This is a genomic window from Sanguibacter sp. HDW7 (genome assembly GCF_011300875.1).
Classification (GTDB): Bacteria; Actinomycetota; Actinomycetes; order Actinomycetales; family Cellulomonadaceae; genus Flavimobilis.
In genome coordinates this window covers 1,938,098-2,053,440 of sequence record NZ_CP049862.1, presented here as the reverse complement: position 1 = coordinate 2,053,440, position 115,343 = coordinate 1,938,098, and the positions used below count along the sequence as shown (strand labels likewise).

Annotated in this window: 94 protein-coding genes and 3 tRNA genes (2 of these 97 running past the window's edge); 67 read left to right on the top strand and 30 right to left on the bottom strand. The window is 72.6% G+C overall.

Going from position 1 to position 115,343, the window contains the following annotated elements:
• The 4 genes in view from leuS to G7063_RS09465 are tightly spaced (at most 5 nt apart) and all read left to right on the top strand, a layout consistent with a single transcriptional unit that may run on beyond the window.
• A protein-coding gene (leuS, locus tag G7063_RS09480) for a leucine--tRNA ligase (RefSeq protein ID WP_166414179.1) crosses the window boundary here: on the top strand, positions 1 to 314 show its final stretch. It extends 2,596 nt beyond the left edge of the window; 314 of the gene's 2,910 nt are visible here — the last part of the coding sequence; the start codon falls outside the window, past its left edge; it ends in the stop codon at positions 312 to 314.
• A 5-nt stretch (positions 315 to 319) separates the two neighbouring features.
• A complete protein-coding gene (locus G7063_RS09475; RefSeq protein ID WP_166414178.1) occupies positions 320 to 1,846 on the top strand; it encodes a DUF3375 domain-containing protein in 1,527 nt (508 codons plus the stop codon).
• Positions 1,843 to 2,679, top strand: a complete 837-nt coding sequence (locus tag G7063_RS09470; RefSeq protein WP_206188133.1) for a DUF4194 domain-containing protein — start codon at positions 1,843 to 1,845, stop codon at positions 2,677 to 2,679. Before G7063_RS09475 ends, G7063_RS09470 begins: the two co-directional genes overlap by 4 nt.
• On the top strand, positions 2,676 to 6,038 hold the full coding sequence (locus G7063_RS09465; protein WP_166414177.1) for an ATP-binding protein: 3,363 nt from the start codon (positions 2,676 to 2,678) through the stop codon (positions 6,036 to 6,038). Before G7063_RS09470 ends, G7063_RS09465 begins: the two co-directional genes overlap by 4 nt.
• 165 nt (positions 6,039 to 6,203) lie before the next feature.
• Here G7063_RS09465 and G7063_RS09460 read toward each other — a convergent pair whose 3' ends face one another.
• Positions 6,204 to 8,192 (bottom strand): helicase HerA-like domain-containing protein, encoded by a 1,989-nt coding sequence (locus tag G7063_RS09460; protein WP_166414176.1) that lies wholly within the window; start codon positions 8,190 to 8,192, stop codon positions 6,204 to 6,206.
• Between the two features lie 101 nt (positions 8,193 to 8,293).
• Here G7063_RS09460 and G7063_RS09455 point away from each other — a divergent pair, with 101 nt between their 5' ends.
• The 4 genes from G7063_RS09455 (at position 8,294) to holA (ending at position 12,689) form a co-directional block, all read left to right on the top strand.
• Entirely contained in the window at positions 8,294 to 9,148 is an 855-nt protein-coding gene (locus G7063_RS09455) for a DegV family protein (RefSeq protein ID WP_166414175.1), read from the top strand.
• Between the two features lie 206 nt (positions 9,149 to 9,354).
• Positions 9,355 to 10,161, top strand: a complete 807-nt coding sequence (locus G7063_RS09450; protein ID WP_166414174.1) for a ComEA family DNA-binding protein — start codon at positions 9,355 to 9,357, stop codon at positions 10,159 to 10,161.
• Positions 10,158 to 11,675 (top strand): ComEC/Rec2 family competence protein, encoded by a 1,518-nt coding sequence (locus tag G7063_RS09445; RefSeq protein WP_166414173.1) that lies wholly within the window; start codon positions 10,158 to 10,160, stop codon positions 11,673 to 11,675. Before G7063_RS09450 ends, G7063_RS09445 begins: the two co-directional genes overlap by 4 nt.
• Before the next feature lie 3 nt (positions 11,676 to 11,678).
• Entirely contained in the window at positions 11,679 to 12,689 is a 1,011-nt protein-coding gene (holA, locus tag G7063_RS09440) for a DNA polymerase III subunit delta (protein WP_166414172.1), read from the top strand.
• Between the two features lie 285 nt (positions 12,690 to 12,974).
• Here holA and rpsT read toward each other — a convergent pair whose 3' ends face one another.
• Both rpsT and G7063_RS09430 read right to left on the bottom strand, forming a co-directional pair.
• The gene (rpsT, locus tag G7063_RS09435) at positions 12,975 to 13,235 is read right to left on the bottom strand and encodes a 30S ribosomal protein S20 (RefSeq protein WP_166414171.1); all 261 of its coding nucleotides are present in this window, start codon (positions 13,233 to 13,235) and stop codon (positions 12,975 to 12,977) included.
• Between the two features lie 225 nt (positions 13,236 to 13,460).
• Positions 13,461 to 14,051: a type II toxin-antitoxin system PemK/MazF family toxin gene (locus G7063_RS09430; protein WP_166414170.1), complete on the bottom strand. Its 591-nt coding sequence runs from the start codon at positions 14,049 to 14,051 to the stop codon at positions 13,461 to 13,463.
• Positions 14,052 to 14,156: 105 nt separating this feature from the next.
• On the opposite strand from G7063_RS09430, the gene lepA reads away from it, so the two are divergent.
• The 3 genes from lepA to G7063_RS09415 all read left to right on the top strand — a co-directional run bounded on the left by lepA (position 14,157) and on the right by G7063_RS09415 (position 18,414).
• Positions 14,157 to 16,043: a translation elongation factor 4 gene (gene lepA, locus G7063_RS09425; protein ID WP_304610649.1), complete on the top strand. Its 1,887-nt coding sequence runs from the start codon at positions 14,157 to 14,159 to the stop codon at positions 16,041 to 16,043.
• On the top strand, positions 16,040 to 17,338 hold the full coding sequence (gene hemW / locus G7063_RS09420) for a radical SAM family heme chaperone HemW (protein ID WP_166414169.1): 1,299 nt from the start codon (positions 16,040 to 16,042) through the stop codon (positions 17,336 to 17,338). Before lepA ends, hemW begins: the two co-directional genes overlap by 4 nt.
• A 143-nt stretch (positions 17,339 to 17,481) precedes the next feature.
• Complete coding sequence (locus G7063_RS09415; RefSeq protein ID WP_166414168.1) at positions 17,482 to 18,414, top strand: hypothetical protein; 933 nt, start codon at positions 17,482 to 17,484, stop codon at positions 18,412 to 18,414.
• Between the two features lie 68 nt (positions 18,415 to 18,482).
• On the opposite strand, the gene G7063_RS09410 is transcribed toward G7063_RS09415, so the two are convergent.
• Positions 18,483 to 19,346 carry a DUF3097 domain-containing protein gene (locus G7063_RS09410; protein WP_166414167.1) on the bottom strand — a complete coding sequence of 288 codons (864 nt, stop codon included), beginning with the start codon at positions 19,344 to 19,346 and terminating at the stop codon, positions 18,483 to 18,485.
• 148 nt (positions 19,347 to 19,494) lie between these two features.
• Here G7063_RS09410 and hrcA point away from each other — a divergent pair, with 148 nt between their 5' ends.
• The 3 genes from hrcA to G7063_RS09395 are packed head-to-tail and all read left to right on the top strand — an operon-like array spanning position 19,495 to position 22,512.
• Positions 19,495 to 20,529, top strand: coding sequence for a heat-inducible transcriptional repressor HrcA (hrcA, locus tag G7063_RS09405; RefSeq protein ID WP_166414166.1), 1,035 nt, complete (start codon positions 19,495 to 19,497; stop codon positions 20,527 to 20,529).
• A gap of 58 nt (positions 20,530 to 20,587) precedes the next feature.
• Positions 20,588 to 21,700: a molecular chaperone DnaJ gene (dnaJ, locus tag G7063_RS09400; RefSeq protein ID WP_166414165.1), complete on the top strand. Its 1,113-nt coding sequence runs from the start codon at positions 20,588 to 20,590 to the stop codon at positions 21,698 to 21,700.
• A gap of 44 nt (positions 21,701 to 21,744) precedes the next feature.
• On the top strand, positions 21,745 to 22,512 hold the full coding sequence (locus tag G7063_RS09395; RefSeq protein ID WP_166414164.1) for a 16S rRNA (uracil(1498)-N(3))-methyltransferase: 768 nt from the start codon (positions 21,745 to 21,747) through the stop codon (positions 22,510 to 22,512).
• A 94-nt stretch (positions 22,513 to 22,606) separates the two neighbouring features.
• Here G7063_RS09395 and G7063_RS09390 read toward each other — a convergent pair whose 3' ends face one another.
• Positions 22,607 to 23,092: a Gmad2 immunoglobulin-like domain-containing protein gene (locus tag G7063_RS09390; RefSeq protein ID WP_166414163.1), complete on the bottom strand. Its 486-nt coding sequence runs from the start codon at positions 23,090 to 23,092 to the stop codon at positions 22,607 to 22,609.
• A 223-nt stretch (positions 23,093 to 23,315) separates the two neighbouring features.
• On the opposite strand from G7063_RS09390, the gene G7063_RS09385 reads away from it, so the two are divergent.
• The 10 genes from G7063_RS09385 (at position 23,316) to G7063_RS09340 (ending at position 37,112) form a co-directional block, all read left to right on the top strand.
• Positions 23,316 to 24,440 (top strand): PhoH family protein, encoded by a 1,125-nt coding sequence (locus G7063_RS09385; protein ID WP_166414162.1) that lies wholly within the window; start codon positions 23,316 to 23,318, stop codon positions 24,438 to 24,440.
• A complete protein-coding gene (gene ybeY, locus G7063_RS09380) occupies positions 24,437 to 24,889 on the top strand; it encodes an rRNA maturation RNase YbeY (RefSeq protein WP_166414161.1) in 453 nt (150 codons plus the stop codon). The genes G7063_RS09385 and ybeY overlap by 4 nt, the downstream gene beginning before the upstream one ends.
• Complete coding sequence (locus tag G7063_RS09375; protein ID WP_166414160.1) at positions 24,886 to 26,166, top strand: hemolysin family protein; 1,281 nt, start codon at positions 24,886 to 24,888, stop codon at positions 26,164 to 26,166. Before ybeY ends, G7063_RS09375 begins: the two co-directional genes overlap by 4 nt.
• Positions 26,163 to 27,071 carry a GTPase Era gene (era, locus tag G7063_RS09370; RefSeq protein ID WP_166414159.1) on the top strand — a complete coding sequence of 303 codons (909 nt, stop codon included), beginning with the start codon at positions 26,163 to 26,165 and terminating at the stop codon, positions 27,069 to 27,071. Before G7063_RS09375 ends, era begins: the two co-directional genes overlap by 4 nt.
• 1 nt (position 27,072) lies before the next feature.
• Positions 27,073 to 28,629 carry a S9 family peptidase gene (locus G7063_RS09365; protein ID WP_166414158.1) on the top strand — a complete coding sequence of 519 codons (1,557 nt, stop codon included), beginning with the start codon at positions 27,073 to 27,075 and terminating at the stop codon, positions 28,627 to 28,629.
• Positions 28,630 to 28,746: 117 nt separating this feature from the next.
• Positions 28,747 to 30,822 carry a hypothetical protein gene (locus tag G7063_RS09360; RefSeq protein WP_166414157.1) on the top strand — a complete coding sequence of 692 codons (2,076 nt, stop codon included), beginning with the start codon at positions 28,747 to 28,749 and terminating at the stop codon, positions 30,820 to 30,822.
• Between the two features lie 58 nt (positions 30,823 to 30,880).
• Positions 30,881 to 33,046 carry a hypothetical protein gene (locus G7063_RS09355; RefSeq protein WP_166414156.1) on the top strand — a complete coding sequence of 722 codons (2,166 nt, stop codon included), beginning with the start codon at positions 30,881 to 30,883 and terminating at the stop codon, positions 33,044 to 33,046.
• Positions 33,047 to 33,359: 313 nt separating this feature from the next.
• Positions 33,360 to 35,135, top strand: a complete 1,776-nt coding sequence (leuA, locus tag G7063_RS09350; RefSeq protein ID WP_206188132.1) for a 2-isopropylmalate synthase — start codon at positions 33,360 to 33,362, stop codon at positions 35,133 to 35,135.
• Positions 35,136 to 35,304: 169 nt separating this feature from the next.
• Positions 35,305 to 36,075: a DNA repair protein RecO gene (recO, locus tag G7063_RS09345; RefSeq protein WP_166414154.1), complete on the top strand. Its 771-nt coding sequence runs from the start codon at positions 35,305 to 35,307 to the stop codon at positions 36,073 to 36,075.
• A gap of 218 nt (positions 36,076 to 36,293) precedes the next feature.
• The gene (locus G7063_RS09340; protein WP_166414153.1) at positions 36,294 to 37,112 is read left to right on the top strand and encodes an isoprenyl transferase; all 819 of its coding nucleotides are present in this window, start codon (positions 36,294 to 36,296) and stop codon (positions 37,110 to 37,112) included.
• Positions 37,113 to 37,178: 66 nt separating this feature from the next.
• Here G7063_RS09340 and G7063_RS09335 read toward each other — a convergent pair whose 3' ends face one another.
• Genes G7063_RS09335 through G7063_RS09315 form a run of 5 tightly spaced genes read right to left on the bottom strand, consistent with a single transcriptional unit; the run spans position 37,179 to position 41,249 of the window.
• Positions 37,179 to 37,901, bottom strand: coding sequence for a DedA family protein (locus tag G7063_RS09335; protein ID WP_240916020.1), 723 nt, complete (start codon positions 37,899 to 37,901; stop codon positions 37,179 to 37,181).
• A 2-nt stretch (positions 37,902 to 37,903) separates the two neighbouring features.
• Positions 37,904 to 38,344, bottom strand: a complete 441-nt coding sequence (locus tag G7063_RS09330; protein ID WP_166414152.1) for a Fur family transcriptional regulator — start codon at positions 38,342 to 38,344, stop codon at positions 37,904 to 37,906.
• 2 nt (positions 38,345 to 38,346) lie between these two features.
• The gene (locus tag G7063_RS09325; RefSeq protein WP_166414151.1) at positions 38,347 to 39,246 is read right to left on the bottom strand and encodes a metal ABC transporter permease; all 900 of its coding nucleotides are present in this window, start codon (positions 39,244 to 39,246) and stop codon (positions 38,347 to 38,349) included.
• 1 nt (position 39,247) lies between these two features.
• Positions 39,248 to 40,093, bottom strand: coding sequence for a metal ABC transporter ATP-binding protein (locus G7063_RS09320; RefSeq protein WP_370520698.1), 846 nt, complete (start codon positions 40,091 to 40,093; stop codon positions 39,248 to 39,250).
• A complete protein-coding gene (locus tag G7063_RS09315; RefSeq protein ID WP_166414150.1) occupies positions 40,086 to 41,249 on the bottom strand; it encodes a metal ABC transporter solute-binding protein, Zn/Mn family in 1,164 nt (387 codons plus the stop codon). The genes G7063_RS09320 and G7063_RS09315 overlap by 8 nt, the downstream gene beginning before the upstream one ends.
• Before the next feature lie 140 nt (positions 41,250 to 41,389).
• On the opposite strand from G7063_RS09315, the gene G7063_RS09310 reads away from it, so the two are divergent.
• From G7063_RS09310 to G7063_RS09300, 3 genes are all read left to right on the top strand, one after another.
• Complete coding sequence (locus G7063_RS09310) at positions 41,390 to 42,778, top strand: glycine--tRNA ligase (RefSeq protein ID WP_166414149.1); 1,389 nt, start codon at positions 41,390 to 41,392, stop codon at positions 42,776 to 42,778.
• 184 nt (positions 42,779 to 42,962) lie between these two features.
• Complete coding sequence (gene dusB, locus G7063_RS09305) at positions 42,963 to 44,180, top strand: tRNA dihydrouridine synthase DusB (RefSeq protein WP_166414148.1); 1,218 nt, start codon at positions 42,963 to 42,965, stop codon at positions 44,178 to 44,180.
• A gap of 137 nt (positions 44,181 to 44,317) precedes the next feature.
• Positions 44,318 to 45,859 (top strand): alpha-amylase family protein, encoded by a 1,542-nt coding sequence (locus G7063_RS09300; RefSeq protein WP_166414147.1) that lies wholly within the window; start codon positions 44,318 to 44,320, stop codon positions 45,857 to 45,859.
• Positions 45,860 to 45,994: 135 nt separating this feature from the next.
• Here G7063_RS09300 and G7063_RS09295 read toward each other — a convergent pair whose 3' ends face one another.
• Both G7063_RS09295 and G7063_RS09290 read right to left on the bottom strand, forming a co-directional pair.
• Positions 45,995 to 47,725, bottom strand: a complete 1,731-nt coding sequence (locus G7063_RS09295) for a glycoside hydrolase family 13 protein (protein WP_370520697.1) — start codon at positions 47,723 to 47,725, stop codon at positions 45,995 to 45,997.
• A 243-nt stretch (positions 47,726 to 47,968) separates the two neighbouring features.
• Positions 47,969 to 49,006: a LacI family DNA-binding transcriptional regulator gene (locus tag G7063_RS09290; protein ID WP_166414146.1), complete on the bottom strand. Its 1,038-nt coding sequence runs from the start codon at positions 49,004 to 49,006 to the stop codon at positions 47,969 to 47,971.
• A gap of 251 nt (positions 49,007 to 49,257) precedes the next feature.
• Between G7063_RS09290 and G7063_RS09285 the strand changes: the two genes are divergently transcribed.
• The 5 genes from G7063_RS09285 (at position 49,258) to G7063_RS09265 (ending at position 56,670) form a co-directional block, all read left to right on the top strand.
• The gene (locus G7063_RS09285; protein ID WP_166414145.1) at positions 49,258 to 50,523 is read left to right on the top strand and encodes an extracellular solute-binding protein; all 1,266 of its coding nucleotides are present in this window, start codon (positions 49,258 to 49,260) and stop codon (positions 50,521 to 50,523) included.
• Between the two features lie 148 nt (positions 50,524 to 50,671).
• Positions 50,672 to 52,303, top strand: coding sequence for an ABC transporter permease subunit (locus G7063_RS09280; protein WP_166414144.1), 1,632 nt, complete (start codon positions 50,672 to 50,674; stop codon positions 52,301 to 52,303).
• A 1-nt stretch (position 52,304) separates the two neighbouring features.
• Positions 52,305 to 53,243 (top strand): sugar ABC transporter permease, encoded by a 939-nt coding sequence (locus tag G7063_RS09275; protein WP_370520696.1) that lies wholly within the window; start codon positions 52,305 to 52,307, stop codon positions 53,241 to 53,243.
• A complete protein-coding gene (locus G7063_RS09270) occupies positions 53,240 to 55,264 on the top strand; it encodes a glycoside hydrolase family 13 protein (protein ID WP_206188130.1) in 2,025 nt (674 codons plus the stop codon). Before G7063_RS09275 ends, G7063_RS09270 begins: the two co-directional genes overlap by 4 nt.
• Before the next feature lie 143 nt (positions 55,265 to 55,407).
• Entirely contained in the window at positions 55,408 to 56,670 is a 1,263-nt protein-coding gene (locus tag G7063_RS09265; RefSeq protein ID WP_166414143.1) for a deoxyguanosinetriphosphate triphosphohydrolase, read from the top strand.
• Between the two features lie 183 nt (positions 56,671 to 56,853).
• Here the strand turns inward: G7063_RS09265 and G7063_RS15280 are convergent, their stop codons facing one another.
• On the bottom strand, positions 56,854 to 59,319 hold the full coding sequence (locus tag G7063_RS15280) for an HNH endonuclease signature motif containing protein (protein ID WP_240916019.1): 2,466 nt from the start codon (positions 59,317 to 59,319) through the stop codon (positions 56,854 to 56,856).
• A gap of 419 nt (positions 59,320 to 59,738) precedes the next feature.
• On the opposite strand from G7063_RS15280, the gene dnaG reads away from it, so the two are divergent.
• Positions 59,739 to 61,685, top strand: coding sequence for a DNA primase (gene dnaG, locus G7063_RS09250; protein WP_166414142.1), 1,947 nt, complete (start codon positions 59,739 to 59,741; stop codon positions 61,683 to 61,685).
• A 66-nt stretch (positions 61,686 to 61,751) separates the two neighbouring features.
• A tRNA-Ile gene (locus tag G7063_RS09245) sits at positions 61,752 to 61,825 on the top strand.
• A gap of 4 nt (positions 61,826 to 61,829) precedes the next feature.
• Here the strand turns inward: G7063_RS09245 and G7063_RS09240 are convergent.
• Positions 61,830 to 63,167 carry an MFS transporter gene (locus tag G7063_RS09240; RefSeq protein ID WP_240916018.1) on the bottom strand — a complete coding sequence of 446 codons (1,338 nt, stop codon included), beginning with the start codon at positions 63,165 to 63,167 and terminating at the stop codon, positions 61,830 to 61,832.
• A gap of 168 nt (positions 63,168 to 63,335) precedes the next feature.
• On the opposite strand from G7063_RS09240, the gene G7063_RS09235 reads away from it, so the two are divergent.
• The 3 genes from G7063_RS09235 to G7063_RS09225 all read left to right on the top strand — a co-directional run bounded on the left by G7063_RS09235 (position 63,336) and on the right by G7063_RS09225 (position 65,039).
• Complete coding sequence (locus tag G7063_RS09235) at positions 63,336 to 63,893, top strand: hypothetical protein (protein ID WP_166414140.1); 558 nt, start codon at positions 63,336 to 63,338, stop codon at positions 63,891 to 63,893.
• Positions 63,894 to 63,936: 43 nt separating this feature from the next.
• A tRNA-Asn gene (locus G7063_RS09230) sits at positions 63,937 to 64,009 on the top strand.
• Positions 64,010 to 64,196: 187 nt separating this feature from the next.
• Positions 64,197 to 65,039 carry a CPBP family intramembrane glutamic endopeptidase gene (locus G7063_RS09225; RefSeq protein ID WP_166414139.1) on the top strand — a complete coding sequence of 281 codons (843 nt, stop codon included), beginning with the start codon at positions 64,197 to 64,199 and terminating at the stop codon, positions 65,037 to 65,039.
• Positions 65,040 to 65,128: 89 nt separating this feature from the next.
• Here the strand turns inward: G7063_RS09225 and G7063_RS15415 are convergent, their stop codons facing one another.
• The 5 genes from G7063_RS15415 to G7063_RS09205 form a co-directional block, all read right to left on the bottom strand.
• Complete coding sequence (locus G7063_RS15415; protein ID WP_255454217.1) at positions 65,129 to 65,257, bottom strand: hypothetical protein; 129 nt, start codon at positions 65,255 to 65,257, stop codon at positions 65,129 to 65,131.
• On the bottom strand, positions 65,254 to 66,087 hold the full coding sequence (locus G7063_RS09220; RefSeq protein ID WP_166414138.1) for an ABC transporter permease: 834 nt from the start codon (positions 66,085 to 66,087) through the stop codon (positions 65,254 to 65,256). Before G7063_RS09220 ends, G7063_RS15415 begins: the two co-directional genes overlap by 4 nt.
• A complete protein-coding gene (locus G7063_RS09215; RefSeq protein ID WP_166414137.1) occupies positions 66,084 to 67,022 on the bottom strand; it encodes an ATP-binding cassette domain-containing protein in 939 nt (312 codons plus the stop codon). The genes G7063_RS09220 and G7063_RS09215 overlap by 4 nt, the downstream gene beginning before the upstream one ends.
• Before the next feature lie 178 nt (positions 67,023 to 67,200).
• The gene (locus tag G7063_RS09210; RefSeq protein WP_166414136.1) at positions 67,201 to 67,857 is read right to left on the bottom strand and encodes a response regulator transcription factor; all 657 of its coding nucleotides are present in this window, start codon (positions 67,855 to 67,857) and stop codon (positions 67,201 to 67,203) included.
• Positions 67,854 to 69,143, bottom strand: coding sequence for a sensor histidine kinase (locus tag G7063_RS09205; protein ID WP_166414135.1), 1,290 nt, complete (start codon positions 69,141 to 69,143; stop codon positions 67,854 to 67,856). The genes G7063_RS09210 and G7063_RS09205 overlap by 4 nt, the downstream gene beginning before the upstream one ends.
• Before the next feature lie 111 nt (positions 69,144 to 69,254).
• On the opposite strand from G7063_RS09205, the gene G7063_RS09200 reads away from it, so the two are divergent.
• Entirely contained in the window at positions 69,255 to 70,244 is a 990-nt protein-coding gene (locus G7063_RS09200) for a phosphotransferase family protein (protein ID WP_166414134.1), read from the top strand.
• A gap of 10 nt (positions 70,245 to 70,254) precedes the next feature.
• On the opposite strand, the gene G7063_RS09195 is transcribed toward G7063_RS09200, so the two are convergent.
• Positions 70,255 to 70,782: a MarR family winged helix-turn-helix transcriptional regulator gene (locus G7063_RS09195; protein ID WP_166414133.1), complete on the bottom strand. Its 528-nt coding sequence runs from the start codon at positions 70,780 to 70,782 to the stop codon at positions 70,255 to 70,257.
• A gap of 38 nt (positions 70,783 to 70,820) precedes the next feature.
• On the opposite strand from G7063_RS09195, the gene G7063_RS09190 reads away from it, so the two are divergent.
• The 18 genes from G7063_RS09190 (at position 70,821) to G7063_RS09105 (ending at position 93,582) form a co-directional block, all read left to right on the top strand.
• Positions 70,821 to 71,750 (top strand): DMT family transporter, encoded by a 930-nt coding sequence (locus G7063_RS09190; protein WP_166414132.1) that lies wholly within the window; start codon positions 70,821 to 70,823, stop codon positions 71,748 to 71,750.
• A gap of 91 nt (positions 71,751 to 71,841) precedes the next feature.
• Positions 71,842 to 72,951 carry an acyl-CoA desaturase gene (locus G7063_RS09185; protein WP_166414131.1) on the top strand — a complete coding sequence of 370 codons (1,110 nt, stop codon included), beginning with the start codon at positions 71,842 to 71,844 and terminating at the stop codon, positions 72,949 to 72,951.
• Positions 72,952 to 73,455: 504 nt separating this feature from the next.
• The gene (locus G7063_RS09180) at positions 73,456 to 74,469 is read left to right on the top strand and encodes an ABC transporter ATP-binding protein (protein WP_166414130.1); all 1,014 of its coding nucleotides are present in this window, start codon (positions 73,456 to 73,458) and stop codon (positions 74,467 to 74,469) included.
• Positions 74,466 to 76,103 (top strand): ABC transporter permease, encoded by a 1,638-nt coding sequence (locus G7063_RS09175; protein WP_166414129.1) that lies wholly within the window; start codon positions 74,466 to 74,468, stop codon positions 76,101 to 76,103. Before G7063_RS09180 ends, G7063_RS09175 begins: the two co-directional genes overlap by 4 nt.
• Positions 76,104 to 76,483: 380 nt before the next feature.
• Positions 76,484 to 78,154, top strand: coding sequence for a potassium-transporting ATPase subunit KdpA (gene kdpA / locus G7063_RS09170; RefSeq protein ID WP_166414128.1), 1,671 nt, complete (start codon positions 76,484 to 76,486; stop codon positions 78,152 to 78,154).
• A complete protein-coding gene (gene kdpB, locus G7063_RS09165) occupies positions 78,151 to 80,346 on the top strand; it encodes a potassium-transporting ATPase subunit KdpB (RefSeq protein ID WP_166414127.1) in 2,196 nt (731 codons plus the stop codon). Before kdpA ends, kdpB begins: the two co-directional genes overlap by 4 nt.
• 11 nt (positions 80,347 to 80,357) lie before the next feature.
• Positions 80,358 to 81,065 carry a K(+)-transporting ATPase subunit C gene (kdpC, locus tag G7063_RS09160; protein WP_166414126.1) on the top strand — a complete coding sequence of 236 codons (708 nt, stop codon included), beginning with the start codon at positions 80,358 to 80,360 and terminating at the stop codon, positions 81,063 to 81,065.
• A 9-nt stretch (positions 81,066 to 81,074) separates the two neighbouring features.
• On the top strand, positions 81,075 to 83,687 hold the full coding sequence (locus G7063_RS09155; RefSeq protein ID WP_240916017.1) for a DUF4118 domain-containing protein: 2,613 nt from the start codon (positions 81,075 to 81,077) through the stop codon (positions 83,685 to 83,687).
• Positions 83,684 to 84,397 (top strand): winged helix-turn-helix domain-containing protein, encoded by a 714-nt coding sequence (locus tag G7063_RS09150; protein WP_166414125.1) that lies wholly within the window; start codon positions 83,684 to 83,686, stop codon positions 84,395 to 84,397. Before G7063_RS09155 ends, G7063_RS09150 begins: the two co-directional genes overlap by 4 nt.
• A 22-nt stretch (positions 84,398 to 84,419) precedes the next feature.
• The gene (locus G7063_RS09145) at positions 84,420 to 85,076 is read left to right on the top strand and encodes a SatD family protein (RefSeq protein WP_166414124.1); all 657 of its coding nucleotides are present in this window, start codon (positions 84,420 to 84,422) and stop codon (positions 85,074 to 85,076) included.
• On the top strand, positions 85,073 to 85,924 hold the full coding sequence (locus G7063_RS09140; RefSeq protein ID WP_166414123.1) for a hypothetical protein: 852 nt from the start codon (positions 85,073 to 85,075) through the stop codon (positions 85,922 to 85,924). Before G7063_RS09145 ends, G7063_RS09140 begins: the two co-directional genes overlap by 4 nt.
• Before the next feature lie 13 nt (positions 85,925 to 85,937).
• A complete protein-coding gene (locus G7063_RS09135) occupies positions 85,938 to 86,954 on the top strand; it encodes a LacI family DNA-binding transcriptional regulator (protein ID WP_166414122.1) in 1,017 nt (338 codons plus the stop codon).
• Between the two features lie 244 nt (positions 86,955 to 87,198).
• Positions 87,199 to 88,875 (top strand): glycoside hydrolase family 13 protein, encoded by a 1,677-nt coding sequence (locus tag G7063_RS09130; RefSeq protein ID WP_166414121.1) that lies wholly within the window; start codon positions 87,199 to 87,201, stop codon positions 88,873 to 88,875.
• Between the two features lie 2 nt (positions 88,876 to 88,877).
• The gene (locus G7063_RS09125; protein ID WP_166414120.1) at positions 88,878 to 90,299 is read left to right on the top strand and encodes an ABC transporter substrate-binding protein; all 1,422 of its coding nucleotides are present in this window, start codon (positions 88,878 to 88,880) and stop codon (positions 90,297 to 90,299) included.
• Between the two features lie 82 nt (positions 90,300 to 90,381).
• Entirely contained in the window at positions 90,382 to 91,332 is a 951-nt protein-coding gene (locus G7063_RS09120) for a carbohydrate ABC transporter permease (protein ID WP_206188129.1), read from the top strand.
• Position 91,333: 1 nt separating this feature from the next.
• Positions 91,334 to 92,308 (top strand): carbohydrate ABC transporter permease, encoded by a 975-nt coding sequence (locus tag G7063_RS09115; RefSeq protein WP_166414119.1) that lies wholly within the window; start codon positions 91,334 to 91,336, stop codon positions 92,306 to 92,308.
• A 124-nt stretch (positions 92,309 to 92,432) separates the two neighbouring features.
• Positions 92,433 to 92,921 carry a peptide deformylase gene (gene def, locus G7063_RS09110; protein WP_166414118.1) on the top strand — a complete coding sequence of 163 codons (489 nt, stop codon included), beginning with the start codon at positions 92,433 to 92,435 and terminating at the stop codon, positions 92,919 to 92,921.
• Positions 92,922 to 93,081: 160 nt separating this feature from the next.
• Positions 93,082 to 93,582, top strand: a complete 501-nt coding sequence (locus tag G7063_RS09105; protein ID WP_166414117.1) for a DUF3145 domain-containing protein — start codon at positions 93,082 to 93,084, stop codon at positions 93,580 to 93,582.
• A gap of 578 nt (positions 93,583 to 94,160) precedes the next feature.
• Here the strand turns inward: G7063_RS09105 and G7063_RS09100 are convergent.
• From G7063_RS09100 to G7063_RS09080, 5 genes are all read right to left on the bottom strand, one after another.
• Positions 94,161 to 95,405 (bottom strand): beta-ketoacyl synthase, encoded by a 1,245-nt coding sequence (locus G7063_RS09100; protein WP_166414116.1) that lies wholly within the window; start codon positions 95,403 to 95,405, stop codon positions 94,161 to 94,163.
• An 84-nt stretch (positions 95,406 to 95,489) separates the two neighbouring features.
• Complete coding sequence (locus G7063_RS09095) at positions 95,490 to 95,738, bottom strand: acyl carrier protein (RefSeq protein ID WP_102508315.1); 249 nt, start codon at positions 95,736 to 95,738, stop codon at positions 95,490 to 95,492.
• Positions 95,739 to 95,829: 91 nt separating this feature from the next.
• Complete coding sequence (locus G7063_RS09090) at positions 95,830 to 96,834, bottom strand: beta-ketoacyl-ACP synthase III (protein WP_166414115.1); 1,005 nt, start codon at positions 96,832 to 96,834, stop codon at positions 95,830 to 95,832.
• Positions 96,831 to 97,808, bottom strand: coding sequence for an ACP S-malonyltransferase (locus G7063_RS09085; protein WP_166414114.1), 978 nt, complete (start codon positions 97,806 to 97,808; stop codon positions 96,831 to 96,833). The genes G7063_RS09090 and G7063_RS09085 overlap by 4 nt, the downstream gene beginning before the upstream one ends.
• An 88-nt stretch (positions 97,809 to 97,896) precedes the next feature.
• Positions 97,897 to 99,087, bottom strand: a complete 1,191-nt coding sequence (locus G7063_RS09080; RefSeq protein WP_166414113.1) for a CdaR family transcriptional regulator — start codon at positions 99,085 to 99,087, stop codon at positions 97,897 to 97,899.
• A gap of 119 nt (positions 99,088 to 99,206) precedes the next feature.
• Here G7063_RS09080 and G7063_RS09075 point away from each other — a divergent pair, with 119 nt between their 5' ends.
• Positions 99,207 to 99,902, top strand: a complete 696-nt coding sequence (locus G7063_RS09075) for a hypothetical protein (protein ID WP_166414112.1) — start codon at positions 99,207 to 99,209, stop codon at positions 99,900 to 99,902.
• A gap of 88 nt (positions 99,903 to 99,990) precedes the next feature.
• Here G7063_RS09075 and aceE read toward each other — a convergent pair whose 3' ends face one another.
• Positions 99,991 to 102,738, bottom strand: coding sequence for a pyruvate dehydrogenase (acetyl-transferring), homodimeric type (gene aceE / locus G7063_RS09070; protein WP_166414111.1), 2,748 nt, complete (start codon positions 102,736 to 102,738; stop codon positions 99,991 to 99,993).
• A 342-nt stretch (positions 102,739 to 103,080) separates the two neighbouring features.
• On the opposite strand from aceE, the gene G7063_RS09065 reads away from it, so the two are divergent.
• The 3 genes from G7063_RS09065 to G7063_RS09055 all read left to right on the top strand — a co-directional run bounded on the left by G7063_RS09065 (position 103,081) and on the right by G7063_RS09055 (position 104,165).
• The gene (locus G7063_RS09065; RefSeq protein WP_166414110.1) at positions 103,081 to 103,515 is read left to right on the top strand and encodes a DUF3052 domain-containing protein; all 435 of its coding nucleotides are present in this window, start codon (positions 103,081 to 103,083) and stop codon (positions 103,513 to 103,515) included.
• A complete protein-coding gene (locus G7063_RS09060) occupies positions 103,499 to 103,978 on the top strand; it encodes a peroxiredoxin (RefSeq protein WP_166412509.1) in 480 nt (159 codons plus the stop codon). Before G7063_RS09065 ends, G7063_RS09060 begins: the two co-directional genes overlap by 17 nt.
• A 113-nt stretch (positions 103,979 to 104,091) precedes the next feature.
• Positions 104,092 to 104,165 (top strand) — tRNA-Val (locus G7063_RS09055).
• A gap of 371 nt (positions 104,166 to 104,536) precedes the next feature.
• Here the strand turns inward: G7063_RS09055 and G7063_RS09050 are convergent.
• Together G7063_RS09050 and G7063_RS09045 are read right to left on the bottom strand one after the other, a co-directional pair.
• Positions 104,537 to 105,049, bottom strand: a complete 513-nt coding sequence (locus tag G7063_RS09050) for a GNAT family N-acetyltransferase (RefSeq protein ID WP_166414109.1) — start codon at positions 105,047 to 105,049, stop codon at positions 104,537 to 104,539.
• A gap of 118 nt (positions 105,050 to 105,167) precedes the next feature.
• Complete coding sequence (locus tag G7063_RS09045) at positions 105,168 to 105,677, bottom strand: pyridoxamine 5'-phosphate oxidase family protein (protein ID WP_166414108.1); 510 nt, start codon at positions 105,675 to 105,677, stop codon at positions 105,168 to 105,170.
• Positions 105,678 to 105,763: 86 nt separating this feature from the next.
• Between G7063_RS09045 and G7063_RS09040 the strand changes: the two genes are divergently transcribed.
• Positions 105,764 to 106,426, top strand: a complete 663-nt coding sequence (locus G7063_RS09040; RefSeq protein WP_166414107.1) for a sugar O-acetyltransferase — start codon at positions 105,764 to 105,766, stop codon at positions 106,424 to 106,426.
• Complete coding sequence (locus tag G7063_RS09035) at positions 106,423 to 107,400, top strand: LLM class flavin-dependent oxidoreductase (protein WP_166414106.1); 978 nt, start codon at positions 106,423 to 106,425, stop codon at positions 107,398 to 107,400. The genes G7063_RS09040 and G7063_RS09035 overlap by 4 nt, the downstream gene beginning before the upstream one ends.
• A 75-nt stretch (positions 107,401 to 107,475) precedes the next feature.
• Here G7063_RS09035 and pdxY read toward each other — a convergent pair whose 3' ends face one another.
• Positions 107,476 to 108,327: a pyridoxal kinase PdxY gene (gene pdxY, locus G7063_RS09030; protein ID WP_166414105.1), complete on the bottom strand. Its 852-nt coding sequence runs from the start codon at positions 108,325 to 108,327 to the stop codon at positions 107,476 to 107,478.
• Positions 108,328 to 108,482: 155 nt separating this feature from the next.
• Between pdxY and G7063_RS09025 the strand changes: the two genes are divergently transcribed.
• From G7063_RS09025 to G7063_RS09010, 4 genes are all read left to right on the top strand, one after another.
• Positions 108,483 to 111,218 (top strand): HAD-IC family P-type ATPase, encoded by a 2,736-nt coding sequence (locus G7063_RS09025; protein WP_166414104.1) that lies wholly within the window; start codon positions 108,483 to 108,485, stop codon positions 111,216 to 111,218.
• A gap of 45 nt (positions 111,219 to 111,263) precedes the next feature.
• On the top strand, positions 111,264 to 111,620 hold the full coding sequence (locus G7063_RS09020; protein ID WP_166415287.1) for a helix-turn-helix transcriptional regulator: 357 nt from the start codon (positions 111,264 to 111,266) through the stop codon (positions 111,618 to 111,620).
• A 1-nt stretch (position 111,621) separates the two neighbouring features.
• Positions 111,622 to 112,551 carry a cation diffusion facilitator family transporter gene (locus G7063_RS09015; RefSeq protein ID WP_166414103.1) on the top strand — a complete coding sequence of 310 codons (930 nt, stop codon included), beginning with the start codon at positions 111,622 to 111,624 and terminating at the stop codon, positions 112,549 to 112,551.
• A 139-nt stretch (positions 112,552 to 112,690) separates the two neighbouring features.
• Positions 112,691 to 112,930, top strand: coding sequence for a glutaredoxin domain-containing protein (locus G7063_RS09010; protein WP_166414102.1), 240 nt, complete (start codon positions 112,691 to 112,693; stop codon positions 112,928 to 112,930).
• 146 nt (positions 112,931 to 113,076) lie between these two features.
• Here G7063_RS09010 and G7063_RS09005 read toward each other — a convergent pair whose 3' ends face one another.
• The gene (locus G7063_RS09005) at positions 113,077 to 114,063 is read right to left on the bottom strand and encodes a diaminopimelate dehydrogenase (RefSeq protein ID WP_166414101.1); all 987 of its coding nucleotides are present in this window, start codon (positions 114,061 to 114,063) and stop codon (positions 113,077 to 113,079) included.
• 200 nt (positions 114,064 to 114,263) lie between these two features.
• On the opposite strand from G7063_RS09005, the gene G7063_RS09000 reads away from it, so the two are divergent.
• Positions 114,264 to 115,343, top strand: the start of a protein-coding gene (locus tag G7063_RS09000; protein WP_166414100.1) for an NTP transferase domain-containing protein. 1,113 nt of this gene lie beyond the right edge of the window; the window shows 1,080 of its 2,193 coding nt (coding positions 1-1,080); the start codon lies at positions 114,264 to 114,266; its stop codon lies off the right edge, out of view.

Sequence of the window (115,343 nt, the reverse complement as noted above, 5' to 3'; positions counted from 1 at the left end):
CGATCGTCCTCATGGTCGCGCCGCTCGCCCCGCACGTCGCGGAGGAGCTGTGGGAGCGCCTCGGGCATGAGCGCTCGCTCGCGCACGAGCCCTTCCCGACGGCCGACGAGGCCTACCTCGTCGAGGAGACCGTGACGTGCGTCGTCCAGGTGCAGGGCAAGGTGCGCGCACGGCTCGAGGTCGCGCCGACGATCACGGACGCCGATCTTGAGGCGCTCGCGCTCGCCGACCCGGCGGTCGTGCGCTTCCTCGACGGGCGTGAGGTCCGCAAGGCCGTCGTGCGCGCGCCGAAGCTCGTCAACCTCGTCGTCTGAACGCGGTGACCGGCCAGCCCCTCGAAGGCGTCGGCGGCACGCTCGCAGCTGTGCAACGCACGTTTGCGAGCCCGACGCTCGCGCTCCTGCACAAGCAGAGCGCGCCGTTCGTCGTCGCCGTCTTCGAGTCGGTGTTCGTCGCGGGCCGCTCCGCGGTCGGTGCGGACGCGATGCACCTCGAGGTCGCCCAGCTGCTCGCGGACCTGCGCGCGGCGGGCGTCGAGGGAGTGCCCGGAGAGGCCGCGCGTGTCCTGTGCTCGCGGTGGGTGCGTGAGCGCTGGCTCATCCGCGACGTCGACGACGCGACGGGGGAGCAGTACCGGCTCACGTCGAGCGCGCAGGAGGCGCTCGAGTTCGTGCGGCGTGCGGGCGGTGCCCGCGCTCTCGTCTCGGAGTCACGCATCCGCACGCTGCTCGACGCCGTCGAGCGCGCCGCGCACGACGCGAACCCCGACCGCGGGGCGCGGCTCGCGACGCTCGACCAGCAGATCGAGCGGCTCACGGCCGAGCGCGACCGGCTCGCCGGCGGCGGGGCGGTCGCGCAGACGTCGGCGGACCGCATGGAGGAGCAGGTCGACCACGTCCTCATGCTCGTGCGCGAGCTCCCGAGCGACTTCGCGCGCGTCGCGGAGTCGATCAAGGCGCTGCAGCGCTCGATCATCGGCCAGCTGCGCGCGGACGAGCGTCCGACGGGCGAGGTGCTCGAGGAGTACCTCACGGCGTCCGAGAACCTCATGGAGAACACACCCGAGGGCCGCGCATTCCTCGGCGCCATGGAGCTGCTCGGCGACCCCGAGCTCGTCGCCGCGCTCGACGCTCACCTCGCGGCGGTCCTGCGCCACCCGTTCGCGCAGCACGTCGACAGGTCGCAGCGCACCGCGTTCCGCTCGATCCGCTCGCAGGTCGTCGAGGCCCTCGAGGTCGTCCAGACCGAGCAGGCGCGCGCGACGCGCACGCTCACCGCGCAGGTGCGCCAGCGTGACCCGCTGCGCGACCGCGAGCTCGACCACGCGATCCGCGACGCGGTCAACGCGCTCACCGAGTGGTTCCCGGCCGCGGGCCGCGGTGCGCGGGTCGAGCCGCTCACATGGCTCGGCCGGGCCAGGCTCGGCCGGCTGCGCACGACGCTCCACGATTTGCGTCCCGAGGCGCCGCCCGCGGCGCTCGCCCATGCCGCACCCGACGACCTGCCGGCGACCGACCTCGCCGAGATCCGTGCGATGGGCGGCCCGCAGACCGGGCTGCTCGCCGAGCACGTCACGGTGCTGACGTCGGACGGCTCGCGCGTGTCCGTCGCGGACGCGTTCGCGCGCGGCGGCGCAGCGTTGCGTCGTCCCGTCGAGCTCCTCGGCTACTACGAACTCGCGGCCGACGACCTCGGCGCGGGCGACGATGCTGCCGACGGCTCGCGGGACGACGCCGCCGTCGAGCGCGTCACCGCCGTCCGCGCCGACGGCTCCACCCGTGACTTCCTCGTGCCGCGCGTCATGCTCGCGGCCACCACCGACCCCGCCGACGGAGGCATCTCATGACGGTCGACGACGGCTTCGTCGAGCAGGTCGCGATGGAGGAGGACGCGCCGGTCCTCTTCGACGGCGACACGGGCCAGCTCCCGCTCGTCACGCGGCGCGCGCTCGCGCTCCTGCTGCGCTCGCGCTACGTCGCGGCGGCCGACCACCCTGCCGAGTGGCGCGCGATCCTCTCCGACCAGGACGTCCTGGAGTCGCGCCTGCACGACATGTTCCTGCAGCTCGTCGTCGACCGCGACGACGAGATCGCGTACAAGACCCAGGTCCGCTCCGACGGCCTGCAGATCCCCGTCCTCCTCAAGGACGAGCCGTACCGTCGCGTCGAGACGCTCATGATGGTCTTCCTGCGCGGCGCGTACCGCCAGCAGCGCAACGCGGGCGAGCGCGCTGCGTACGTCGACGCCGAGGACCTCGTCGAGTACGCCCTGAGCTTCCTCGCGCACGGCGAGACCAACCTCGCGGCCCGCCGCAAGGAGGCCGAGAACGCGCTCGTCACGCTCGTGCGCGAGCGTGTGCTCGTCGAGGAGACCGAGGGCCGCTTCCGCGTCCTGCCGATCATCGAGGTGCTCCTGCCCGTCGACCGCATCCAGGAGCTCACGCGCTGGCTGCGCGCGGGCGGCGAGGCGTCGTCCGGGGAGGCATCGTCCAGCGAGGTCGATGGGGTCGAGCCCGCCGAGAACGGGGCCGACGCTCCGCACGCGGACGCCGCCCACGCCGACGAGCCCGCGCAGGGCGAGCCGACGCTCGTGGACGCGGCGCGCGAGCCCGACGACGCCGACGAACCTGACGACGACACCGCACCCGACGCCGACGACACCGAGGAGCCCCGCGCATGAGCAGCATGAGCCAGACGCTCTTCGGCCTCGTGCCGACGTCCTCGACGGGTCAGCAGTGGATCGCGCGATCCATGCAGCTCATCAACTGGGGCGGCTACGACGGCTATCACGACGTCGCGCTCGCCTCGACCGCGACGCTGCTCTCGGGCGGGTCCGGCACGGGCAAGTCGACGCTGCTCGACGCGTACATCGCGCTGACGATGACGCACACGACGCCGTTCAACGGGGCGTCGAACGCTGCGTCGAGCGGTCGGGCCCGCGGGCCCGAGCAGCGCAACGTCATCTCCTACGTGCGCGGCAAGCTCGACGAGGCGCGCGTCGCGGGCACCGACGCCTCGCGGGACGCCGTCCTGCGTGGCGACGCGTCGGACACGTGGTCGGCGCTCGCGATGACGTGGGTCGACCAGACGGGCCGCACCTTCACGGCGGTGCGCGCGTACTACGTGCCGCGCGGCGCGACCCGCAACGACGAGTGCGTGCTCGTGCGCGCGACGTACGACGGCGAGATGGACCTGCGGGTCCTCGAGCCGGCCGCGGCGGCGCGGCTCGCGCGCCCGAGCCTCACCGCGCTCGGGCTCGACCTCTACGACACGGACGTCGCGTTTACGACGCGCCTGCACTCGGCTCTCGGCATCGGCGCGGCGGGCGACGGCGCGAAGGCGATGGCGCTGCTCGCGCGCATCCAGGCCGGCCAGCAGATCACGACGGTCGACGCGCTCTACAAGGCGATGGTCCTCGAGGAGCCCGAGACGCTCGCGCGCGCGACCGAGGCCGTCGAGCACTTCGACGAGCTGAGCGAGGTGCGCGAGGAGATGCTCACGGCGCAGCGCCAGCTCGAGCTGCTCGCGCCCATGGCCGAGCTGCGCTCGCGCGTCGACTCCGCGCGCTCCGACCTCGAGGCCGTCGACGGTCTCGGGCTCGAGGCGACCGCCGAGGGCGGGACGCCGTTCCAGCACTGGCACGACACGCGCCGCCTCGCGCTCGCCCGCGCGCAGGAGCGCGCCAACCGCGAGGACCACGCCGTCGTCGAGGCCCGGCGCTCGTCGCTCGACGCGCAGGTGCTCGTCGCCGAGCGCGAGCTCGAGGAGGTTCGCGACTCCCAGCGACGCAACGGCGGCGACGAGATCAACCGGCTCGAGCGCGAGGTCGTCGCGCTCGAGGACGGCCTGCACACGGTCGAGGCTCGGTATGCGGCCTTCGAGCGGCACCGCCTCGTCCTCGACGTCGAGGTCGACGGCAAGGGCTCGTTCGAGAGGCTCCGTCGGGACGCGGGCACGTTCGTCGCGGACCGCGAGACCCAGCAGCGTGCGCTCGGCGAGCAGGTCTTCGCTGCCCGCACCGAGCTCGCTGCCGCGGAGAGGACGCTCGCCGACGTCGAGCGTGAGAGGTCGTTCCTCGCGGGCCGGCGCTCGAACGTCCCCGAGGCCGAGGACCAGGCGCGGCGCGCTCTCGCGGAGGCGGCGGGCCTCGACCCGTCCGACCTCCCGTTCGTCGCCGAGCTCATGGACCTGCGCCCCGAGTACGAGCCGTGGCGCTCCGCGATCGGGCAGGCGCTCGGCGGGTTCGCCCTCACGCTCCTCGTCGACTCCGACGACCTGCCGGCGTTCCGCCGGGCGATCAACGGCGTGCGCACCGAGCGCCGCGTGCGCTTCGAGGGCGTGCCGACCGGTGCGCCGGTCCACGAGCAGACTGACCGGACGCTCCTCGACGGGCGCCTCGAGCTGCGTCACGGCCCGTTCACGGGCTGGCTCGCGGAGACGCTCGCGCAGCGCTTCTCGTACGTGTGCGTCGACGACGCCGCCGAGCTCGGCCGTCACCGTCGGGCGCTCACGCGCACGGGCCAGACGAGCGACGGCCAGCGCGGCGCGCACGGCGGCCGCCCGGGCCGTTCCGTCCTCGGCTTCTCTTCGGAGCGTCGCGTCGCAGAGCTCGACGAGGCGCGCCGCGAGGCCGAGGTCGACCGCGCCCGTGCACGACGCACGGTCGAGGACGCGCTCGCGGGGGAGTCGGGCTTCACCGACCGTTTCGCGGCCTCGCGCGCCGTGGGCGAGTTCGTGTGGGACGAGATCGACGTCCGGGGTGCCGCACGGCTCCTCGAGGAGCGGCGGGCACGCCTCGACGCCGTCGTCGCGGGCAGCGACGTCCTGCGCTCGCTGCGCGAGGACGAGCACCGCGTCTCCGTGCGGCTGCGCGAGCTCCGCGAGGACCACGCCCGCACGGGCGTCGAGCTCGAGGGCCTCGAGCGTCGCTGGAGCGACCTCACGGACGAGGTCGACACGCTCGGCGACGCGCTCGCCGACCTCGAGGACGCAGGGATCGTCGCGAGCGACGAGCAGGTCGCGCTCCTCGACGAGGCGCTCGCCGCCGCACCCCAGAAGGGGGCGGACCTGCGCGCGTTCACGGCGGCCGTCGCGGGTCTGCAGCGGGACCTCGTGCACCGTCGCGAGCTTGCGACGCACGACCTCGCCGCCGCGCGCGAGGGCCTCGCCTCGATCTTCCTGCGCTTCCAGGAGGCGTGGCCCAACCCCAACCTCGGCACGGACCCGGACACGTCGTACGACGACTACCGGCGGATCCACGACGACATCGCGCGCGAGCGCATGTATGCGCTGCAGGAGCGGTGGAGCCGCGCGATCTCGCGCCTGTCGGGCCGCGACCTCACGATGCTCAACACCGCGATCGAGCAGGCCGTCGCCGAGATCCGCACGCGCATGGAACCCGTGAACGACATCCTCGCGCAGCTGCCGTTCCACGACGACGAGCACCGCCTGCGCATCACGGCGCGCGTCACGGAGGCCGCCGACGTCACGTCGTTCCGCCGCGACCTGCGCACGCTCGCCAAGGAGGCGTCGGCCGACGGCACGCCGACCGAGCGCGAGCGCCGCTATGCGCGCATGGCGCGCCTGCTCGCGCGCATCCGGCCCGAGAGCCCCGAGCGGCGTCGTCTCGTCGACGTGCGCGAGCACGTGCGCATCTCGGCCGAGTGCATCGACCTCGAGGGCAACCACGTCTCCGTGTACGACCACATCGCAGGCAAGTCGGGTGGTGAGTCCCAGGAGCTCGTCGCGTTCATCGTCGGTGCGGCGCTGCGCTACCAGCTCGGTGACGCGGACGCGACGCGCCCGCGCTACGCGCCGGTGTTCCTCGACGAGGCGTTCATCAAGGCCGACTCGCGCTTCGCGGGACGTGCCGTGGGTGCGTGGCGGGGGCTGGGCTTCCAGCTCATCATCGGAGCGCCGCTCGACAAGGTTGCGGCGCTCGAGCCGCACGTCGACCTCGTCCTGCAGTCCGTCAAGGACGACTCGGGTCGCTCGCGCATCCGCTGGGTCGCGGGCGCGGAGACGGTCGACGCGGGCTGACGCGTCGCCCACCCGCAACTCTGTGCCGTACCCGCAAGTCTGAACTTGCGGGTACGGCACAGAGCTGCGGGTAGGCGGCCCGCGGACCGGCGCCGGTCGGGTGCCGGTGCGTGTTCGGCGCCGACCGCGTGCGGGTAGCCGTCCGGCTCCCGCACGGGCCGGGGACTAGCGGCGCTTGCGCGTGCCGAAGATCGTGCGGGTGATCTCGCGGCCGAGCTGCGTGCCCGCGGAGCGCACGAGGGACTCGAGGCCCTTCTCGATCGAGCTCTTCTGCGTGCGCGACGTCCCGATCGAGCGCGTCGTGCCGCGGCCGGCGTCCTTCTCGAGCCGGGCACGCATGCGCTCGAGCTCGGCCGCCTGCTTCTTCGCCTCGCGCTCCGCCTCGGCCGCAGCCTTGGCGTCGGCCTTCGCCTGCTCGGCGGCGAACTTCTCCGCGGCCTTGGCCTGCTCCGCCGCGTACTTCTCGGCGGCGGCAGCCTGCTCCTTCGCGAGCCTGTCCGCCTCGGCCTGCGCGCGGTCCGCGGCGACGCGGGTCTCGAGCAGCTCGTACGCCGACTCGTTGTCGATCGGCGTGCCGTAGCGGGCGTTCGACGGGGAGGCTGCGACGAGCGCCTCGAGCGTCGCAGCGGGAGCGGGGTCCATCGAGCCCTGCGGGGCGCGCAGGCGCGTCCACGCGACGGGCGTCGGGGCACCCTTCTCGGTGAGGACGGTGACGATCGCCTCGCCCGTGCCGAGCTCCTGGAGGAGACGCTCGAGGTCGTACTCGCTCGTCGGGTAGGTGCGTGCGGCAGCACGCAGCGCGGCGGCGTCGTCGGGCGTGAAGGCACGCAGCGCGTGCTGGACCCGGTTGCCGAGCTGGCCGAGCACGTCCGACGGCACGTCCTTGGGGCTCTGGGTGACGAAGAAGACGCCGACGCCCTTCGAACGGATGAGCCGCACGGTCTGGACGACCTGCGCGAGGAAGTCCTTCGAAGCGCCGTTGAAGAGCAGGTGCGCCTCGTCGAAGAAGAACACGAGGCGCGGCTTGTCGACGTCACCGACCTCGGGCAGCTCCGAGAAGAGGTCCGCGAGAAGCCACATGAGGAACGTCGAGAAGAGCTGCGGACGGTCCTGGACCGCCGGGAGCTCGAGCGCGCTGATGACGCCGCGTCCGTCCGGGGCGAGCCGCAGCAGGTCTGCGGTCTCGAACGCGGGCTCGCCGAAGAACGCGGCGGCGCCCTGCGCCTCGAGCCCGACGAGCTCGCGCAGCAGCACGCCCGCCGTCGCGGCGGAGAGCCCGCCGATGCCCTTGAGCTCTGCCTTGCCGGCGTCCGAGACGAGGTAGGCGATGACGGAGCGCAGGTCCTTGAGGTCGAGCAGCGCGAGGCCCTGCGTGTCGGCCCAGTGGAAGACGAGGCCGAGCGAGGACTCCTGCGTCTCGTTGAGGCCGAGGACCTTCGCGAGGAGGATCGGGCCGAAGTCGGTGATCGTCGTGCGGATCGGCACACCGGTGCCGAGCCCGCCGAGCGTGTAGAGCTCGGTGGGGAACGCCGTCGCGACCCAGTCCTGGCCGAGGCTGCTCGTGCGGGCGAGCAGCTTGTCGTTGCCCGTGCCGGGGACGGCGACACCCGAGAGGTCGCCCTTGATGTCGGCGAGGAAGACCGGCACGCCCGCGGTCGAGAGCTCCTCGGCCATGCCCTGGAGCGTGCGTGTCTTGCCCGTGCCGGTCGCGCCGGCGACGAGCCCGTGACGGTTGAGCATCGCGAGGGGCAGGCCGACCTGTGCGGCCGGGACGGGGACGGGCTTGCCGTCAGGGCCGGCCTCGAGGAGGGCGCCGAGCCGCAAAGTCGGGCCGCCGAACGTGTAGCCGTCGCGGACGGTGAGCGCCCAGCCGTCGAGCTCGGCGTCGCCAGCATCGGCGACGGGAGCGGGAGCGGGGGCGGGAGCGGGTGCGTCCGCCGCCGGGGGAGCGGGAGCCACGGGCTCGGCAGGCGCCGCGGGAGCCTCGGGTGCGGCGGCCGCGCCGGGGTCCGAGGCTGCGGCGAGCTGTGCCTCCGCCGCCTCGAGCGCGGCCTGCGCCGCGGCGGCACGGGCCTCGGCCGCCTCCGCGGCGGCCTGGGCGGCAGCGGCACGCAGCGCCGCGAGATCGGTGGTCGGGGCGGCAGCATCGCTCATGCCGAGCATCCTAGAGCGTCCGTCCGGCGTCCCGCCGGTGCGCGCGGGCGCGGCGTCGGGTGAGGCGTGGCCGCGTGCGCGCGTCGGCTAGTGTGCGCTGCATGACCTCGTCCCCGCGCGTCCGCGTCGTTACGGACTCGACGTGCGCGCTGCCGTCCGCGCTCGCGGCCGCCGAGGGGCTCACGACCGTCCCGCTGCACGTCGTCGTCGACGGCACGGAGCATCTTGAGGGTGTCGACGTGGACGACGACGCCATCGCGGCCGCGATCGGTGCGGGCTCGCGCGTGACGACGAGCCAGCCGACGCCCGCCGCGTTCGCGCGCGCCTACGAACGGCTCGTCGCCGAGGGTGCGAGCGGCATCGTCTCGGTGCACCTCTCGGGCGAGCTCTCGGGCACGGTCCACACGGCCGCGGCCGCCGCGACGACGATGCCCGTGCCCGTGCGGGTCGTCGACTCGCGCAGCGCCGCGACCGGCACCGGTCTTGCGGCGCTCGTCGCCGCGCGCGCCGCTGCTGCGGGAGCGGACCTGAGGGAGGTCGAGCAGGTCGCGCTGCGGGCCGCGTCGTCCGCGACGACGCTCTTCCTCGTCGGCTCGCTCGACCACCTGCGACGCGGCGGACGGCTCTCGCGGGCCGCTGCGGCCGTCGGCAACGTCCTTGGCATGCGCCCGCTGCTCACGCTGCGCGAGGGACGCATCGAGGTGCTCGCCAAGGTCCGCACGCGCGCGGCCTCGACCGACAGGCTCGTCGAGATCGCGCGCGAGGCTGCCGCAGGGCTGGCGCGACCGCTCGTCGCGGTCCATCACCTCGACACGCCCGACGATGCGAGCGCCCTCGCGGAGCGTCTCGCCGACGTGTCGGCGGAGCCCGTCCTCGTCGGGCCTGTCGGCGCGGTGCTCGGCGCGCACGTCGGGCCCGGGGTGCTCGCCGTCGTCGTCGTCGACGCGGAGGCCTGAGCGGCCCGACGCGCCGGTGACGGACCGCGCCTGAGGTCGCGATCGCACCCATGGGTGTGCCTGCCTCCGGCTCGCGGCCGCGCCTGGGTCCCGTGGTCGCGGGGTGTGGGCCGAGGTGCTGACCACAGGGGAGCGCCGGCCGCTCCCCGTCCCCGGGTCCGCAGAGGTCGCGCGCGCGATGCCGTCCCGTGCGACACCGTCGGCCCATGCACGCACCGCACCCCGGCACCGAGCCAGATCCGACGCACGTCGCGAGTGCCGACCCCGACGACGTCGCCGCCCTGCGCGCGCGGCTCCTCGTAGGTCGCACGGGACGACCGGCACGCCCGCAGCAGACCGACCATCTCGACCCGGGCGAGCCGACCGCGCGCGGCCGCGTCGCATGGGCGGTGACGACGCGCTCGGTCGTCGTCGGTGTGCTCGTCGTCGTCGTTCTCGCGGCGGCGCTCGTCCTCCGAGCGCTCGGGTCGAGCCCCGGCGAGGTCGTGATGCTGCCCGCGACGACTCCGCTCGCGACCGCCACGACCCCGACGGGGACGCCTGCGGACGGCTCGGCGACGCCCGCAGTCTCAGCTGCCGCGCCAGACGTCGTCGTCCACGTCGTCGGGCGCGTCGCACGCCCGGGCGTCGTGACGCTCGCACCCGGCGCGCGCGTCGCCGACGCCGTCAAGGCTGCGGGCGGGCTGCGACGCGACGCCGACGTCACCCACGTCAACCTCGCGCGGCCCGTCGCCGACGGCGAGCAGATCGTCGTGCCGAAGGTCGGGGAGAGCACCCCGCCAACCGCGCCCGCGGGGACCACGGGCTCCTCGCCCGGCGGTCGGCTCGACCTCAACACCGCGGACGCGACCGCGCTCGATGCGCTGCCAGGCATCGGACCCGTCCTCGCGCAACGCATCGTCGACCACCGCACCGAGCACGGCCCGTTCCCCGACGTCGCGTCGCTGTCCGACGTCCCCGGCATCGGGCCCGCGCTCGAGAAGAAGCTTGCGGACCTCGTGAGCGTCGGATGACGCGGACAGACGTCCGGCTCGTCCCGCTGGCGCTCGCGGTGTGGCTCGCGGCCGCCCTTCTCGTCGGGAGGACGCTCGCGCCGCTCGTCGTCGCCGGGCTCGCGGCGCTCGGCACGGCGGGCCTCGTCGTGCGAGCCCGCGGACGTCGCGCACGCCGCGCGGGGCGGACCGGGCTCCCGGGCGTCGTGCTCTGCCTCGTCGGGGTCCTCGCGGTCGCGCTCATCGTGGCCGCCGACGCGCGTGCCGCCCGTTCTGAGCTGCTCGCCGAGGCGTCGCGCACGGGGGAGCGCGCGACCGTCGACCTGCTCGTGGCGGGGGAGCCGCGGGCACTGCCGAGCGCGTGGGGCGGCGCGCCGCGCTACGCGGTCGACGTGCGCGTCGAGCACGTCCGGACCGGGTCCGGACAGCGGGCACGTGCCGAGCCGGTCGCGCTGCCGGCGGCTCTCGTCGGCACGCGGTGGAAGGACGTCGTCGTCGGCGAGCGCGTGACAGCCTCCGTCACGGTGGCCGCGCGCGGCCTCGACGGCCGACGCCCGCGCTACGACCTGCGCGGCGCGACGGCGCCCCGTCCGCTCGAGCCCGCCAGTCCTGTGCGCCGCGTGGCGCACGGCCTGCGTGAGGGCCTCCGGACTGCCGTCGTGGGTCTGCCCCCGGACGCGGCCGGGCTCGTCCGCGGCATCGCCGTCGGGGACACGCGCGACGTGCCCGACGATCTCGTCGAGGCCATGCGGACGACCGGTCTCACCCACCTCACCGCGGTCTCGGGTGCGCACTTCTCGCTCGTCGGCGCCCTCGTGCTCGCAGCGACGGCGGCGCTGCGCGTCCCGCGCGGGCCCCGGATCGCCGTCACCGTGCTCGCGCTCACGGGCCTCGTCGTCCTCGTCGGGCCGGACCCGTCCGTGCTGCGTGCCGCGGGCACGGGGGCGATCGGGCTGCTCGCGCTCGCGGTCGGGCGACGCGGAGCGGCCGTGCCTGCTCTCGCTGCGGGCGTCGTCGTGCTGCTCCTGCTCGACCCGTGGCTCGCGCGGTCGGTGGGACTCGCACTGTCGGTCGCGGCGACCGCAGGGCTCGTCGTCGGCGGCCCGCTCGTGCTCGGCGGGCTGCACGGAGCGCGCCGCTGGTGTGCGGCGGCGCTCGCGGCGCCCGCGCTCGCCCAGCTCGCGTGCGCACCCGTGCTCGTGCTCCTCTCGCCGAACCTCGCGACGTGGTCGCTGCCCGCGAACCTCGTCGCGGCTCCGGTCGTCGCCCCGACGACGATCCTCGGCCTCGCAGCAACGCTCGCGGGGCCCGTGTCCCCGGGCCTCGCCTCGTGGCTCGCGGGGCTCGCCGGGTATGGCGCCGGCTGGATCGCGGGGACTGCGCGGGCGATCGCGGCCTGGCCGGGGGCGAGCCTGCCGTGGATGTCCGGTCCCGCGGGGGCCGCCCTGCTCGTCGTGCTCGAGGCGGCGCTCGTCACTCTCGTCGTCGTCCGTGCCCGGCGGGCGCGGGGTGTCGGTGGCTCGTGGGACCCTTGAGGCATGGCCGCACGCACCACCTCCCGCAGCTCCCGTCCTGCCTCCGGCGCGTCCTGGGACGAGGTCGCGCTCGCGCCCGTCGTGCTCGTGCACGGCGCCGAGCACGTGCTCGTCGAGCGTGCGGTGCAGCGGCTGCGCGCGCTCGCGCGGGAGGCGCAGCCGGAGCTCGAGGTCGTCGACGTCGAGGCGTCGACCTACCAGTCGGGCATGCTCGCCGTCGAGACGAGCCCGTCGCTCTTCGCTGAGCACAGGCTCGTGCTCGTCCGCGGTGCCGAGGCACTCACGGACGCGCTCATCACCGACGTGCTCGCGTACGTCACGGCCCCGGCGGCCGACGTCTGGCTCGTCGTCGAGCACCGCGGCGGGCAGCGCGGCAAGAAGCTGCTCGACGGCCTGCGTGCCGCGGGCGTGCCGGTCGCGGCGTGCGAGCCGATCAAGAAGGACGCGGACAAGGCGTCGTTCGTCAGCGCGGAGTTCCGTCGCGGCGGCCGACGGGTCGAGGCCGGGGCCGTGCGGGCGCTCGTCGAGGCGCTCGGGACGGACCTGCGCGAGCTCGCGTCGGCGTGCGACCAGCTCATGGCAGACACGACGGGCACCGTGACGGAGGCGACCGTCGGCACGTACTACGGCGGGCGCGTCGAGGCCACGGGCTTCCGCGTCGCCGACGCGGCGGTCGCGGGGGAGCGCGCGCAGGCCGTCGCGCTCCTGCGGCACGCGATCGCGACGGGCGTCGACCCGGTGCCGATCGTCGCGGTGCTGGCGCTCAAGCTGCGTCAGCTCGCCAAGGTCGCTGCCATGCGTGGGCGGGGCGGGGCCAGCGCGTCCGAGCTCGGTCTCGCGCCGTGGCAGGTCGACCGCGCGCGCAAGGATCTCCAGCGGTGGACGCCCGAGGGGCTCGCGGCGGCGATCATCGCGGTCGCGGATGCGGACGCTGAGGTCAAGGGTCAGGGACGCGACCCGGTCTTCGCGGTCGAGCGCGCGGTCCTGCGCATCTGCGCGGCCACGCGCGGCTGACGTCCACCCGCGCGGCGGGCGGCTGGTCACGTCCACGTAGGTGGTCCGTCGGCGCAAGCAGCCGGCGTCGCTCCCGCCACGGCCCGCATCTCGTTGCGTGGTCGGACCCCGCGCGGGGTCCACGACGCAACGATCTGCGTGCGCCGAGAACCCGAGGCGCACAGAGAACCTGGTGCGCGCCGAGAACCCGGTGCGCGGAAACTTGGGGGAACCACGACGGCGCCGCACCCGAAGGTGCGACGCCGTCGAAGACTCACGTGTCGGTGCCGGAGCACCGCAGACGCGTCAGAGAGCGTTGACCGCCTTGGCAAGAGCCGACTTGCGGTTGGCAGCCTGGTTGAGGTGGATGACACCCTTCGAGACAGCCTTGTCCAGCTTCTTCGACGCGACGACGAGGGCGGCCGCAGCGGCCTCCTTGTCGCCGGCCGTCACGGCCGCGCGAACCTTGCGGGTGAAGGTACGGAGCTCGGCCTTGACAGCCTTGTTACGCAGGCGCGCCTTCTCATTGGTGCGGATGCGCTTGATCTGGGACTTGATGTTCGCCACGTGTGGACTTTCTGGTGTGTTCGCCCGAGGGCGAGCGGATAGGTCGTAGAGAGCGGCTCCGACGCCGGGACTGGGGTGGGGAACCCGTGGTGAGGCGCCAGAACGGTGCCCGCCGACCTGGGCGGACACGCAAGGGCCTACGTTACCAGCGCGGAGCGCTCACGGTCGAGATGCCCGGGACGTGTCGCGCGGCACGCGGAGCACGTGCGGCGGGTGCCGGGGGTGTCAGAGCGCGCCGACGACCCTGTCGAACGTCGGGCGGTCCATGATCGCGCCCTCGCGCCGGACCGTGTCCGGGTCGACGCGCACGACGCGGTCGAGCCGGACCTCGGAGTCCCGCCCCCGGGCGTCCCACGGGCCGGACCCGATGTCCATCCAGCGGGGACCGTCGTCGCGCCGGTCGCGCGAGTGGTCCTTGCTCGTGAGCATGAGCCCGAGCAGCCAGTCGCCGTCGTGCCCGACGACGAGCACGGGGCGGTCCTTGCCCTGCGTGTGGTCCTCCTCGTAGGGGACCCACGTCCACACGATCTCACCGGGGTCGGCGTCACCGTCGAGCTCGGGGTTGTAGACGGGGACGACGCGTCCGTCGAAGTCGCCGGGGTACCCGACGGGCTCCTGGCGCCCGGAAGACTGCGACGCGCCAGGGCGACCAGGCCGTGGCGACGGCACGGGAGTGCCGGGCCTGGTCGTGCGCGACGGACGCTCGGGCGCGGGGGCGGTGCTCCCGGAGCTCGTCGACGACCTGGACGAGGGGAGGAGTGACAGCGCGAGGCGCGCCGCGCGTGCGAGGGTGTCCGACCACGAGCTTCTGGGCATGCGGACCACCCTAGCGACGAGCGGGGCGTGAGGTGTCGGGAGAGTGACGGACGCGGCTCGCGGACGGTCGCAGCGAAGGTGCGCGTCCATGGGAGAATAGGGCCCGTGACTCCGATCCCTTCCGCAGCCGAGACGGCACGCATCAGGCCCGCCGCGACCGCGCCGGAGCTCCTGCGCAACTTCTGCATCATCGCCCACATCGACCACGGCAAGTCGACGCTGGCCGACCGCATGCTCCAGCTCACGGGCGTCGTCGAGCAGCGTGCGATGCGGGCCCAGTACCTCGACCGCATGGACATCGAGCGCGAGCGCGGCATCACGATCAAGTCCCAGGCGGTCCGCATGCCGTGGGCACATGTCGATGCCGCGGGCGTGAGCACGCCGTACGCGCTCAACATGATCGACACGCCCGGGCACGTCGACTTCACGTACGAGGTCTCGCGGTCGCTCGCCGCGTGCGAGGGCGCGGTCCTCCTCGTCGACGCCGCCCAGGGCATCGAGGCGCAGACGCTCGCGAACCTCTATCTCGCCATGGAGAACGAGCTCGCGATCATCCCCGTGCTCAACAAGATCGACCTGCCGGCCGCGCAGCCCGAGAAGTACGCGGAGGAGATCGCCGGTCTCGTCGGCGTCGACCCGGAGACGGTCCTCAAGGTCTCGGGCAAGACGGGTGTCGGCGTCGAGGCGCTCCTCGACCGCATCGTCGAGACGGTCCCCGCGCCCGTCGGCGACGCGGACGCGCCCGCGCGCGCGATGATCTTCGACTCCGTCTACGACACCTACCGCGGTGTCGTCACCTACGTCCGTGTCGTCGACGGCAAGCTCAACCCGCGCGAGCGCATCTCGATGATGTCGACGCGAGCGACGCACGACCTCCTCGAGATCGGCGTCTCCGCGCCCGAGCCCGTCCCCACCGGCGGACTCGGTGTCGGCGAGGTCGGCTACCTCATCACGGGCGTCAAGGACGTGCGCCAGTCGAAGGTCGGTGACACTGTCACCAACGCGCTCAAGCCGGCGGAGCAGGCGCTCGGCGGCTACAGCGACCCCAAGCCCATGGTGTTCTCGGGCCTCTACCCGATCGACGGCTCGGACTACCCGGTCCTGCGCGACGCCCTCGACAAGCTCAAGCTCAACGACGCCGCGCTGATCTACGAGCCCGAGACCTCGGTCGCGCTCGGCTTCGGCTTCCGTGTCGGTTACCTCGGCCTGCTCCACCTCGAGATCGTGCGTGAGCGCCTCGAGCGCGAGTTCGACCTCGACCTCATCTCGACGGCTCCCAACGTCATCTACGACGTGACGATGGAGGACAAGAGCATCGTCACGGTGACGAACCCGAGCGAGTTCCCGGGCGGCAAGATCGGCGAGGTGCGGGAGCCGGTCGTCAAGGCGACGATCCTCGCGCCGAGCGAGTTCATCGGCGCGATCATGGAGCTCTGCCAGACGAAGCGCGGCGACCTCCAGGGCATGGACTACCTCTCGGCGGACCGCGTCGAGCTGCGCTACTTCCTGCCGCTCGCGGAGATCGTCTTCGACTTCTTCGACCAGCTGAAGTCGAAGACGCGCGGCTACGCGTCGCTCGACTACGACGTCGTCGGCGAGCAGGCGGCCGACCTCGTCAAGGTCGACATCCTGCTGCAGGGCGAGCAGGTCGACGCGTTCAGCGCGATCGTCCACAAGGACAAGGCGTACGCGTACGGCGTCATGATGACGGGCAAGCTCAAGGAGCTCATCCCGAGGCAGCAGTTCGAGGTGCCGATCCAGGCGGCCGTCGGCGCGCGCGTCATCGCTCGCGAGACGATCCGCGCGATCCGCAAGGACGTCCTCGCGAAGTGCTACGGCGGTGACATCTCCCGCAAGCGCAAGCTCCTCGAGAAGCAGAAGGAGGGCAAGAAGCGCATGAAGACCATCGGGCGTGTCGACGTCCCTCAGGAGGCGTTCATCGCCGCGCTCTCGTCGGACGCCGCCGACCCGAAGGACAAGGGCAAGAAGTGAGCCCTGCGCTGCCCGACGGGGACCCCGCGCCGGCCGACGGCGCGCTTCCCCGCTGGGCGGGCGGCACCGACGCGCCACATCGCGCGTTCGGCGTCTACGTCCACGTACCGTTCTGCACGGTGCGCTGCGGGTACTGCGACTTCAACACGTACACGGCGACCGAGCTCGGCGGTGGTGCGAGCCAGGACTCCTACGCTTCGACGGCGCTCTCCGAGATCGCGCTCGGCGCCCGCGTCCTCGCGGACGCGGGACTCCCCGCGCGCGAGGTCTCGACCGTGTTCGTCGGCGGAGGAACGCCGACGGTCCTGCCGGCGAGGGATCTCGCGCGGATCCTCGACGGCATCCGTGACGCGTGGGGCCTCGCGGACGACGCGGAGGTGACGACCGAGGCGAACCCCGACTCGGTGAGCCCGGAGTACCTGCGGACGCTCGCCGCGGCCGGCTTCACGCGCGTGTCGTTCGGCATGCAGTCCGCGGTCCCGCACGTCCTCGCGACGCTCGAGCGGACGCACGACCCGGCGCGCATCCCCGACGTCGTCGCGTGGGCGCGTGACGCGGGGCTCGACGTCTCGCTCGACCTCATCTACGGCACGCCGGGGGAGTCGCTCGACGACTGGCGCACGAGCGTCGAGGCGGCGCTCGCGACGGGGGTCGACCACGTCTCGGCGTATGCGCTCGTCGTCGAGCCGGGCACGAAGATGGCGGTGCAGGTGCGCCGGGGCGAGCTCACGCTGCCCGACGAGGACGACCAGGCCGCGAAGTACGAGCTGGCCGACGACCTCCTCACCGCGGCGGGCCTGCGGTGGTACGAGGTCTCGAACTGGGCGCGCGAGCGGGCCGACGGCACTGTCGCGGCCTGCAGGCACAACCTTGCGTACTGGCGGGGCGACGACTGGTGGGGCGTGGGCCCTGGCGCACACTCCTACGTCGGCGGTCCGCTCGCCCCGGACGACGCTGCGGGGACGGCCACCGACGGCGTCGCGGTCGCGGGCGTGCGCTGGTGGAACGTCAAGCACCCGCGGCGTTACGCGACGATGCTCGGCGACGGCATGAGCCCGGCCGCGGGCCGCGAGCTGCTCGACGCCCCGACGGCTGCGCTCGAGCGCGTCATGCTCGGGGTGCGCCTGGCCGAAGGCCTCGACCTCGCCGAGCTCTCCGCCGCCGGCCGGCGCGCGGTCGCGGGGCAGGTGGCGGCAGGGCTGCTCGACGGTCGCGCGGCGATCGGCGGGCGCGCGCTCCTCACGCGGCGTGGCCGGCTGCTCGCGGACGCCGTGGTGCGGGACCTCACGGACTAGTCCACGGGTGGGGATCCTGTGTCGGAACGGTGGCCGTCGTGGGACGAGGTCACTACTGTGGGGCCGTGACGTGCACGAGTGCGCGTCCTGACCGGACCTGAGGTGACTCTGGTCCGACCTGCCCCCCACTCGAGGAGCCTTCGATGTCCGACAGCAACCTCCCGCCCTACCCGGGTGCGACGCCCGGTCCCGGCGAGCAGCCGCCTGCCGCACCGGGCCAGCCCGGCGGCCCCGCTCCGTACGGCGCGACGCCGCCGCCGCCCGCGGGCCAGCAGGCCTTCGGGACGACGCCGCCGACCGACCCGTACGCCGCGCAGCAGCCCTACGGTGCTCCCCAGCAGCCCTACGGCCAGCAGCCCTACGGCCAGCAGCCCTACGGCGGCGCGCCCCAGGGCTACGCGGCCCCGGCCAACCCGTTCGACGTCGGCCCTGCGTTCTCCTACGGGTGGGAGCGGTTCAAGACGAACGCCGGTGTCTTCATCGGCGGCATGATCGCGTGGGTCGCGGGCGTCGGCATCGTCTTCGCGATCCTCTCGGCGATGCTCCTCGGCAGCGCCAGCGCGGCTGCGACGTCTGACGCCGGCGGGCTGGGCCTGTTCGCTGCGGGCTTCGGCTTCGGCTTCTTCGTCCTCCTCACGCTCACCGGTGTGCTCGTGCTCCTCGCGTCCGCGGGTCTCACGAATGCGGCGCTCGTCGTGACGCGCACCGGAAGGGTGTCGTTCGGTGACTTCTTCAAGATCCCGAACCTCGTGCAGGTACTTCTCGTGTCGCTGCTCGTGGGCTTCGCCTCGGGCATCGTCTCGTTCACGGGCGTCGGCCCGATCGTCGTCGCGTTCTTCGCGGTCTTCGCCCTGCACTTCGCGATCGACAAGGGCATGAGCGCGATCGACGCGATCAAGGCGAGCATCAACATCGCGAAGAGCAACGTCGGCCCGGTCGCGATCCTCGTCATCGTCGCCGCGATCGTCGCGAGCGTCGGAAGCGTCGTCATCGTCGGTTCGCTCATCACGGCGCCGATCGCGATGCTGGCGACGGCGTTCTGCTACCGCCGTGCGATCGGCGAGCAGCCGGTCTGACCCGCATCCCGCAACGCCGTCGGCCCGGCCCCCTCGAGGGGGCCGGGCCGACGGCGTTGCGGGTGAGCTCAGCCTGCGGGCTCGGTGACGAAGTCGATGAGCTCCTCGACGCGTCCGATGAGCGCGGGCTCGAGGTCGGTCCACGAGCGCACGGTGCCGAGGATCCGCTTCCAGCCGTGAGCGACGTCCGCCTGCTCGGCGTGCGGCCAGCCGAGGTGGCGCAGGATGCCGATCTTCCACTCGACCGAGCGGTCGATGCGGGGCCAGGCGTCGAGCCCGACGCGAGCTGGCTTCACCGCCTCCCACACGTCGATGTAGGGGTGCCCGACGATCCGCACGGTGCCGGCGGGAGAGATGCGCAGGACGGCGTCGGCGACGCGCTGCTCCTTGGACCCAGGCACGAGGTGGTCGACGAGCACACCGAGCCGGCGCGTGGCGTCGGGGGCGAACTCGCGGACGTAGGCCTCGAGGTTGTCGACCCCGTCGAGCAGCTCGACGACGACGCCCTCGACGCGCAGGTCGTCGCCCCAGACCTTTTCGACGAGCTCGGCGTCGTGCCTGCCCTCGACGAGGATGCGGGCGCCGCGGGCGACGCGGGCGCGTCCGCCGTGGACGGCGACCGAGCCGGACGCGGTGCGCGTGGGGGCGACGGGTGCGCGTGAGGTGACGGGTGGCTCGAGGAGCACGGGCTCACCGTCGATCCAGAAGCCGGGGCCGAGCGGGAAGGTGCGGGTGCTGCCCCGTGAGTCCTCGAGCTCGACGACGTGCATGCCGCCGGACTTCTCGACGCGGACGACGGCGCCGACCCAGCCGGTCGTCACCTCCTCGACGACGGTCCCGCGCTCGGCGGGGACGGGGCGGGAGACGGGGCGGCGGCGGTGGTGGGACGCGGGGTCGCCCCCGAGGACGTCGGATCCGTAGCGGTCGTGCACCCGGCCACCCTACGGTGGCGGGCGTCCGGTCCGGGGGAGCGTGTGGTGTGCGTCGCTGACCGGGGGCGGGCAGGCGCGGGTAGGATTGGCACTCGGAGCCCGAGAGTGCGAATGTCCCGGGCGTGGGACCGGCGAGGAAGGAGCACGGATGTCGACGTACGGAACGGCTGCGGACCGTCGCCTCGACGTGCTCCGCGCGATCGTCGAGGACTACGTGACGACGCGCGAGCCCGTCGGCTCGCGCGTGCTCGCGGAGCGCCACCGCCTCGGCGTCTCGCCCGCGACGATCCGCAACGACATGGCCGTCCTCGAGGAGGAGGGCCTCATCGCGCAGCCGCACACGTCGGCGGGGCGCGTGCCGACGGACCGGGGCTACCGCCTCTTCGTCGACCGCCTCGCGGAGGTCAAGCCGCTCTCGCAGCCCGAGCGCCGCGCGATCACGACGTTCCTCGACGGCGCCGTCGACCTCGACGACGTCATCGTGCGGGCCTCGCGCCTGCTCGCGCACCTCACCCAGCAGGTCGCGGTCGTCCAGTACCCGTCGCTCAGCCGGTCCGGGCTGCGACACCTCGAGCTCGTGCCGGTGGGGCCCTCGCGCCTGCTCGTCGTCGTCATCACCGACACGGGCCGTGTCGTGCAGCGCACGCTCGATCTCGCGGCGGACGTCGACGAGGAAGCGCTCGGCCGCCTCCGCGTGCGCCTCAACGCGGCGGGCCTGGGGCGCAGGCTCCCGGAGATGCGCACCGCGCTCGAGTCGCTCCCGGAGCAGTTCGTCGAGGCCGAGCGCCCGCTCCTGCGGGAGATCTCCGACCTCCTCGTCCACACGCTCGGGCAGGAGTCGGACGAGCGCATCGTGCTCGCGGGAACATCGAACCTCGCGCGCTCCGGCATGCGGTTCGAGCACGCGCTGCGCCCCGTGCTCGAGGCGCTCGAGGAGGAGGTCGTCCTGCTCGGCCTGCTCACCGAGATGACCGAGGACTCCGCTGGCGTCGCGGTGCGCATCGGACACGAGATGCCGCACGTCGGGCTCAGCGAGACGTCGGTCGTCACGGCGGGCTACGGTGCCGACGGCGATGCGGTCGCGCTCCTCGGCTCGATCGGCCCGACCCGCATGGACTATCCGCAGACGATCGCCGCGGTGCGTGCGGTCGCGCGCTACCTCACCCGCATCATCACGACGTGACCGGGCCGGCGCTCTGCGCCGTGCCCGCCCGTTCCACCCACCACCAGGAAGAACACCTGTGACGGACTACTACGAGATCCTCGGTGTGCCGCGTGACGCGACGCAGGACCAGATCAAGAAGGCGTACCGGAAGCTCGCGCGCGAGCTCCACCCGGACGTCGCGGGCGACGAGGGCGCCGACCGGTTCAAGGACGTGACGCGTGCCTACGAGGTGCTCGGCACGGCGGAGAAGCGCCAGGCCTACGACATGGGGACGGATCCGTCGGCGCCGGGCGGCGGCCAGGCGGGCGGCTTCGGCTTCCAGGACATCTTCGAGACGTTCTTCGGCGGCGGCCAGGCGCAGCGTGGACCCGTGCCTCGTACGCGGCGCGGCCAGGATGCGCTCCTGCGCCTCGACATCGACCTTGCGGAGGCTGCGTTCGGCGCCCGCAAGGAGGTGACGATCGACACCGCGCGCGTGTGCTCGACGTGCGGGGGCGCGTGCACGCGTCCCGGCACGTCCGTCCAGACCTGCGTCGTGTGCCAGGGTCGTGGCTCGGTCCAGCGGGTCGCGCGCTCGTTCCTCGGTCAGGTCATGACGACGCAGCCGTGCGCGGCGTGCCAGGGTCACGGCACGACGATCCCCGAGCCGTGCGTCGACTGCGCGGGCGAGGGGCGCGTGCGTACGCGCCAGACGATCTCGATCGACGTGCCGGCGGGGGTCGACACGGGCACGCGCATCAAGCTCTCGGGCCAGGGTGAGGTCGGCCCCGCCGGCGGTCCGGCGGGTGACCTCTACGTCGAGATCCGTGAGCGCAAGCACGCGGTGTTCGTGCGCCGCGGCGACGACCTGCACTGCACGCTCGAGGTCCCCATGACGGCGGCGGCCCTCGGCACGACGATCGAGCTCGAGACGCTCGACGGCCCGCGCGACGTGACCTTCCCGGCGGGCACGCAGCCGGGTGACGTCGTGACGCTCGCCGACCTCGGCGTCGGGCACCTCCACGTCGGTGGGCGCGGCGACCTTGCGGTCCACGTCGACGTTCGGGTCCCGCACGACCTCGACGACGAGCAGTCCGAGCTGCTCCGGCGTCTCGCGGCGCTGCGCGGCGAGGAGCGTCCCGAGGCGAAGATCGCGGCGGCGCACCCGAGCGTGTTCAGTCGCCTCAAGGACAAGTTCTCCGGCCGCTGAGCGGCCCGGACGCGACCGCTACGGAAGGGCTAGGGTCGGGCACCATGAGCGCACCCGTCTTCCTCGCCGAGGCCTCCGGCATCGACCGGCTCTCGGCGGGCGACCACTACCTGCTCGACGGTCCCGAGGGCCGTCACGCGGGCGTCGTCCAGCGACGCCGGCCGGGGGAGGCCGTCGACGTCGTCGACGGCCTGGGCGTGCGCGCTCGCTGCACGATCGAGTCGGTGCACGAGTCGCAGGTGCGGCTACTCGTCGACGAGGTCGTCCAGGAGCCGCTGCCGCAGCCGGAGCTCGTCCTCGTCCAGGCGCTCGCGAAGGGCGACCGGGACGAGATGGCCGTGGAGGCCGCGACCGAGGTCGGCGCGGACGCGGTCGTGCCGTGGCAGGCGTCGCGGTCGATCGTCGTCTGGCGCGGCGACCGCGCCGCGAAGTCGCGCGCACGGTGGGTCGCGACCGTGCGCACGGCGGCCAAGCAGTCGCGCCGCGCGCGTCTGCCCCACGTCGAGGAGCCCGTGACGACGACGTCCCTCGCGGCGCTCACGCGCGACGTCGTCGCGGCGGGCGGCGCCGTGCTCGTCCTGCACGAGTCGGCCGTGCAGCCTCTCGCGGGCGCGCGCATCCCTGCGGAGGGCACGGACGCCCGGATCCTCGTCGTCGTGGGCCCCGAGGGCGGTATCGCGTCCGACGAGCTCACCGAGCTCGAGGAGGCCGGCGCGCAGACGGTCCTCCTCGGCCCGCACGTGCTCCGCACGTCGACGGCTGGTCCTGTCGCGCTCGCGCTGCTCGCCCAGCGGCTCGGCCGCTGGGGCTGAGCCACGCACCTGCGGGCCGAGCCCGGACCTCACCGACGACGAAGCCCGCACGGTCGACCGTGCGGGCTTCGTCGTGCTCGGGAGCGCGTGCGGCTCAGGACACCGTGAACGTCACCGCGACGGGTCGCAGCGGCGTGCCGTCCTTCGCGCTCGCCTCGAAGACCTGGACGACCCACGTGCCCGGTTCGAGGTCGATCGTGAACGAGAACGGGGCGACCTCGCCGTTCGAGCCGGTCATGGCGAAGCCCTGCTGCGCGGGGTCGTCGGCCTTGCCGCCCGCCGGGTAGACGAGCCAGGAGAGCGTGCCCTCGAACGCGGTCGCCTCGCCAGAGACCTCGACCGCGGGGCCTTCGATCGTCGAGCCCTCAAGGGGCGTCGCGAGGACCGTCGTGTCGTTGACCGCGGGGGTCACCGTGACGAGCGGGGTCGTCGGCGCGTCCGACGTCGTCGGAGCGACGCTCGTGATCGAGGGCGCACCCATCGTCGTCGGGGTCGGTGCCGGGTCGCTCCCCGTCGTGCAGCTCGTCGTGACCGCGGCGGCGGCGACGAGCGTGAGGAGCAGGGCAGGACGGCGGCGCATCGGGGGAGCCTCTCAGGGGGACAACGGTAGGACGAATCCATCGTCACCCGCCGCCCGCGCAGGTCGCGCACCAGACGGGACATCGTGGCCGAGCCGAGACCAACGTGAGACTGCGGCGAGACCGGAGGCCCGGGCGGGGATGCACGGCGTCTCTCGCTAGACTTGTGGTGACGGCGCCGCCCGGCGTCGCGAGCTCCCGGAAGGTCGACCGCGCACGCGCCCCATGGACGATCGCACACGCACACCCGCAGCGGGCCGCCGCCGCGGCACGCCCAGCACGCCCCCGACCCCGGTCGACGACGCGCCCCGCACCCGCGGGCAGGCACGCCTCGAGCACAGGATCGTCGTGCCTCCTCAGGTCTCGATGGTCGCGCTCCTCGGCACGGGCGACGCCGTGCTGCGGGCACTCGAGGACGGCTTCTCGCGCGTCGACTTCTTCGTGCGCGGCAACGTCGTCACGGTGTCCGGGCCTGCGGGCGACGTCGGGCTCGCGGTGCGGCTCGTCGACGAGCTCGTCGAGGTGAGCTCGTCGGGCACGCCGCTCGGCCCCGACGTCGTGGCGCGCTCGATCGCGATGCTCACCGAGCCCGGCGGAGCGCGTCCGGCGGACGTCCTCACGGTCGACATCGTCTCGTCGCGCGGGCGCACCGTCCGCCCCAAGACCGTCGGGCAGAAGCGCTACGTCGACGCGATCGACGCGTCGACCATCACGTTCGGCATCGGGCCGGCAGGCACAGGAAAGACGTACCTCGCGGTGGCGAAGGCCGTCCAGGCACTCCAGGACCACAAGGTCTCGCGCGTCGTCCTCACGCGGCCCGCGGTCGAGGCCGGCGAGCGTCTCGGCTTCCTGCCGGGCTCCCTCACGGACAAGATCGATCCCTACGTGCGGCCCCTCTACGACGCGTTGCACGACATGCTCGAGCCCGACTCGATCCCGCGCCTCCTCGAGGCCGGCACGATCGAGGTCGCGCCGCTCGCGTACATGCGCGGACGCACGCTCAACGACGCGTTCGTCATCCTCGACGAGGCGCAGAACACGACGCCCGAGCAGATGAAGATGTTCCTCACCCGCCTCGGCTACGGCTCGACGATGGTCGTCACGGGCGACACGACGCAGGTCGACCTGCCCGGCGGGGTGCGCTCGGGCCTCAAGGTCGTCGAGGACGTCCTCGTGGGTGTCGACGACGTCGAGTTCTGCCACCTCACGAGCCAGGACGTCGTGAGGCACAGCCTCGTCGGTGAGATCATCGAGGCGTACGCACGCTGGGACGTCACCCAGCCCGGTCCCGCGGCACGCGGGACCTCCGACCCCCGGCAAGGTCCGGGGCGCACCGAGAGGCGATCATGACGATCGAGGTCAACAACGAGTCCGGGTTCGAGGTCGACGAGGCCGAGTTCGCCGCGATCGGCCGCTTCGTGCTCGACGCGATGCACGTCCACCCGCAGACCGAGCTCTCGATCCTCATGGTCGACACCGACGTCATGACGGACCTCCACGTGCAGTGGATGGACGAGCCGGGACCCACGGACGTGCTGTCGTTCCCCATGGACGAGCTGCGCCCCGGCACCGAGGACGAACCGACGCCCGCAGGCCTGCTCGGCGACGTCGTGCTGTGCCCCGAGGTCGCGGCGGCGCAGGCCGTCAAGGCCGGCCACTCGACCGAGGAGGAGATGCTGCTCCTCACGACGCACGGGATCCTCCACCTGCTCGGCTACGACCACGCCGAGCCGGAGGAGGAGAAGGAGATGTTCGCGCTCCAGCGCCACCTCCTGCTGACGTTCCTCGCATCCCGATGACCGGACTGCTCATCACGCTCGCTGTCGCGGGCATCGTCCTCGCGGCGCTCCTCAGCGCCGGCGAGACGGCCGTCCTACGCGTCACGCGCGCGTCCGTCGCGCAGATCGTCGCCGACGGTGGCGCACGTGCGCGCCGCATCGAGCGGCTCGCGGACGACCCGCGACGCACGGCGTCGGCCGCGTCGTTCCTGCGGATCCTCGGCGAGATGGTCGCGACGGCCTGCATCACGCTCTCGCTCGAGGAGGCCCTCGACGTCTGGTGGCAGGTGCTCGGGCTCGCGGTCGTCATCTCGACGCTCGTCGCGCTCGTCCTCGTCCGCCTGAGCCCTCGCTCGTTCGGTCGCCATCACCCGGCCAAGGTGCTCTCGGCCCTCTCGGGCCTCCTCACGGTCGCGCGGACGCTCGCCGGCTGGGCCGCGGGCGCCGACCGACAGGTCGAGGCCACCGAGGAGCACACGGAGCACGAGCTGCGCGACATGGTCGACCGCGTCAACGAGTCGGAGGTTATCGAGGCTGAGGAGCGCGAGCTCATCCGCTCCGTCTTCGGCCTCGGCTCGACCCTCACGCGCGAGGTCATGGTGCCGCGTACCGACATGGTGACGACGCGCGCGTCGACGCCGCTGCGCAGCGCCCTGCAGCTCTTCCTGCGCTCAGGGTTCTCACGCGTCCCCGTCGTCGGGGACTCCGAGGACGACGTGCTCGGCGTCGTGTACTTCAAGGACGTCGTCGCGCGGCTCCAGGTCGAGGGCGCAGAGGACGGCGGCACTGTCGTCGACGTCATGCGGCCGCCGCACTTCGTCCCCGAGTCGAAGCCGGCCGACGACCTGCTGCGCGACCTGCAGGCCGCGCGCTCCCACATGGCGCTCGTCATCGACGAGTACGGCGGCACAGCGGGGCTCGTGACGATCGAGGATGCGATCGAGGAGATCGTCGGTGAGCTCACCGACGAGCACGACCAGGCGGTCGTCGAGGCCGTCGAGGTCGCGCCCGGGCAGTTCCGGCTCCCTGCGCGCACGAGCCTGTGGGACCTCTCCGAGCTGCTCGGCACCGTCGTCGAGGACGACGACGTCGACACCGTCGCAGGCCTGCTCGCCAAGGCGCTCGGCCGCGTGCCGCTGCTCGGCTCGAGCGCTGACGTCGCCGGGCTCCACCTCGTCGCAGAGAAGGTCGAGGGGCGACGCAAGCGCGTCTCCTCGATCCTCGTCTCGCACCTCGAGCCCGCCGCCGACGACGTCGACGACCGCACCACCATCTCCGACCGAAGGACCGACGCATGACCGCCCCCGCCCACCGCTCCGGCTTCGCGTGCCTTGTCGGCCGCCCCAACGCCGGCAAGTCGACGCTCACGAACGCGCTCGTCGGCGAGAAGGTCGCGATCACGTCGGGCCGTCCCCAGACGACGCGTCACACGATCCGCGGCATCGTCCACCGGGACGACGCACAGCTCGTGCTCGTCGACACGCCTGGGCTCCACCGCCCGCGGACGCTCCTCGGCGAGCGGCTCAACACGCTCGTGCGCGACACGCTGTCCGAGGTCGACGTCGTCGTGTTCTGCATCCCCGCCGATCAGAAGGTCGGGCCGGGCGACCGGTTCATCGCGAACGAGCTCGCGCCCCTCATGACGGGACGTCGCCGCACGCCCGTCGTCCTCGCGGTGACGAAGGCGGACACCGTGAGCCGCGCCGAGCTCGCCGAGCAGCTGCTCGCGGTCACGGCGCTCGGGGAGTGGGACGACGTCGTGCCAGTCTCGGCGCGCGACGGGTTCCAGGTCGCCGAGCTCACGGAAGTCCTCGTCGGGCACTTGCCCGAGGGGCCCGAGCTCTACCCGGGCGGGGAGCTCACCGACGAGCCCGAGGCGGTCATGGTCGCCGAGCTCGTCCGCGAGGCCGCGCTCGAGGGCGTCCGCGACGAGCTGCCGCACTCGCTCGCGGTCGTCGTCGACGAGATCACGCCGCGACCCGACGGCCGCGTCGTCGACGTGCGCGTCAACCTCTTCGTCGAGCGCGACTCGCAGAAGGGCATCATCATCGGCCGCGGCGGCTCGAGGCTGCGCGAGGTCGGCACGCGGGCCCGCACGGGCATCGAGCGTCTCCTCGGCCAGAAGGTGTTCCTCGACCTCCACGTCAAGGTCGCCAAGGACTGGCAGCGAGACCCCAAGCAGCTGGGGCGGCTGGGCTTCTGACATGGCGCGGGCACGCACCGGGTGGGGCCGCACCGCGACGACGACGGCCGCGCTCGCGATCCTCCTCGCGGTCGTGGGCGCGGTCTCGGGCCCCACGTGGGACCCGGTGCCGGTGCCTGAGCAGCTCCGTGTGCCCGTCACGGACACCGCGATCACGGGTGCCGACGACGCAACACCCGTCGGAACGTACGACGTCGTCACCGAGCGTGCCGAGGTGCGGATCGGCGGCGACGGCGTCGACGCGACCGTGCGAGCGCCCGCTGACCTCGGCGGAACACCGGGAGTCGTCTTCGTCCACGGCGCCGGCACGAAGGACGCCGAGACCGCGTTCGCGGCGCAGGCGGCCGCGCTCGCGAGCGCCGGCATCACCTCGGTCGTCGTGGCCAAGCGCCCCGAGTTCTCGTCGCTGCGCCACCGGGACTACGCAGAGATGGCGCGCGACTACGCGGTTGCCGTCGCGTACCTGAGGACCCTGCCAGGCGTCGATCCCGAGCGGGTCGGTCTCTACGCGGAGTCCGAGGGCACGTGGATCGCGCCGCTCATGGCGCGCGACGACCCGACGCTCGCGTTCGTCGCGCTCGTCTCGGCGCCCGTCGTGCCCCCGCGAGCCCAGGCGGCGTTCGCGGTCGACAACTACCTGCGCAACACGGGCGTGCCCGAGTCGGTCTTCAGGGCGATCCCGCGTGCGGTGGGCATGGAGCTGCCCGGCGGAGGCATCGACTACGCCGACTTCGACGTCGACCCGTTCCTGCCGGCGTTGCAGATGCCCGTCCTGCTCGTCTACGGGACGGACGACTCCTCGATGCCCGTCGTCCAGGGCACGCGCGACATCCTCGCGGCTCTCACGACGGCCGGGAACCCCGACGTGCTCGTCCGCTTCTACGGCGGGGCGAACCACGGGATCAAGGTCGACGGCGCGCTCGTCCCTGTCTTCGCGCGCGACCTCACGGGGTGGATCCTCGGGCTGCCCGGCACAGCGTCGAACGCGCCGCGCGTCGCGGGGGCCGAGCCGTTCCAGCGCTACCTCGCCCTCGACGTCCCGGCGCCGCACTGGTTCGGCTCGGGCGACACCGTCGCCGTCATCGTGCTCGTCGGGCTCGGGCTGCTCGTCGTCGGGGCATCGGTCGCCACCGTGACGTCGCTGCGGGATCGCCGGCGCGGCCTGACGGCGGGGGAGCGCGGAACCGACCCTGTCGTGGCCCGTCAGCTCGTCGTCGTGCCCGTGCTCGCCCTCGCGACGCTCGGCGGCCTCGTCGCGTACCTCGTCGCGATCGCGCGGCTCGCGGTCGAGTACGAACGCGACGCCTGGGTGGTGTGGGGCGGGTGGTTCGCCGTGCGGCTCGTCGGCATCGCGGTGCTCGTCGCCGCGGCGGTGCTCGTCGAACGGGTCATCGACCACCGTGCGGCGGTCCGCGCGGCCGCCGAGAGCGACGGGACGCCGCCAGCGACGCTCGTGCGCGGACGCCTCGCGCACGCAGCGACCGCGGCGACCCTCTCCGGGACCGTCGTCGTCGTGCTGCTGCTCGCCTACTGGGGCGTCTACCAGCTCGGGATCTGACACCCGCTCGTTCGGCGGGCGGTCAAGCACTCGTCACGATAGATTCTGGCCGGACGGGCTCAGGGCGCGTCCGGTCGTGCACGCCATGCGGGCGTGGCAGACGGAGGAGGACTCTTCATGGACGTTAACGCGGGCGGCACGCCCCTCGAGGACACCCCGGGAGCGGCTCCTGCCGTCGAAGCCGGTCCCCGCGGGCGCTTCCACGACATGACCGACGGCGACCACGTGCGTGACCTGCTCGGGGTTCTTGCGATCGTCCTCGCGCTGCAGCTCACATGGAGCTCGGCCGGTGGCGCTGCCGAGGTCCCGTGGGCGCTCGCCGCGCTCCTCGTCCTCGTCGTCCCGCTCACGCTGCCGTACCTCGCGCGCCTCGGAGCGCTCCCTGCCACATGGACCGTGCACTCGACCCGCCGGGCGCGCGTGGTCCTGGCGCTTCCCGCGGTCGCCGCGAGCCTCGCTCAGGTCGTCCTCGACGCGGCGGCTGTCGACGGTCAGCGTGGCCTCGGCCCGGGCGTCGCCATCGGTCTCGCCGCAGCCGCGCTCGCCGCGGTGCCCCGTTCCTCAGAGCTCGGCCCCGCCGCGCTCGACGCCGCGGTCTCCCGCTCGTGGCGCAGCGTGACGACGCTCGTCGGCGCCCTCGCGGTGCTCGCGCCGGTCGCGTGGCTCGTGCTCCTCGTCGTCCAGCGGCTCCAGGTCCCCTCGGAGATCCGTGCAGAGGACGACCTCACCCGGTTCCTCGTCGTCGCGGCGGTCTCCACCGTGCTCGTCGTCGGCGCGCTCGTCCTGCCCTCGGTGCTCGCGGCGTTCACGCGTACGGCGCTGTGGCGCCGAGCCGCTGTCGTCGTCGCTGCGACGTGGGCCGTCGCGCTCTTCGCGGCGAACGACGCTTCTGTCTCCGTCGAGTCCGTCCGGACGCTGACGATGAGCGAGGTCATGGACGACACGGTCGTCGTCGCAGGTGTCGCGGTGCTCGGCTACGGCCTCGTCCTCGTCGGCGCGCTCGCGGTGCTCGCGACGTCACCCGCTGTCGTCCGCGCAAGCAAGGACGAGGGCGACCCCGCCATCGGCTGGTTCGTCACGGCACGCGGCCTGCTCGGCCTCGTCGCGGCCCTCGCCTCGGTCGTCGCTGTCGTCACCCTCGTCATCGCGATCGACGACAACCAGACCGTGGCGGGCGCCGGCCTGGCCACCTCGCCCGGTCTCGGTGTCCTCGTGCCGGGCGCTGTCGTCGCGCTCGTCGTCGGCGGTGTCGCGCTCAAGGTGCGGTCGATGCTCGTCGGCCGGCCTGCGGACGCGCGCCGCCCGGCGATCGTCGCGACGGCTGCGCTGCTCGTCGTCGGGATATTCCTCGTCGTCGTCTCACGGCTCGACGTGGTGACCGCGTTCGTCCCGCAGCTCCACGTCACGCTGCTCACGCTCGTCGTCGGCGTGGGCCTCCCGGTCGCGGTGCTCGCGTGCCTCACACTGCCGTCCTCGGTGCGTGCCCACGTGGCCGCGAACCCGGCGACGCCGCGCCCCGGCGGCACCTCGACCGCCTATGTCTGGGAGCCGCGGAGCACGGCGCTCAGCGCCGCTCCGTCGGCCCCGTCCGCTCCCGCCGCGCCGGGATACCCCCAGGCGCCCGCGCCTCAGGGTTACCCCCAGGAAGCACCCGCGTACGACATCTCGGGGAGCGCCACGGCCGCTGCCCAGCCTGTCGGCCACGACCAGCCTGTCGACTACGGCCAGCCCGTCGCCGACGCGACCTACGGCGCGGCACCTGTCGAGACGCCAGTTGCGGGATACCCGGTCTCGACGTCCGTCCAGGCCGGCCCCGTCGAGCCACTTCCGTTCGGCGCGGAGCAGCCCGCCGTCGTCGCCGAGCAGCCTGCCGTGGTCACCGAGCAGCCCGTCGTTGTCGACGCGCCGGCAGCGACCTCGGCGGAGCCGACTGTTCCCGCGGGCGATCAGGTCACGGAGGTCCTTCGCCTCGACGTCGCGGATCCGTCGACACGTACCGAGGCCGGGTTCACGTGGGCCCAGGCGATCGATGGCCAGACACCGGCGACGACCCTCGCGCAGATCGCGCAGGACGCGCCGACGCTCCGTGCGGCGCTCGCAGCCAACCCGTCGACGTACCTGGCGCTGCTCGAGTGGCTCGGCCAGCTGGGTGACGCCGAGATTGACGAGGCGCTACGCTCGCGTACGGCCTGAGACGGAACAAGCACGACAAGGCGGCGCGCCTCCGGGCGCGCCGCGCAGGGGGAGACACATGACACACGACCAGGCGCGGGACCTCGCGCTCGACCCGACGACGACGGCGGCGCAGCTCGCGGGCATCGCGACCAGCCGCCCTGATCTGCGGGCGCTCGTCGCCGCCCATCCCCAGGCCTACCCGTCCCTGCTCGACTGGCTCCGAGGGCTCGGCGACCCCGCCGTCGTCGCGGCCATCGACGCACGGTCGGGCGCGCAGGCGTCCACCCAGAGCTTCCAGCCGCAGGGTTTCCAGCCTCAGCGGGACCTCCAGCCGCAGACCGGCGCTCCGACCGGGTGGTCGCCTGGCGCGCAGCCGCCCGCGGGCCACGCACCTGCGGCGACCGCTTACGGCTTCGGCGACGCCCGGGCAGCCGCAGACGGCAGCCCGGGCTACGGGAGCGCCGGCTACGGCAGCGCGGGCTACGGCAGCGCGGGCTACGGCAGCACCGGCTACGACATGGCGACGATCGCGGACGAGATCCCGGCCGCCCCGCGCCGTCGCCGGGGTCTGGTCATCGCAGGTGCCGCTGCGGGCACCGCGATCGCTCTCGGCGGTGCCGCGTTCGCGGTCAACCACTTCGTCCTCGACAAGGTCAATGGGTCCGAGACACCGCGCGCGGCGTTCGAGCAGCTCATGACCGGCCTCGAGAAGAAGGACGCGCTCGCGATGCTCGGAGCGATGTCTCCGGCCGAGGTCTCGTCGTTGTCCGGGATCGTCGACGACGCGCTGAAGGCCGCCGAGGGGTCGTCCTCCGCGGCAAGCATCAAGGCCTTCACCGACGTCCTCGACTCGATGACGATCACGACCTCAGGCGTGACCACCACCGAGACGAACCTCCAGGAGGGGCTCTCGAAGGTGGAGGTCACGGCGGGCACGATCACCGTCGACGGCAACCCGGAGAAGGTCGGCGACGCGTTCGTCGCGGCCTGGGAGAAGACCGTCGCGGCAAACCCCCAGCTCCTCGACACGCTCAAGAGCTTTGGCGGCGCGGAGGCGTTCGACCCGCAGATGCTCCGCGCCGAGCTCGTCAAGCAGCTCGAGGAGGCGCTCCCCGCAACCGCGGACTTCGCCGACTTCGCCCGCGAGGGGCAGCCGCTCTTCGTCATGACGGTCGAGGAGGGGGACGGATGGTACGTGAGCCCCTACCTCTCGATCGGCGAGATCGCGTACGTCGCGAGCGGCGCGACCACCCCACGCGGCACGATGCTCGGAGACGGCAAGGGTGCCGGCTCCGGCTCGCCCGAGGCCGCGGGCCAGGGCCTCGTCCAGGCGATCGTCTCGGGCGACGTCGACAGGATCATCGCGGCGCTCCCGCTGCCCGAGCGGCGCGCGCTGTCCGTGTACATGCCCGCGGGTGAGACGTTCGACGTCCCCTTCACGACCTCGGGTTCGTTCACGGCCGACGGCACGACGAATGGTCGTTCGCGTCTCGCGCCCCAGGGGCTGACGTTTGCGAGCACCGAGGACGGCAAGTCGGTGACCATCGACGGCACGTGCGTCGTGCTCAAGGACACCGAGTCGGGCAAGGACGGCAGGATCTGCCTCGACGAGGCGCCTCTCCTCAACGAGCTCGGCTATGCGGATCTCGGCCTCGTCGCGGTCGAGGAGGGCGGCTCCTGGTTCGTCAGCCCGACCGAGACGATCCTCGACATCGTGCGACAGACGAGCGACGCCATGGCCGAGCTCCAGAAGTCGGGCAAGCTCGACGACGAGAAGTGGGTCCAGGAGCGCACGACCAAGCTCATGGAGTACCTCGCGGGGCAGCCGATCTTCGCGGACCTCGCGACGGAGCTCGCCCAGGGTGGGTTTCCGGGCGCCGCCCTCGGTGGCGGTGGCGACCTCGGCAGCGGGTTCGACGACCCCAGCGGTCTCGAGGGTTTCGACGGGGAGGGTGACACGGCGACGTTCGACCTCAGGACCGAGCTTGCGCACGCGCGCGTCGGCGTCGCTACCTACCTCGTGGATCACCCCGAGGTCACGCCGAACGCGTACGCGGACGGCGGTGCGAGCCTCCTCACCGAGGGAGGGTTCACGCCGTCCGAGGGCGTGATCGTCACGATCGCCGAGCTCGAGGCGGACACGGGGACGTTCTGCCTCGTCGGGATGGATCTCCTCGGCGGGCAGGAGCCGCTGTCGGTCGACGAGACGGGCACGATCTACGAGTCGATGACCTGCTCGTGACGGACTGACGAACCTGGCAGAGCCACGGTTCGTGCGCGGCCGGCGCCGCGTCACAAGATCCCCGCACCGACCTGTGTCCCGGGTCGGTGCGGGGATCGTCGTGCCACGGGTCGGCGCGGGACGGGTGTCCCGGTTCCCGGACGCGGTTGCAGGGCCGGGGGCGTCGCGGAGTACAGTGACGACGTGCGCCGTGCTGCGCAGCATCTGCTGCTCCTTCGCTGCCGCGACGAGGCCTGACCGGTCGGTTCCTCGTCGCGGTGGTTGGTGTGCCGACCGGACACCCTGTTGAGCAGCACCAGACGAAGGACCCATGATGAACACCCACGTCCCCACGCACGATGGTTTCCCCGGCGGCCCGCAGCAGCCCTCCGGCATGCCGGTGCACAAGTACCTCCCCTTCGCGCAGCAGATCACCATCGACCTGCCCGACCGCACGTGGCCGTCCCGGACGGTGACACAGGCCCCGCGCTGGTGCGCGGTCGACCTGCGTGACGGCAACCAGGCGCTCATCGAGCCGATGAACCCCGAGCGCAAGCTCACGATGTTCAAGCTGCTCGTCGAGATGGGCTACAAGGAGATCGAGGTCGGCTTCCCGTCGGCGTCGCAGACCGACTTCGACTTCGTGCGTCTGCTCATCGAAGGCGGACACATCCCCGACGACGTCGTCATCCAGGTGCTCACGCAGGCGCGCGAGCACCTCATCGCGCGGACCTACGAGTCGCTCGAGGGTGCCAAGCAGGCGATCGTCCACCTCTACAACTCGACGTCGATCCTCCAGCGCGAGGTCGTCTTCCGCACGGACGAGGCCGGCGTCACCGAGATCGCGGTCGACGGCGCGAAGCTGTGCCGCAAGTTCGAGCACACGATCCCGGACACCCAGGTGTTCTACGAGTACTCGCCCGAGTCGTACACGGGCACCGAGCTCGAGGTCGCGGTGCGCATCTGCAACGCGGTGCTCGAGGTCCTCGAGCCGACGCCCGAGCGCAAGGTCATCGTCAACCTGCCCGCGACGGTCGAGATGGCGACGCCCAACGTCTACGCCGACTCGATCGAGTGGATGAGCCGTCACCTCGCGCACCGCGAGAACGTCATCCTCTCGCTGCACCCGCACAACGACCGCGGCACGGCCGTCGCAGCCGCCGAGCTCGGCTACCTCGCTGGTGCGGACCGCATCGAGGGCTGCCTGTTCGGCAACGGCGAGCGCACGGGCAACGTCGACCTCGTCACGCTGGGCATGAACCTCGCGAGCCAGGGCGTCGACCCGCAGATCGACTTCTCCGACATCGACGCGATCCGCCGCACGGTCGAGCACTGCAACCAGATCGGCGTGCACGAGCGTCACCCGTACGCTGGCGACCTCGTCTTCACGGCGTTCTCGGGCTCCCACCAGGACGCGATCAAGAAGGGGCTCGACGACATGGCGGCGCGCGCCGAGGCGCAGGGCGTCGGCATCGACGACCTCGTCTGGGGCGTCCCGTACCTGCCGATCGACCCCAAGGACGTCGGCCGCTCGTACGAGGCCGTCATCCGTGTCAACTCCCAGTCCGGCAAGGGCGGCATCTCGTACCTGCTGAAGTCGGAGCGTCATCTCGACCTGCCCCGCAGGCTCCAGATCGAGTTCTCGCGCGTCGTCCAGGGCGTGACGGACGGCGAGGGACGTGAGGTGTCGGGCGACGACATCTGGACGATCTTCGCCGACGAGTACCTGCCCGCGACGGCGGGCGGTCCCCTCGAACCGTGGGGGCGCTTCGCGCTGCGCGGCACGCGTTCGACGAGCGTCGAGGACGGCCCGGACACGATCGCGGTCGACCTCGTCGACGGCGGGGCCCTCAGCACGATCGAGGGACGCGGCAACGGGCCCATCGCGGCGTTCGTCGACGCTCTCGGGCAGGTCGGCGTGGACGTCGCGGTGCTCGACTACGCCGAGCACGCGCTGTCCGAGGGCGGCGACGCGACCGCGGCCGCGTACGTCGAGTGCGAGGTCGACGGCGAGGTCCTCTGGGGCGTCGGCATCGACCCGTCGATCACGACGGCGTCGCTCAAGGCGATCATCTCGGCGATCAACCGCGCAGGTCGCGCGTCCGCCTGATCCGCGGCGCCTCGGCGTGGACGGTCGAGCGTCGCGTGCAGACCCACCGGTCGAGCGCGTGACGACGGCACACTGCCTCCGAGCATGACCAGCATGACCGACCGGTGCCCGGTCCGGGAGCCTCCGGACCGGGCACCGGCATGTCGGTGGCATGGGAGAGGATGGACCCGTGCCTCTCTACCGTGACGAAGGAGTGGTCCTGCGTGCCCAGAAGCTGGGCGAGGCGGACCGCATCGTCACGCTGCTCACGCGCGAGCACGGCAAGGTGCGCGCGGTCGGCAAGGGTGTGCGGCGCACGTCGTCGCGCTTCGGGGCGCGGCTCGAGCCGTTCATGTACGTCGACCTGCAGCTCCACGTGGGGCGCAGCCTCGACGTCGTCACGCAGGCGGAGACGCTCGGCGCGTTCGCGCGGCCCATCTTCGACGACTACGCGCTCTACACGGTGGGCGCCGTCATGCTCGAGACCGCGGAGCGCGTCGTCGCGGACGAGCGCGAGCCGTCGGTGCAGCAGTTCTGGCTGCTCGTCGGTGCGCTGCGCACCCTGAGCGAGCGCCGCCAGGACCCGGGGCTCGTGCTCGACTCCTACCTCGTGCGGGCGCTCGCCGTCGCCGGCTGGGCGCCGAGCTTCACGCGCTGCGGCCGCTGCGGCGAGCCCGGACCGCACCGGGCGTTCTCGGTCGCGCACGGTGGGGCGGTGTGCCCCACGTGCCGTCCGCCAGGGTCGCCCGCACCTGCTCCTGAGACGTTCACGCTGCTCGCGGCGCTCCTCGAGGGCGACTGGGAGACGGCCGGCGAGTCGGACCAGCGGACGCGACGGGAGGCGTCAGGACTCGTCGCGGCGTACAGCCAGTATCACCTCGAACGTTCACTGCGGTCGCTGCGCATGGTCGACCGGGACGCGCACGCGCCGCGACCCGTCGGGCCCGGACCGGCAGGGTAGCGTTCCGACGCAAGGGCGCCGCACCCGACGCCGTCGACGCCCGTCATGCGCGTGCGACTCTGCGCAGCACGTACGTGCGGTGCCGGCGCATCCGACGCACCGGCCCTGTCCACGCACCGGCACCGACCACGTAGCGTCTGCTCGTACCGTCTGATTGCACAGACCACCCGCACCGTCCGATCGCACCGATTGCACCGACCGACCCGAGGATCCTGCCGATGGCCCGCACGCCCCAGCCGCCCGTCCGCCCGCAGCAGCGCCCGGCGCCGCAGCGTCCGGATCCGCACCCGTCGGGCGCCGTCCCGCCTGCCGTACCGCGCGAGCTCGTGCCGCGCCACGTCGCTGTCGTCATGGACGGCAACGGCCGCTGGGCCAACGCGCGGGGCCTGCCGCGCACCGCAGGGCACGCGGCGGGTGAGGCCGCGCTGCTCGACGTCGTCGCGGGAGCGATCGAGATCGGCGTCACGCACGTCTCGGCGTACGCGTTCTCGACCGAGAACTGGAAGCGCAGCCCCGAGGAGGTGCGGTTCCTCATGGGCTTCTCGCGCGACGTCCTGCGGCGTCAGCGGGACACGCTCGACTCCTGGGGCGTGCGCGTGCGGTGGGCCGGTCGTCGGCCGCGGCTCTGGAAGTCGGTCGTCACGGAGCTCGAGGAGGCCGAGCGTCGCACACGGGACAACGACGTGTGCACGCTGACGATGTGCGTCAACTACGGCGGGCGCGCCGAGCTCGCGGACGCCGCGCGTGACATCGCGCGGGACGCGGCCGCCGGCCTGCTCGATCCGGAGAAGGTCACCGAGAAGACGGTGCAGCGCTACCTCGACGAGCCGGACCTGCCCGACGTCGACCTCTTCCTGAGGAGCTCGGGCGAGCAGCGCACGTCGAACTTCATGATCTGGCAGTCCGCGTACGCAGAGCTCGTCTTCCTGCCCGAGCCGTGGCCCGACGTCGACCGGCGGGTGCTGTGGCGTGCCGTCGAGGAGTACGCGCGCCGCGACCGCCGCTACGGCGCTGCGATCGATCGTCCCGAGGCCTGACGCCCGAGGCCTGACGCCCGGCCAGGATGCTCGTCGTCAGGCGTCGTCAGGCGTCGTCAGGCGTCGTCAGGCGTCGTCAGGCGTCGTACGGTTGCGCGTCGACCCGTCCCGGAGCGCGGCGTCCGAACTCGTCGCGCCGGGCCTCGCGGCGTCGTGCTGCTCGCCGGTGACGGCTGTCCCGTAGGCGTGCTCGGCGTCGTGGGCCTCGGCGGCGCGGCCGTGCAACTCGCGGATCGCCGCGAGGGCGCCACCGGACGCGGCAAGGTCGGTCCGTGACCGTCGTGCGAGCTTGTGCCTGCGATGCGCGACGATCGTCGCGACGACGGCCGCGACGACGACGACGAGTACGACGAGCGCCCACGGAGAACCCGCGGCGGCGCCGACGACTGCCGTCCACGCGGCCCAGCCCACGGTCGCGTAGATCACCGAGTGCGTGACGCAGCCCACGAGCATCGCGGCCGTGTATCGCCCGAACGGCATGCGGGTGACGCCCGCGGCCGCGTTGATGACGGTCTTCGTGCCGGTGAAGAGGAAGCTCAGGGGGACGACGAGCAGCCCCCAGCGGTTGAGCGCCGCGACGCCTGAGTCGACGCCTCCCTCGGTGAGCCACCGCTTGAAGCGACGCAGCGTCGCTGAGCGCGGCTCGCCGCGTGTCACGGCGCGGTCCGTGAGCGTCCGGGCGAGCCAGTACGTGACCTGGGTGCGCACGACGACGACGACGAGGAAGAAGGTGAACATCCCGAGAAAGGGGGTCGTCGAGGCGTCGGGGACGAGGCCTGCGGGAAGCATGCTCAGCGGTCGCCGTCGGAGCGCGCGGGGCCGTCCTCGACGGCAGCGTCGAGCGCGTCCTCGGAGGAGCACTCGGCGCACAGGCCGAAGAGCTCGATGGTGTGCTCGATGCGCGTGAAGCCGTGCGAGTCGCCGACGAGCCCGGCCCAGGCCTCGACGGTCGGCCCGTCGATCTCGACGGTCGTCCCGCACGCGCGGCACACGAGGTGGTGATGGTGGTCGCGCGTCGCGCAGCGGCGGTAGGCGGCCTCACCGTCAGCGAGGCGCAGGACGTCGACCTCGCCTGCGGCCGCGAGCGTCTGCAGCGTGCGGTAGACGGTCGCGAGGCCCACGGCGACGCCGCGCTCGGCGAGCTCCTCGTGAAGCTGCTGCGCGGAGACGAACTCGGGGATCTCGGCGAGGACCTCGCTCACGGCGAGCCTCTGACGGGTCATGCGCTGCATGCTCAGGCCTCCAGGACGACGTCGGCGGGAAGATCGGGGTGCGGGTCACGGTGCGCCTGCCGTGCCCGCAGCAGCGGGTGGAGCGCCGCGACGACGGCGTAGGCGGCGATCGTCAGCACGACGATCATCGCGCCGGGGGAGACGTCCCACCAGTACGTCGCGGAGAGCCCGACGACGCACGCGACGACGCCGATGCCGATCGCGAGGCGCATCGTCGTGACGAAGGAACGCGTGAGCAGCTGGGCGACGGCGACGGGCACGATCATGAGGGCGGAGACGAGCAGGAGCCCGACGACCCGCATCGCGACCGTGACGGTGAGGGCGGCCATGACGGCGATCGCGATGTTGAGCAGCCTCACGGGCAGGCCGCTCGCGCGCGCGAACTCCTCGTCGTGCGACACGGTGAAGAGGGCGGGCCGCAGGCCTACGCCGAGGCCGAGGACGACGAGCGCGAGGACGGCCGTGAGGACGAGGTCCCACGTCGTGACGACGGAGATCGAGCCGAAGAGGTACGCCATGAGGTTCGAGCTCTGGCCGCCTGCGAGCTGGATGATGATGACGCCGCCGGCGATGCCGCCGTAGAAGAGCAGGGCGAGGGCGACGTCGGCGCTCGTGCGGCCGCGCTCGCGGACGATCTCGATGCCGACCGCGCCGATGACGGCGGCGACGACGGCGCCGGGCACGGCGAGCGCGTCGACCGGGGTGACGCCCGCGGCTGCGCCGACGAGCCAGCCGAGCGCGACGCCCGTGAGGGCGACGTGACCGATGCCGTCGCCGAGCAGCGAGAGGCGTCGCTGGACGAGGAAGGTCCCCATGACGGGGGCGACGATCCCGACGAGCAGGGCGGCGAGCAGGCCGCGCTGCATGAGGGGCGTCGTGAGCATGTCGAGGATCTGGTCCATGTCAGTCGGTCTCGCAGAAGGGATGATCGGTGAGGACGACGGCCGGGGGCAGGGTCTGTGGACCTTCGTGCGCGTGGACGTGGTCGTGGTCGGGGTCGTCGTGGCCGCGGGCCGCGCGCGGGGCGGGGCCGTCGTGGACGACGGTCCCGTGCCGCAGGACGACGGTTCGGGTGATGAGCCCCTCGAGCTCGCCGAGCTCGTGGAGGACGACGAGGATCGTCACGCCGCGCGCGACGAGCAGCTCGAGCGTGCGGGCGAACGCCTCCTGGCTCGGCTGGTCGACGCCCGCGACGGGCTCGTCGAGGATGAGCAGCTCGGGATCGCGGACAAGGGCGCGCGCGATGAGGACGCGGCGCTGCTGGCCGCCCGAGAGGTCGGCGACCGCCTGGTCGCGCCGGTGGAGCAGGCCGACCTCGGTGAGCGCCGCGTCGACGCGCGGCCGCCAGTCGCGCGGCTTGCGCAGCGTGCGGGGACCGAGCAGGCCTGAGGCGACGATCTCGCGGACCGTCGCAGGGACGCCGCCCGCAGCGCCGAGCCGCTGGGGCACGTAGCCGACGCGGTGCCACGGGGTGCGCTGGCCGAGGGGCGTGCCGAGGATGCTGACGGTGCCGCCGCTCGCAGGCACGGCGCGCACGAGCGTGCGCACGAGCGTCGACTTGCCCGAGCCGTTCGTGCCGAGCAGCGCCACGACCTCGCCCTGCTCGATGCGCAGGTCGACGCCGCCGAGGATCTGCTGGCCGCCGAGGTGCGTCGTGAGGCCCCGGACGTCGAGCACAGGAGCCGCGGTCGACGCTGGGACGGCCGTGGGAGGGGCGGCCGTGCCGGTCGTCGCGTGGATGTCAGGCACAGTCGAGTCCTGTCCGTAGCGCCGCGAGGTTCGCGGTCATGGTGGTGAGATAAGTGTCGCCTGCCTCGGCCGCCTCGCGCGTGAGGGACTCGAGGGGGCTGAGGGCGGCCGTGCGCACGCCGGCGTCCTCGGCGAGTACGCCGGCGACCTTGGCGCTCGCGGACGACTCGAAGAAGATCGTCGGGACGCCCGTGGCACGGACGATGTCGGCGACCTCCCGCAGGCGTCTCGGGGACGGTTCGGTGTCCGGGTCGAGACCCGCGACGGAGACCTGCTCGAGATCGTAGCGGTGCGCGAGGTACCCGAAGGCGGCGTGGCTCGTCACGAGCGTGCGGTGCGTGCACGTCGTGAGGCCCGCCGTGAACGAGACGTCGAGGTCGGTGAGCTCGCGGACGAGGGCGTCGGCGCGCTCACGGAAGCCGGCGGCTCCGGCGGGGTCGGCCGCGGCGAGCATCTCGGCGAGCGCGGGGGCGAGGAGGGCGAGGCGCGTCGGGTCGAGCCAGAAGTGGGGGTCGACGCCGCCGTGGTCGTGGCCGTCGTCGGCGGAGTGGCCGGCAGTGGCGTCGGCGTGCGCGTCGTCGGCGTGCTCGTGCTCGTCGTGGTCGGCGTGCTCGTCGTCGGCGTGCTCGTGCTCGTCGTGGTCGGCGTGCTCGTCGTCGGCGTGCTCGTGCTCGTCGTGCTCTGCGTGCTCGTCGTCGGCGTGGTCGTGCTCGTCGTCGGCGTGGTCGTGCTCGTCGTGCTCTGCGTGCTCGTCGTCGTGCTCCCCGGCTGCGGGGAGCACCGCCTCGGCCGGTGGGGCGGCCGCGAGGACGGCGGTCGCATCGAGCGTGCGGGTCGGGTGGCCCTCGTCGACGGCCTGGTCGACGGCGGGCTGGAAGCCGGACTGGAAGACGACCAGGTCTGCGGAGCCCACACGGCGCGCGACGGCGGGGGACAGCTCGAGGTCGTGGGGCTCGCCGCCGAGCGGTGTGAGGTTGGTGACGTGGACGCGGTCGCCGCCGACCTGCTCGGCGACGAACTGCAGGGGGTAGAACGAGGCGAGGACCTCGAGCCTGTTGTCGTCTTGGGCAGCGGTCCCGCAGGCGGTGAGCGCGAGGATCGCGGCGAGGACGCCGGCGGTGCGGGCGGTGCGTCGGGGCGACGTGGTGCTGTGCATGATCTCCATTCTCAATAAGAGTGAGAACGATTGTCAATTCGGCGGCCCGTGGCCTCCGCCACGTGCCGGTACCCTGAGGGTGCTGTTCCCCGCCCCGCACGCCATGCGTGGCGCCGACGATCCAAACGGAGTGATCACCAGTGGCTTCCACCTCCAAGCGTCTCGACGCCGTCATCTCCCTCGCCAAGCGCCGAGGCTTCGTCTTCCAGGCAGGTGAGATCTACGGAGGTTCGCGCTCGGCCTGGGACTACGGGCCCCTCGGCGCCGAGCTCAAGGAGAACATCAAGCGCCAGTGGTGGCAGTCGATGGTCCGCGGGCGCGACGACGTCGTCGGCATCGACTCCTCCGTCATCCTCCCGCGCAAGGTGTGGGAGGCGTCGGGCCACGTCGCCGTCTTCACCGACCCGCTCATCGAGTGCACGAGCTGCCACAAGCGCTTCCGCGCCGACACGCTCCTCGAGGAGTTCGAGGAGAAGAAGGGCCGCGCCGCCGAGAACGGCCTCGCGGACGTCGCGTGCCCCAACTGCGGCACGCGCGACGCCTGGACCGAGCCCCAGAACTTCTCGGGCCTCCTCAAGACCTACCTCGGCGCCGTGGACAACGAGGAGGGCATGCACTACCTCCGTCCCGAGACGGCCCAGGGCATCTTCGTGAACTTCGCCAACGTCCAGACGGCCTCGCGCATGAAGCCCCCGTTCGGCATCGGCCAGATCGGCAAGTCCTTCCGCAACGAGATCACGCCCGGGAACTTCATCTTCCGCACGCGCGAGTTCGAGCAGATGGAGATGGAGTTCTTCGTCGAGCCCGGCACGGACGAGGACTGGCACCAGACCTGGATCGACACCCGCATGGCCTGGTACACCGGCCTCGGCATCGACCCCGAGAACCTCCGCCTCTACGAGCACCCCGCCGAGAAGCTCTCGCACTACTCCAAGCGCACCGTCGACATCGAGTACCGCTTCGGCTTCACGGGCTCGGAGTGGGGCGAGCTCGAGGGCATCGCCAACCGCACCGACTTCGACCTCAGGACGCACTCGGAGATCTCGGGCAAGGACCTGTCCTACTTCGACCAGGCCAAGAACGAGCGCTACTTCCCGTACGTCATCGAGCCTGCCGCGGGTCTCACGCGCTCGCTCATGGCCTTCCTCGTCGAGGCCTACGCCGAGGACGAGGCGCCCAACGCCAAGGGCGGCGTCGACGTCCGCACGGTGCTGCGTCTCGACCACCGTCTCGCGCCCGTCAAGGCCGCCGTGCTGCCGCTGTCGCGCAACGCCGACCTCTCGCCCAAGGCGCGCGACCTTGCCGCGGAGCTCCGCAAGCACTGGAACGTCGACTTCGACGACGCCGGTGCGATCGGCCGCCGCTACCGCCGCCAGGACGAGATCGGCACGCCGTTCTGCATCACGGTCGACTTCGACACGCTCGAGGACCAGGCAGTGACGATCCGTCACCGTGACTCGATGGAGCAGGAGCGCGTCGCGCTCGACCAGGTCGTGCCGTTCCTCGCGGCACGCCTCATCGGCGCCTGAGCGTCGGTCTCCTCACGCGACGCGCACCCGCAGGGGCCGGCAGCCACGGCTGCCGGCCCCTGCGGGCGTCCGGGGGAGCCCGGAGGGCGCACCTTGCGGAGGCTCGTGCCGCCGACGGGTGGATCGCGTCCGACGAGACGAGCGACACGTCGGGGGCTCCGGCTCCGGTGGGATGATGGACACCATGACCACGACGACCTCCGCGACCGCGCCGGCACCTCGGACCGAGGGCGTCGTCGGGTCCGTGCCTGACGGCCACGTCCTTCCGCCGCTGCGCATCGGACCGCACACGGTCGACACCCCCGTCGTCCTCGCGCCCATGGCAGGCGTGACGAACAGCGCCTTCCGCCGGCTGTGCCGCGAGCACGGGGCGGGCCTCTACGTCGCGGAGATGGTGACCTCGCGCGCGCTCGTGGCGCGCAACGAGGAGTCGATGCGCATCGTCACCTTCGAGCCGGACGAGGAGGTGCGTTCGGCGCAGGTCTACGGCGTGGACCCGGCGACGGTCGCGGCGGCCGTGCGGATCATTGCGGGGGAGGACCGCGCCGACCACGTCGACCTCAACTTCGGTTGCCCCGTGCCCAAGGTGACGCGCAAGGGCGGCGGTGCGGCGCTGCCGTGGAAGACGGAGCTCTTCACGAGCATCGTCGGCGCGGCGGTCGAGGCTGCGGCACCCTACGGCGTGCCGGTGACCATCAAGATGCGCAAGGGCATCGACGCGGACCACGAGACGTACCTCGAGGCGGGCCTTCTTGCGGAGCAGCTCGGCGTCGCGGCGGTCGCTCTCCACGCACGCACCGCGGCCGAGCACTACTCGGGGCACGCGGACTGGTCGGCGATCGCCGAGCTCAAGCGGACCGTGACGAGCATCCCCGTGCTCGGCAACGGCGACATCTGGTCGGCCGAGGACGCGCTCGAGATGGTGCGGACGACCGGCTGCGACGGCGTCGTCGTCGGGCGTGGTTGCCAGGGGCGGCCGTGGCTCTTCCACGACCTCGCGGCCGCGTTCGCGGGCCGTCCCGAGCGGCTGCAACCGGGCCTCGCGATGGTCGCCGAGACGATCTACCGTCACGGCGAGCTCATGGTCGAGGAGTTCGGCGAGGAGGACCGGGGCGTCCGCGAGCTGCGCAAGCACATGGCGTGGTACCTCAAGGGGTATGCGGTCGGCGGCGACGCGCGGCGCGGGCTCGCCATGGTCTCGTCCCTCGCGGAGCTGAGGACGCTGCTCGACGCGCTCGACCTCGACGCGCCGTACCCGGGCGAGGCGGCCGAGGGGACGCGTGGGCGGCAGGGCACGCCGAAGACGCCGCACCTGCCGGAGGGCTGGCTCGCGTCGCGCGAGCTCGACGACACGTTCCGGGCGCGGCTCGCGGAGGCGGAGCTCGCGGTCTCGGGCGGGTGACCTGCGGGCTGTCGCTGCTCGGTGCTGCTCGCACGGTCCCGCCTGCTCGGCCCTGCCTGCTCGGTCCCTCTGCGACGGAGTGACGTACTGCAAGTTTTCTGTATGCTTGCGGGGTCACCGTCGACCAGGGAGCCTCGATGCGCACCGCCCGCACCATCCGTCACGTCGCCGCAGCTGCGGCGCTCGCCGCGCTGCTCGCGGCCTGCTCGGGCGGAGGGACGCCCGACCAGGCGACTCTCGGCGCGACGAGCACCGGCACGACGGCTCCCGGCGCAACACCGACCAGCCCTCAGGCGGGACCCGACGCGGGCCCGCTGCCGGGCGTGGGCATCCAGCTGTTCCAGTGGTCCTGGGACGCGATCGCGCAGGAGTGCACGAGCGCGCTCGGCCCGGCCGGCATCTCGTGGGTCCTCACGTCGCCGCCGCAGGAGCACGTCCTCGGCGAGCAGTGGTGGACGTCGTACCAGCCCGTGAGCCACAAGATCGAGTCTCGGCTCGGCACGCGCGAGCAGTTCGCGGCCATGGTCGGCACGTGCCGGGACGCGGGCGTCGGGATCGTCGCCGACGCTGTCGTCAACCACATGTCCGGCCAGGAGGACCCGGGCGTCGGCTGGGCGGGCTCGTCGTACGAGCACTACGAGTATCCGGGCCTGTTCTCGGACGCCGACGGCGACTTCCACCACTGCGACGCGCCCGACGGCGACATCCAGAACTACAAGGACGCCTCCCAGGTCCAGGGCTGCGAGCTCGTCAGCCTCGCCGACCTCGCGACGGGGACCGAGCACGTCCGGGACACGCTCAAGGCGTACCTCGCCGACCTCATGGACCTCGGCGTCGCGGGCTTCCGTATCGACGCGGCCAAGCACATGCCCCCCGCGGACGTCGCGGCGATCGTCGCCGACCTCCCGGACGGCGCGGTCGTCTGGCAAGAGGTCATCCGGGGCGGTGGCGAGCCCGTGACGCCCGAGCAGTACGTGGACAACGGGCAGGTCTTCGAGTTCGGCTACGGACGCGAGCTCGTCGGGCTCCTCGGCGGCTCGACGTTCCGGCAGGCGCTCACACTCGGCGAGCGCGGCATGCTGCCGTCGGACGACGCCGTCGTCTTCGTGACGAACCATGACACCGAGCGCAACGGCGAGACCCTCGTGTCGCGCGACGCGGAGTACCTCCTCGCGAACGTCCTCATGCTCGCAGGGGCGTACGGTACGCCCGTCCTCTACTCGGGCTACGCGTTCGACGACCGCGACGCGGGCCCCGTGCAGGACGCCGACGGACGCGTGCTCGACGCGACGTGCGCGGACGACGCGGCGCCGACGACCGATCTCGAGGCGGGCGCGTGGACGTGCGAGCAGCGGTGGCCCGCGATCCAGGGGATGGTCCAGTGGCGTCACGTGACCGACGGCGCCGGGCTCGCGGCGGTCGACGAGTCGGCGTCCGACGTTCTCGCGTTCTCGCGGGGAGATCTCGGGACGGTCGTCGTCAACCGCGGCGACGAGCCCGCCACCGGAACGTGGGCCTCGACGCTCGCCCCGGGGAGGTACTGCGACGTCGCAGGTGGGACAGTCTCGGCCGGAGAGTGCGCAGGCGCTACGATCGTGGTCGCACCGGATGGCACGCTCAGTGCTACGGTGCCTGCTGAGGGCTTTATCGCGGTACATGCCGAGGGTCGTGTGAGCTGACCGGAGGCCGATGAGCCGCCGCACCGGGTGCGCGCGTGTCGTGGACGGACACGCGCGCCCGGGCGGCTGGGCGAGGGGGTGGTGGCCGGTGGCCACCACCCCCCGTTCGTCCCCGGACATCGTCCGGGAGGGGCGTCACGCGCGGGGCAGCGCCCAGACGGTCGTGTCGACGGGCACGCGACCCGCGTCGAGCGGCCCGCTCGTGAGGACTGCCGCGTAGCCGTCCGGCAGCGCGACGGCGGCGGTGCCGAGGTTCGTGAGGACGAGCATGTCGTCCGTGACGAAGGCGAGGACGTCGGAAGAACCGACGTAGGCGTCGACCCATGCGAGGGCTCCGTCGCCGAGGTCGCGCTCGGCGCGCAGGGCGAGAGCGGCGCGGTAGAGCTCGAGCGTCGAGCCCGCGTCGCCCGACTGCGCGTCGACGGCGAGGGCGCGGTAGGACGTGGGCTGGGGGAGCCACGTCGCACCGGTCGGACCGAAGCCGAGGCCTGGAGCGTCGGCCTCCCACGGCAGCGGGACGCGACAGCCGTCGCGGCCGGCCTCCTGGTAGCCCGTACGGAACCAGGTCGGGTCCTGACGCAGCGAGTCGTCGAGCTCGCTGTGCTCGGGCAGGCCGAGCTCCTCTCCCTGGTAGAGGTAGGCGGAGCCGGGCAGGGCGAGCATCTGGAGCGTCGCGGCGCGCGCGCGGCGCAGCCCGAGGGCTGCGTCGGGCTGCGGGTCGTGCGCGCGGATGCCGTTGGGGCGCGGGCCAGCGGGCAGCCCGAGGCGCGACGCGTGGCGGACGACGTCGTGGTTCGAGAGGACCCACGTGCAGGGGGCTCCGACCGCGTCGTAGACGCGGAACGACTCAGTGATCGTCTCGCGCAGTGCGGCGGCGTCCCAGTCGGTCGAGAGGTACGGGAAGTTGAAGGCCTGCTGCATCTCGTCGGGGCGGACGTAATCAGCGAGCGAGGACAACGGCTCGACCCAGGCTTCGGCGACGAGGGCGCGGTCGCCGTCGTACTCGGCGAGGACGGCGTTCCACTCGCGGTAGATGTCGTGGACGCCGGGCTGGTCGAACATGGGCGACAGGCTCGTCTGCTGGGCGGCGGCGCCGTCGGAGCCGGTGACCATGGCGGTCGACCAGTCCCAGTCGGGCAGGTCGGGCTTCTTCACGAGGCCGTGGGCCACGTCGACGCGGAATCCGTCGACGCCGCGGTCGAGCCAGAAGCGCAGCACGTCGCGGAGCTCGGCGTGGACCTCCTCGCGCGACCAGTCGAGGTCGGGCTGGGTCGTGTCGAAGAGGTGGAGGTACCACTGGCGGTCCCCCGTGAGCCCGAGCTCGGCGGCGTCGGCGCGCTGGTCGACGCGCGTCCAGGCGGGCCCGCCGAAGATCGAGGTCCAGTTGTTGGGCGGGGTCTCGCCGCCGTCGCGGCCCTCGCGGAAGAGGTAGCGGTCGCGTGCGGGGGAGCCGGCGCCGGCCCGCAGCGCCTCCTGGAACCAGGCGTGCTGGTCGGAGGTGTGGTTGGGGACGAGGTCGACGATGACGCGCAGGCCGAGCTCGGTCGCGCGGGCGCGGAGGGCGTCGAAGTCGGCGAGCGTGCCGAAGAGCGGGTCGACGTCGCGGTAGTCGGCGACGTCATAGCCGCCGTCGGCCTGAGGGGAGCGGTAGAACGGCGAGAGCCACAGTGCGTCGACGCCGAGCGCGGCGAGGTGGTCGAGGCGCTTCGTGATGCCAGCGAGGTCGCCCATGCCGTCGCCGTCGCCGTCGGCGAAGGACCGGGGGTAGACCTGGTAGATGACGGCGTTGCGCCACCACTCGCCCTGGGGGCGGGCGGCATGCACGGGGGTCGTCGCGAGCGGCTGCGCCGCGTCGGGGGTGGTCACGGTCCACGCTCCTGAGCTCGAGAATCCACGCTCGAATCGTTTCGAACGGGCTTCCAGCGTAACCCGACGGCAGGTGGTTGCTGCAAGTCCCAGACGTGTTTCGATGCGGCGCTGCGCGAGCCGGGTGGAGACTCTGTACGTGATCGCTCCGCGCCGTGACGAGCTCGCTGCGCGAAGCGTCCACGGACGCCGACGGCCCCGCCCCTCGGCAGGGGCGGGGCCGTCGCGGCGTGCGAGGAGGGGTCAGTCGCCGCTCGGGGCGACGCCCGTCGACTCCCGGACGACGAGCTCGGGGTGGAACAAGATCTCGGAGCGCGAGACCGTCTCACCGGTGATCTGGGCCACGAGCGACGTCACCGCAGCGGCGCCCATCGCGGTGACGGGCTGACGGATCGTCGTGAGCGGCGGCTCGGTGAACGCGATGAGCGGCGAGTCGTCGAAGCCGATGATCGAGACGTCGCGCGGGGTGCGCAGCCCGCGGGCACGGACTGCCCGGGTCGCACCTAGGGCCATGAGGTCGGAGGCGCAGACGATGCCGGTGTGGCCGGAGTCGATGAGCTCGCCTGCCGCGGCTGCGCCGCCCTCGACGGTGAAGAGGGACGTCGCGACGTGCGGGGTCGCGACCTCGACCCCGAGGTGGCGCGCGAGTGCTGCTGCGAAGCCCTCACGCTTGCGATGCACCGGGACGTACCGTTCCTGGCCGATGGCGAGCCCGATCTTCCGGTGGCCGAGCGAGACGAGGTGACGGACGGCGAGCTCCATCGAGGTGACGTCGTCGTTCGAGATGAACGAGGCGTCGACACCGTCGGCGAAGCCGTTGACCATGACGAGCGGGACGCCGCGCTCGCGCAGGCGGTGGTACCGCTCGCGGCTCGCGGACGTGTCGGCGTGCAGGCCCGAGACGAAGACGATGCCGGCGACGCCGTGCTCGAGGAGCATCTCGATGTACTCGTCCTCGGTCGTGCCACCGGGGGACTGGGTGCAGAGGAGCGGCGTGTACCCGTGCTCGGAGAGCCGCGACTCGATCGCCTGCGCGAACGCGGGGAAGATCGGGTTGGTGAGCTCGGGGACGATGAGTCCGACGAGGCCGGCGGAGTGTCCACGGAGCTTTTCGGGTCGCTCGTAGCCGAGCAGGTCGAGGGCCGCGAGCACCGCCTGGCGCGTCTCGCTCGAGACGCCGGCCTTCCCGTTGAGAACGCGAGAGACCGTTGCGGTGCTCACGCCGGCCTGCTGAGCCAGATCTGTGAGTCGGGTGCGCACGGTGTGCAGGGTACGGGACAAGAGGGCCTCCTTGCCATGTCCTCGTTCGTGTCAGCGGATCCGAGTCGCGCTGCAGGCGGCGCGGAGGAGCGCGTCTAGGACTTCCGGCTGCCTTGAGCTCACTCTGGGAGGGCGCGTCTGGCAACCGTTGCATGAAAGTTACCGCAACGGCTTGCACGATGTACACCCCGGCGTCTAGCGTCGTCCTCATCAGGGCGGCGCCCGCCAGCGTGGGTGGTCGCAAAGATGCAGAGAAACGGGAGAACACCAAGATGCGACGGAGCATCCCCATCGTTGCCGCGGCCCTCGGCCTCGGACTCGCGCTCACCGCCTGCTCGGGCGACACGGGCAGCAACACCCCGACCACGACCCCCGCGCCGCAGGCCACCACGACCGAGGCCCCGAAGCTCTCGGGCGAGCTGTCGATGTGGGTCGACGAGGAGCGCATCAAGGACCTCAAGGGTGTCGCGGCTGACTTCGAGGCCGAGTACGGCGTCAAGGTCAACCTCACGCAGAAGGCCTTCGGCGACATCAAGACGGACTTCGTCGCCCAGGGCGCCCAGGAGGGTGGCCCGGACGTCGTCGTCGGCGCGAACGACTGGACCGGCGAGCTCGTCGCCAACGGTCTCGTCGCCCCGATCCAGCTCGGCGCCGCTGCGGCGGAGCTCTCCGACGGTGGCAAGGCCGCGTTCAGCGACGACGGCGCCCTCTACGGCGTCCCCTACGCGGTCGAGAACATCGCGCTCATCCGCAACAACGCGATCGTCAAGGAGACCCCGGACACGTTCGAGGCGCTCCTCAAGCAGAACGACGAGCTCAAGAAGGAGTTCCCGATCGTGGTCCAGCAGGACCCGAAGAACGGTGACTCCTACCACCTGTACCCCCTCATGACGTCGTTCGGCATCTCCTTCTTCAAGCAGGCGGCTGACGGCACGTACGTCAAGGAGGTCGGCTTCGGCGGCGAGCAGGGCACGAAGTTCGCCGAGTGGCTCGCGGCCCAGGGCAAGAACGGTGCGGGCTGGCTCTCCGGCGACATCACGGGAGACGTCGCTACGCCTGCCTTCCGTGACGGCAAGACCCCGTACATCATCACCGGCCCGTGGAACGTCGTCGGTGACAAGGGTCGCTTCGTCGAGTCGGGCATGGACGTCTCCGTCCTCCCCGTCCCGTCCGCGGGTGGCGACGTCTCGCGTCCGTTCGCCGGCTTCCAGGGCTTCTTCGTCAACGCGACGTCGAAGAACGCGCTCGCCGCGAACGCCTTCGTCTCCTACCTCGCGACGAGCGACGTCCAGACGAAGCTCTACAAGGAGGGTGGCCGTATCCCCGTGAACACGGTCTCCGCCGCGGTTGTCGACGACCCGATCCTCAAGGGCTTCGCCGCGGCCGGCGTCAACGCCGTCCCGCAGCCGGGCTTCAAGGAGATGGACGCTGTCTGGGGCCAGATGGGCTCCACCCAGATCCAGATCATCGACGGCAAGGCCAAGGACCCGGCGAAGACCTGGGCCGACATGGTCGACACCATCAGCGGTCTTCTCTGACCCACAGAGGTGGCCTGCCCCGCAGCGCGGGGCAGGCCACCTCGACCAGCGCGCCGGGTCGCCGCCGTCAGCAGGTGGTGCCCCGGCGTTCGCTGCGCAAGCATGAGACCGTACCCCCGCACCGCCGCGGGTCTCCCAGGAGGATGAGATGACCGACAGGAGCAACGCTCCAGCGACCTCCGCGTCGCAGACCGGCGCCGCAGAGGCGCCTCCGGGGCGTCCCGAGACGCACCACGCACGCGACATCCGGGGCGGCTTCTTCGTCAAGCTTTTCCTCATGATGCTCGTCAACGCGTTCCTCGTGTTCGGCATCATGAACGCGGTGTCGGCCGCGTCGTGGGGCGTCCTCGTGGGGACCGTCGCGATCCTCGTCGTCGTCAACTGGGTGTACTTCTCCCGGCGCACCATCCCCGGCAAGTACCTCGTGCCGGGCCTCATCTTCCTCCTGGTCTTCCAGGTGTTCGTCATGGCGTACACCGCGTACGTCGCGTTCACGAACTACGGCACGTCGCACTCGATCACGCGGGACCAGGCGGTCGAGCGCATCCAGGAGTACAACGAGCGGCAGATGCCCGACTCGCCGACGTACCAGCTCACGGTGCTCGAGCGCGACGGTGACATCTTCTTCGGGATCGTCGACGACGGTGTCGCGAAGATCGGCTCGGCCGAGGACGCGCTCGCCCCCGTCGACGGCGCGACCGTCACCGGCGAGGGCGCCGGTGCCCGCATCGACTCGGTCGAGGGCTACAAGGCGCTCGGCTTCGCTGACCTCCTCGGGCTCGACGAGGACGTCACGAAGATCCGCGTCCCCTGGTCCGACCAGGCGTCCGACGGTTCGCTGCGCACGACGAACGGCACGATCGGCCTGCGTAACGTCACGGCGCTCGAGTACGACGCCGCGGCCGGCACGATGACGAACGTCGAGACCGGCGTCGTCTACACGGAGAACGACCACGGGTCGTTCGTCGCCCCCGACGGCACCGAGCTCCAGCCCGGCTGGCGCGTCGCGGTCGGCTTCGAGAACTTCACGCGGATGCTCACCGACTCGAAGCTCGCCAAGCCCTTCGGCCAGACGATGGTGTGGACCTTCGCGTTCGGCTTCCTCTCCGTCCTCACGACGTTCGCCGCCGGCCTCCTGCTCGCGGTGACGTTCAACAATGCACGCATGCGGTCGCGGGCCTGGTACCGCGCGATGCTCATCCTCCCGTACGCCTTCCCCGGGTTCCTCTCTGCGCTCATCTGGGCCGGCATGCTCAACACGCGGTTCGGCTACATCAACCAGGAGCTCCTCGGTGGGGCCGACATCCCGTGGCTCGCGGATCCCGTGCTCGCCAAGGTGACCATCCTCCTGGTCAACCTGTGGCTCGGCTTCCCCTACATGTTCCTCATCTCGACAGGTGCGCTGCAGTCGATCCCGTCCGACATCTACGAGGCCGCGACGATCGACGGCGCAGGGCCTTTCCGATCTTTCCGGAGCCTCACGCTGCCGCTCCTCCTCGTTGCCGTGACGCCGCTGCTCATCGCGAGCTTCGCGTTCAACTTCAACAACTTCTCGCTCATCTACATGCTCACGGCCGGTGGGCCGAAGTTCGTCGGCAACGAGTACGGCCTCGGCAGCACCGACATCCTCATCTCGATGGTCTACAAGATCGCCGTCGAGGCCGGAGGGTCGAAGGACTACGGTCTCGCGAGCGCGATGTCGATCGTCATCTTCCTCATCGTCGGAGTCGTGTCGTACATCGGGTTCCGCAAGACCCGCCAGCTCGAGGAGATCAACTGACATGTCCACGACACAGATCTCTCCCGACAGCCCCGCCGAGGCGCCCGCGCAGGTCGTCATGTCGCAGCTCACACGGCAGGAGCGGCTTGCCCGGTGGGCGCGTGAGCTCGGCTGGAGGCACCTTGTCGGGATCCTCATGATCCCGATCGTCCTCCTGCCGATCCTCTTCGCGGTGTCGATGTCCCTCAAGGGTCCGACGGCGTCCATCAACGGCGCCGGCGACCAGAGCCTCTTCTCGGGGTTCGACCTCAGCACCTACGGGATGCTCTTCACCGAGACCGCCTTCCCGCGCTGGGCGCTCAACTCGCTCGTCATCTGCGGCGTGACCGCGATCGGCACCGTGCTCATGGGCTCGGCGGCCGCCTACGCGTTCTCGCGCTTCCGGTTCGCCGGGCGACGTGGCGGTCTCACGGCGCTGCTCATCGTCCAGATGTTCCCGCAGATGCTCGCGTTCGTCGCGATCTTCCTGCTCGTGCGTTCGCTCGGCGAGGTCTACCCGTTCCTCGGCGAGAACAACCACGTCGCCCTCATCGCGATCTACCTCGGCGGCGCGCTGGGCTCGAACGCCTTCCTCATGTACGGGTTCTTCAACACCGTGCCGCGCGAGCTCGACGAGGCCGCGAAGATCGACGGCGCGACGCACGCGCAGATCTTCTGGACGATCATCCTGCGGCTGGTCCTGCCGATCCTCACGGTCGTCGGCCTCCTGTCGTTCGTCGGCACCTATGGCGATTTCATCATCGCGAAGGTCCTCATGACTCAGGAGCAGAACTACACGATCGCCGTCGGCCTCTACCTGTGGGCGACGCGCCCGCTCGTCACGCCGTGGGCGCAGTTCGCTGCGGGCGCCGTCATCGCCGCGGTGCCGGTCATCATCCTCTTCATGTACCTGCAGAAGTACATCGTCTCCGGGCTCACCGCGGGGTCGGTCAAGGGATGAGCCACGGGTCCCACGGACCCGTCGTCGAGGCAGGGCGCGCCGAGCGCGCCCTGCCTCACCACGACGGCTCCGAGCTCTACACCGCGCAGGGCCCGCACCACCTCGGGGACACGGTCCCCGTCCGGGTGCGGGTCCCTCGCACATCCGGGGTCACCGAGGTGTGGCTCCGCACCGTCCAGGACGCCGAGCCGCGCATGCGGCGCGCCGTCGTCGTCGACGAGGACGTGCGCGACGTCTGGTACGAGGCCGACGTCCTCGTCCACCACACGCTCACGCACTACCGCTTTGCGCTCGTCCGCCCGGGTGGCGTCGCGTGGCTCTCCGCCGACGGCGTGCACGCCCGCGGCGTCACCGACGCGCACGACTTCCGGATCTCGACGCACGCGGCCGGCCCGACGTGGCTGCGGGACGCGGTCGTCTACCAGGTCTTCCCCGACCGCTTCGCGCGGTCGGCCGCCGCCGACGACCGGCCGGCGCCCGACTGGGCGATCCCTGCGGCGTGGGACGAGGAACCGATCGCCGTCGGACGCGAGACCGGGCTGCAGCTCTACGGGGGAGACCTCGACGGCATCGTCGAGCACCTCGACCACGTCGCCGACCTCGGCGTGACGACCGTCTATCTCACGCCCGTCTTCCCGGGGCAGACGTGCCACCGGTACGACGCGTCGACGTTCGACCGCGTCGACCCGCTGCTCGGCGGTGACGACGCGTACGCGCGACTCTCCGGCGCCCTCCACGGACGCGGCATGCGCCTCATGGGCGACCTCACGACCAACCACACCGGGGCGAGCCACGAGTGGTTCACGACCGCCCAGCAGGACCCGACGTCGCCCGAGCACGACTTCTACCTGTGGAGCGATCCCGACGCGCCCGACGCCTCGGCCGGCTACGTCGGCTGGATCGGGCACGCCCGGCTGCCCAAGCTCGACTTCCGCTCGCCCGAGCTGCGTGCCCGCATGATCGACGGGCCCGAGTCCGTCGTCGGACGTTGGCTCCAGGAGCCGTACGCGCTCGACGGCTGGCGCATCGACGTCGCCAACATGACCGGCAGGTACGGGACGCTCGACCTCAACCAGGACGTCGCCGCCGCCGTGCGCGCGACCATCGAGCAGGTCAACCCGGACGGCGCTCTCATCTCCGAGCATTTCCACGACGCGCGCGCAGACCTCGCGGGCGACACGTGGCACGCCAACATGAACTACACGGCGTTCACGAACCCCCTGTGGACCTGGCTGTCCGCCGAGGGCGGCGACGTCTCCTTCCAGCAGATGCGCGGCGTGCCCGTGCCACGACGCTCCGGGCACCACGTCGTCGCTGAGATGCGCGACTTCGACGGCGGCGTCCCCTGGGACGTTCTCGTGCGGCAGTGGAACATGCTCGGCTCGCACGACACGCCACGGATCCGCACCCTCGTCGGCTCGCGCGAGCTCCACGAGGTCGCCGCCGGCATCCTCTTCACCTACCTCGGGGTGCCCGTCGTCTTCGCGGGCGACGAGCTCGGCCTCACCGGGGCGACCGGCGAGCACGCGCGCGTCCCCATGCCGTGGCACGCGCCCGCCCGCCGCGACGAGCACACGCACGACGTCTACCGGCGCCTCGCCGCGCTGCGGCACGAGCACCGCGCGCTGCGCGAAGGCTCGCTGCGGTGGGTGCTCGTCGCCGACGACGCGCTCGGGTACGTACGCGAGACGCACGACGAGGCCCTGCTCGTCGTCGCGGCACGTGCGCCGTGGACGGGCGCGGTGCTGCCGCTCGACGGGACGCCCGAGACGCTGTTCGGGTCGGTCGACCTCTGCGTCGCGCGGGGCGACGGCGCTGGAGGCGTCAGCGCCGGGGGCGTCGGCGTTGCGGGCGATAGCGCTGCATGCGACGAGGCTGGGGGTGGCAGCGCTGGGGGCGTCGGCGTTGCCGGCGTCGGCGCTGCGGGCGACGGCGCTGCGGGCGTCGATGACGCTGCGGGGCAAACCGGTCTGCTCGTGCCCGGTACGGGACCCCACCTCGGGGTGTGGCGGTTGCGCTGACACGCGGGTCGCCCAGGTGCCCGGCTCGGATCGTGCAGCGTTGACATCGGGCTGGAAGGGTCGACCGGTCTCGGCGGCTCGGTGCTCGACCGGGGCGTTGTGGCGGCGACGCCCGTTCCGGGCTGCTCGACTAGGGTTGGCACGTGCCCATCGACCCCGAGATCCCCGGCTACGACGTCCGCGACGTCGAACGACTCGCCGCCGAACCTCCGAAGTCGAAGGCACGTACGCCGTTCGAGCGTGACCGCGCGCGTCTCGTCCACTCGTCGGCGCTCCGGCGGCTCGGCGCGAAGACACAGGTGCTCGGCCCGTCGAGCGACGACTTCATTCGCACGCGCCTCACGCACACCCTCGAGGTCGCGCAGGTCGGTCGTGAGCTCGGGAAGCAGCTCGGGTGCGACCCCGACGTCGTCGACTCGGCGTGCCTCGCGCACGACCTCGGGCACCCGCCGTTCGGTCACAACGGTGAGCGTGAGCTGGCCGAGGTCGCCAAAGGCATCGGCGGGTTCGAGGGCAACGCCCAGACGTTGCGGCTCCTCACGCGGCTCGAGCCCAAGACGTTCGACACCGACGGACGTTCCGTCGGGCTCAACCTCACGCGGGCGAGCCTCGACGCGTCCGTCAAGTACCCGTGGCGCCTCTGGGAGGGACCGCAGGGGCGGCTCACGCACAAGTTCGGAGTCTACCCGGACGACCAGCCCGTGTTCGACTGGCTCCGGCAGGGAGCGCCCGAGGGCGTCAAGTGCATCGAGGCACAGGTCATGGACCTCGCCGACGACATCAGCTACTCCGTGCACGACGTCGAGGACGCGATCGTCGGCGGCAAGCTCGACCTCGGGCTCATGACGCAGGACGCCGAGCGCGGACGCGTCATCGACGCCGTCACCACCTGGTACGGCGACAGATTCGCGGCCGACGAGCTCGACGCGGCCATGGGGCGCCTCGCGCACGACGGACTGTGGCCGAGCGACTTCGACGGCTCGCGCCGCTCGCTCGCGCGGCTCAAGGACTCGACGAGCCAGCTCATCGGCCGGTTCTGCGGCGCTGCGCACGACGCGACCCGCGAGCGCTACGGCGATGGGCCCCTCACCAGGTACGCGGCGAGCCTTGTCGTGCCCGACGCGACCGCCGCCGAGATCCAGGTCCTCAAGGGCGTCGCCGTCGCCTACGTCATGGCCCCGCGTGAGTCCGAACCGCTCTACATGGCTCAGCGGCAGGTTCTGCGACAGCTCGTCGAGGTGCTCGTCGACCGAGCGCCGACCGCGCTCGAGCAGTCGTTCGCTGCCGACTGGCACGAGGCCGATGACGACGCGGCGCGACTGCGGGTCGTCATCGACCAGGTCGCGTCGCTCACCGACGTCTCTGCGGCGAAGTGGCACGCGAGGCTTGTCGGGCCGGTGTTCTGACGCGGGGCTCGTTGGGCCAGCGTTCTGATTCAAGGGTCGTTGGGCCGGGGGCCTGACTTGAGGCAGGTCGGGCCAGCGGTCTGACGCGGGGCTCGTAGGGCCGATGTTTCGACGCGGCGCTCGTTGGGCCGGGGTTCTGGCTCGAGGGCCTCGGACCGGGGTAGCGACTCGAGTGTTGTCGGGCTAGAACGGCGGTGGGGGAGCGGCCTGCGGCTCCGGGCTCGAGGTGTCGCTGCTGGATGGTGGGCTGTCACACGCCGTCCCACTGGTCGGTGTGGAGCCGTCCGCTGTGAGCGAGCCGAGCACCTGCCCGCCGGGTCGCAGGTCGGTTCCCGTCATGCGGGTCCCTCCGTGAGGGTCGGTCCACAGGACGACCATAGGTCGGAGACGCTGGCCCTCGGTCGTCGGGAGGCCCGCGACCTCGGGATCGAGCACCGTGCACTGCCAGTCCCCGCCGTGCTTGAGGCGGTGGTGCGCGCGACACAGGTGAACGAGGTTGTCGGCCGACGTCGTGCCGCCGTGCGCCCAGTCGTCGACATGGTCGACGTCGCACCGCGGCGCAGGTCGTCGGCAGCCCGGGAACTGGCAAGTCTCGTCCCGCAGCTGCAGGAACGTACGCAGAGGCGCCGGGACGGCATAGGTGTCCCGAGACATGTCGAGCGCGACACCCGTGACGGGGTCCGTGAGGACCCGGCGGAGCGATGACGCGTTCGCGACGAGCGCGAGAGCCGTGGCATCGTCGATCGGGCCGTGGCCGACCAGCTCCGAGGCGAGGGTGCGCGGAGCTGTGCCCATTAGCTCGGCCTCGTGAGCCGGCGCGTCCCCTGCTGCGTCCGACGTCGTAGTTCCACGCGCAACGGCGGCAGCGTCCGCGGTTCGACCCGCCTCGGTCGCGGGAGCGAGCGTGACGTCGCGAGCTGCACGTGCTGCGGGTGCAGCCGACGCCACCCGCGAATCCTCGGCGGCCCGCGCAGCTGCGAGCAGGAGGGTGTGCGGGACCGTCACCGCGACCGTCGGGCGGATGCCATGGACGTCGACGTCGGTCGCTGACGACCGGACGTTGGCGACGTCGTCAGCGGTCGCGTGGTACTCGGCCGCCACGAGCCGACGCTCCTGAGGAGAGCGCGCGAGGGCTGCGCGTGCCGACTCGTCGGCCGGGACCTTGGTCCGAAGATCCGTGGGCACGGCGTTGCCGTTGTCGTTGCCGTCGCTTCTCGCAGGTACGGCAGCGCCGGTTCCTCCGGTGCTGATTACTTCGGCGCTGGTCTCTGCGGGTCCGGTTCCGGTCCTGGTCCCGTTGTCGGTGCTGGACTTGGTGCGGGTCTTGGTTCCGGTGCCATTGTCGGTCTTGGTGCCGGTGCCAGTCCCGGTGTTGATCCCGGTGCCGGTACCCGGGCCAGTCCCAGTCCCGGTACAGGTGTCGGCCACGATGCCTGTGTCGGGCTCGATCGTTGATAGAGGCGCAGCGGGGGAGGTCGTGGTGGGAGGACCTGTGGGTGGTGGTGCGGTGGTGCAGGGCTCGGCGGTCTCGGGCGCGGACGCATCCCGGTACCTCTCCTCGACCGGGTAGTTGTCCGTTCGGAGATCGTCGGCGTCCCTCACATCGGGGCCGAACAGCGATTGGGGCTCCTCCGCAGGAGCCACGAGTGCCTCGGGTGCGAGCGGCGGCGCCGTCGCGAGGCAGTAGTCGGCGAGGACGTCTGCCCGGAGCTGCGCGAGCGTCCGTGGCTCGTCGGGTCCCTGGGACGCGACCCCGGCGGCGGTGAGCCGATCGAAGACTGCCGCGCCCACAACTGTCGGCAGGTGCGCCGTGAGCCAGCACATGCCGTCCTGACCCGGCTCGAGCGTGACGTACCGGCCCGCGCGCGCCTTGCGGTGACGTCGTTCGCGCGAACCCGGGTGCGCGAGCTCGCGGTGCTTGCGCGCCCAGGCGCGCAGCTCCGGGGGAGTGCGTTCTGCGGCCTCCTGCGCGAGGACGGCCCCGAACTCGGCCCGCAGCTCCTGCGGCACCGATGCTGCCTCGTCGGCGAGAACCCCGACGTGCCTGGCCGATATCGTCCCCGAGGCGAGCGCCCCGAGCGCGGTCGGGTGCTCGCGCACGACCGTCCGGGCCAGGTCCCAGGCCGAGCCGACCTGGGACTCGGTCGTGCGGGTGCGCGTCGCGATCTCCGCTGCGCCCGAGCGGCGGACCGCCATGAGGTCGCTCGCACGTTCCTTGGCCACCGTGCCGCCCGCGCGCTCGTCCCACACGGTCGACACGGCGACCGCCGAGAGCGCGTCGAGCAGTGCGTACGAGCGCAGCTTCTGCGCCTCGACCTGGCGGATTGCGTCCTCGGCCGCCTCGATCGCGCGGACGACCGACGCGGTCGTCTCCTCGAGCTTGCGCTGCCACGCCGCGAAGTCTGTGCGCGACGTGAAGCGGGGTGGCGCGATCGACGCGACGAAGCGACTGAACGCGGCCTCGTCGCCGAGCCTCGGCGGAGCCCCCGCGTCCCCGCCCGCGTCTGACTCGCCGGACGAGCCTGCACCAGGTGCCGACCCGTCTGCCGAGCCTGAGCCGTCCGTCGAGCCCGACTTCTCGTTCGGACCCGACCCCTCAGCCGCGCCTCGCCCCTCAGCCGCGCCTCGCCCCTCAGCACTGCCTGACACGGCAGCCGGGTCCGACACGGCAGCCGGGTCCGACCCGTCAGGCGGGGCCGACCCGTCAGGCGGGCCCGATCCGTCAGCCGAGCCCGACTTCACGGCCGGGCTTGACCGAGAAGTCGGTCCTGCTCCAACCGTCGGGCCGGACGCGTCCGCCGAACCTGAGTCTCCGGCTGTGCCCGAACGCGCGTGAGCGCACGAGGCGGCCGCGGTGCCCGCAGCACCTGGCTCCGCCCCTTCGTCACGCTTGCAAGGGTTCATACCTCTACCGTATCGAACGTAAGTTCGACCTGCACCCGCAGCGAGAGATCTGTGGAGAACCCGATCGCACCTTGTCGACGGCGCAGCCTGTCCACAGGGCAGCCGCTCCCGCGTGCCCTCCACGACCAGCCCCGGCCTCGCGCCCGAGCAACTAGACTCGCCCCGTGGCCGGGTTGATCAAGCGGGAGGACGTCGACGCCGTTCGCGAGCGCGCACGCATCGAAGAGATAGTCGGCTCCTACGTCACGCTCAAGCCCGCCGGCGTCGGCTCGCAGAAGGGGCTGTGCCCCTTCCACGACGAGCGCACACCGTCGTTCCACGTCCGCCCGCAGGTCGGCCGCTGGCACTGCTTCGGCTGCGGCGAGGGTGGCGACGTCATCAGCTTCGTCCAGAAGGTCGACGGGCTCGGTTTCACCGAGGCCGTCGAGTACCTCGCGGGACGCGTCGGCATCACGCTCCGCTACGAGGAGGGTGGAGGGGCGCGCCGCGGCGAGGAGCCCGGGCGCCGTCAGCGGCTCGTCGAGGCCAACCGGACGGCCGCCCAGTATTTCGCCGAGCAGCTCTTCATGCCGGCCGCCGCCCCGGGCCGCGAGTTTCTCGCGCAGCGGTCCTTCGACCGCACCGTCGCCGAACAGTTCGGCGTGGGCTTCGCCCCGCAGGGGTGGAGCTCGCTCCTCACCCACCTGCGCGGACGCGGCTTCACCGAGGCCGAGCTCCTCGCGGCCGGTCTCGTCTCACAGGGCAACCGCGGCGTCTACGACAGGTTCCGGGGGCGCCTCGTCTGGCCGATTCGCGACGTCACGGGCGAGGTCATCGGCTTCGGCGCCCGCCGCCTCCTCGAGGAGGACCAGGGCCCCAAGTACCTCAACACCCCCGAGACCACGCTCTACAAGAAGTCGCAGGTCCTCTACGGCCTCGACCTCGCCAAGCGCGAGATCGCGCGCACCAAGCGCGTCGTCGTCGTCGAGGGCTACACCGATGTCATGGCGGCCCACCTCTCGGGCGTCGGACAGGCGATCGCCACGTGCGGCACGGCCTTCGGCTCCGACCACGTGCGCGTCGTCCGACGCCTCGTTGGTGACACGTCCTCGAGCGCGGGCGTCCAGCTCGCGGGCGGCGGCTCGACCGGCGGGGAGATCATCTTCACGTTCGACGGCGACGCCGCCGGCCAGAAGGCAGCCCTGCGCGCCTTCAACGAGGACCAGCGCTTCTACGCCCAGACGTTCGTCGCCGTCGAGCCGCACGGCATGGACCCGTGCGACTTGCGCCTCGCCCACGGTCCGGAGGCGGTGCAGGCGCTCATCGACGCCCGCGAGCCGCTCTTCGAGTTCGTCGTCCGCTCGACCCTGCGCGCGCACGACCTCGCGCACGCCGAGGGCCGCATCGCCGCGCTGCGCGCGTCGGCTCCCGTCGTCGCCGGCATCCGCGACCGCGCGCTGCGCTCCGAGTACGCGCGCCAGCTCGCGGGATGGCTCGGCATGGAGGCCGACGTCGTCCGTCGTGCCGTCCTGTCGGCCGAGCGCGCCCAGGGGCAGCCGCGGCACGCCGCCGACGACGTCCCGGCGGGCGCCGTCGTCGCCGACCCCGTCCCCGGTGGCCCCGGTGCGTCAGGCGGGTTCACCGTGCCCGACCGGCGCGACCCCGTGGCGCGCCTCGAACGACAGGTGCTCGAGGCCGTCCTCCAGCACCCCGCAGCAACTCCCGACGTGTTCGACGAGCTCGGCTCCGACGCCTTCTCCGTGCCCGCCTGGCGGGCCGTCCACGAGGCGATCCGCGCCGCCGGGGGAGTCCGCTCCGTCGGCGCCGTCGACCCCGCGCGCTGGGTCGCAGCCGTCGTCGAGGAGTCCGCCGGGCCCGTCGCGGGGCTCGTCGGCGAGCTCGCCGTGTCCCCGCTGCCCGAGGACCGCGAGAGCGCTGTCGGCGACTACGTCCGCGGCGTCGTCCACGCGCTCGTCGACATGCAGGTGACCCGGCGCATCGCCGACCAGCGCTCCGCGCTGCAGCGCACCGACGCCGAGCGCGACCCCGAGGCCTACCAGCAGGTCTTCGCCGAGCTGCTGCGGCTCGAGCAGCAGCGCAGACTGCTGCGCGAGGCGTCGATGGGGCAGTGAGGGAGATCGCGTGGTCCGGCGCGCGGGCGTCAGGACGGTAGATTGTCCCGGGGCCGCATGGCCCGCGGGGCGTTAGCTCAGTCGGTCAGAGCAGCGGACTCATAATCCGTCGGTCCTGGGTTCAAGCCCCAGACGCCCTACTCATCACAGCCGCACATCCACGACGTCGGACGCACCTGTTTCAGCGTCGCGCGCGACACCCGCGTCGTCGCCGCTCGTGCCCGACGCGTCGTCGTCGGCGATCTCTGCAGCCTCCCCGCGGACGTCCGCCGAGACCCCCGTCGCCCATCCCCGCCGCTCCCACGCCATCGACCCACCGAGCAGCGCGAGCCCGACGAGCGCGAGCGCGACCCCCACCCAGGCGGGTGCGAGGTACCCGAGACCTGCCGCGATGACGGCACCGCCGAGCGCCGCGCCGAGGGAGTTGCCGACGTTGAACGCGGCGTGGTTCGTCGCCGCGCCGAGCAGGGCGGCGTCGCCTGCGGCGGCGATGAGCCGGGACTGAACGGCCGGCAGCAGGAGGCTCGACGTGAACCCGAGGACGAATGTCGCGACGAAGATCCCGACGGCCGAGCCGCCCGCGAGGCCGACGAGCGCGAGCGCGCCGGCGTACGCGCCGAAGCCGACGACGGCCGCACGGTCGCGCGCCGCGTCGGCGTAACGTCCGCCGACGATGTTGCCGATGGTCATGCCGACGCCGACGACGGCAAGCAGCCACGGCACCGCGCCCTCGGTGAGCCCGGCCCGGCGCGTCGCGGTCTCGGCGAGGTAGGAGTACACGGCGAAGAACCCGCCGAAGCCGATGCACGCGACCGCGATCATGAGCCACAGCGAACCGCGGCGGAAGGCCGCGAGCTCGGTGCGCGGGTTGCGGTCCGGGTCGCCCGGGACGTACGGGACGGTGAGGCGCACCGCGACGAGTGCGACGGCGAAGACGCCGGCGACCGCGAGGTACGCGGGTCGCCAGCCCGCCGTCTGGCCGAGCCACGTCACGGCCGGCACGCCGACGACGTTCGCGACCGTGAGCCCCGACAGGGCGAGCGCGATGCCCTGGCCCTGCTTGCCGGGCCCCATGATGCGTGCTGCGAGCAGGGACGCGACCCCGAAGTACGCGCCGTGCGGCAGGCCCGCGACGAAGCGTGCGACGAGCGTCGACGAGAACGTCGGCAAGAGGGCCGACGCGGCAGTCCCCGCGACGAACGCGACGAGTAGCCAGAGCGTCAGGCGCGTGTGCGAGGCGCGTGCCGCGAGCGCCGCGAGCGTCGGCGCGCCGACCACGACGCCGAGCGCGTACGCGCTGATGAGCCAGCCTGCGTGCGCGATCGCGACCTCGGGGGCGGACGCGAAGCCGGGCACGAGCTCGGCGGCGATCTGCGGGAGCATGCCCATCGACGCGAACTCGGAGCAGCCGATTCCGAAGCCGCCGAGCGCGAGCGCGAGCAGGGCGAGCGCGCGACGGCGCGGGGAGAGCTGGACGGGCACGGTGTCACCTTCGGACGACGGGTGGGGGCGAGCCCACGTCGTCGTGCGGCCGGGAGCCATCGTACGACGCGCCCCGTCCGCTCCTCCTTGCTCTCCGCAGTGCGGAGTGCCCGTGAGACGGGACGCGTCGTCCCGCGAGCACACCTTGTCGCGGGCTACCGTGGAGCCATGGCACTCCTCCGCAGGCACCTTCCTGCCGCCCAGCTCGACCTCGCCCGCCGGACCGTCGGCGAGAAGGCCGTCGCCGGGACGCGTGTCGAGGTCCTGCCCGACGGCGTCGCGCCGCGCGACGACGTGCGCGTCGAGGACCTCCCCGAGCGCTGGGCGCTCGCCACCGCGCACCACGTCGTCATCGAGCGCGACGGCGACCCTCTCGTGCGCCGCTGGTGCGACGTCGACCACGCGGCCGTCGACGCCCAGATCAACGTCCTCACGATTCGCTGGGCCGACGGCACCGCACCGACGCGCCTGCACCTCGCCGACCGCACGCCCCAGGCGTTCGCACGCACGCTGCGCGAGCGCGTCGTCGCAAGCGTCGTGCACCGCGAGACGACGACGCTCCCGGGCGGCGGGGCCGTGCGCGTCGCGATCCGGCGAGACGAGCACGACGAGCTGTTCTCCGAGGTGCTCGGCGACGGATACCTCGACCTCTCCGATCCCGCGACGAAGGCCGCGATTCAGGCTGCCGAGGCGCGTGTGCGCAGCGCGGTCGGACTGCCCCTGTAGAACTGCTATAGTTCTTCTCGGCCCGCCGCGGCAGGCCACGCGATCCTGCGTAGCTCAGTTGGCAGAGCATCCGACTGTTAATCGGACGGTCACTGGTTCAAGTCCAGTCGCAGGAGCGTCAGAAGGCCCGGAATCCCTAGGATTCCGGGCCTTCGCCGTTGGCGCCCACAGTGCTAGGTGCACACAGAGATACACACATGCGGATGCGGCCCGCGGGCGCCCCATGCGGCGCCCGACCTTCCCAGGGCACGCATCGTGCCGCACGATGGTGTCGGCCACGGAACCTCGAGACCGGAGCACCTGATGGACGAGACGCAACACACCACCGCACTCACCGGACCTCGCTCCCGGTGGCAGCAGCTCTTCGACCGGGGTGGCGCACTGCGAGCCCTGCTCGTCGCCGCCGTCTACCTCGGCCTCTTCACGGCAGCGGGGCTGCTGTCCGGACTCCTTGGCGGTGACCACGTCGAGAAGGACATCTTCGCGACGACCGCGTCGGTGTTCTTCGGGCTCACGTTCCCCCTGCTCGTCGGGTGCGCGCTCCTGGCGCTCCTCGTCACGAGTCTCGGCTGGTGGCGCGTGCTCCTCGGACGCAGCGACGTCCCCGGCCGTCGCTGGATGTGGGTCGCCCCCGTCGTGGTCGTCGTGCCGATCGTCCTGCGGCTCCTCGGCATCCCGTACGGAGACTACCCGGACGGCGTCATCGTGCTGACCTTCGCCACCGGGCTGCTCATCGGGTTCAGCGAGGAGCTGCTCAGCCGAGGCGTCGTCGTGCACATGCTGCGCGTCCGAGGCGCGGGCGAGCGCACCGTCATGATCGTGTCGTCGCTCGTCTTCGCGCTGCTGCACTCCGTCAACCTGCTCTCGGGGCAGAAGATCCTCATCGTGCTGGCGACGATGGGATTCACGTTCGCGTTCGGCGTCGTCATGTACCTCACGCTGCGCGTCACCGGCTCGCTCGTGTGGCCGATCCTCCTGCACGGGCTCTACGACCCGACGCTCTTCCTCGCGACCGGCGGTATCGACACTGTTCACACCGGTGACATCGACCCGCTCCTCGCCCTGGCGGCCCCGTTCAACATCATCTTCATCGTGCTCGCCCTCGTCGCCCTCGTGATCGTGAGACGAGCGCCGCGCCGAGCGTGAGGGTGGCGATCGCGGCTGCGGCCGCGCTCGCCAGGACGGGGCCGGTGCGCGCGCCCAGCGTCGCGGGGCTGTCGGCGTGGGCGTCACGGTCAGCACCGGGGCCGCGCGCGTCGCCGCTGGAGCAGGGCCGGGTCCGCGCGCGACGACGCCGGAGCGGCGCCCGGCACGAGGAGTGCCGCGACCACCGCTCCGACCCCGACGAGCGCTCCGGCGCTCACGCGTCCCTCCGTGAGAGCAGCAGCGCCGCGCCGCCGAGGACGAGCACGACCCATCCGAGCAGGTCGGCAGTGCCGACGAGCGGCGCGAGCAGCCCGTCGACGTGCACGGGCGCGCTGAGCGCGTTGCTCGCAGCGCTCGGGAGGTACTCGACGACGCGCGACCAGCCGTGCGGGAGGAGAGCACCTGCGATGCCGGGCAGGACAAGCACGACGGCGACGAACGCCGTGACGGCACCGGCGACGGATCGCAGTGCGAGGCCGAGCCCGAGGCCGATGAGCGAGATCGCGGCGAGGCCGCCGACGGTGCCCGCGAGGATCCGTAGGGTCGTCGCGTCGCCGAGCGACAGGACGGAGCCGCCGTGGTGCGTGAGGACGGCGCCGGCGACGACGTAGGTGAGCAGGACACCCCCGACGAGGATCGGCACGAGCGCGGCGAGCAGCGCGACCGCCTTGGCGGCGACGAGCAGGCCGCGGCGCGGGACGGTCGCGAGCGTCGTGCGGATCATGCCGGAGCCGTGCTCGCGCGCCCCGGCGAGGGCGCCCGCGGTGCCCGCGAGGAGGACCGCGAACGAGGAGCCGAGGAGGATCGCCGAGAGCCCGTCGGTCCCGGTGGGGGCCGGGCTCGCCGTCGCGGCGCCGAGCGTGCCGAGGCCGACGAGCGTGAGGGTCGTCGCGCCGCCGAGAAGGTACGTCGAGCGGAGCGTCGTGAGCTTGAGGAGCTCGGCGCGTACGACGCGCGCCGGGGTGAGGACGAGCGGCGCCGCGGTGGTGGCGGCCGGGCGGCGCACCGGGACGGGGCGGACGGGGGTGACGGGAGTGGTCGTGGTCATCGTGCTGCGCCTTCCAGGGCGGGGCTCGCGGTCGTGCCGCGGTAGCCGACAGAGTCGTGGGTGAGTTCCATGTAGGCCTCCTCGAGGGTGGCCGAGACGGTCCGCAGGCCGTGGAGACGGATGCGGTGCCGAGCGGCGGCCTCGCCGATCCACGCGGCCGGGACGCCAGTGATCTCGAGGACGTGCGCCGAGGTGCGGGTGACGGTCGCGTCGGGCACGGTGACGACGATCTCGGCGAGCGGCTCGGCGTCGGGGGAGTCGACCTCGACGTGAGTGCGGGCCGCGCCCGCCACGAGCTCGCGCATCGGGGTGTCGGCGATGATGCGGCCGGCGCCGATGACGAGCAGGTGGTCGGCGACGAGCTCCATCTCGCTCATGAGGTGCGACGAGAGCAGGACGGTGCGACCCTCTGCGGCCAGCTCGACGAGGAGCTGGCGCAGCCAGAGGATGCCGTCGGGGTCGAGGCCGTTCGCGGGCTCGTCGAGCATGAGGATGCCCGAGTCGGCGAGCAGCGCGGACGCGATGCCGAGCCGCTGCGACATGCCGAGCGAGAACGACCCGGCGGCCCGGTGGGCGACGCTCGTGAGGCCGACGGTCGCGAGGACCTCCTCGACGCGCCGGCGTCCGACGCCGATCGTCGCGCCGAGCACCCGCAGGTGGTCGCGTGCGGTGCGCCGGCGGTCGACCGCGCGGGCGTCGAGCATCGCCCCGATCGTCGCGAGCGGCGCCGCAAGATCCGCGTAGCGGTGGCCGTCGACGAGGATCGTGCCCGTGTCGGGCCGGTCGAGGCCGAGGATCGCGCGCATCGTCGTGGACTTGCCGGCCCCGTTGGGGCCGAGGAAGCCGGTGACGACGCCGGGCCGGACGGTGAACGACGCGTGGTCGACCGCCGTGCGGGCGCCGTACGTCTTCGTGAGGTCGTGGACCTCGATCATGATGTGCTCCTTGAACCGTCGTCGTGCTGATGGTTCAAGGTTCGTCCGGGGACGTACGCTCCCGCGTCGTCCGTGCGCAGGCTTCTGGCCTACTGCGGACGCAGGCGCTCGCGGACGCGCCCCGACGCGCCCCGACGCTCGCGGCGGCCTGCGCCGCGAGCCGCCGCTCAGCGGCGACTCACCTCCCGGCGAGCCCCGCCTGGTAGGCCATGACGACGAGCTGCGCGCGGTCGCGCGCCCCGAGCTTGGCCATCGCGCGATTGACGTGCGTCTTCACCGTGAGCGGGCTGAGGACCTCTGCCGCAGCGATCTCCTCGTTGCTGAGGCCGCGCGCGACGAGCACGACCATCTCGCGCTCGCGGTCGGTGAGCCCGCCGAGCTCGGGCGAGGGTGCGACGGGCGTCGCGGGGGCGTCGACGACGCGGGCGATGAGGGCGCGGGTCGCGGCGGCGGACAGCAGCTCCTCGCCCGACGCGACGACGCGCACGGCGTCGAGCAGCGCTGACGTGCGCGAACCCTTGCCGAGGAACCCGCTCGCGCCGGCGCGCAGGGCCGCGAGGACGGTCTCGTCGGTCTCGAACGTCGTGAGGACGAGCACGCGGGTCCCGGCGAGGTCGGGGTCGGCGCAGATCTGGCCGGTCGCCGCGATGCCGTCGAGGATGGGCATGCGGACGTCCATGACGACGACGTCGGGCCGTGTTGTCCGCGCGAGGTCGACCGCGGCGGCGCCGTCGGCAGCGCGGCCGACGACCTCGAGGTCTGGCTGAGCGTCGACGAGCGCGGCGAAGCCCTCGCGGACGAGGTCCTGGTCGTCGGCGACGAGCACGCGGATCATGGGGTCTCCTCGGTGGTGCGGGGCGCGGGTGTGTCGGGACCCGTGGGTGCGCCGGGAACGCCGGGCGCGCCAGGACGCTCAGGCGCACCGGGGTGCTGCGGTGGGACGGGCTGCGGTGGGACGGGCAGCGTCGCGGCGAGCGTGAAGACGCCGTCGGACGTGGTCGTCGTGAGGTTTCCGCCGAGTGCCGTGAGGCGCTCGCGGAGGCCGACGAGCCCGACGCCCGTCGACGCACGTGCCGGCATCGAGGCGTCGGCGACGCGGTTGGTCGTGCGGATCTCGAGCGTCGCACCGGTCGTCGTCACGTCGACCCTCGCGCGGCCGTCGCCGTAGCGCCGAGCGTTCGTCAGCGACTCCTGGACGACGCGGTAGGCCGCGAGGCCGGTGCCGTCCGGCACGTCGGGCCAGGGCCCGGCGGTCGTGAGCGAGACCTCGAGCCCCGCGTGCCGTGCCTCCTTGACGAGCGACGGGATCGACTGGAGCCGAGGCAGCGGGCCGCGCGCGTCGTCGGACGGCTCGCGCAGCAGGCGGACGAGCGTGCCGAGCTCGTCGAGCACGCGCTCGCTCGCGTCCTGCACGTGGCCGAGCGCCGTCCGGGCATCGGCGGGCCGGGTCTCGAGCAGGGAGTCGGCGAGCGCGGACTGGATCCCGACGATCGCGACGTGGTGGCCGATGACGTCGTGGAGCTCGCGTGCGATGCGCAGCCGTTCCTCGGCGACGCGCCGGCCGGCCTCGGCCTCGCGGGTCCGTTCCGCGCGGGCGGCGCGGTCCTCCGCGGCGGTGAGCACGGCCAGGCGGGCGCGGGCGAGGAGTCCCGTGACCGTCGCGAGCGCGTACATCGTCGCGGCGGCGAGGACGATGGCGGGCAGGCCGAGCGTCGTGTCCCCGTGATCGGCGAGGCTGAGGATCGCGGTGCCGACCACAGCCGCGGCGCCGGCCGCCGCCCGCGAGCCGCGCGCCTGCACGGTGTGCACCGTGACGAGCGTCGCGAGGATCGGGATGATCCCGGGGGAGTCGACGAGGGCCGCCGCGCCGAGCGCGACGACGGACGTCGCGAGCGCGACGTGCGGGGAGGCGCGGCGCCAGGTGACGGCCGCTGCCGCGACGAGCACAGCCGCCACGACCGCGAGGCGCGCTCCCGTCGGGGGCCACGGGAGTGCCTGCTCGACGATCCCCGCGACCGCGACGAGCACGCCGAGGGCCGCCTCGGCGCGTGTCGGCAGGGGCAAGGAGCGGAGCGTCGTCCGGCGTGGTGCCAGCTGGCGGCGCGTGGTCGTGCGGGGCACGTTCCGAGCGTAGAGCAGCGGTGTTCCCGCCGAGGTCGGCGGCCCGGCGTGGTTGACTGCGGTCGGAACGCGGCGCCGCGGGCCGGAACCCGAGCACAGGAGCTCAGCACCGTGGACAGCACGACGAAGAACCGTCAGTCGACCGGGACGCTCCGCGCGATGGTCGCGCGCGCCTACGGCGCCGCGCAGGTCCCGGACGAGGACGACGCGTTCACGGAGCTCACCTACGGCTTCTTCAACGCGCTCTACCGCGTGCGGCTGCGCGACGGTCGGGACGTCGTGCTGAAGATCGCGCCCCCGGCCGACGTGCCCGTCCTCACGCACGAGCACGGGATGCTGCGTAACGAGGTCGCGGCGATGGACCTGGTCAGGCGGCTCACGGACGTCCCCGTGCCGCGCGTCGACCACGTCGACCTCACGCACGAGCTGTGCGACGCGGACTACTTCTTCATGGAGCACGTGGACGCGCCGTGCTTCGGGATCGCGGCCGACGCGGGTGAGCTCGACGCCGACGTCGTCGAGGCGGGCTTCGTCGAGCTCGGGCGTCTCAACGCGGAGATCTGCCGCGTCGTCGGGCCGCACTTCGGCCCGCTCGCGGGGCCGGGGCACGCGACGTGGCGCGAGGCGTTCTCGGCGATGGTCGAGGCGGTGCTCGCCGACGGCGAGCGCGTCGGCGTCGATCTCGGGTGGTCGGTGGACGAGGTGCGCGGGGTGCTTGCGGAGCACGCCGACGTGCTCGACCTCGTCACCGAGCCGCGCCTCGTCGAGCTGGACCTGTGGGCGAAGAACTCGATGATCCGCGACGGGCGGATCGTCGCGATCATCGACCACGAGCGCGCGATGTACGGCGATCCGCTCATGGAGGCTGGCCTCACGGGGCTGGACCTGCCGGTGTTCCCGGACCCGGCGCCGTTCGCGCGGGGCCTCGGGCTCGGCGTGCTCGAGCCGTCGCAGGCGACGCGCAGGCGGCTCTACACCCTGTGGCTGTGTCTCGTCATGCTCGTCGAGAACCCGTACCGCGGTCAGTCGCAGGAGCAGTTCCGCTGGGCGCGCGAGCAGCTCGACACGGCGATGGGGCTGTTCGGGCGCTCACGCGGCTGACGCGCGGTGGTCAGTCGAGCTCGAGCCGTGAGCCCCATGTCGTGAGGAGGCGCTCGAGGTCGGCGGCGTCGGCGGGCTCGAGGACGTCGAGCAGGCGGTGCTCGTTGGCGATGTGGTCGGTGAAGGCGGCGTCGATGCGTGACCGGCCGTCGGCGGTGAGGGTGACGACGCGGCCGCGGCCGTCGTCGTCGGCGCGGGTGCGTGTGACGAGCCCCGAGGACTCGAGCCGGTCGAGGCGCTTGGTCATGCCGCCGGTCGTCACCATGGTGCGGGCGGCGAGCTCGCCTGCGGCGAGCGTGAAGGGCTCGCCCGAGCGTCGCAGGGTGGCGAGGACGTCGAACTCGCCCTCGGTGAGCCCGTGCTGCGCGTAGACGGCGACGAGCTCGGCGGTGAGGGCCTTCGCGAGGCGGTGGAGGCGGCCGACGACCCCCTGGGGCCCGACGTCGAGGTCAGGGCGTTCGCGGCGCCACTCGGCCTGGAGCGCGGCGACGTGGTCGCGCGCAGCGGGCAGTGCGTCTGAGGGCTCGGGGAGGCTCATGCCGTGACTATATCTTCTCGGGAAGGTATATTGCTTCCATGGAAGGTAAGTTCCGCTGGGTCCTCCTCGCAGCCGTCGCCCCGGTCCTCTGGGCCACCGTCTACGCCGTGACGCGCCACGCGCTCCCCACCGGCGTGCCGTTCTGGGGAGCCGCCCTGCGCTCCCTGCCTGCAGGCCTCCTCCTGCTCGCGATCGTGCGCGAGCTCCCGCGAGGGGCGTGGTGGTGGCGCGCGTGCGTCCTCGGCCTCCTCAACGGCGGCGGCTTCTTCGTCCTCGTCTACGTCGCCGCCCAGCGTCTGCCCACGAGCGTTGCGGCGACCGTCATGGCACTCTCGCCCACGGTCCTCGTCCTCGTCGCCTGGCCGCTCCTCGGCCAGCGCCCGCGCGCTCGGGCGCTCGCGGCGAGCGCCCTCGGCGTCGCCGGCGTCGCGGTGCTCGTCGGCGCCGCCGCACCCGGGGCGATCGACGCGCTCGGCATCGTCGCCTCGGTCTCGGGGATGCTCCTGTCCTCGACCGGGTTCGTGCTCGCCGCGCGCTGGGACAGCGCCGCCGGGGGAGAGGGGCCGACGGTCCTCGCGACGACCTCGTGGCAGCTCGTCGCGGGCGGCGTGCTCGTCGTGCCTGCGGCTCTCGTCCTCGAGGGTGCGCCGCCGCGCGTCGACGCGCAGGCGATCGCGGGCTTCCTCTACGTCTCGTTCGTCGCGACCGCGCTCGCGTACGTCACGTGGTTCACCGCGATCCGGCGGATCGGGCCTGCGACCGTCGGGCTCGTCGGGCTGCTCAACCCCGTGACGGGCGTGCTGCTCGGGGTGGTCGGCGCCTCCGAGGTGCTCGCGGGCCGCCAGATCGCGGGGCTCGTCCTCACGCTCGGCGCGGTCGTGCTGGGTCTCGCCCGGAACCGTGCCGACGGCTCGCGGGGGTCTCGCGGAGGGTCGGTGTCCACGGTGAGGACTCCCGTGGACGCGTAACCTACGGTTCCGTAGGGTAGGCGCATCCGCACGCGAGCACCCGCTCAACCTCACGGCTGGGAAGTCGCCACAGCACTGCCGGGAGACGCCGATGTCCGTCGAGTCCGTCCGCTACACCGACCGCCCGAAGCCTCGGGCCGAGGACATGCCGAACCTCACGAGCAGCTACAGCGCGCTCCTGCGGACCGTGCGCGACGCCGGCCTGCTGCACCGCGCCCAGGGCTACTACGTCGGGACGCTCGCAGTCCTCACGGCCGCGCTCGGCGGGCTCGTCACGGCGTTCGTGCTGCTCGGCGACTCCTGGTTCCAGCTGCTCGTCGCGGCGGGCCTCGGCCTCGTCCTCACGCAGTTCGCGTTCGTCGCGCACGAGGCCGCGCACCGGCAGGTCTTCGCGTCGAACGCGACGAACGACCGCGTCGGACGCTTCCTCGCGAACGTCGTCGTGGGCATCTCCTACACGTGGTGGATGCACAAGCACACGCGTCACCACGGCAACCCCAACCAGGTCGGCAAGGACCCGGACATCGAGAACGACACGATCGTCTTCACGCCTGAGGGTGCGGCGCAGCACCGCGGGCTGCTCGCGCTCATCACGCGGCACCAGGGGTGGCTGTTCTTCCCCCTGCTCACGCTCGAGGGCCTCAACCTCCACATCACCGCGATCCGCTCGCTCACGACCGGCACGCAGGTCGGCCGCGTCGACCTCGGCACGCGCATGCGCGAGCTCGCGGCGATCATCGTGCGCCTCGCGGTGTACGTCGCGCTCGTCGTGTGGGCGCTGCCGCTCGGCCTCGCCGCCGCGTTCCTCGGGGTGCAGCTCGCCGTCTTCGGCGTCTACATGGGGGCGTCGTTCGCGCCCAACCACAAGGGGATGGCCATCATCCCCGCGAACTCGCGGCTCGACTTCCTCTCCAAGCAGGTGCTCACGTCCCGCAACATCCGGGGCGGGCGACTCATGAGCATCTTCATGGGCGGTCTGAACTTCCAGATCGAGCACCACCTCTTCCCGAGCATGCCGCGTCCGCACCTCGCGCGCGCCGCCGCGATCGTGCGGGAGCGCTGCACGCAGCTCGGCATGCCGTACACGGAGACGAGCCTCGTGCGGTCCTACGCGATCGTCGTCCGCTACCTCAACGAGGTGGGTCTGGGCGCGCGCGACCCGTTCGACTGCCCGATGTTCCGGCAGCTGAGGGGGCAGTGACCGCAGGTAGCGTCCGTGCGACCGAGATCACCCTGCGCAATTCCGACCAGGGTGCCGGGGGAGGCTAGACTCGCCGTTAGTTAGGAAGCCTTTCAAACTACGACGGGACGCACATGGACGAGCGACGCACAGCGGGGGACGACGCACGATGCACGTTCCACGCCGCGACGCACAGCGTGCGCACCCGCCACCTGACCCCGACGCGGGTCCGGGCACCGCAACCGGTCGATCCCCCGTCGCCGGAACAGCGGAGCCGCAGGGCGCGCCGGACCATGCGTGCGTGCGCGTGGTCCGCGCAGCGCTGACACCGTCGGCACGCCGCGCCACGCGCGGCAGCGGCCGGGCACCGCTCTCCCTGGTGCCCGGCCGCACCAATCTCCGCAGGCCGCACGTCCTCGTCGCCCGCGGAACGGCACGACGGCCCCTTGAAACCTCCCCTGCACGGTCCTAGCGTCGAAGACGTCCCGACCGCGACGTACGGCCGGCGCGACGCAGGAGGTCTCCATGACCGCGCACAGCCCCGCACCCACGGCCCGCCCGGCCACGACAGCGGGCCGAGCGCCCGTCGTCGAGGCCCGCGGCCTCCTCAAGAGCTTCGGCCGCGCCCGCGCCCTCGACGGCCTCGACCTCACGGTCCGCGCGGGCGAGGTCGCCGGCTTCCTCGGCCCCAACGGCGCGGGCAAGTCGACGACGATCCGCGTGCTCCTCGGCCTCCTGCGTGCCGACGGCGGGACCGCGCACGTCCTCGGCGGTGACCCGTGGCACGACGCCGTCGCGCTCCACCGCCGTCTCGCGTACGTCCCGGGCGACGTCGACCTCTGGCCGACGCTCACGGGCGGGGAGGTCGTCGACCTGCTCGTCCGCCTCCGAGGTCACGTCGACGCGCAGCGACGCGACGAGCTCGTCGCACGCTTCGACCTCGACCCGACGAAGAAGATGCGGACGTACTCCAAGGGCAACCGGCAGAAGGTCGCCCTCGTCGCGGCGTTCGCCTCCGACGTCGAGCTCTACCTGCTCGACGAACCGACCTCCGGCCTCGACCCCCTCATGGAGACCGTCTTCGCCGAGTGCGTGCGCGAGGCCGCCGCGCGCGGCAGCGCCGTGCTCCTCTCGAGCCACGTCCTCGCCGAGGTCGAGAAGCTCTGCGACACCGTGACGATCGTCCGCGCCGGTCGCACCGTCGAGGCCGGCACCCTCGCCGACCTGCGCCGCCTCACGAGGTCCACCGTCACGACCGTCACCCCGGGCGACGCCGCCGCGCTCGCGACGCTCCCGGGCGTCCACGGCTTCGCGTCCGACCCCCACGCCGACGGCCACCGCACGACCCTCGACGTCGAGGACACCGACCTGCCAGGGCTCCTCGCCGCGCTCGCCGCGCTCGTGCCCAGCCACGTCACCGTCGCACCACCCTCGCTCGAGGAGCTGTTCCTGCGCCACTACGGCGCGGAGCCCGGACCCGGCGAGCAACCCGACCGCCAGGACGCGGCCCTCGAACCCCGCACCCGGCGGTCACGATGACGACGACGACGGCTGCGGCCGCTCCTGCGGCACGCGGGTCCGACGCCCTCGCCGGCGCCGGCATCCTCCTCGGAGCCGCACTGCGCCGGGACAGGGCCCGGCTCCTCGTGTGGACCGCGTCGATCGTCGTCCTGTGGGGGTACGCGGTCGTCGCGCTCGAGAGGATCTACCCGACGGCCGCCGACCGCCAGGTCCGCGCCTCCCTCATGTCGTCGCCCGCCGCCGTCATCCTCACCGGGTCCGGCTTCGGCCTCGACGACTACACGCTCGGCGCGATGGTCGCCAACGAGATGACCTTCCTCGTCCTCGTGGCGCTCGCCGTGCTCTCGATCCAGACCGTCGTGCGGCACACCCGCGCCGAGGAGGAGCAGGGCACCGCCGAGCTCGTCCGCGCCGGGGCCGTCGGGCGCCACGCGCCGGCCGTCACTGCGTTCGCGCTCGTCGCACTCGTCCAGCTCGTCATCGCGGCCCTCGCGTGCGGCGTACTCGTCGCGACGGGTCTCGACGTCGGCGGCTCGGCCGCGCTCGCGGCCGCAGGGGCGGTCACGGGCCTCGTCTTCGGAGCCGTCGCCGTCGTCACGTGCCAGGTCGCCGAGCATGCCCGGACCGCGTCCGGCCTCGCGCTCGCCGCCCTGGGGATCGCCTGGATCGTGCGCGCCGCCGGCGACCTCCAGCAGGTCGGCGGCTCGCCGCTGTCGTGGGCGTCCCCGCTCGGCTGGGCGCTGCAGACCCGGGCGTTCGTCGACACGCGCGTGTGGCCGCTCGGCCTCGGGCTCCTGCTCACGCTCGCGCTCCTCGCGGTCGGCGCGCGCCTCGGTGCCAGGCGCGACCTCGGCGCCGGCCTCGTCGCGCCCCGACCCGGACCGGCGCGCGCCCGCGCGTCGCTCGCGACGCCCACCGCTCTCGCCTGGCGCCTCCATCGGGGCTCCGCGACGGCGTGGGCCGTCGCGCTCGCGGCCGGCGCCGTCGTCACGGGCACGTTCGCCGACGCCGTCGGTGCGATGATCGACGAGATGCCGCAGCTCCAGCACGTCCTCGGTGGCAGCGGCGAGCTCGTCGACGTGTTCGCCAGCCTCATGGTGATGTTCCTCGCGGTGCTCGTCGCGGGGTTCGCGCTCGCCTCGTTCCACGGCGTGCGCACCGAGGAGCAGCGCGGACGTCTCGAGAGCGTCCTGGGGACGTCGGTCTCCCGGCAGCGCTGGCTGGGTGCGCGCGTCGGCGTGACGCTCGGCACGACCGCTGGCCTCCTCCTCGTCGTCGGCGTCGGGCTGTGGGTCGGGGTCGCCTCGACCGGGAGCTCGACGACGCCGCTCGGCACGTTCGTCGTCGCGGCGCTCGGGCACCTGCCCGCGATCGCGCTCCTCGTCGCCGCCGCCGTGGTCTGCTACGGCTGGTGGCCCACGGGCAGCGGGATCGTGTGGGGCTGGTTCGGGTTCTCCGCGGTCGCGGCCGTCTACGGCGGCCTGCTGCGCCTGCCCACGTGGCTGCTCGACCTTGCGCCGTTCACGCACTCGCCCGCGCTGCCGGGCGCGGGGGCGTCGTGGGTCGGGGCCGCCGTCATGGCCGTGCTCGCGGTCGGGCTCGGCGTCGTCGGCGTCGCCGGGTTCCGACGCCGGGACGTCCCGACCGGCTGAGCACCACTTACCGGCTGGGGGAGACCGAGCTGGACGCGGGACGTCCTTGGGCGGGCGACCCGAGAGGTGCTGCCCCGAGGTGCAGCCCGGGCGCCCGGCTCGGGCGACGCACGTGTCCGGCGCACGCGTCCCGTCGCGGCCCGTCAGGGTCTCGTCAAGGCCGGACGCGGGGGCGTCAGGGTTCCGTCAACGCTCGGTCCGGGAGCCCGCGAGCGGCGTAGACCAGAGGCGAGCGCACGCCGTGTGCGCCGACGCCTGCGCGTCGCCCTGCTCGGAGAGGTCCCTCCCATGGCTGACCTGGCCTACCTGCTCCTCACGACGCTCGTCGTCGTCACGCTCGCGCTCGTCGCGCGCCCCTTCCGCGACGGGGGCGCGAGGCGATGACGACGACGTCGGTCCTCCTGGCCGTCGGCCAGGCGCTCCTGCTCGTCGGGGCGCTCGCCGCGGTGCACGTGCCGCTCGGCACCTACCTCGCACGCACCTATACGGCCGACGGTCACACGCGCGTCGAGCGCGGCATCTACCGGCTGCTGCGCGTCGACCCCGACGCGGAGATGCGCTGGGCCGCCTATCTGCGCGGAGTGCTCGCGCTGACCCTCGTCTCGATCTTCGCCGTCATGCTCCTCGCCCGGACCCAGGACCGTCTGCCCCTCGCGGACGGCGTGCCGGCGATGTCGTCGCACACCGCGTGGAACACCGCCGTGAGCTTCGCGACGAACACCAACTGGCAGTCCTACGCGGGCGAGACCGCCGCGTCCCCGGTGCTCCAGGCCGTGGGTCTCGCCGTGCAGAACTTCGTCTCCGCCGCCGTCGGCATCGTCGTCGCCGTCGCGCTCGTGCGCGGATTCGCGCGTGCCGGGACCGACGGCCGTATCGGGAGCCTCTGGCGGGACCTCACGCGGACCGTCGTTCGCGTGCTCCTGCCGGTCGCGGCCGTCGCGGCCCTCGTGCTCGTCGCCGGGGGAGTCGTCCAGAACCTCGGCTCCCCGGCGGAGGTCAGCACGCTCGCGGGCGGCACGCAGACGATCGTCGGCGGCCCCATCGCCTCGCAGGAGGCCATCAAGATGCTCGGCACGAACGGCGGTGGCTATCTCAACGCGAACTCGGCGCACCCTTTCGAGAACCCGACGCCCTGGACGAACCTCCTCGAGATGTTCCTCATCCTCGTCATCCCGACGGCCTTGCCGCGCGCGTTCGGCCTCATGGTCGGCGACCGCCGCCAGGGTCGCGCGATCCTCGCGACGATGGTGACGCTCCTCGTCGGCTCCGCGACGCTGCTCACGTGGGCCGAGCTCGCCGGCCCGGGGGCGGTCCCTGCCGCTGCCGGCGCCGCGCTCGAGGGCAAGGAGGTCCGTCTCGGGCAGGCCGCGTCGGCCCTCTTCGCGGCCGTGACGACAGGCACGTCCACGGGAGCCGTCAACGCCGCCCACGACTCGCTCACGGCCCCGGGCGGCGGCGTCGCGATGTTCACGATGCTCCTCGGCGAGGTGGCCCCCGGAGGCGTCGGCTCGGGCCTCGCCGGCATGCTCGTCCTCGCGGTGCTCACCGTCTTCCTCGCAGGGCTCATGGTTGGACGCACCCCCGAGTACCTCGGCAAGCGGATCGGCCGCCACGAGATGACGCTCGTCGCGGGCTACGTCCTCACCATGCCCGCGCTCGTCCTGCTCGGCTCCGCGACCGCCGTGCTCGTCCCGACGGCCGACGCGGCCGCAGGCGACCCAGGCGCCCACGGGCTCTCCCGGATCGTCTACGCCTTCGCGTCGGGCGCCAACAACAACGGCTCCGCGTTCGGCGGCCTCGCCGCCGCGAGCCCCTTCTACGACACGGCGATCGGCATCGCCATGCTGCTCGGCCGCCTCGTGCCGATCGTCCTGCTGCTCGCGCTCGCGGGCCGCCTCGCCTCGGCGTCGTCCGTCCCCGTCTCGGCGGGCACGCTGCCGACGCACGGCCCCCTGTTCGTCGGGCTGCTCACGTCCGTGACGCTCGTCGTCGTCGGCCTGACCTTCATCCCCGTCCTCACCCTCGGCCCGATCCTGGAGTCGCTGTCATGACCGCCCGCCCGACACCCGCCGCGCCACCCACCGCACCCGCACCCGCACCCGCTGCTCCGGTCGCTACCCCGAGCCGCCCCCGCCAGGCCGCCACGCGCGGCCTCACCCTCGCGATGCTCCGCGACGCCCTGCCCGCGGCCTTCCGCAAGCTCGACCCGCGGCTCCTCGCCCGGACGCCCGTCCTCCTGCTCGTCGAGCTCGGCGCGGTCGTCACGACCGTCGCGACCGTCGTCGAGCCCGACGCGTTCCGCCTCACCGTCACGGTGTGGCTCTGGCTCACGCTCCTGCTCGCGACGGCCGCCGAGGCCGTCGCGGAGTCCCGCGGCCGTGCCCAGGCGTCGAGCCTGCGTGCGACGCAGCGGGAGACGACCGCGCGCCGGATCGACGCACCCGTCGACACGCTCGTGTCCACGACAGGGCTCGATCGCCTCCCGACGGTCGAGGTCCTCTCGACGCGGCTCACGGTCGGCGACGTCGTCGTCGTGTCCGCGGGCGAGACGATCCCGGGCGACGGCGACGTCATCGAGGGCGTCGCGACTGTCGACGAGTCCGCGATCACGGGCGAGTCCGCGCCCGTCGTGCGCGAGTCGGGCGGCGACCGCTCGGCCGTCACCGGCGGAACCGTCGTCCTCTCGGACCGGATCGTCGTGCGCATCACGGCCGAGCCCGGCCAGACGTTCCTCGACCGCATGATCGCCCTCGTCGAGGGCTCCGAGCGGCAGCGCACCCCCAACGAGGTCGCGCTCGGCATCCTCCTGACGACCCTCACCGTGGTGTTCCTCCTCGCGGTCGTCACGCTCGCGCCCTTCGCGTCGCGGGTGGGTGCGGGCCAGGACGTCGTCGTGCTCGTCGCCCTCCTCGTATGCCTCGTGCCGACGACCATCGGCGCCCTGCTGTCCGCGATCGGCATCGCCGGCATGGACCGGCTCGTGCGGCGCGGCGTGCTCGCGACCTCGGGCCGCGCGGTCGAGGCTGCGGGCGACGTCGACGTCCTCCTGCTCGACAAGACGGGCACGATCACGTTCGGCAACCGCCGGGCGACCGCGCTCCTGCCGGTCGGCGGGACGACGCCCGACGAGCTCGCGACGGCCGTCCGCCTCGCCTCGCTCGGCGACGACACGCCCGAGGGCCGCAGCATCCTCGAGCTGTGCCCCGGGCCCGACGAGGCCCCCGCGGGTGCCGTCGTCATCCCGTTCACGGCGCACACCCGCATGTCCGGTCTCGACCTGCCCGCGCAGGCCGGCGGCTCCGGGCACGGCGGTCCTGGGCACGACGGCACCGCGGCGCGCGAGCTCCGCAAGGGCGCCGCCGACGCCGTCCAGCGCTGGGTCCGCTCGACCGGCGTGACGGACGACGGGGCCGACGCCGCAGAGCTCGACGCAGTCGTCGGCGAGGTCGCCGCCGCGGGCGCGACGCCGCTCGTCGTCGCGACCCGCACGGGCAAGGGGCACGCCCGCGTCCTCGGCGTCGTCCGGCTCTCCGACGTCGTCAAGCCAGGGCTCACCGAACGGTTCGCGACGCTGCGCGCCATGGGTATCCGCACCGTCATGGTGACGGGCGACAACCCCGTCACCGCCCGCGCGATCGCCGCCGAGGCAGGCGTCGACGACGTCCTCGCCCAGGCGACCCCCGAGGACAAGCTCGCGCTCATCCGCCGCGAGCAGGCCGGCGGCAGGCTCGTCGCCATGACGGGCGACGGCACGAACGACGCCCCGGCGCTCGCGCAGTCCGACGTCGGCGTCGCGATGGCCTCGGGCACCGCGGCCGCGAAGGAGGCCGGCAACATGGTCGACCTCGACTCCGACCCGACGAAGCTCGTCGAGATCGTCGAGATCGGCAAGCAGCTCCTCATCACCCGCGGCGCCCTCACGACCTTCTCGATCGCCAACGACGTCGCGAAGTACTTCGCGATCCTCCCCGCGATGTTCGCGGGCACCCTGCCCCAGCTCGGCGCGCTCGACATCATGCGGCTGAGCAGCCCGCAGTCCGCGATCGTCTCCGCGGTGATCTTCAACGCGCTCATCATCGCGGCGCTCGTCCCGCTCGCCCTGCGCGGCGTGCGCTACCGCCCGCTCGGTGCGGCGACGCTCCTGCGACGCAACCTGCTCGTCTACGGCGTCGGCGGCGTCATCGCGCCGTTCGTCGGCATCAAGCTCATCGACCTCCTCGTGTCGCTGCTCCCCGGGTTCTGAGAGGACCACACATGACCACCGCCCTTGCCCCTCGTCCCTCGGGGCCACGACCTGCTGCGCCCCGAGGCTCCGCCCGCCGGGCTGCGGCGACACGCCTCGTCGCTCTCGGTCGCCAGACGGCCGTCGCCGTCCGCGCCCTGCTCGTCCTCACGCTCCTGTGCGGCGTCGCGTACCCGCTCGTCCTCACGGGCGTCGCACAGCTCGCCCTGCCGTGGCAGGCGAACGGCTCGCTCGTGCGGGCCGACGGCTCCCGCGCCCGCTCCGTCACCGACACCGCGGGCAGCGCCGTCGTCGGCTCCGAGCTGCTCGGACAGGACTGGACGACGGGTGCCGCCGCCGCGACGTGGTTCCACGGCCGCCCGTCGGCGAACAACTACGACGGGCTCGCGTCCGGCGCGACCAACCTCGGGCCGAACGACGCGGGCCTCGTCGCGACGATCGCCGAGCGGCGAGCCGCGCTCGCGGCCGAGCACGGCCTCGACCCCGCGCAGGTCCCGGCCGACGCTCTCACGTCGTCGGCCTCGGGCCTCGACCCGCACGTGTCGCCCGCCTGGGCGGACGCGCAGGTCGCGACGGTCGCGGAGGCGCGCGGCGTCGAGCCGGCGCGGCTGCACGCGCTCGTCGCCCGGCTCACCGAGGGTCGCGACCTCGGGGTGCTCGGCGAGCCGCGGGTCGACGTCCTGCGTCTCAACATCGAACTTGCCCACGGGGACTGGTAGACCGTGACCATGACCTCGATGCCGTCACCCGGGGCAGGACCCGCCGACGAGCCTGACCCCGTGCTCGCGGGCGCTCCGCCGCCGGCCCCGGCACCCACGCCTGCCCCGGCCTCCGAGCCGGGGCAGGAGCCCGGGCCGCGCGGCAGGCTCACCGTGTACCTCGGGGCCGCCCCGGGCGTCGGCAAGACCTGCGAGATGCTCGACGACGCCCGCCGCCGGCTCGCGCGCGGCACGGACGTCGTCGTCGCGCTCGTCGAGACGCACGGCCGCGCCGAGACCGCCGTCCGCGTCCGCGGGCTGCCCGAGGTCCCGCGTCTGCGCGTGGTGCACCGGGGCGTCGAGCTCGGCGAGCTCGACGTCGACGCGGTCGTCGCCCGACGGCCCCAGGTCGTCTGCATCGACGAGCTCGCGCACTCCAACGCGCCCGGCAGCCGCAACGCGTGGCGCTGGCAGGACGTCGCTGAGATCCTCGCCGCCGGCATCGACGTCCTCGCGACCGTCAACGTCCAGCACCTCGAGTCGCTCGGCGACGACGTCGAGCAGATCACGGGCGTGCGCCAGCGCGAGACCGTCCCCGACCAGGTCGTGCGGGACGCCGCGCAGGTCCAGCTCGTCGACCTCACGCCTCAGGCGCTGCGGCGCCGTCTCGCGCACGGCAACGTCTACCGCGCCGAGCAGATCGACGCGTCGCTCGCCTCCTACTTCCGGGAGGGCAACCTCACCGCGCTGCGCGAGCTTGCCCTCCTGTGGCTCGCCGACCGCGTCGACGACGCCCTCGTCCGCTACCGCGCCGAGCATGAGATCGCCGAGACGTGGCCGGCGCGCGAGCGCGTCGTCGTCGCCGTGACCGGGGGACCCGAGAGCGAGACGCTCCTGCGTCGCGCCGCCCGCATCGCGGCGCGTGCGGCAGGTGCCGAGCTGCACGCCGTCCACGTCCTCGCGACGGACGGCCTGCCGAGCGCGACGGCCGACGTCATCGCGGCCGAGCGCGCCCTCGTCGAACGTCTCGGCGGCACCCTCCACTCGGTCGTCGGCGAGGACGTCGCGCACGCCGTCGTCGACCTCGCCCAGGGTGTCAACGCGACGATGGTCGTCGTCGGCGTCTCCCGCCGCTCGCGCGTGCGCGAGGCGCTGCTCGGCTCGACCGCGAGCGAGGTCGCGCGGCTCGCGGGCTCGATCGACGTCCACCTCGTCACACACGACCAGGCGCGCGCGCGGCGCGGTGTCCGGCGCGGCGCGAGCCCGTTGTCGCGTCCGCGCCGGCTGTGGGGGTGGGGGTTCGCGCTCGTCATGCCCGCGCTGCTCACGTGGGGGTTCCACGGCGTCGTCGGCGCGGAGCTCACGACCCAGGTCCTGCTGTTCCTCGCGACGTCCGTGGGCGCGGCGCTCCTCGGCGGGCTCGGACCTGCGCTCGCGGCAGCGATCGTCTCGTTCCTGTGCCTCAACTGGTTCTTCGTCGCGCCGCGCGGACGGCTCACGGTCGCCGAGCCCGAGAACCTTCTCGCGCTCGGGGTGTTCGTCGTCATCTCGGGGGCTGTCGCGCTCGTCGTCGACCATGCGGCCCGGCGCTCGGCGCAGGCCTTCCGGGCGCGTGCGGAGGCGTCGGCGCTCGCGGGCCTGTCGCGGTCGGTCCTCGCGGGTCAGGACACGTCGGAGGCGGTCGTCGAGCGGCTCGCCGAGACGTTCGGGCTTGCGCGCGTTGAGCTTGCGGAGCGTGCGGGCGATGGCTGGCGCGTGCTCGCCTCGGCGTCGCGCGACGGGGTCCCGGAGGGCACGACGACGGTCGTCGAGGTCGACGACGAGCGTCGGCTCGTGCTCGACGGGCGGCCCCTGCCCGCGGGCGACCGTCGCGTGCTCGACGCGTTCGCCGCGCAGGCGGGCATCGTCGTCGAGCATCGTCGGCTGCGTGAGGAGGCTGCGCGCGCTGCGGTCGCGGAGCGGTCCGACGCGGCGCGCTCGGCGCTGCTGGCGGCCGTCTCGCACGATCTTCGGACGCCTCTGGCGGCGATGCGGACCGCGCTCGACGGCCTCGGCGGGCCGGGGCTCGACGACGACGACCGTGCGGTGCTGCTCGAGACCGCGTCGGCGTCGACGGACCGGCTCGGTCGGCTCATCGACGACCTGCTCGATCTCTCGCGGCTGCAGGCGGGGGCGGTCGCCCCCGCGCTGCGCGAGGTGTCGCTCGACGAGGTCGTGCCGCTCGCGGTCGAGCCGTACCTGGGGCTCGTCACGCTCGACCTGCCCGAGGACCTGCCGTTCGTCCGGACGGACGCGGCGCTGCTCGAGCGGGTCGTCGAGAACCTCGTCGCGAACGCTGTGCGCTACGGCGCGGGCGAGCCCGTGCTCGTGGGGACGTCGGCGGTGCAGAGCGTCGTCGAGGTGCGGATCGTGGACCGTGGTCCGGGGGTCGACGACGTGGCGAAGGCGCGGATGTTCCAGCCCTTCGAACGGCTCGGGCAGGCGACGGGCTCGGGCATCGGGCTCGGGCTGGCGGTCGCCGACGGCCTGGCTCGGGCGATGGGTGCGACGATCGTCGTCGAGGACACCCCGGGCGGAGGCCTGACGGCCGTCGTCGTCGTGCCGCGTGCCGTCCGGGACGGCGAGGAGGAGGGGGAGCGATGAGCGGCAACCGTGTGCTCGTCGTCGACGACGACCCGGGGCTGCTGCGCGCCATGGCGATCGCGCTGCGTGCGCACGGCTGGGAGGTCGTCACGTCGGCGACGGGGACCGAGGGGATCGACGCGGCGGCCGTCTCGGCGCCCGACGTCGTGCTGCTCGACCTGGGCCTGCCGGACATGCCGGGGACCGACGTCATCGCGGCGGTGCGGGGGTGGAGCCGGGTGCCGATCCTCGTGCTCTCGGCGCGGCAGCTCGGCGAGGACAAGGTCGACGCGCTCGACGCGGGTGCGGACGACTACGTGACGAAGCCGTTCGCGCTGCCCGAGCTCATGGCGCGGCTGCGGGCGGCGGTGAGGCGGGCGGACCGCCCCGAGGACGTCGAGGCGGCTGTCGTCGTCGCGGGGGCGCTGACGATCGACCTCGCGCGCCGCACGGTCGTGCGTGCCGGGGAGGAGGTGCGGCTGAGCCCGACGGAGTGGGGGCTGCTCGAGCTGCTCGTGCGGCACCGTGGTCGGGTCGTGGGGCGTGAGCAGCTGCTTCGGGAGGTGTGGGGGCCGTCGGCCGTGCGGGACACGCACTACCTGCGGGTGTACGTCGCGCAGCTGCGGCGCAAGCTCGAGGAGGATCCGGCGGCGCCGCGGCACCTGCTGACGAGCCCGGGGATGGGCTACCGCTTCGAGCCCGGCGACGACGTTATACCTAGCAAACTATAAGCGTTATGCTTATAGTTGAGTCATGAGTAGTCCGCGGTACGCCCTCATCGTCGACATCGTCCGCTCGCGCGACCTCGCCGACCGCGCAGCGGCTCAGACCGACGTGCTCGACGCCTTCGCCCGCGCCCACGACGTCGTCCCGCTCGAGACGCCCCTCTGGGCGACCGTCGGCGACGAGTTCCAGGCACTTGCCGCCACGCTGCCCGCCGCCGTGTGGACCGCGACCGTCGCCCGCCTCCTCCTGCCGGACGGGATCGACGTCCGCGTCGGCATCGGCCGCGGTGAGACCCGCGACGTCGCGCAGGACGGCGACGGGCCTGCGATCAAGGACGGCTCCGCCTGGTGGTCCGCACGCGACGCGATCGACGAGGCCCACCGTCGCGCCGACCGCAAGGAGTCGCCGTGGGTGCGCACGTGGTACCTCGACGGGGCCACCTCGGGAGGCGCCGACGACTCGGTCGCCCTCGTCGACGCGCAGCTTCTCGTCACGGACAGGATGATCGACGGCATGACCCCCTCCCAGCGCTCCTACGTCGGCGCGTCCGCGCTCGGCCGCACCCAGGCCCAGGTCGCGGCCCTGCACGACGTCACGCAGCCCGCCGTCTCCCAGGGGCTGCGCCGCTCGGGCGGCACGGCGCTCGTCGGGGCGCTCGCGCTCCTCGAGGAGGCGGTCCGGTGACAGCGGCAGTCGTCCTCGCGCTCGTCGTCACGGCCGACGTCGCGCGCGGCGCGCGCCTCCCCCGACGGGCCCTCGCCCTGCTCGTCGCGCTCGCCGTCGCCGCGGTCGGCGTCACGCTCGTCGTCGGGCTCGGCGCGCACGTCGTCACCGTCGTCGTCGGGGCGCTCGTCGCGGGCGCCTGGGCGACGCTCATGCCGCACGCGGGTTCCGTGGACGACGGGGTGCCGGCGGCTCCGCCCCGCGCGTGGCCCGCCGCGGCGCTCGCCGCGGTCCTCGTCGTCGCCGCGCTCGTCCCCGGGCCCGTGCCCGCGGGGCCGCTCGTCGACGCGTGGGCGCGGACCGTCCCGGGCCGCGAGGGCGTCCCGGTCGCGGTCGCGCTCGCCGTCGTGGTCGTGCTCGTCGGGCTCACGCGGACCGCGAACATCGTGACGCGCGCGGCTCTCGCGCGCGCCCGGCGCCTGCCGGACGGCGATGCCGCCGCGCTGCCAGACGGCGATGCCGCCCCGCTGCAGGCCTTCCGCCGCCCGACAGGGTGGCGTCTCACGGTGCGTGGCCGTGACCTCGCCTCCGTCAGCGCCGTGGAGGCGCAGCCCGTGCCGGGTCCTGTCATGCGCGGCGGCCGGTACATCGGTCCGCTCGAGAGGGTCCTCGTCCTCGTGCTCGCTCTCGCGGGCGCGTTCCCCGTCATCGCCGCCGTCCTCGCGGCCAAGGGCGTCGTGCGCTTCCCGGAGATCTCCGCGGACCGGGCGCGCGGCACCAAGGCCGAGGAGTTCCTCGTCGGCTCCCTCGTCTCGTGGGCCTGTGCGGGAGCCGGAGTGCTCCTCGTCCGGGTGTGCGGTCTCGGCTGAGTAGGGTGTGGCCATGTCGAAGCGTCTCGCCGAGGTGGCGAAGAAGGTCGGGGTCTCCGAGGCCACGGTGAGCCGTGTGCTCAACGACAAGCCGGGGGTGTCGCAGGCGACGAGGGATGCGGTGCTCACGGCGCTCGACGTCATGGGCTACGAGCGGCCGACGAAGCTGCGGGGCGAGCGCAACCGGCTCGTCGGCCTGGTCCTGCCGGAGCTCTCGAACCCGATCTTCCCGGCGCTCGCCGAGGTCATCGGCGGGGCGCTCGCGCAGAACGGCTTCACGCCGGTGCTGTGCACGCGCTCGGCGGGCGGCGTCTCGGAGGCCGAGTACATGGACCTGCTCCTCGGGCAGCAGGTGTCGGGCGTGATCTTCACGGGCGGCCAGTACACCGAGCGTCGCGCGGACCACGCGCACTACCACCGGCTCGTCGACCTGGGGCTGCCGCTCGTCCTCATGAGCGCCTCGGTCGAGGACCTCGAGGTCCCGACGGTGTCGTGCGACGACCTCGTCGCGATGACGCAGGCGTTCGAGCACGTCGTCTCGCTCGGTCACGAGAGGATCGGCCTGCTGCTCGGGCCGGCCGACCACATCCCGTCGGAGCGCAAGCTCGCGGCGGCCCTCATCCTCGCGGAGCGCCACGGCATCGAGCTCGCCGAGGCTGACGTCGTGCGGTCGGACTACTCGCTCGAGTCGGGCCAGGCGACGGTCGCGCGTCTGCTCGCGCGCGGGGTGACGGCGGTCCTGTGCGCGTCGGACCCGCTCGCGCTCGGCGCGATCCGTGCGGTGCGGCGCTCGGGACGGTCGGTCCCGGAGGACGTCTCGGTCGTGGGCTTCGACGACTCCGCGCTCATGAACTCGACGGATCCGGCGCTCACGACGGTGAGGCAGCCGATCGAGCCGATGGGGCGGGCCGCGGTCGGACTCCTCACGCAGCTCATCGCGGGGCAGGACGTCGCGAGCGACGAGCTGCTCTTCGAGCCCGAGCTCGTCGTGCGGCGGTCGACGGCGCCGGCGCGGCCTGCGGCGGGCTGAGCGTGGTGCCCGCTGGTGCGGGCCGAGAGCTGCGTCGCAGGTGGGCGCTGGTGCGTCGACGACGGCGGTCCCTTCGGGGGCCGCCGTCGTCGTGCTCTGCGGGGCGGCCTCGGCGACGCAGCGACAGAAATCCATGGGATGTCTCGTTTCGATAAACGTCTTGTCGAGTTCTTGCGCGGGTCCTGTCGTTCTCTTACGTTAGGGGAGCGGGAGAAGCCCGCATCCCCGACGACGAGGAGCAACCGTGGACGACGTGACGAACGTCGCGATCACCGCACCCTGGTGGCGCCACGCGGTCATCTACGAGATCTACCCCCGGAGCTTCGCCGACGGCGACGGCGACGGCACGGGAGACCTCGCGGGAGCGCGAGCCCGCATCCCGTACCTCCGCGACCTCGGCGTCGACGCAGTCTGGTTCACCCCCTTCTACCGCTCGCCCCTCGCCGACGGCGGCTACGACATCGCCGACTACCGCGCGGTCGACCCCCGCTTCGGGACGCTCGAGGACGCCGAGGCCTTCATCCGCGAGGCGCGCGAGGCCGGCATCCGTACGATCGTCGACGTCGTCCCCAACCACGTCTCCGACGAGCACCCGTGGTTCCGCGAGGCGCTCGCCGCAGCCCCGGGCGACCCCGCCCGCGAACGCTTCTGGTTCCGCCCGGGCCTCGGCCACGACGGCTCCGTCCGTCCGACGGCCTGGACGGGGGAGTTCCAGGGCCCGACGTGGACCCGGACGACGAACCCCGACGGCACGCCCGGCGAGTGGTACCTCCACCTCTTCACGCCCGAGCAGCCCGACCTCAACTGGAACCACCCCGACGTCCGCGCCGAGCACGAGGCCGTGCTGCGGTTCTGGTTCGACCGCGGGGTCGCAGGCATCCGCATCGACTCGGCCGCGCTCCTCGTCAAGGACGACACGTTCCCGGCGACGGTCCCTGCCGACGTCACGCCGGGGGAGCACCCCTACGTCGACCGCGACGAGCTCCACGACGTGTACCGCGCCTGGCGCGCCGTCGCCGACGCCTACGACGAGCCGCGCGTGCTCGTCGGCGAGGTGTGGCTGCCCGACACCGAGCGGTTCGTGCGCTACCTGCGGCCCGACGAGATGCACACAGCGTTCAACTTCGACTTCATGACCCGCCCGTGGGACGCGGGCTCGATGCGCGAGTCGATCACCGCGACGCTCGCCGCCCACGCGACGACCGACGCGCCCGCGACGTGGGTCCTGTCCAACCACGACATCACGCGGCCCGCGACCCGCTACGGTCGCGCAGACTCGTCGTTCGCCTTCCGTGCCAAGCGCTTCGGCACGCCGAGCGACCTCGCCCTCGGGGTCAGACGAGCGCGCGCAGCAGCGCTGCTCACGGCCGCGCTCCCCGGCGCGCTCTACGTCTACCAGGGCGACGAGCTCGGTCTCCCGGAGGTCGAGCTGCCGCCGTCACGCATCCAGGACCCGATGCACGCCCGCTCGGGCGGCGTCGACCCGGGCCGCGACGGCTGCCGCGTGCCTCTCCCATGGTCCGGCACGGTCCCGCCCTTCGGATTCGGCCCGGCAGGGTCGACGCCGTGGCTCCCGCAGCCGGCCACATGGTCGGCGTTCACGGTCGAGACGCAGGAACGCAACCCTGCCTCGACCCTCCACCTGTACCGGCGCGCGATCGCGCTGCGCCGGTCAGAGCCCGGGCTCGCGCACGGCGCGCTCGACTGGCTCGACCTCGGCGCGGACGTGCTCGCGTTCCGCCGCGACGACGTGCTCTGCGTCGTCAACCTCGGGAGCGACCCCGTCGCGCTCCCGGACGCCGACGTCCTCCTCAGCTCCGAGGCGATCGTCGACCGCGTCCTCCCGACGGACTCCGCGGCGTGGCTCCGCACGAGCCAGCCCACCTCGACGACCCGTCCCGGGTCGACCACGAAGGAGTGACGATGAGGCTCAACCGCACCACCGCGCTGGCCACGGCCGGCGTGCTGACGCTCGGGCTGCTGGCGGCCTGCGGCACGGACACCCCGGCGCCGGGCGCGTCGACGACGCCGGGCGGCTCGACCGGCACCACCGCCGGTGCCGAGCAGGTGACCATCTCGGTCGCAGGCCTGCTGCCCGGCTCCAAGAAGGAGGCCGTCGACCAGCTCGAAGAGCGGGTCAAGGCGTTCGAGGCGAAGTACTCGAACATCAAGGTCGAGACCCGCGAGTACCAGTGGCTCGCGTCGACCTTCACGACGCAGCTCGCCGGCGGCACCCTCCCGACCGTCTTCGAGATCCCCCTCACGGACGGCAAGACGCTCATCGAGAACGGCCAGCTCGCGAACCTCGACGCGCAGGTCGCGGCCCTCGGCATCAAGGACAAGTTCTCGACGGCCGCGATCGACGCAGGCAAGGGCGCCGACGGTCAGATCTACGCGATCCCCGCGAAGTCCTTCTACTCGGTGACGCTCCACTACAACCGTGACCTCTTCACGCAGGCGGGGCTCGACCCCGACAAGCCGCCGACGACGTGGGACGAGATCCGGGCTGCGGCGAAGACGATCACCGAGAAGACCAGCGTGCCGGGCTATGGCATGATGGCGCTCGACAACGCCGGCGGCTGGCAGCTCACGGCCGCGGCGTACTCGCGCGGAGGCCGCGTCCAGACGTCGTCGGGCGACACGTACACCGCGACGCTCACCGACCCGGCGGTCAAGGCGCACCTCGAGTGGCTCAAGGCGCTGCGCTGGGAGGACGGCTCGATCTACCCGGGCACCGAGCTCGGCTGGGGCGAGATCAACGCGGCGTTCGCCGCGGGGCAGATCGCGATGTACACGTCGGGCTCCGACATCTACAACGCGCTCGTCGAGAACAACGGCGTGACGAAGGACTTCGGTTACGGCCTCGCGCCGGTCCCGACCGAGGGTGCGAACGCCGGGGCGCTCACGGGCGGCACGTACGCGGCCGTCCGCACCGACGCGACGGACGCTGAGAAGGACGCTGCGGTCAAGTGGATCTACCACTGGTACCTCGAGCCGCAGCTCGACCAGGACGCCGCGGTCGCCAACGCGAAGTCCCGGTTCGACGCCGGCCAGGCCGTCGGCACCCCCGTGCTCCCGATCTTCTCGAAGGCGGAGTACGAGACGTCGATGGGCTGGATCAAGGAGTACATCAACGTGCCGCTCGACCACGTGTCGGCGTACACGAACGTCATGTTCGACCAGCCGCTCGTCGGCGAGCCGAGCCGTTCGACCCAGCCGACGTACGGTCTGCTCTTCCCGATCGTCCAGGCGGTCCTCACGGACAAGAACGCTGACGTCGACGCCCTCCTCGCGAAGGCCAACACCCAGGCGCAGAAGCTCATCGACGACGGCGTCGAGAGCTGAGCCACCCGCCGTCACGGTCCCGGGCGGCGCGCATGCGCCGCCCGGGACCCGTCCCTGCAGGTCCCCGACGAAAGGTCGACCGATGACCGCACCCGCACCCGTCGCGGAGAGCGCCGACACGTCCCTGGTGAGGCCGCACCGCCGCAGCCCGCTCACGTGGGTGCGCGGGGGAGGGCTGAGCGCCCTCGTCCTCGCCCTCCCGCTCCTGCTCATCTTCGGGGTCTTCTCGTGGTTCCCCATCGGCCGCGCCGTCCTCATGAGCTTCCAGGAGACGAACTTCGTCGGGCAGTCGACGTTCGTCGGGCTCGAGAACTTCCGCAACGTCCTCGCCGACCCGGTCCTGCCGATCGCGGTCCGCAACACGGTGTACTTCGCGTTCCTCGCCCTGCTGTTCGGCTACCCCGTGCCGCTCGTGGCGGCGGTCCTCATGCGTGAGGTCCGTCGGATGCGCGGCGTCTTCACGGTGCTCGCCTACCTGCCGGTCGTCGTGCCGCCGGTCGTCGCGGTCATGCTGTGGAAACTCTTCTACAACCCGACGAAGTTCGGGGTGTTCAACACGATCCTCGGCTGGTTCGGCGTCGAGCCGGTCGCGTGGCTCTCCGACCCGGGACTCGTCATGCCGGCGCTCGTCCTCCAGGCGACGTGGGCGGCCGCGGGAGGCACCGTCATCATCTATCTCGCCGCGCTCACGGGCGTGCCCTCGGAGCTGTACGACGCGGCCGAGGTCGACGGCGCCTCGGTGTGGCGCAAGATCTGGCACGTGACGATGCCCCAGCTGCGGGGCATCCTGCTCATCACGTTCATCCTCCAGATCATCGGGACCGCCCAGGTGTTCCTCGAGCCGTACCTCTTCACGGGTGGTGGGCCGAACAACGCGACGGTCTCGATCCTCCTGCTCGTCTTCCGCTACGCGTTCGGCAACTCGCTCGGGGCGCAGTACGGCGAGGCGACCGCGCTCTCGCTCATGCTCGCGGTGTTCCTCGGGATCGTCTCCCTCATCTATTTCCGTCTCACCGAGCGCTGGAGCAAGTGACATGACGACGACCCGCACCGCGTTGCCCGTCTCCGCCCCGGTCGCGCCCGCGGCCGCCGAGCCGCCGCGCCGCGGCCGTGCCCGGCGAGCTCCCGAGCCCGAGGAACGTGGCGTCCTCTCGGACGCGGACCGGCGCCGACCTCTCGTCCGCCTCACCTGGCGGACCCTGCACACGGCGCTGCTCGTCATCCTCGTCGTGTGGTGCCTCGGCCCGCTCCTGCTGCTCGCGAAGTTCGCGGTGACGCCGACCCAGGACATCCTGCGCACGCCGCTCGCGTTCTTCCCGAACGGGGTCGCGTGGGAGAACCTCGACCGCGCGTGGAACGACGTCCACATCTCCCTGTACTTCCTCAACACCGTGTACGTCGCGCTGGGGTCGTGGCTCGTGCAGATCATCGTCGCCGTCACGGGGGCGTACGTCATCTCGGTGCTGCGGCCCCGCTGGTCCCGCTACCTCCACTCGGCGGTCCTCGCGACGCTGTTCGTGCCCGGTGTGGTGCTCCTCGTGCCGCTGTACCTCACGGTGCTCAACCCGCCGCTCCTCGGGACCTCGCTCGTCGACACGTTCTGGGCCGTGTGGCTGCCGGCAGGGGCGAGCGCGTTCAACGTCGTCATCGTCGCGCGGTTCTTCGACTCGCTCCCACGGGAGATCTTCGAGGCTGCACGTGTCGACGGGGCCGGACCCTTCCGGCTGCTGCGGAGCATCGTCCTGCCGATGAGCAGGCCGATCGTCGGCGTCGTGTCGGTCTTCGCCGTCATCGCGTCGTGGAAGGACTTCCTCTGGCCGATGCTGGTCCTGTCCCGCCCCGAGCTCCAGCCGCTCTCGGTGCGGCTGCCCGCGCTCGAGGCGTCGACCGACAAGGGTGTCTTCCTCGCGGCGCTCGCGATCGCGACGGTCTTCCCCGTCGTGCTGTTCCTCGTCTTCCAGCGCGTCTTCCTCCGGGGCGCGGGCCTGGGCGGCGCGGTCAAGGGCTAGGGCGACCCCCGGCGCCCCAGGCGGCCCCGGTGCGGCACGCTGCCGCACCGGGGCACGGGCGCGTCCCGTCACAGGAGTCCGGACGCGTTCCCGGACGGCGCCCGTCCCATGAAACAATCGAGCCATGGCCATGAGAGACATCCGCGTCCTGCCCGACCCCGTCCTGCGCACGCCCTGCGAGCCGATCACGCAGGTCGACGACCGGGTGCGCCAGCTCGTCGCAGACCTTGTCGAGACGGTTGACGACGAGGGTCGTGCAGGCCTGGCCGCGAACCAGATCGGCGTGAGCCTTCGCGCGTTCTCGTGGAACATCGACGACGAGATCGGCTACGTGCTCAACCCGCGCATCGTCGACCTCTCGGAGGACGAGTACCAGGACGGCGACGAGGGCTGCCTCTCGGTTCCGGGCCTGTGGTTCTCGACCCGTCGCGCCTGGTACGCGAAGGTCGAGGGCATCGACCTCGACGGCAACCTGGTCGTCGTCGAGGGGGAGGAGCTCATGGCGCGCTGCCTCCAGCACGAGGTCGACCACCTCGACGGGTACCTCTACCTCGACAGGCTTGAGAAGTCGGTGCGCAAGAAGGCGATGCGCGCGCTGCGCGAGCAGCTCTGAGTCCGGGCAGGGACGCCGCCGGAGGTCGGTGGCGTCCCCCTCTCGCCAGGGACCGCCCTTCTGGGGCATGATGGTCCTGTTGCACCGTGCAGGACCGCCGGTCTTCGTGATCTCGCAGGACGTTGGGGAAGACGACCCTCGAGACACAAGGAGGCCAACCATGGCTGGTTCGTCGACCCGCGGTGTACTTTTCGTGCACTCTTCGCCCCGTGCGTTGTGCTCGCACCTGGAGTGGGCCACCGAGAACGTCCTCGGCGTGCGCGTCTCCCTCGACTGGATCGACCAGCCCGTCGCGCCCGGCATGCTGCGCGCGGAGCTGTCCTGGCAGGGCGAGCCCGGCACGGGCGCCCGCCTCGCGTCCGCGCTGCGCGGCTGGGCCCACCTGCGCTATGAGGTGACCGAGGAGGCGAGCCGCGGCACCGACGGCTCCCGCTGGAGCCACACCCCCGAGCTCGGGATCTTCCACGCGGCGACCGACGTCCACGGCAACGTCGTCGTCCCTGAGGACCGCGTGCGCGCGGCCCTCGAGCACGCCGACGACCCGGTGCGCATGCGCACCGAGCTCTCGCTCGCGCTCGGCCAGGCGTGGGACGACGAGCTCGAGACGTTCCGCTACGCCGGAGCAGGTGCCCCGGTCCGCTGGCTCCACCGGGTCGGCTGACCAGCCCGCCGCCGGCTGCGGACCCAGGCTGACCCCGTCACGGGGAGCGAGCGCGCACAAGGGTCGTCACCACGCGCGCACTCGCTCTTCCTGCCGAACCCCGTCCCGACGGATTGACGCTGTCCGACCGTTCGATGGTCGGAAACCGTCACTCCGTGGCCGTCGCAGTGGCTCGATAGCCGATCGGACCACTTCATCTGCACGGATCGGCTATTCACCATGGGCGTGGTGCGCTCGATAGCGGATCGGGACGCATGACACGTACGGATCCACTATCCAGCGACTCCCCAGCACGACGGACTGACGCTTTCCGACCGTTCGATGGTCGGACGGCGCCAATCCGTGTTCGGAGAAGTGGCTCGATAGCCGATCGGACCACTTCGTCCGCGCTGATCAGCTATCCACCGCGGGCGCGGTGCGCTCGATAGCGGATCGGAACGCATGACGTGTACGGATCCGCTATCCATCGGGGAGCGCGAACCATCGGAGTGCGCACCAACGCTGCAGGGCGGCGCTCCCCCGGGGAGCGCCGCCCTGCAGCGAGCAGACTACGCGTGCGCAGCTCGCACGCGTAAGCGTCAGGCGTTCGTCACGACGAGCGCGACGTTGTGACCGCCGAACCCGAACGAGTTGTTGATCGCGGCGACGTCGCCCTGCGGCAGCGCGCGCGGCGTGTCGCGGACGAGGTCGAGGACGAGCTCGGGGTCGGGGTCCGTGACGTTGATCGTCGGCGGGGCCTGACGCTCGTGGAGCGCGAGCACCGTGAAGATCGTCTCGAGGGCGCCGGCGCCTCCGAGCAGGTGCCCGGTCATCGACTTCGTCGCGGAGAGCGCGACGTGGTCGGCGTCGTCGCCGAGGACGCCGCGGATCGAGCGGGCCTCGATGAGGTCGCCGACGACGGTCGACGTCGCGTGCGCGTTGACGTGGACGACGTCCTTCGCGGTGACGCCCGACTCGGCGAGGGCCGCCGCCATGGCGCGACGCTGGCCGTCGCCCGTCGGCTCGGGGGACGTGATGTGGTAGCCGTCGGCCGTGAGCCCGACGCCAGCGATCTTCGCGTAGACGCGGGCGCCGCGGGCCGCAGCGTGCTCGGCGGCCTCGAGGACGACGATGCCCGAGCCCTCGCCGATGACGAAGCCGTCGCGCGCGGTGTCGTAGGGGCGCGAGGCGCCCGCGGGGTCGTCGTTGCGCAGCGAGAGCGTGCGCGATGCGGCGAAGGCGGCGATCGGCATGGGGTGGATCGTCGCCTCGGTGCCGCCGCACACGACGATGTCGGCGCGGCCCGTGCGGATCATCTCGAGGCCGTAGCCGATGGCCTCGGCGCCCGACGCGCACGCCGAGACGAGCGCGTGCGCACCGGCGCGCGCCCCGAGCTCGAGCGAGACGAAGGCGGTCGCGGAGTTCGGCATGAGCATGGGGACGGTCATGGGCAGGACGCGGCGGGCGCCCTTCTCGCGCAGGGTGTCCCACGCGTCGAGCGTCGTCCAGATGCCGCCGATGCCCGAGGACACGACGGTGCCGAGACGGTCGCCGTCGACCTCGGGGGAGCCGGCGTCGGCCCACGCCTCGCGCGCTGCGATCATCGCGTACTGCGTCGAGGGGTCCATGCGCTTGATCTCGGGACGGGGGAGTACCTCGTCGGGGGCGACCTTGATGGTCGCGCCGAACTCGACGGGGATGCCGTACGTGACGGACCAGTCGTTGTCGAAGGTCCGGGCGCCGGATTCGCCCGCGAGGGCGGCGCGCCAGGTGGAGGCCACGTCCCCACCCAGAGGGGTGGTGGCGCCGAGGCCGGTGACGACGACGTCGCGAGGGGTGGTCATGGTGGTCTCCTCAGGAAGGCTGGGGTCGTGCAGGGGTGGCTGGGCGCCGGTCCCGGGCCGCGGACGGCCCGGGACGCGGGCGGCTCAGGCCTGGGCGTTCGTGATGAACGAGACGGCGTCGCCGACGGTCGCGAGGTTCTTGACGTCGTCGTCGGGGATGGTGACGCCGAACTTGTCCTCGGCGTGCGTGACGATCGTCATCATCGACAGCGAGTCGATGTCGAGGTCGTCCGTGAAGGACTTCTCGGAGGTGACGGTGTCGGCCGGGAGGCCGGTCTCCTCGGCGACGATCTCGGCGAGCCCGGCGAGGACCTCGTTCTCGGTGTAAGCCATGGGTTGCTCCTTCGGTTGGTCGCCGCGTGCGGCGGTGGGGTGGTGAGGGTGCTGCTGCCCGTCGCCGCGTGCGGCGCCGGAAGGGGTGAGGCTACGGGACGACGATGACCTGGGCCGCGTAGACGAGGCCGGCGCCGAAGCCGATCTGGAGGAGGACGTCGCCGCTCTTCGCGGCGCCCTCGCGCACGAGGCGCTCGGTCGCGAGCGGGATCGACGCGGCCGACGTGTTGCCGGTGTCGGCGATGTCTCGGCCGACGACGACGTCCTCGCGCAGGCCGAGCTGCTTGATCATCTGGTCGATGATGCGCATGTTCGCCTGGTGGGGGACGAAGACGTCGATGTCGGCCGGCGTGAGGCCAGCGGCCTCGACGGCCTTGAGCGTGACGGGGCCCATCTGGAAGGCGGCCCACTTGAACACCGAGGGCCCGTCCTGGCGGAGCGTCGGCCACTCGGCGCCCTCGACGCCCGCGGACTCGTTCCACGGGAGGGTCTGGCGGATCGCGTCGGCCTTGGAGCCGTCCGAGCCCCAGACCGTCGGGCCGATGCCGGGGAAGTCGGAGGGGCCGACGATCGCGGCGCCGCCGCCGTCGCCGAGGAGGAACGAGATGGAGCGGTCGGTCGGGTCGATGAAGTCGCTCATCTTCTCGGCGCCGATGACGAGGACGTGGCGGGCGGCGCCCGAGCGGACGAGGGCGTCGGCCTGGCCGATGCCGTACGCGTAGCCGGCGCACGCGGCCGAGATGTCGTAGGCCGCGGCGGGGTTGGCGCCGATGCGGTCGGCGACGATCGCGGCACCCGCGGGCGTCTGGGCGAAGTACGTGACGGTCGAGAGGATGACGACGTCGATGTCCGCGCCCGTGAGCCCGGCCTTCGCGAGGGTGTCGCGCGCGGCGCCCTCGGCGAGGTCGAGGACGTCGGTGCCCGCGCCGGCACGCATGCGCGTGACGATGCCGGTGCGCTGGCGGATCCACTCGTCGGAGGAGTCGATGGGGCCGGCGATGTCGTCGTTCGTCACGACGTTCTCGCCGCGGACGCCGCCGATGGCGAGGACGCGGGAGAACTGGGGGCCGGTGGCCTGGACGAGCTGCGTGGTCACGCGAGGTTCTCCTCGGTCGGGGCGGTGGTGCCGGAGTGTCGGGCGAGCAGGTCGCGCGCCGCGTCGAGGTCGTCGGGGGTCTTGACGGCGACGAGCTCGACGCCCTTGAGGACGCGCTTGGCAAGACCGGTGAGGACGCCGCCGGGCGCGAGCTCGAGGATCGCGGTGACGCCGAGCGCGGCGAAGGTCTCCTGGCAGAGGTCCCACCGGACCGGGGCGACGACCTGACGGCCGAGGTGGTCGAGGACCTGGGCGGAGGTGCCGTGGCCGTGCGCGCCGCCGAGGTAGGCGGCGCCGTCGAGGTTGGAGACGAGGGGGAGCGTCGGGTCGGACGCGTCCCACGCGGCGGCGACGGGCGCGAACTCGGCCCGTGCGGACTCCATGAAGGGCGTGTGGAACGCGCCGGCGACCTTGAGCGGCATGACGCGGGCGCGCGTCGGCGGCTGCTCGGCGAGGCGGGCGAGCCCTTCGAGCGAGCCGGCGGCGACGACCTGGCCGCCTCCGTTGACGTTCGCGGGGAAGAGGCCGGCGGCCTCGATCGAGGCGAGGACCTCGTCGGGATCTCCGCCGAGGATGGCGCTCATGCCGGTCGCCTCGGCGGCCGCGGCGACGGCCATGGCCCGGGCGCGGCGGGCGACGAGGCCGACGGCGCCGGCGTCGGTGAGGACGCCCGCGACGGCCGCGGCGGAGAGCTCGCCGACCGAGTGGCCTGCCGTGACGTCGACCGTCCCGGCGGCGGCGCGGTCGCCGAGGACCTCGCGGAGCGCGACGAGCGACGCGGCGACGATGAGGGGCTGGGCGACGGCCGTGTCCCGGATCGTGTCGGCGTCGGACAGCGTGCCGTGGGCGACGAGGTCGAGGTCGGCGGCGGTCCCGAGCTCGTCGAGGCGCGCACGCACACCGTCGATCTCGAGCCACGGGGAGAACATGCCGGGGGTCTGGGAGCCCTGGCCGGGGCACAGTACTGCGATCACCCGTCAACCTTGCCTGTTCAGGGGGTCGAGCGACCCGTGACGACGCGCACGAAGTGTGCGAGGGGACATTGTGAGAAACCTACAAGACCTAGGGGAGGCGGGGGATCTCGTGGCGTTCGAGCTCGCCGAGCGCGAGCGCGACCTGGAGGACGAACGACTCCCGGGCGTCGAGCGGGTCCCACCCCGTGAGCTCGGCGACCTTCCGCAGGCGGTAGCGCACGGTGTTGGGGTGGACGTAGAGCGAGCGCGCAGCGGCCTCGAGGGAGCGTCCCGTGCCGAGGTACGCGGAGAGGGTCTCGAGCACGGAGCCCGTGCTCGCGCTGAGCGGCGCGTACGCGGTCTCGACGAGGGTGCGGCGTGCGAGGCGGTCGCCCACGAGGACCCGCTCGGGCAGGAGGTCGTCGGCGTGGACGGGGCGCGGGGCCTGCGGCCACGCGGGCGCCGCCGCGAGGGCTGCGAGTGCTGCGGCCGCGCTGCGCCCGGCCTCGGAGATCGAGCCGACGACGGGCCCGATGACGACGGGTCCGGGGCCGAAGCGCGCGACGAGCGAGCGGGCGGCCTCGAGGAGGTTGTCGCCGCCGCCGAGGACGAGGACGACCCGGTCGGACTGGATGCCGACGAGCGCGTCGTCGACGAGCCGGCGGGTCGCGCGGCGCAGCTCGGCCGCACGCACCTCGTCGAGCCGCGTCGTCGTGGTGCCGACCATGACGAGGACGTTCGCCGCACCGGACCAGCCGAGCGCGGCGACGCGCGAGCGCACGGCATCGTCGTTCTCGCCGCGCATGAGCGCGTCGACGGTGAGCGCCTCGAGGCGAGCGTCCCACGCGCCGCGCATCTCGGCGGCGCGCGCATAGACCTCCGCGGCCGAGAACGCGACCTCGCGCGAGTAGCGCAGGACGGCCTCGCGCAGGTCGCGCTCCTGGCCGGGGACGGCGAGGCGGTCGGAGTGGGCCTCGACCACCTCGACCGCGAGACGCACGAGCTGGAGCGTCTGCTGCAGCGAGATGGCCTGGGTGAGCTCGGGCGGGGCGGCGGAGAAGATCTCGCCGACGCCCGGCGCGTTCGACGGGTCGGTGTACCACTCGATGAACGCGGAGACCGCGGAGCTCACGACGACGCCGATCCACGAGCGGTCGTCGGCCTGCAGGTCGCGGTACCACGAGAGCTCGGCGTCGAGCTGCGCGAGAGCGGCCTTCGTGAGCATGCCCGAGCCCTCGCGGACACGACGCAGGTTCTCGTCGTCGGCGAGGGCGGCGGGTGTCACGAGCGGAGGGGTCATGGGGCGAGCATACGGCGCACGTTGTGGGGTAGCGACAAAACCGGGAGGGGGTGGGTCGCACCGCGAGATGGGGCAGATCTGCCCGGGACACCAGTGCTTGAAGAAGATATGGTCAAGTCATGGCTCTCTTCCCGAAGTTCCGCAAGATCTTCCAGCGACCGGACCCCGTCTCGCGAGTCGGGGCGCGACGCCCCACGAGCGCGACTCCGGCAGGGGACGAGGCACGGGAAGACACGCTGCGGGCCCGGCTCGCCGAGGACCCCAACGACGTCGAGGCGTTCCGCGCGCTCGCCGACCTCGTCCGCCGTCGGGCCGACGGGCCGCACCCCGCGGAGGACCCGCTGACCCCCGCGGACGACGCCGAGACCGCCGAGCAGGAGCGCGCCCGCCGCGGCGACCTCGCAGTGTGGTCGCTCGCCGAGGAGCTCGCGGGGCACCCGCGCGCCTGGTACCCGCTCGTCGAGCTCGCACGGCTGTCCGTCGGAGAGGACCATGAGCAGGCCGTGCGCCGGCTCGTCAACGCGCACGAGCGTGACCCCGAGGGGCATGCGCTCGCGCACGGCCTCGGCGTCCTGCGGGACGCCGGGCGCCCTGCCGAGGCGCTGTCGCTCGGCACGGGCCATTGGCGCGCCCGTGAGCACGACCCTGAGGTCGGGCGGCACCTCGTGCTCTCCGCGCTCGAGGCCGGGCGTCCTGACGAGGCCGAGCGGCACCTCTCGGCGATCGACCTTCATCCTGACCAGAAGAAGGTCGCGGAGCTGCGCGGCGAGCTCCGCGCAGCGCTCGACGCGGCCGCGGACCACACGCAGGCCTGAGCCGCGCGTACGCGCCTCGCACGCACGAACGACAGGAGCCCCGCACCTCTCGGTGCGGGGCTCCTGTCGTGTCAGCGGGGGACGGGACTCAGGAGTCGCCGCCCACCGAGCCGGACGTGCCGGCGGTGACGTCGTGGATCCGGTACTTCTCGATCGCCTGGGCGGGGGCCTCGGCGGCGACGTCGCCGCGGACCGCGAGGGCCTGCAGGACGCGGACGGCCGTCGAGGGCCCGTCGATCTTGAAGTAGCGGCGGGCCGCGGCGCGCGTGTCGGAGAAGCCGAAGCCGTCCGCACCGAGCACGTGGTACTCGCCCGGGACCCAGGCGCGGACCTGGTCCTGCACGAGCTTGTCGTAGTCACTCGTCGCGACGAACGGACCCTCGGCACCCGCGAGCTTCTCGGTGAGGTACGCCGTACGACGCTCCTCGCCCGGGTGGAGGAAGTTGTGCTCGTCGGCGGCGAGGCCGTCGCGGCGCAGCTCGAGCCAGCTCGTCACGGACCACACGTCGGCCTGGACGCCCCAGTCCGCCGCGAGGATCTCGGCGGCCTCGAGGGCCCAGAGGACACCGACGCCCGACGCGAGGATCTGGGCGCGCGGGCCCTCGCCCTCGGCACGGTGGATGCGGTGGATGCCCTTGAGGATGCCGTCGACGTCCACGTCCGCGGGCTCGGCCGGCTGACGCATCGGCTCGTTGTAGACCGTGAGGTAGTAGATGACGTCGCGGTCGCGGCCACCGTTGTCCTGGCCGTACATGCGCTCGAGTCCGTCGCGCACGATGTGGCGGATCTCGTAGCCGTACGCGGGGTCGTAGTGGACCATGTGCGACATCGTGCCCGCGAGGAGCGGCGAGTGGCCGTCGGCGTGCTGGAGGCCCTCGCCCGTGAGGGTCGTGCGGCCTGCGGTCGCACCGATGAGGAAGCCTCGCGTCAGCTGGTCGCCGGCCGCCCAGAACTGGTCGCCCGTCCGCTGGAACCCGAACATCGAGTAGTAGAAGTAGAACGGCACGAGCGGCTCGCCGTGCGTCGCGTACGACGTGCCGACGGCCTGGAAGGCGGACGCGGAGCCGGCCTCGTTGATGCCCGTGTGCATGATCTGGCCGGACTCGGACTCGCGGTAGGAGAGCATGAGCTCGGCGTCGACCGGCGTGTAGTTCTGGCCGAGCGTGTTGAAGATCTTTGCGCTCGGGAAGATCGAGTCGAGACCGAAGGTCCGCGCCTCGTCCGGGATGATCGGGACGATGCGGTGTCCGAACTCCTTGTCGCGCACGAGGTCCTTGAAGAGACGCACGAGCGCCATCGTCGTGGCGACCTCCTGCTGGCCCGAGCCCTTGGCGAGCAGCTCGTAGGCCTTGTCGCCCGGGAGCGTGAGCTCCGTGTGCTTGGTGCGACGCTCGGGGACGAACCCGCCGAGCGCGCGGCGGCGCTCGAGCATGTACTGGATCGTGGGGTCGTCGGCGCCCGGGCTGTAGTACGGCGGCATGTACTCGACGGCGTCGATCTGCTCGTCCGTGATCGGGATGTGCAGCGTGTCGCGCAGCGTCTTGAGCTCGGCGTTCTTGAGCTTCTTCATCTGGTGCGTCGAGTTGCGCGCCGCGAAGCCCGAGCCGAGGCCGTAGCCCTTGACGGTGTGCGCGAGGATGACCGTCGGCTGGCCCGTGTGGGCACGCGCCGCGGCGTAGGCCGCGAAGATCTTGCGGTAGTCGTGGCCGCCGCGCTTGAGGGCCCAGATCTCGTCGTCGGTCATGTTCTCGACGAGCGCCTTGGTGCGCGGGTCGCGACCGAAGAAGTGCTCACGGATGTACGCACCGTCGTTCGCACGGAACGTCTGGTAGTCGCCGTCGAGCGTCTGGTTCATGAGGTTGACGAGCGCGCGGTCCTTGTCGGCGTTGAGCAGGACGTCCCACTCGCGGCCCCAGATGACCTTGATGACGTTCCAGCCGGCGCCGCGGAACTGCGCCTCGAGCTCCTGGATGATCTTGCCGTTGCCGCGGACCGGGCCGTCGAGGCGCTGCAGGTTGCAGTTGACGACGAACGTGAGGTTGTCGAGCTGCTGCTGCGCCGCGAGCTGGAGCATGCCGCGCGACTCGGGCTCGTCCATCTCGCCGTCGCCGAGGAACGCCCAGACGTCCTGCTGCGAGGTGTCCTTGATGCCGCGCTCGTGGAGGTAGCGGTTCGTCCACGCCTGGTAGATCGCGGACGACGGGCCGAGGCCCATCGAGACCGTCGGGAACTCCCAGAGCTCGGGCGCGAGGCGCGGGTGCGGGTACGACGGCAGGCCGCCGCCCTCGTGCGAGTGCTCCTGGCGGAAGCCGTCGAGCTGGTTCTCCGTGAGGCGACCCTCGAGGAGGCCACGGGCGTAGACGCCGGGGGAGGCGTGACCCTGGAAGTAGACCTGGTCACCGCCGCCCGGGTGGTCCTTGCCACGGAAGAAGTGGTTGAGGCCGACCTCGTAGAGCGTCGCGACGGACGCGTACGACGAGATGTGGCCGCCGACCCCGATGCCGGGGCGCTGGGCGCGCGTCACCATGACGGCGGCGTTCCAGCGGATCCACGAGCGGTAGCGGCGCTCCATGGCCTCGTCACCCGGGAAGTACGGCTCCTCGTGGACGCCGATCGAGTTGACGTACGGCGTCGTGAAGGACGTCGGGATCGCGACGTTGCGCTCCCGTGCCCTCTTGAGCAGGTTGAGCAGGACGTAGCGTGCGCGCGGGCCGCCCCGGTCGTCGATGAGCCCGTCCAGCGCCTCGACCCACTCAGCCGTCTCGGCAGGGTCGAAGTCGGGGACCTGGCTCAGCAGGCCGTTGATGAGCGGGCGCGTCTCGTCGTGCGATGCCACCAGAAACCTCTTCATCTCCTCGGGAGCCCGCCCCCGCAGGTGCGGGAGGGGCCGGGCCGGTCCTCGGCGGTGCGGTGTGCCGCAGCCCGCGTCGGGTGGTGCCGCTCCATTGTGTTCACCACAGCGCGGCAAAGTCACACCCACGGGGCCTCCAACGGGCGTGACGTCCATGACACTCTACGGTTCGCCCGGGTCCTGGATGAGGGCGCGTCGCAGGGCGGACACCGGGACGGACGGTGCGAGCGTGGACTAGGTTGAGCAGGTGGGCCCCGTCCGGGGCCACGGCGACGGAGCCGCGGGCGGCCTCCGTCGTCGGCGGAGTGCGAGAGAGGACGGTCCCAGGTGGCGACGACGAAGGACCCCGGCAGCGCAGCAGATGCGGCAGGGGTGGAGAGGCTGGGCTTCGAGGACGGGGACCTCGTCCAGGAGTTCGGGTACGCCGACGACGTCGACCACGGGGTGCGCGACGCGATCGCCGACCTCACGGGGTCGGACCTTGCGGACGAGGACTTCGACGACGTCGTCGACGGAGCGATCGTCTGGTTCCGCGACGGTGAGGGCGACGACCTCACGGACACGCTCGTCGACGTCCAGACCGTGCTCGACGACGGCGCCCCCATCTGGGTGCTGACGCCCAAGCCGGGCCGCCGTGGGCATGTGGGCCACAACGACATCCAGGAGGCCTCGACGACCGCGGGCCTCCACGCGACGAGCACGTTCTCGCTCGCCGACGACTGGTCGGCGACGAAGCTCGGCACGCGTGGCCGGGGCCGCTGACGTGGCCGGCGTCCCGCAGGTCGGCGAGCCGGCCCCCGACTTCACGCTCCAGGACGTCCACGGCACGCCCGTGACGCTGTCCGACCTGCGCGGCGCGCCCGTGCTCGTCGTGTTCTTCCCCTTCGCGTTCTCGGGCATCTGCACAGGCGAGATGTGCGAGATCCGGGACAACCTCGAGGACTTCGAGACCGCGGGCGTCCGCGTTCTCGCGATCTCGTGCGACCCCGTCTACTCGCTGCGCGCGTGGTCCGAGCAGGAGGGGTACGACTTCGACCTGCTGAGCGACTTCTGGCCGCACGGCGACGTCGCGCGCGCCTACGGCGTGCTCGACGAGAACCGGGGCCTCGCGATCCGCGGCAGCTTCCTCGTCGACGAGGACGGTGTCATCCGCTGGAGCATCGTCAACGCTCCCGGCGAGAAGCGCGCCTTCTCGGGGTACCACCAGGCGCTCACGCTCGTCTGAGCCTTCTGCGTCGCGACGCCGGGCACCTTGCGGGGTGTCCGGCGTTGCGCGTTCAGGATGCGGGAGCCTCGGTGGCGCGTGCATGAGGAGCGGGTATCGTGTGACCGCTTCAAGGGCCTGTAGCTCAGCTGGTTAGAGCGCCACGCTTACACCGTGGACGTCGGGGGTTCGAGTCCCTCCGGGCCCACCCAGAGTCTCGTGCAGTGACACGCGACCTGCGAGGGCGCGTCGTGTGCGCGCTCCGCACCGGTGCCCTCGTCACGGGCTCTCTCGTGGGCTTTGCGGGTGAGGGTGGCGAACGATGCGGCGAGCCGGGGCGTCGCCGTGCGTCATCGGTGACGTCGGGCCTCGTGGAGAAGGGTGAGGTCGAGCAGCCGCCTCGATGGGTCAGCGCAGCCTGAAGCGAGTTCCCGTCGCGGTGTTGTCACTCGCGGAAGCGACGCGACGCATGGATCCGGTAGACCCGCGAGCGGCGAGACGCCACAAGGTGCGCCCGCTGACTCGATGACTGGTTCGAGCTCTGAGAGCTAGGGCGTGGACCGACCGCTGCTGTGCCGGCTACGATTCCCAGCGCTCTTCCCCGTCCACCATCACGTCGGTGACGTGCATGCCCAAGCGACGCGCTACACCGACAGAGGGCTGGTTCGCAGAACTGATCCACGCAACAAGGAGCCCAGCACCCTGTGACCGCAACCAGTCGCACATCTTGCTCGCGGCCTCTGTGGCGAGCCCCTCGCGCTGATGTCGTGGCGACACGAACCACGCGACCTCGGCGACGAGCGCCTCGTTCTCGCGCGTCACGGTCGCCTGGGTGAATCCGATCGGCTCGCCGGAGTCACGTCGGCGAATGATCCAGTTCAGCCAACCCTGCTGACCGTCGGCGGAGCAGCCGAGGACCTGCCTCGCGTAACGCTCCGCCAGCTGTGCAGAAGACGGGGCGCCACCACCGATGTACTCATATGCGGCAGGGTCGGCAAGAACTCCGACCATCTCCGGAGCATGCCCAACCGTCAACGGCTCCAGACGTGCGCGCGTAGTTTCGAGGGGTTCAGCAGCGGGCCAGGTGTTCATCTCCCTCAGTATCTCAACGTCCCTCGGTTTCGGCACCGGCGCCGCACCCGTCAGTCCGCCATAGCGGCCACCCGTGCGGATGCTCGGAGCGCCGGTCATCCGGCCGGATGCAGGTACCTCAAGATCGTTCAGCCGCAGCGCGACGCGCGAGCAGATCGCCGAGGAACTTCGGCACCCGTCCGGTGCCGAAGTCGAAGTAGCGCGCCCACGTTGGCCTGACGGCGATCCGGGCCATGCGCGGGTAGGTCGCGCGGCACTCGGCCTCGAACGCGGCGGCCGCCTCGGGCGGCATGCTCCGGCGCGCTGCCTCGAGGTACTCGGGCTCGACGCCGTCGACGACGGTCACCTCGGCGAGGCCGCGCAGGCTGAGCGCGCGCGCCTGCGCGGGCACGCCGTCGGCCCCGACGCCTTCGAGCGCGAGCGCGACGGCGGGTGCGGCGCGCAGCGCCGCGACCTTCGGTGCGTGCTCGCCCGTCGCGACGACGATCTCCGTGCCCGTCCACCACACGCCGACGGGCACGACCCGCGGCGTTCCGTCAGCGGCGACGTAGGAGAGGTGCCCGGACGTCACTGTGGCGAGCAGCTCGCGTGCCGCGTCGATCTCGGCGTCGATCCGTTGCTGGTCCATGCGTGCCTCCGTCAGTGGTCGAGGTGTCGTCGGGACAGGCGGGGCCGTTGTCACGACGGCGCCTGCGGAACCGCTACCGTCGTGCGATGGACTACTTCGCGGGCGACGACCGGAGCAACTACCAGCGTATGGTCGACGGCGACTTCTACGTCGCCGACGACCCGCGGATCGGTGAGGCGGTCGCGCGGGCCGCCGACGGGATCCACCGGTACACCGAGCTGAGCCGCACCGACCCGGCCGCGGCCCGCGACGTGCTGGCGGGCGTGCTCGGCTCGCTCGGCGAGGAGTCGCACATCAGGCCGCCCTTCGTCGTCGATCTCGGCTTCAACATCCATCTCGGTGCGAGGACGTTCGTCAACTACAACCTTGTCGCGCTCGATGTCGCGCCGATCTGGCTCGGTGACGACGTGCTCGTCGGGCCGAACGTCCAGCTGCTCACGCCGGTCCACCCGCTGCAGCCGACGCCGCGCCGGGACAAGCTCGAGGGTGCGCTGCCCATCACGATCGAGGACAACGTGTGGCTCGGCGGCGGGGTCATCGTGTGCCCGGGCGTGACGATCGGCCGCGATACGGTCGTCGGGGCGGGCTCGGTCGTCACGCGGGACTTGCCGGCCGGCGTCCTGGCGGTGGGCAACCCGGCGCGTGTCGTGCGGGAGCTCACGGACGACGACTTCGACGCGCGACGCCCGCGCAAGGGCGCGGACGGCGCGCGGAACACCGCGGGCAGCGAGGGTGTTGACCTCGCATGACGCGCTTCTCGATGCTCGACCTCGCCACGTCGGCGCCCGGCCGCACGGTGCGTGAGGCCCTCGCCGAGGTCGTCCCGGCGGCGCGCGCCGCCGAGGCGGCCGGTTACCACCGGGTCTGGTACGCCGAGCACCACAACATGCAGGCGGTCGCCTCGTCGGCGACGGCCGTGCTCGTCGGGCACGTCGCCGCGCACACCTCGTCGATCCGCCTCGGGGCGGGCGGCGTCATGTTGCCCAACCACTCGCCGCTCGCGATCGCCGAGCAGTTCGGGACGCTCGCCGAGCTCCACCCGGGTCGCATCGACCTGGGCCTCGGGCGTGCGCCGGGCGGCGACCTCGCGATGCTCGCCGCGCTGCGGCGCAGGCCCGAGGACTCCGAGCGCTTCCCGACGGACGTCGTCGAGCTCGCCTCCTACCTCGGCGACGGTCTTCCGACCGAGGCCGTCAACGCGTATCCGGGCCGCGGCACGAAGGTGCCGCTCTACATCCTCGGCTCGTCGCTGTTCGGTGCGAACCTGGCGGCCCGGCTCGGGCTGCCGTACGCGTTCGCGTCGCACTTCGCGCCCGACGCCCTCGACGTGGCGCTCGCCACCTACCGGCGCAGCTTCCGCCCGTCGGCGGCCTGCCCCGAGCCGTACGCGATCGTCGCGGCGAACGTCGTCGCGTCCGACGACGCTGCCGAGGCGGCGCACACGTTCCGCGCCGTGCTGCGCGAGCGCGTGCGGCGCTTCGTGCTGCGGCCGGGTGCCGAGCTCTCGGACGTTGACGTCGAGACGATCCTCGACGGCTCCCACGGCGAGCGTGTGCGGCACATGATGTCCGTGAGCGCCGTCGGCAAGGTCGCCGACGTCCGCGGCTACGTCGGCGAGCTCCTCGAGCGGACGGGCGCCGACGAGATCATCGTCGCGCACCAGGTGCCGGAGCTTAGGGCGCGCGTGCGCAGCATCGAGCTGCTCGCGGAGGCTCTCGCCTGAGTCCCGGGACGACTGTGGGGGCTCCTGCACACGGATCGTGTGCAGGAGCCCCCACAGTTCGTCGGGAGCGCGCGGTCAGCGCACCTGGCGCACCTCGAACTGCAGCTGCGGGTGCGCGTAGAACTCCTGCGCCGCGACGAGCTCGAGCTCACGGCGACCGGACTCGTGCGTCGTGCGCAGGAGGTCGAACACCGACGACGTCGTGCGCGCTAGCGCGTCGGCCGCGTCGCGGGTGCGCACGTAGTGCGCGGTGAAGAGCGCGGCGGTGACGTCGCCCGAGCCGTTGGCCTTGAACGGCAGGTGCGGGGTCGTGACGATCCACGCGCCCTCGGGCGTCACGGCGAGCATCTCGATCGTGCCGGGCTCGCGGTCGGGGCGCTCGACGCTCGTCACGAGGACGACCGACGGGCCCATCGCGCGGGCGAGGTCCGCCGACGCCAGGGTCGACTCGAGCGTGTCGGGCTCGGTGCCCGTGAGGAAGCCGAGCTCGAACTGGTTGGGCGTGATGATGTCCGCCGCGGGCACGACGCGGTCGCGCAGGAGGACGGGGATCGCGGGCGCCACGAAGCAGCCGCTCTTGGCGTTGCCCATGACGGGGTCGCACGCGTAGAGCGCGGCCGGGTTCGCGGCCTTGACGCGGGCGACGGCGTCGAGGATGACGTCGGCGATGCCCTCGCCGCCCTGGTAGCCGGAGAGGACCGCGTCCGTGTCGGCGAACGCGCCGCGCTCCTCGACGCCCGTGACGACCTCGCGGACGTCCTCGGGGGCGATGAGCGGTCCGCGCCACGCGCCGTAGCCCGTGTGGTTGGAGAAGTTCACGGTGTGGACCGGCATGACCTCGACGCCGATGCGCTGCAGCGGGAACACTGCCGCGGAGTTGCCGACGTGGCCGTATGCGACCGAGGACTGGATCGAGAGGATCTTCACCCCTGAAGGGTACGTCGACGTGAGGTGTGGCACGTCGGGACCGACGACCCGTGGGAAGGGACCCACCACTGGCCGGGAGCGAAGCACGCGCCGGTGTACGTCGAGGGGACCGAAGGCCGTGGCGCGTCGGCGTCCGGCGGGAGAGGATGAAACGCATGAATGCAGCCCCATCTGCCGTGCCCGCGACGCCCCAGACCGAGGACCGTCCCGAGCGCGTCCCGTGGGCGCAATCACCGGCCGAGGTCCTCGCAGAGCTCGGCACGACAGCGGACGGCCTCCCGGGCGACGCGGCCGCGCGGCTCCTGGCGCAGCACGGTGCGAACCGTCTGCCGCCCCCCGAGCGCGACCCGTTGTGGAAGCGGATCCTCGTCCACTTCGACGACGTCCTCATCTACGTCCTCCTCGTCGCGGCGGTCCTCAAGGCCGTCGTCGGCGACTGGGTGGACTTCGCGGTGATCCTCGCGGTCGCGATCGTCAACGCGGGCATCGGGTTCGTCCAGGAGGGAAAGGCGGAGTCGGCGCTCGCGTCGATCCGCTCGATGCTCTCGACGCACGCGGAGGCTCTGCGCGACGGGCAGTGGTCGAAGGTCGACGCGGACGACCTCGTCCCGGGCGACGTCGTCCGGGTGCGCGCGGGAGACCGTGTGCCCGCGGACGTGCGTGTGCTCGAGGCGACGAACCTGCGCATCGAGGAGTCGGCGCTCACCGGAGAGTCCGTGCCGGCGGAGAAGCACGAACGGGCCGTCGACGCGGAGGCCGGGGTCGGCGACCGGACGAGCATGATGTTCTCGAGCACGCTCGTCGCGGCGGGGCAGGGCTCCGGCGTCGTCGTCGCGACGGGGCAGCACACCGAGATCGGGCGTATCCAGACGATGATGTCCGAGGTCACGGACGTCAAGACGCCGCTCACACGCCAGCTCGACACGTTCGGCAAGGTCATCGCGGTCGCGATCCTCGGCCTCGGCGCGTTCATGGTGCTCGTCGGGCGCCTCGTGCACTCCCAGCCCGTCGACGAGCTGCTCTCCGCGGCGATCGGCTTTGCGGTCGCGGCGGTCCCCGAGGGCCTGCCGGCGCTCGTGACGATCACGCTCGCCCTGGGCGTCCAGCAGATGGCGCGGCGCCGGGCGATCACGCGCAAGCTGCCGGCGGTCGAGACGCTGGGCTCGGTGACGACGATCTGCTCGGACAAGACGGGCACGCTCACGCGCAACGAGATGACGGCGCGCACGGTGCTCACGGCGGACGCCACGGTCGACGTCGAGGGACTCGGCTACGCGCCCGAGGGGCGCGTGACGATCGACGGTGTCGAGGTCGTGCGCGGTGCTCGCGCGTCGTTCGACGCGCTCACGGACGTCATGTCGCTGTGCAACGACGCACGCGTCGAGCAGGGCGAGAGCGGCCGGTGGGGCCTCGTCGGGGAGCCGACCGAGGGCGCCCTCGCGGTGCTCGGGATCAAGGCTGGCGCGGGCACGGGGGAGTGGGAGCGGCTCGCGGTCCTGCCCTTCGAGTCGGCGACGAAGTACATGGCGACGCTCGACCGCCACGGGGACGACGCCCCGGTCATCCACGTCAAGGGCGCCCCCGACCGCGTTCTCGAGCGCTGCTCGACGCAGACGTCGGCGGACGGCGGCCGAGAACCGCTCGACCGTGACCGGTGGCTCGAGCGCATCGACGAGCTCGGTGCGCAGGGGCTGAGAGTCCTCGCTGCGGCGCGTCGCCCCGCGGACGCGGGCGCGACGACCGTCGTCGCGGAGGACGTCGCGGACGGGCTCGAGCTGTGCGGGCTCGTCGGGATCGTCGACCCGCCGCGGCCCGAGGCGATCGAGGCGATCGCCGAGTGCCACGCTGCGGGGATCCGCGTGAAGATGATCACGGGCGACCACGCGGGCACGGCGCTCGCCATCGCCCGTGAGATGGGCATCGCGCAGGAGGGTGCGCGCGTCCTCACGGGGGCCGAGCTCGAGGAGCTCACGACGACGGAGCTGCGCAAGGTCGTGCGGGACGTCGACGTCTACGCCCGCACGAGCCCCGAGCACAAGATCCGCATCGTCGCGGCGCTGCAGGCGCACGGCGAGGTCGTCGCGATGACGGGCGACGGCGTCAACGACGCGCCCGCGCTCACGCAGGCCGACGTCGGCATCGCGATGGGCATCAAGGGCACCGAGGTGACGAAGGACGCCGCCGAGATCGTCCTCGCGGACGACAACTTCGCGACGATCGAGCGCGCGGTCGAGGAGGGGCGTCGGATCTACGACAACATCCGCAAGTCGCTGCTCTTCCTCCTGCCGACCAACGGCGCGCAGTCGCTCGTCGTCATCGTGGCGGTGCTCGCGGGCCTCACGATGCCGCTCCTGCCGGTGCAGGTGCTGTGGGTCAACATGATCACGGCGGTGACGCTCTCGCTCGCCCTCGCGTACGAGCAGGCGGAGCCGGGCATCATGAGGCGCCGGCCGCGCAGCTCGAAGGGCGGGATCCTCGATGTCGCGGCGGTCAGCAAGATCGTCGTCGCGTCGCTCGCGATCGGAGCGGCCGCGCTCGGTGTCTTCATGTGGCTCGAACGGGCGGGGGAGTCGCTCGCGGTCGCGCGGACGACGGCGGTGACGACGCTCGCCCTGGCGCAGCTCACGTACCTCTTCAGCTGCCGGTTCCTCGACCGTTCGAGCCTGACGCCGGCGGTGCTGCGGGGCAACCGTGTGCTGTGGGTGTCGGCGGGTTCGCTGCTCGCGCTCCAGGCCGTCTTCGTCTATGCGCCCTTCATGCACGCGTGGTTCGACTCGGCGCCGATCACGGGTGGGCACTGGCTGGTCGCGGGCGGGGTGTCGGTCCTCGTGCTGCTCGTCGTCGAGCTGGCGAAGGTTGTGAGCCGCAGGGTCCTGCGGGGGCGGGCGTAGCCCCTAGCATTCATCGTCACAGAGCGATAGGATCGCTCTGTGACGATGAATCATCTCGTGGCCGACGTCGACGCCGCGGCCACCGCGACGTACGCCGACCTCTTCGACGCGCTCTCGGACCCGACGCGCCTCGCGATCCTCCAGCACCTCGCGACGGGCGAGCACCGGGTGCGCGACCTCGTCGAGCACCTCGGGCTCGCCCAGTCGACCGTGAGCAAGCACCTCGCGTGCCTGCGCGACTGCGGGCTCGTCGCCGCGAGGCCCGAGGGTCGCTCGACCGTCCTCAGCCTCGCCGCCGCCCCGCCGCTCGCGGCGCTCCTGCGCGCGGCCGAGGACCTCCTGGCGGCGACCGGTGCGCGCGTGAGCCTGTGCACGCACCTCGTCCGGCCGGAGGAGGGCTGAGATGGCGCACGACCACGCGCACAGCCACGCGGGCGACCCGACGGCGTCGGGCCACCGCCGCCGCCTGGCGATCGCCTTCGCGATCACGTCGACGGTCCTCGTCGCGCAGGCTGTCGGAGCGATCCTCACAGGGAGCCTCGCACTCCTCACGGACACGGCCCACATGCTCACCGACGCTGGCGGTCTGGCGGTCGCGCTCGTCGCGGCGACGCTCATGGCGCGCCCGCCGACAGAACGCCTCACCTGGGGCTTCCGACGCGTCGAGGTGCTCGCGGCGCTCGCGCAGGCGGCAGTCCTCCTCGCCGTCGGCGTCTACGCGGCGGTCGAGGGCGTCAAGCGGCTGTGGGCGCCTCCCGAGATCGCCCCGACCGAGCTGCTCGTCTTCGGCGTCGTCGGCCTCGTCGGCAACCTCGTCTCCATGGCGGTCCTCGCCCCAGGCCGCGGCGCGAACCTCAACATGCGTGCCGCGTTCCTCGAGGTCGTCAACGACGCGCTCGGCTCCGTCGGTGTCATCGTCGCCGCGATCGTCATCCGCACGACGGGCTGGCTCCAGGCCGACGCCCTCGCAGGCCTGCTCATCGCCGCGCTCATCGTGCCGCGCGCCGTGACGATCCTCCGCGAGGCGGGCGGGATCCTCCTCGAGCAGACGCCGCGCGGCCTCGACCTCGCCGTCGTCCGCGAGCACATGCTTGGCGTCGACCACGTCGTGGACGTCCACGACCTGCATGCGTCGACCGTCGCGACGGGGCTGCCGGTCATCTCGGCGCACGTCGTCGTCGACGACGACTGCTTCCGCACGGGGCACGCCCCGGAGATCCTCCACCGGCTCGCCGAGTGTGTCGCGACGCACTTCCCGGTGTCGCTCGAGCACTCGACGTTCCAGATCGAGACGGCCGACCATGCCGCCCACGAGCCCCACCGGCACGGCTGAGCCCCTCCGGCACGGATGGGCCGCACCAGCGCGGTCGGGCCCGCGTCAGGCGCCACACCTGCGCTCGCGCGGGGACGCCGTACCGTGGGAGGAGGTGCCCGTCCGTGCGGACGGGCGCACGACGACCCGAGGAGGAAAGATGTCCGGGAGCATCACGATGTACGGCGCCGACTGGTGCGGCGACTGCACGCGCGCCAAGGCGCTTCTCGACCGCGAGGGCGTCGCGTACACGTACGTCGACGTCGAGCACGACGAGGCCGCGCGCGACCGCGCGATCGAGATCGCGGGCCGTCAGAACATCCCCGTCATCGTCTTCGACGACGGCACCCACCTCGTCGAGCCCTCGAACCCCGAGCTGCTCGCCAAGGTACGCGGCTGAGCCGAGCACGACGTTCGCGCCGAGCGCGACCCGACCGGTGAGCACGACGTCCACGGTGTAGGCGTGGCGCTCGGACCACCTCTGATACACGAACGGCGGCCCCTCGCACGAGGGGTCGCCGTTCGCGTCCGAGAACCGTGCGAGCCTCAGAGCAGGTCGCGCCGCAGCTCGGCGGCCGAGCGCGGCGAGAGCAGCGCGGGCGGCACGTCGAGCAGGGTGATGGCGCCCGCCTCGCCGCGCGCCTGGAGGCGGGCGACGGCGCGTGCTGCGGCGACGAGCACGCTCGCGGTGAGCTCGGGGTTGGAGTCGAGGCGCAGCGAGTACTCGACGACCTGGTTGGTGCCGTCGGAGGTTTCCGCCGCGCGGATGACGAAGCCGCCGTGGGGCATGCCGGCGTGGTCGCGCGCGAGCTCGTCGGCGTCGATGAAGCGCACGGTCGTGTCGTAGTCGGCGAAGTAGTCGGGCATCGTGACGATCGCCTCGCGCACCGCGTCGGCGTCGGCGCCCTCGGCGAGGACGACGAAGCACTCGCGCGTGTGCTTCTCGCGTGTCGTGAGCTCGGGGCGGGCTCCCGAGCGGACGGCGTCGACGGCCGCGGCGACCGGGTGGGTGTACTGGATGCCGGCCGCGACGCCCGGCACGCGCCGGATCGCGTCGGAGTGTCCCTGGGAGAGGCCTCGGCCCCAGAACGTGTACGTGTCGCCGTCGGGCAGGAGCGCCTCGCCGTAGACGCGGTTGATCGAGAAGAGGCCCGGGTCCCAGCCTGCGGAGATGAGGGCGACGTTGCCGCCCGCACGGGCGGCGGCGTCGACGTGCTCAAAGTGCTCGGGGATGCGCGCGTGCGTGTCGAAGGAGTCGACGACGGGCAGGAAGCGCGCGATCGCTGGCGTCTGCTCGGGCAGGTCGCTGCGTGAGCCGCCGCAGAGGATCGCGACGTCGATGTCGTCGGCGTCGCCCTCGAGCGCGTCGAGCGGGCGGACGATCGCGCCTGCGGTGAGGGGTGCGACGGTCGCGGGGTCGCGGCGCGTGTAGATGCCGGCGAGCTCGGCGTCGGTGGTCTTGAGGAGCGCGGCCTCGACGCCGCGGCCGAGGTTGCCGTGGCCGACGATCGCGATGCGCAGGGGGCTGGTCATGGGGGAGTCCGTCCGTGCTCGGGGAGGGTTCGCGGGTCAACGCTACCGGTCGGCGAGAGTTTGTCGCCGCGTGTCGCGGCAGGGGTCTGTGCGAGGGCCACAAAGACTGTTAGGCTTCCTAACAAAGGCCGGAACGCGGTCGCCGATGGTCGCCGACATCCCCGATGTCCGACGGCCGAGCACGGGAAGCGAGACCCACGATGCACAAGCCCACCCCGCACGCGGCACCGACCGGCTCCGCCGCGGCGGTCGTCCTCGCCGCCGGGGCCGACGCCGAGTCCCGCGCCCTGCTCACGAGCACCCTCGGTGACGCGACCGTCGTCCAGCTCGCGCTCGCCAACGTCCGCGCCGTCCTCCCGGCCGACCGCATCGTCGTCGTCGTCGCAGAGGGCGACACCGAGATCCGCGCGCTCCTCGGCGACGACCTCACGTACGTCGAGCAGGACGCCCCGCTCGGCACGGGCCACGCGCTCACCTGTGCGCGGAACGCGATCCCCGCCGACACCTCCGCGCTCCTCGTCGCGTACGCCGACACCCCGCTCCTGCGTCCCGAGTCGCTGCGCGGCCTCCTCAACCGCCACGACCTGCTCGGCGCCGATCTCGCGCTCCTCACCGCCGTCGTCGAGCAGCCGCTGCCCTACGGCCGCGTCGCACGCGACGAGGCCGGACACATCACCGCGATCATCGAGCGCTCCGACCTCACGGACGCGACGGGCGACGCCCACGAGATCAACGTCGGCGCGTACGCCGCCGCCCCCGCGACGATCCTCGCCGAGGTCGACGCGCTCGCCGGCGCCGGCGAGCACCGCCTCACGGTCGCCGTCCGGCGCCTCATCGGCGACGGCGCCAAGGTCGTCACGTACAAGATCGTCGACACCGACGAGGTCCAGGGCATCAACTCCCGCGACGAGCTCGACACCGCCGCCGACATCGTCCTGCGCCGCCTCTTCATGCCGCGCAAGAACACCGACACGCACATCGTCTTCGGCACGGGCGGCTGGCGCGCCGTCATCGGCGAGGGCTACACGCTCGGCAACGTCCGCAAGCTCTGCCAGGCGATCGCCAACGAGGCCACCCGCAAGGGCATCGACCACCTCGGCGTCGTCATCGGCGGCGACCGCCGCTTCCTCTCGCGCGAGTCCGCCGAGGCCGCCGCGGAGGTCTTCGCGGGCAACAACATCCCCGTGACGCTCCTGCCCGACGACGTCCCGACGCCGCTCGTGACGTTCGCCGCGCCCTACCTCGGCGCCGCCTACGGCATCATCATCACGAGCTCGCAC

Bases quoted from the DNA above. Each gene is read 5' to 3' on its own strand.
- G7063_RS09470 (WP_206188133.1), top strand. From the start codon at position 1,843: ATGACGGTCGACGACGGCTTCGTCGAGCAGGTCGCGATGGAGGAGGAC.
- G7063_RS09465 (WP_166414177.1), top strand. From the start codon at position 2,676: ATGAGCAGCATGAGCCAGACGCTCTTCGGCCTCGTGCCGACGTCCTCG.
- G7063_RS09460 (WP_166414176.1), bottom strand. From the start codon at position 8,192: ATGAGCGATGCTGCCGCCCCGACCACCGATCTCGCGGCGCTGCGTGCC.
- G7063_RS09455 (WP_166414175.1), top strand. From the start codon at position 8,294: ATGACCTCGTCCCCGCGCGTCCGCGTCGTTACGGACTCGACGTGCGCG.
- G7063_RS09450 (WP_166414174.1), top strand. From the start codon at position 9,355: ATGCACGCACCGCACCCCGGCACCGAGCCAGATCCGACGCACGTCGCG.
- G7063_RS09445 (WP_166414173.1), top strand. From the start codon at position 10,158: ATGACGCGGACAGACGTCCGGCTCGTCCCGCTGGCGCTCGCGGTGTGG.
- holA (WP_166414172.1), top strand. From the start codon at position 11,679: ATGGCCGCACGCACCACCTCCCGCAGCTCCCGTCCTGCCTCCGGCGCG.
- G7063_RS09430 (WP_166414170.1), bottom strand. From the start codon at position 14,051: ATGCCCAGAAGCTCGTGGTCGGACACCCTCGCACGCGCGGCGCGCCTC.
- G7063_RS09415 (WP_166414168.1), top strand. From the start codon at position 17,482: ATGTCCGACAGCAACCTCCCGCCCTACCCGGGTGCGACGCCCGGTCCC.
- hrcA (WP_166414166.1), top strand. From the start codon at position 19,495: ATGTCGACGTACGGAACGGCTGCGGACCGTCGCCTCGACGTGCTCCGC.
- G7063_RS09395 (WP_166414164.1), top strand. From the start codon at position 21,745: ATGAGCGCACCCGTCTTCCTCGCCGAGGCCTCCGGCATCGACCGGCTC.
- G7063_RS09390 (WP_166414163.1), bottom strand. From the start codon at position 23,092: ATGCGCCGCCGTCCTGCCCTGCTCCTCACGCTCGTCGCCGCCGCCGCG.
- G7063_RS09385 (WP_166414162.1), top strand. From the start codon at position 23,316: ATGGACGATCGCACACGCACACCCGCAGCGGGCCGCCGCCGCGGCACG.
- ybeY (WP_166414161.1), top strand. From the start codon at position 24,437: ATGACGATCGAGGTCAACAACGAGTCCGGGTTCGAGGTCGACGAGGCC.
- G7063_RS09375 (WP_166414160.1), top strand. From the start codon at position 24,886: ATGACCGGACTGCTCATCACGCTCGCTGTCGCGGGCATCGTCCTCGCG.
- era (WP_166414159.1), top strand. From the start codon at position 26,163: ATGACCGCCCCCGCCCACCGCTCCGGCTTCGCGTGCCTTGTCGGCCGC.
- G7063_RS09365 (WP_166414158.1), top strand. From the start codon at position 27,073: ATGGCGCGGGCACGCACCGGGTGGGGCCGCACCGCGACGACGACGGCC.
- G7063_RS09360 (WP_166414157.1), top strand. From the start codon at position 28,747: ATGGACGTTAACGCGGGCGGCACGCCCCTCGAGGACACCCCGGGAGCG.
- G7063_RS09355 (WP_166414156.1), top strand. From the start codon at position 30,881: ATGACACACGACCAGGCGCGGGACCTCGCGCTCGACCCGACGACGACG.
- leuA (WP_206188132.1), top strand. From the start codon at position 33,360: ATGAACACCCACGTCCCCACGCACGATGGTTTCCCCGGCGGCCCGCAG.
- G7063_RS09340 (WP_166414153.1), top strand. From the start codon at position 36,294: ATGGCCCGCACGCCCCAGCCGCCCGTCCGCCCGCAGCAGCGCCCGGCG.
- G7063_RS09335 (WP_240916020.1), bottom strand. From the start codon at position 37,901: ATGCTTCCCGCAGGCCTCGTCCCCGACGCCTCGACGACCCCCTTTCTC.
- G7063_RS09330 (WP_166414152.1), bottom strand. From the start codon at position 38,344: ATGCAGCGCATGACCCGTCAGAGGCTCGCCGTGAGCGAGGTCCTCGCC.
- G7063_RS09325 (WP_166414151.1), bottom strand. From the start codon at position 39,246: ATGGACCAGATCCTCGACATGCTCACGACGCCCCTCATGCAGCGCGGC.
- G7063_RS09315 (WP_166414150.1), bottom strand. From the start codon at position 41,249: ATGCACAGCACCACGTCGCCCCGACGCACCGCCCGCACCGCCGGCGTC.
- dusB (WP_166414148.1), top strand. From the start codon at position 42,963: ATGACCACGACGACCTCCGCGACCGCGCCGGCACCTCGGACCGAGGGC.
- G7063_RS09300 (WP_166414147.1), top strand. From the start codon at position 44,318: ATGCGCACCGCCCGCACCATCCGTCACGTCGCCGCAGCTGCGGCGCTC.
- G7063_RS09285 (WP_166414145.1), top strand. From the start codon at position 49,258: ATGCGACGGAGCATCCCCATCGTTGCCGCGGCCCTCGGCCTCGGACTC.
- G7063_RS09280 (WP_166414144.1), top strand. From the start codon at position 50,672: ATGACCGACAGGAGCAACGCTCCAGCGACCTCCGCGTCGCAGACCGGC.
- G7063_RS09275 (WP_370520696.1), top strand. From the start codon at position 52,305: ATGTCCACGACACAGATCTCTCCCGACAGCCCCGCCGAGGCGCCCGCG.
- G7063_RS09270 (WP_206188130.1), top strand. From the start codon at position 53,240: ATGAGCCACGGGTCCCACGGACCCGTCGTCGAGGCAGGGCGCGCCGAG.
- G7063_RS09235 (WP_166414140.1), top strand. From the start codon at position 63,336: ATGGCACTCCTCCGCAGGCACCTTCCTGCCGCCCAGCTCGACCTCGCC.
- G7063_RS09225 (WP_166414139.1), top strand. From the start codon at position 64,197: ATGGACGAGACGCAACACACCACCGCACTCACCGGACCTCGCTCCCGG.
- G7063_RS09220 (WP_166414138.1), bottom strand. From the start codon at position 66,087: ATGACCACGACCACTCCCGTCACCCCCGTCCGCCCCGTCCCGGTGCGC.
- G7063_RS09215 (WP_166414137.1), bottom strand. From the start codon at position 67,022: ATGATCGAGGTCCACGACCTCACGAAGACGTACGGCGCCCGCACGGCG.
- G7063_RS09210 (WP_166414136.1), bottom strand. From the start codon at position 67,857: ATGATCCGCGTGCTCGTCGCCGACGACCAGGACCTCGTCCGCGAGGGC.
- G7063_RS09195 (WP_166414133.1), bottom strand. From the start codon at position 70,782: ATGAGCCTCCCCGAGCCCTCAGACGCACTGCCCGCTGCGCGCGACCAC.
- G7063_RS09190 (WP_166414132.1), top strand. From the start codon at position 70,821: ATGGAAGGTAAGTTCCGCTGGGTCCTCCTCGCAGCCGTCGCCCCGGTC.
- G7063_RS09185 (WP_166414131.1), top strand. From the start codon at position 71,842: ATGTCCGTCGAGTCCGTCCGCTACACCGACCGCCCGAAGCCTCGGGCC.
- G7063_RS09180 (WP_166414130.1), top strand. From the start codon at position 73,456: ATGACCGCGCACAGCCCCGCACCCACGGCCCGCCCGGCCACGACAGCG.
- G7063_RS09175 (WP_166414129.1), top strand. From the start codon at position 74,466: ATGACGACGACGACGGCTGCGGCCGCTCCTGCGGCACGCGGGTCCGAC.
- kdpA (WP_166414128.1), top strand. From the start codon at position 76,484: ATGACGACGACGTCGGTCCTCCTGGCCGTCGGCCAGGCGCTCCTGCTC.
- kdpB (WP_166414127.1), top strand. From the start codon at position 78,151: ATGACCGCCCGCCCGACACCCGCCGCGCCACCCACCGCACCCGCACCC.
- kdpC (WP_166414126.1), top strand. From the start codon at position 80,358: ATGACCACCGCCCTTGCCCCTCGTCCCTCGGGGCCACGACCTGCTGCG.
- G7063_RS09155 (WP_240916017.1), top strand. From the start codon at position 81,075: ATGACCTCGATGCCGTCACCCGGGGCAGGACCCGCCGACGAGCCTGAC.
- G7063_RS09150 (WP_166414125.1), top strand. From the start codon at position 83,684: ATGAGCGGCAACCGTGTGCTCGTCGTCGACGACGACCCGGGGCTGCTG.
- G7063_RS09145 (WP_166414124.1), top strand. From the start codon at position 84,420: ATGAGTAGTCCGCGGTACGCCCTCATCGTCGACATCGTCCGCTCGCGC.
- G7063_RS09135 (WP_166414122.1), top strand. From the start codon at position 85,938: ATGTCGAAGCGTCTCGCCGAGGTGGCGAAGAAGGTCGGGGTCTCCGAG.
- G7063_RS09125 (WP_166414120.1), top strand. From the start codon at position 88,878: ATGAGGCTCAACCGCACCACCGCGCTGGCCACGGCCGGCGTGCTGACG.
- G7063_RS09120 (WP_206188129.1), top strand. From the start codon at position 90,382: ATGACCGCACCCGCACCCGTCGCGGAGAGCGCCGACACGTCCCTGGTG.
- G7063_RS09115 (WP_166414119.1), top strand. From the start codon at position 91,334: ATGACGACGACCCGCACCGCGTTGCCCGTCTCCGCCCCGGTCGCGCCC.
- def (WP_166414118.1), top strand. From the start codon at position 92,433: ATGGCCATGAGAGACATCCGCGTCCTGCCCGACCCCGTCCTGCGCACG.
- G7063_RS09105 (WP_166414117.1), top strand. From the start codon at position 93,082: ATGGCTGGTTCGTCGACCCGCGGTGTACTTTTCGTGCACTCTTCGCCC.
- G7063_RS09100 (WP_166414116.1), bottom strand. From the start codon at position 95,405: ATGACCACCCCTCGCGACGTCGTCGTCACCGGCCTCGGCGCCACCACC.
- G7063_RS09095 (WP_102508315.1), bottom strand. From the start codon at position 95,738: ATGGCTTACACCGAGAACGAGGTCCTCGCCGGGCTCGCCGAGATCGTC.
- G7063_RS09080 (WP_166414113.1), bottom strand. From the start codon at position 99,087: ATGACCCCTCCGCTCGTGACACCCGCCGCCCTCGCCGACGACGAGAAC.
- G7063_RS09075 (WP_166414112.1), top strand. From the start codon at position 99,207: ATGGCTCTCTTCCCGAAGTTCCGCAAGATCTTCCAGCGACCGGACCCC.
- G7063_RS09050 (WP_166414109.1), bottom strand. From the start codon at position 105,049: ATGAACACCTGGCCCGCTGCTGAACCCCTCGAAACTACGCGCGCACGT.
- G7063_RS09045 (WP_166414108.1), bottom strand. From the start codon at position 105,677: ATGGACCAGCAACGGATCGACGCCGAGATCGACGCGGCACGCGAGCTG.
- G7063_RS09040 (WP_166414107.1), top strand. From the start codon at position 105,764: ATGGACTACTTCGCGGGCGACGACCGGAGCAACTACCAGCGTATGGTC.
- G7063_RS09035 (WP_166414106.1), top strand. From the start codon at position 106,423: ATGACGCGCTTCTCGATGCTCGACCTCGCCACGTCGGCGCCCGGCCGC.
- G7063_RS09025 (WP_166414104.1), top strand. From the start codon at position 108,483: ATGAATGCAGCCCCATCTGCCGTGCCCGCGACGCCCCAGACCGAGGAC.
- G7063_RS09020 (WP_166415287.1), top strand. From the start codon at position 111,264: ATGAATCATCTCGTGGCCGACGTCGACGCCGCGGCCACCGCGACGTAC.
- G7063_RS09015 (WP_166414103.1), top strand. From the start codon at position 111,622: ATGGCGCACGACCACGCGCACAGCCACGCGGGCGACCCGACGGCGTCG.
- G7063_RS09010 (WP_166414102.1), top strand. From the start codon at position 112,691: ATGTCCGGGAGCATCACGATGTACGGCGCCGACTGGTGCGGCGACTGC.
- G7063_RS09005 (WP_166414101.1), bottom strand. From the start codon at position 114,063: ATGACCAGCCCCCTGCGCATCGCGATCGTCGGCCACGGCAACCTCGGC.